107 protein-coding genes, 6 tRNA genes and 1 other RNA gene (1 of these 114 running past the window's edge) are annotated in these 115,343 nt (G+C 44.7%); 77 read left to right on the top strand and 37 right to left on the bottom strand.

The window, feature by feature from the left end; all coding sequences use genetic code 11:
* The 6 genes from dsrK to Q0230_RS05130 form a co-directional block, all read left to right on the top strand.
* A protein-coding gene (gene dsrK, locus Q0230_RS05155; protein WP_298608748.1) for a sulfate reduction electron transfer complex DsrMKJOP subunit DsrK crosses the window boundary here: on the top strand, nucleotides 1–490 show its 3' end. 1,097 nt of this gene lie to the left of the window's left edge; 490 of the gene's 1,587 nt are visible here — the last part of the coding sequence; its start codon lies beyond the left edge, outside the window; its stop codon occupies nucleotides 488–490.
* Nucleotides 491–562: 72 nt separating this feature from the next.
* Nucleotides 563–2,518 (top strand): NAD(P)-binding protein, encoded by a 1,956-nt coding sequence (locus Q0230_RS05150; protein ID WP_298608747.1) that lies wholly within the window; start codon nucleotides 563–565, stop codon nucleotides 2,516–2,518.
* A 3-nt stretch (nucleotides 2,519–2,521) separates the two neighbouring features.
* On the top strand, nucleotides 2,522–3,034 hold the full coding sequence (locus Q0230_RS05145) for a hypothetical protein (protein WP_298608746.1): 513 nt from the start codon (nucleotides 2,522–2,524) through the stop codon (nucleotides 3,032–3,034).
* Complete coding sequence (gene dsrO, locus Q0230_RS05140) at nucleotides 3,031–3,771, top strand: sulfate reduction electron transfer complex DsrMKJOP subunit DsrO (RefSeq protein ID WP_298608745.1); 741 nt, start codon at nucleotides 3,031–3,033, stop codon at nucleotides 3,769–3,771. Before Q0230_RS05145 ends, dsrO begins: the two co-directional genes overlap by 4 nt.
* A gap of 10 nt (nucleotides 3,772–3,781) precedes the next feature.
* Nucleotides 3,782–4,984 (top strand): NrfD/PsrC family molybdoenzyme membrane anchor subunit, encoded by a 1,203-nt coding sequence (gene nrfD, locus Q0230_RS05135; RefSeq protein WP_298608744.1) that lies wholly within the window; start codon nucleotides 3,782–3,784, stop codon nucleotides 4,982–4,984.
* A 108-nt stretch (nucleotides 4,985–5,092) separates the two neighbouring features.
* Nucleotides 5,093–5,668, top strand: a complete 576-nt coding sequence (locus tag Q0230_RS05130) for a Uma2 family endonuclease (protein ID WP_298608743.1) — start codon at nucleotides 5,093–5,095, stop codon at nucleotides 5,666–5,668.
* A 109-nt stretch (nucleotides 5,669–5,777) separates the two neighbouring features.
* Here the strand turns inward: Q0230_RS05130 and Q0230_RS05125 are convergent, their stop codons facing one another.
* The 3 genes from Q0230_RS05125 to Q0230_RS05115 form a co-directional block, all read right to left on the bottom strand.
* Nucleotides 5,778–6,506 (bottom strand): hypothetical protein, encoded by a 729-nt coding sequence (locus Q0230_RS05125; protein ID WP_298608742.1) that lies wholly within the window; start codon nucleotides 6,504–6,506, stop codon nucleotides 5,778–5,780.
* A gap of 11 nt (nucleotides 6,507–6,517) precedes the next feature.
* Complete coding sequence (locus Q0230_RS05120) at nucleotides 6,518–7,006, bottom strand: NUDIX hydrolase (RefSeq protein WP_298608741.1); 489 nt, start codon at nucleotides 7,004–7,006, stop codon at nucleotides 6,518–6,520.
* A 77-nt stretch (nucleotides 7,007–7,083) separates the two neighbouring features.
* Nucleotides 7,084–7,875, bottom strand: a complete 792-nt coding sequence (locus Q0230_RS05115) for an enoyl-ACP reductase (RefSeq protein WP_298608740.1) — start codon at nucleotides 7,873–7,875, stop codon at nucleotides 7,084–7,086.
* 117 nt (nucleotides 7,876–7,992) lie between these two features.
* Between Q0230_RS05115 and Q0230_RS05110 the strand changes: the two genes are divergently transcribed.
* Genes Q0230_RS05110 through Q0230_RS05090 form a run of 5 tightly spaced genes read left to right on the top strand, consistent with a single transcriptional unit; the run spans nucleotide 7,993 to nucleotide 14,885 of the window.
* On the top strand, nucleotides 7,993–9,864 hold the full coding sequence (locus tag Q0230_RS05110) for a peptide-binding protein (protein ID WP_298608739.1): 1,872 nt from the start codon (nucleotides 7,993–7,995) through the stop codon (nucleotides 9,862–9,864).
* A gap of 13 nt (nucleotides 9,865–9,877) precedes the next feature.
* Nucleotides 9,878–11,254: an ABC transporter permease gene (locus tag Q0230_RS05105; RefSeq protein ID WP_298608738.1), complete on the top strand. Its 1,377-nt coding sequence runs from the start codon at nucleotides 9,878–9,880 to the stop codon at nucleotides 11,252–11,254.
* Nucleotides 11,247–12,443, top strand: coding sequence for an ABC transporter permease (locus tag Q0230_RS05100; protein ID WP_298608737.1), 1,197 nt, complete (start codon nucleotides 11,247–11,249; stop codon nucleotides 12,441–12,443). Before Q0230_RS05105 ends, Q0230_RS05100 begins: the two co-directional genes overlap by 8 nt.
* Nucleotides 12,443–14,092, top strand: a complete 1,650-nt coding sequence (locus tag Q0230_RS05095) for an ABC transporter ATP-binding protein (RefSeq protein WP_298608736.1) — start codon at nucleotides 12,443–12,445, stop codon at nucleotides 14,090–14,092. Before Q0230_RS05100 ends, Q0230_RS05095 begins: the two co-directional genes overlap by 1 nt.
* 19 nt (nucleotides 14,093–14,111) lie before the next feature.
* The gene (locus tag Q0230_RS05090; protein ID WP_298608735.1) at nucleotides 14,112–14,885 is read left to right on the top strand and encodes a hypothetical protein; all 774 of its coding nucleotides are present in this window, start codon (nucleotides 14,112–14,114) and stop codon (nucleotides 14,883–14,885) included.
* Here the strand turns inward: Q0230_RS05090 and ftsX are convergent.
* From ftsX to ftsY, 3 genes are read right to left on the bottom strand one after another with little or no spacing between them, the layout of a single operon-like run.
* Nucleotides 14,882–15,871, bottom strand: a complete 990-nt coding sequence (ftsX, locus tag Q0230_RS05085) for a permease-like cell division protein FtsX (RefSeq protein ID WP_298608734.1) — start codon at nucleotides 15,869–15,871, stop codon at nucleotides 14,882–14,884. The two genes, Q0230_RS05090 and ftsX, sit on opposite strands and share 4 nt — an antisense overlap.
* Nucleotides 15,872–16,519: a cell division ATP-binding protein FtsE gene (gene ftsE, locus Q0230_RS05080; protein ID WP_298608838.1), complete on the bottom strand. Its 648-nt coding sequence runs from the start codon at nucleotides 16,517–16,519 to the stop codon at nucleotides 15,872–15,874.
* Nucleotides 16,512–17,531 carry a signal recognition particle-docking protein FtsY gene (gene ftsY / locus Q0230_RS05075; protein WP_298608733.1) on the bottom strand — a complete coding sequence of 340 codons (1,020 nt, stop codon included), beginning with the start codon at nucleotides 17,529–17,531 and terminating at the stop codon, nucleotides 16,512–16,514. Before ftsY ends, ftsE begins: the two co-directional genes overlap by 8 nt.
* A 47-nt stretch (nucleotides 17,532–17,578) precedes the next feature.
* Between ftsY and rsmD the strand changes: the two genes are divergently transcribed.
* Nucleotides 17,579–18,190: a 16S rRNA (guanine(966)-N(2))-methyltransferase RsmD gene (gene rsmD, locus Q0230_RS05070; RefSeq protein ID WP_298608732.1), complete on the top strand. Its 612-nt coding sequence runs from the start codon at nucleotides 17,579–17,581 to the stop codon at nucleotides 18,188–18,190.
* 64 nt (nucleotides 18,191–18,254) lie between these two features.
* Nucleotides 18,255–19,421, top strand: a complete 1,167-nt coding sequence (locus Q0230_RS05065) for a fatty acid desaturase (protein ID WP_298608731.1) — start codon at nucleotides 18,255–18,257, stop codon at nucleotides 19,419–19,421.
* 97 nt (nucleotides 19,422–19,518) lie between these two features.
* On the opposite strand, the gene Q0230_RS05060 is transcribed toward Q0230_RS05065, so the two are convergent.
* The 9 genes from Q0230_RS05060 to rpsF form a co-directional block, all read right to left on the bottom strand.
* Nucleotides 19,519–20,010, bottom strand: a complete 492-nt coding sequence (locus Q0230_RS05060; RefSeq protein ID WP_298608730.1) for a hypothetical protein — start codon at nucleotides 20,008–20,010, stop codon at nucleotides 19,519–19,521.
* A gap of 181 nt (nucleotides 20,011–20,191) precedes the next feature.
* On the bottom strand, nucleotides 20,192–20,881 hold the full coding sequence (locus Q0230_RS05055; protein WP_298608729.1) for a response regulator: 690 nt from the start codon (nucleotides 20,879–20,881) through the stop codon (nucleotides 20,192–20,194).
* A 4-nt stretch (nucleotides 20,882–20,885) separates the two neighbouring features.
* Nucleotides 20,886–22,316, bottom strand: a complete 1,431-nt coding sequence (locus Q0230_RS05050) for an ATP-binding protein (RefSeq protein ID WP_298608728.1) — start codon at nucleotides 22,314–22,316, stop codon at nucleotides 20,886–20,888.
* A gap of 35 nt (nucleotides 22,317–22,351) precedes the next feature.
* On the bottom strand, nucleotides 22,352–23,131 hold the full coding sequence (locus tag Q0230_RS05045) for a hypothetical protein (RefSeq protein WP_298608727.1): 780 nt from the start codon (nucleotides 23,129–23,131) through the stop codon (nucleotides 22,352–22,354).
* 131 nt (nucleotides 23,132–23,262) lie between these two features.
* Nucleotides 23,263–24,630 (bottom strand): replicative DNA helicase, encoded by a 1,368-nt coding sequence (gene dnaB, locus Q0230_RS05040; protein ID WP_298608726.1) that lies wholly within the window; start codon nucleotides 24,628–24,630, stop codon nucleotides 23,263–23,265.
* 101 nt (nucleotides 24,631–24,731) lie between these two features.
* On the bottom strand, nucleotides 24,732–25,187 hold the full coding sequence (gene rplI / locus Q0230_RS05035; RefSeq protein ID WP_298608725.1) for a 50S ribosomal protein L9: 456 nt from the start codon (nucleotides 25,185–25,187) through the stop codon (nucleotides 24,732–24,734).
* A 58-nt stretch (nucleotides 25,188–25,245) separates the two neighbouring features.
* Nucleotides 25,246–26,139 (bottom strand): hypothetical protein, encoded by an 894-nt coding sequence (locus Q0230_RS05030; RefSeq protein WP_298608724.1) that lies wholly within the window; start codon nucleotides 26,137–26,139, stop codon nucleotides 25,246–25,248.
* A 54-nt stretch (nucleotides 26,140–26,193) separates the two neighbouring features.
* A complete protein-coding gene (gene rpsR, locus Q0230_RS05025; RefSeq protein WP_078924317.1) occupies nucleotides 26,194–26,421 on the bottom strand; it encodes a 30S ribosomal protein S18 in 228 nt (75 codons plus the stop codon).
* A 17-nt stretch (nucleotides 26,422–26,438) separates the two neighbouring features.
* Entirely contained in the window at nucleotides 26,439–26,837 is a 399-nt protein-coding gene (gene rpsF, locus Q0230_RS05020) for a 30S ribosomal protein S6 (RefSeq protein WP_298608723.1), read from the bottom strand.
* Between the two features lie 259 nt (nucleotides 26,838–27,096).
* Here rpsF and Q0230_RS05015 point away from each other — a divergent pair, with 259 nt between their 5' ends.
* The 3 genes from Q0230_RS05015 (at nucleotide 27,097) to Q0230_RS05005 (ending at nucleotide 29,573) form a co-directional block, all read left to right on the top strand.
* The gene (locus Q0230_RS05015; protein ID WP_298608722.1) at nucleotides 27,097–28,326 is read left to right on the top strand and encodes a serine/threonine-protein kinase; all 1,230 of its coding nucleotides are present in this window, start codon (nucleotides 27,097–27,099) and stop codon (nucleotides 28,324–28,326) included.
* A 129-nt stretch (nucleotides 28,327–28,455) separates the two neighbouring features.
* A complete protein-coding gene (gene xrtH, locus Q0230_RS05010) occupies nucleotides 28,456–28,965 on the top strand; it encodes an exosortase H (RefSeq protein ID WP_298608721.1) in 510 nt (169 codons plus the stop codon).
* On the top strand, nucleotides 28,962–29,573 hold the full coding sequence (locus Q0230_RS05005; protein WP_298608719.1) for an exosortase H-associated membrane protein: 612 nt from the start codon (nucleotides 28,962–28,964) through the stop codon (nucleotides 29,571–29,573). The genes xrtH and Q0230_RS05005 overlap by 4 nt, the downstream gene beginning before the upstream one ends.
* Before the next feature lie 11 nt (nucleotides 29,574–29,584).
* Here Q0230_RS05005 and Q0230_RS05000 read toward each other — a convergent pair whose 3' ends face one another.
* Entirely contained in the window at nucleotides 29,585–30,565 is a 981-nt protein-coding gene (locus Q0230_RS05000) for a hypothetical protein (RefSeq protein WP_298608718.1), read from the bottom strand.
* Between the two features lie 181 nt (nucleotides 30,566–30,746).
* Between Q0230_RS05000 and Q0230_RS04995 the strand changes: the two genes are divergently transcribed.
* The 18 genes from Q0230_RS04995 to lpxC all read left to right on the top strand — a co-directional run bounded on the left by Q0230_RS04995 (nucleotide 30,747) and on the right by lpxC (nucleotide 50,200).
* Entirely contained in the window at nucleotides 30,747–31,679 is a 933-nt protein-coding gene (locus Q0230_RS04995) for a hypothetical protein (protein WP_298608717.1), read from the top strand.
* A 48-nt stretch (nucleotides 31,680–31,727) separates the two neighbouring features.
* Nucleotides 31,728–32,092: RNase P RNA component class A (gene rnpB / locus Q0230_RS04990), an RNA gene on the top strand.
* 263 nt (nucleotides 32,093–32,355) lie between these two features.
* The gene (gene mraZ / locus Q0230_RS04985) at nucleotides 32,356–32,811 is read left to right on the top strand and encodes a division/cell wall cluster transcriptional repressor MraZ (RefSeq protein ID WP_298608716.1); all 456 of its coding nucleotides are present in this window, start codon (nucleotides 32,356–32,358) and stop codon (nucleotides 32,809–32,811) included.
* Nucleotides 32,811–33,743, top strand: a complete 933-nt coding sequence (gene rsmH / locus Q0230_RS04980; RefSeq protein WP_298608715.1) for a 16S rRNA (cytosine(1402)-N(4))-methyltransferase RsmH — start codon at nucleotides 32,811–32,813, stop codon at nucleotides 33,741–33,743. Before mraZ ends, rsmH begins: the two co-directional genes overlap by 1 nt.
* A gap of 6 nt (nucleotides 33,744–33,749) precedes the next feature.
* A complete protein-coding gene (gene ftsL, locus Q0230_RS04975; protein WP_298608714.1) occupies nucleotides 33,750–34,028 on the top strand; it encodes a cell division protein FtsL in 279 nt (92 codons plus the stop codon).
* The gene (locus Q0230_RS04970) at nucleotides 34,025–35,860 is read left to right on the top strand and encodes a penicillin-binding protein 2 (RefSeq protein ID WP_298608713.1); all 1,836 of its coding nucleotides are present in this window, start codon (nucleotides 34,025–34,027) and stop codon (nucleotides 35,858–35,860) included. Before ftsL ends, Q0230_RS04970 begins: the two co-directional genes overlap by 4 nt.
* The gene (locus Q0230_RS04965; protein WP_298608712.1) at nucleotides 35,857–37,344 is read left to right on the top strand and encodes a UDP-N-acetylmuramoyl-L-alanyl-D-glutamate--2,6-diaminopimelate ligase; all 1,488 of its coding nucleotides are present in this window, start codon (nucleotides 35,857–35,859) and stop codon (nucleotides 37,342–37,344) included. Before Q0230_RS04970 ends, Q0230_RS04965 begins: the two co-directional genes overlap by 4 nt.
* Nucleotides 37,341–38,702, top strand: coding sequence for a UDP-N-acetylmuramoyl-tripeptide--D-alanyl-D-alanine ligase (murF, locus tag Q0230_RS04960; RefSeq protein WP_298608711.1), 1,362 nt, complete (start codon nucleotides 37,341–37,343; stop codon nucleotides 38,700–38,702). The genes Q0230_RS04965 and murF overlap by 4 nt, the downstream gene beginning before the upstream one ends.
* Nucleotides 38,696–39,778: a phospho-N-acetylmuramoyl-pentapeptide-transferase gene (mraY, locus tag Q0230_RS04955; RefSeq protein WP_298608710.1), complete on the top strand. Its 1,083-nt coding sequence runs from the start codon at nucleotides 38,696–38,698 to the stop codon at nucleotides 39,776–39,778. The genes murF and mraY overlap by 7 nt, the downstream gene beginning before the upstream one ends.
* On the top strand, nucleotides 39,778–41,127 hold the full coding sequence (gene murD / locus Q0230_RS04950) for a UDP-N-acetylmuramoyl-L-alanine--D-glutamate ligase (RefSeq protein ID WP_298608709.1): 1,350 nt from the start codon (nucleotides 39,778–39,780) through the stop codon (nucleotides 41,125–41,127). The genes mraY and murD overlap by 1 nt, the downstream gene beginning before the upstream one ends.
* On the top strand, nucleotides 41,124–42,359 hold the full coding sequence (gene ftsW, locus Q0230_RS04945) for a putative lipid II flippase FtsW (RefSeq protein WP_298608708.1): 1,236 nt from the start codon (nucleotides 41,124–41,126) through the stop codon (nucleotides 42,357–42,359). Before murD ends, ftsW begins: the two co-directional genes overlap by 4 nt.
* The gene (murG, locus tag Q0230_RS04940; RefSeq protein ID WP_298608707.1) at nucleotides 42,352–43,467 is read left to right on the top strand and encodes an undecaprenyldiphospho-muramoylpentapeptide beta-N-acetylglucosaminyltransferase; all 1,116 of its coding nucleotides are present in this window, start codon (nucleotides 42,352–42,354) and stop codon (nucleotides 43,465–43,467) included. The genes ftsW and murG overlap by 8 nt, the downstream gene beginning before the upstream one ends.
* Nucleotides 43,464–44,897 carry a UDP-N-acetylmuramate--L-alanine ligase gene (murC, locus tag Q0230_RS04935; RefSeq protein ID WP_298608706.1) on the top strand — a complete coding sequence of 478 codons (1,434 nt, stop codon included), beginning with the start codon at nucleotides 43,464–43,466 and terminating at the stop codon, nucleotides 44,895–44,897. The genes murG and murC overlap by 4 nt, the downstream gene beginning before the upstream one ends.
* Nucleotides 44,897–45,814 carry a D-alanine--D-alanine ligase gene (locus tag Q0230_RS04930; RefSeq protein ID WP_298608705.1) on the top strand — a complete coding sequence of 306 codons (918 nt, stop codon included), beginning with the start codon at nucleotides 44,897–44,899 and terminating at the stop codon, nucleotides 45,812–45,814. The genes murC and Q0230_RS04930 overlap by 1 nt, the downstream gene beginning before the upstream one ends.
* Entirely contained in the window at nucleotides 45,814–46,656 is an 843-nt protein-coding gene (locus tag Q0230_RS04925; RefSeq protein ID WP_298608704.1) for a cell division protein FtsQ/DivIB, read from the top strand. Before Q0230_RS04930 ends, Q0230_RS04925 begins: the two co-directional genes overlap by 1 nt.
* A 2-nt stretch (nucleotides 46,657–46,658) precedes the next feature.
* The gene (gene ftsA, locus Q0230_RS04920; RefSeq protein WP_298608703.1) at nucleotides 46,659–47,906 is read left to right on the top strand and encodes a cell division protein FtsA; all 1,248 of its coding nucleotides are present in this window, start codon (nucleotides 46,659–46,661) and stop codon (nucleotides 47,904–47,906) included.
* Nucleotides 47,907–47,922: 16 nt separating this feature from the next.
* On the top strand, nucleotides 47,923–49,092 hold the full coding sequence (gene ftsZ / locus Q0230_RS04915; RefSeq protein ID WP_298608702.1) for a cell division protein FtsZ: 1,170 nt from the start codon (nucleotides 47,923–47,925) through the stop codon (nucleotides 49,090–49,092).
* Nucleotides 49,093–49,285: 193 nt separating this feature from the next.
* Nucleotides 49,286–50,200, top strand: coding sequence for a UDP-3-O-acyl-N-acetylglucosamine deacetylase (gene lpxC / locus Q0230_RS04910; RefSeq protein WP_298608701.1), 915 nt, complete (start codon nucleotides 49,286–49,288; stop codon nucleotides 50,198–50,200).
* Here lpxC and Q0230_RS04905 read toward each other — a convergent pair.
* Nucleotides 50,182–50,631 (bottom strand): hypothetical protein, encoded by a 450-nt coding sequence (locus Q0230_RS04905; RefSeq protein ID WP_298608700.1) that lies wholly within the window; start codon nucleotides 50,629–50,631, stop codon nucleotides 50,182–50,184. The two genes, lpxC and Q0230_RS04905, sit on opposite strands and share 19 nt — an antisense overlap.
* A 91-nt stretch (nucleotides 50,632–50,722) precedes the next feature.
* Here Q0230_RS04905 and Q0230_RS04900 point away from each other — a divergent pair, with 91 nt between their 5' ends.
* From Q0230_RS04900 to mutT, 4 genes are all read left to right on the top strand, one after another.
* Entirely contained in the window at nucleotides 50,723–51,682 is a 960-nt protein-coding gene (locus Q0230_RS04900; protein ID WP_298608699.1) for a M23 family metallopeptidase, read from the top strand.
* A gap of 240 nt (nucleotides 51,683–51,922) precedes the next feature.
* Complete coding sequence (gene secA / locus Q0230_RS04895) at nucleotides 51,923–54,622, top strand: preprotein translocase subunit SecA (protein WP_298608698.1); 2,700 nt, start codon at nucleotides 51,923–51,925, stop codon at nucleotides 54,620–54,622.
* A complete protein-coding gene (gene argJ, locus Q0230_RS04890; RefSeq protein ID WP_298608697.1) occupies nucleotides 54,622–55,830 on the top strand; it encodes a bifunctional glutamate N-acetyltransferase/amino-acid acetyltransferase ArgJ in 1,209 nt (402 codons plus the stop codon). Before secA ends, argJ begins: the two co-directional genes overlap by 1 nt.
* Nucleotides 55,830–56,246 (top strand): 8-oxo-dGTP diphosphatase MutT, encoded by a 417-nt coding sequence (gene mutT / locus Q0230_RS04885; RefSeq protein WP_298608696.1) that lies wholly within the window; start codon nucleotides 55,830–55,832, stop codon nucleotides 56,244–56,246. Before argJ ends, mutT begins: the two co-directional genes overlap by 1 nt.
* A 7-nt stretch (nucleotides 56,247–56,253) precedes the next feature.
* Here the strand turns inward: mutT and Q0230_RS04880 are convergent, their stop codons facing one another.
* The 5 genes from Q0230_RS04880 to Q0230_RS04860 all read right to left on the bottom strand — a co-directional run bounded on the left by Q0230_RS04880 (nucleotide 56,254) and on the right by Q0230_RS04860 (nucleotide 61,583).
* Nucleotides 56,254–56,463, bottom strand: coding sequence for a DUF465 domain-containing protein (locus Q0230_RS04880; RefSeq protein WP_298608695.1), 210 nt, complete (start codon nucleotides 56,461–56,463; stop codon nucleotides 56,254–56,256).
* A gap of 13 nt (nucleotides 56,464–56,476) precedes the next feature.
* A complete protein-coding gene (locus tag Q0230_RS04875; RefSeq protein ID WP_298608694.1) occupies nucleotides 56,477–57,958 on the bottom strand; it encodes a DEAD/DEAH box helicase in 1,482 nt (493 codons plus the stop codon).
* A 202-nt stretch (nucleotides 57,959–58,160) separates the two neighbouring features.
* Nucleotides 58,161–59,525 (bottom strand): DNA repair protein RadA, encoded by a 1,365-nt coding sequence (gene radA / locus Q0230_RS04870; protein WP_298608693.1) that lies wholly within the window; start codon nucleotides 59,523–59,525, stop codon nucleotides 58,161–58,163.
* The gene (locus Q0230_RS04865; RefSeq protein WP_298608837.1) at nucleotides 59,512–60,768 is read right to left on the bottom strand and encodes a CNNM domain-containing protein; all 1,257 of its coding nucleotides are present in this window, start codon (nucleotides 60,766–60,768) and stop codon (nucleotides 59,512–59,514) included. The genes radA and Q0230_RS04865 overlap by 14 nt, the downstream gene beginning before the upstream one ends.
* 26 nt (nucleotides 60,769–60,794) lie before the next feature.
* Nucleotides 60,795–61,583: an inner membrane protein YpjD gene (locus Q0230_RS04860; protein WP_298608692.1), complete on the bottom strand. Its 789-nt coding sequence runs from the start codon at nucleotides 61,581–61,583 to the stop codon at nucleotides 60,795–60,797.
* 107 nt (nucleotides 61,584–61,690) lie between these two features.
* Between Q0230_RS04860 and ffh the strand changes: the two genes are divergently transcribed.
* The 15 genes from ffh to trxA all read left to right on the top strand — a co-directional run bounded on the left by ffh (nucleotide 61,691) and on the right by trxA (nucleotide 74,909).
* Nucleotides 61,691–63,079 carry a signal recognition particle protein gene (ffh, locus tag Q0230_RS04855; RefSeq protein WP_298608691.1) on the top strand — a complete coding sequence of 463 codons (1,389 nt, stop codon included), beginning with the start codon at nucleotides 61,691–61,693 and terminating at the stop codon, nucleotides 63,077–63,079.
* A 250-nt stretch (nucleotides 63,080–63,329) separates the two neighbouring features.
* Nucleotides 63,330–63,881 (top strand): hypothetical protein, encoded by a 552-nt coding sequence (locus tag Q0230_RS04850; RefSeq protein WP_298608690.1) that lies wholly within the window; start codon nucleotides 63,330–63,332, stop codon nucleotides 63,879–63,881.
* Between the two features lie 204 nt (nucleotides 63,882–64,085).
* Complete coding sequence (locus Q0230_RS04845; RefSeq protein WP_298608689.1) at nucleotides 64,086–65,324, top strand: hypothetical protein; 1,239 nt, start codon at nucleotides 64,086–64,088, stop codon at nucleotides 65,322–65,324.
* Nucleotides 65,325–65,445: 121 nt separating this feature from the next.
* The gene (locus Q0230_RS04840; protein ID WP_298608688.1) at nucleotides 65,446–65,814 is read left to right on the top strand and encodes a hypothetical protein; all 369 of its coding nucleotides are present in this window, start codon (nucleotides 65,446–65,448) and stop codon (nucleotides 65,812–65,814) included.
* A gap of 290 nt (nucleotides 65,815–66,104) precedes the next feature.
* A complete protein-coding gene (locus Q0230_RS04835; protein WP_298608687.1) occupies nucleotides 66,105–66,722 on the top strand; it encodes a hypothetical protein in 618 nt (205 codons plus the stop codon).
* A gap of 222 nt (nucleotides 66,723–66,944) precedes the next feature.
* Entirely contained in the window at nucleotides 66,945–67,250 is a 306-nt protein-coding gene (locus Q0230_RS04830) for a hypothetical protein (RefSeq protein WP_298608686.1), read from the top strand.
* A 223-nt stretch (nucleotides 67,251–67,473) separates the two neighbouring features.
* On the top strand, nucleotides 67,474–68,394 hold the full coding sequence (locus tag Q0230_RS04825) for a DUF1287 domain-containing protein (RefSeq protein ID WP_298608685.1): 921 nt from the start codon (nucleotides 67,474–67,476) through the stop codon (nucleotides 68,392–68,394).
* 154 nt (nucleotides 68,395–68,548) lie between these two features.
* A complete protein-coding gene (gene rpsP, locus Q0230_RS04820; RefSeq protein ID WP_298608684.1) occupies nucleotides 68,549–68,800 on the top strand; it encodes a 30S ribosomal protein S16 in 252 nt (83 codons plus the stop codon).
* Nucleotides 68,801–68,816: 16 nt separating this feature from the next.
* Complete coding sequence (gene rimM / locus Q0230_RS04815) at nucleotides 68,817–69,332, top strand: ribosome maturation factor RimM (RefSeq protein ID WP_298608682.1); 516 nt, start codon at nucleotides 68,817–68,819, stop codon at nucleotides 69,330–69,332.
* Nucleotides 69,333–69,339: 7 nt separating this feature from the next.
* Complete coding sequence (gene trmD, locus Q0230_RS04810) at nucleotides 69,340–70,092, top strand: tRNA (guanosine(37)-N1)-methyltransferase TrmD (RefSeq protein WP_298608681.1); 753 nt, start codon at nucleotides 69,340–69,342, stop codon at nucleotides 70,090–70,092.
* Nucleotides 70,089–70,433: a 50S ribosomal protein L19 gene (gene rplS / locus Q0230_RS04805; protein ID WP_298608680.1), complete on the top strand. Its 345-nt coding sequence runs from the start codon at nucleotides 70,089–70,091 to the stop codon at nucleotides 70,431–70,433. Before trmD ends, rplS begins: the two co-directional genes overlap by 4 nt.
* Nucleotides 70,434–70,656: 223 nt before the next feature.
* Nucleotides 70,657–72,492 carry an EAL domain-containing protein gene (locus Q0230_RS04800; protein WP_298608679.1) on the top strand — a complete coding sequence of 612 codons (1,836 nt, stop codon included), beginning with the start codon at nucleotides 70,657–70,659 and terminating at the stop codon, nucleotides 72,490–72,492.
* A 7-nt stretch (nucleotides 72,493–72,499) separates the two neighbouring features.
* Nucleotides 72,500–73,858 carry a UDP-N-acetylmuramate:L-alanyl-gamma-D-glutamyl-meso-diaminopimelate ligase gene (mpl, locus tag Q0230_RS04795; RefSeq protein WP_298608678.1) on the top strand — a complete coding sequence of 453 codons (1,359 nt, stop codon included), beginning with the start codon at nucleotides 72,500–72,502 and terminating at the stop codon, nucleotides 73,856–73,858.
* Nucleotides 73,851–74,507 (top strand): flavin prenyltransferase UbiX, encoded by a 657-nt coding sequence (locus Q0230_RS04790; RefSeq protein ID WP_298608676.1) that lies wholly within the window; start codon nucleotides 73,851–73,853, stop codon nucleotides 74,505–74,507. The genes mpl and Q0230_RS04790 overlap by 8 nt, the downstream gene beginning before the upstream one ends.
* A gap of 33 nt (nucleotides 74,508–74,540) precedes the next feature.
* Nucleotides 74,541–74,909, top strand: a complete 369-nt coding sequence (gene trxA, locus Q0230_RS04785) for a thioredoxin (RefSeq protein ID WP_298608675.1) — start codon at nucleotides 74,541–74,543, stop codon at nucleotides 74,907–74,909.
* 55 nt (nucleotides 74,910–74,964) lie between these two features.
* Here the strand turns inward: trxA and Q0230_RS04780 are convergent, their stop codons facing one another.
* From Q0230_RS04780 to Q0230_RS04765, 4 genes are all read right to left on the bottom strand, one after another.
* Nucleotides 74,965–75,477 carry a hypothetical protein gene (locus tag Q0230_RS04780; RefSeq protein WP_298608674.1) on the bottom strand — a complete coding sequence of 171 codons (513 nt, stop codon included), beginning with the start codon at nucleotides 75,475–75,477 and terminating at the stop codon, nucleotides 74,965–74,967.
* Between the two features lie 221 nt (nucleotides 75,478–75,698).
* The gene (locus tag Q0230_RS04775; protein WP_298608673.1) at nucleotides 75,699–76,031 is read right to left on the bottom strand and encodes a hypothetical protein; all 333 of its coding nucleotides are present in this window, start codon (nucleotides 76,029–76,031) and stop codon (nucleotides 75,699–75,701) included.
* 327 nt (nucleotides 76,032–76,358) lie between these two features.
* Entirely contained in the window at nucleotides 76,359–78,029 is a 1,671-nt protein-coding gene (gene recN, locus Q0230_RS04770; RefSeq protein WP_298608672.1) for a DNA repair protein RecN, read from the bottom strand.
* Nucleotides 78,029–78,895 carry an NAD(+) kinase gene (locus tag Q0230_RS04765; protein WP_298608671.1) on the bottom strand — a complete coding sequence of 289 codons (867 nt, stop codon included), beginning with the start codon at nucleotides 78,893–78,895 and terminating at the stop codon, nucleotides 78,029–78,031. The genes recN and Q0230_RS04765 overlap by 1 nt, the downstream gene beginning before the upstream one ends.
* A 195-nt stretch (nucleotides 78,896–79,090) precedes the next feature.
* Here Q0230_RS04765 and hrcA point away from each other — a divergent pair, with 195 nt between their 5' ends.
* Entirely contained in the window at nucleotides 79,091–80,155 is a 1,065-nt protein-coding gene (gene hrcA / locus Q0230_RS04760; protein WP_298608670.1) for a heat-inducible transcriptional repressor HrcA, read from the top strand.
* 3 nt (nucleotides 80,156–80,158) lie between these two features.
* Here the strand turns inward: hrcA and Q0230_RS04755 are convergent, their stop codons facing one another.
* A complete protein-coding gene (locus Q0230_RS04755) occupies nucleotides 80,159–82,471 on the bottom strand; it encodes a hypothetical protein (protein WP_298608669.1) in 2,313 nt (770 codons plus the stop codon).
* Between the two features lie 185 nt (nucleotides 82,472–82,656).
* Between Q0230_RS04755 and rpoH the strand changes: the two genes are divergently transcribed.
* Entirely contained in the window at nucleotides 82,657–83,520 is an 864-nt protein-coding gene (rpoH, locus tag Q0230_RS04750) for an RNA polymerase sigma factor RpoH (protein WP_298608668.1), read from the top strand.
* 651 nt (nucleotides 83,521–84,171) lie between these two features.
* Nucleotides 84,172–84,762 carry an HNH endonuclease gene (locus Q0230_RS04745; RefSeq protein WP_298608667.1) on the top strand — a complete coding sequence of 197 codons (591 nt, stop codon included), beginning with the start codon at nucleotides 84,172–84,174 and terminating at the stop codon, nucleotides 84,760–84,762.
* 59 nt (nucleotides 84,763–84,821) lie between these two features.
* Here Q0230_RS04745 and Q0230_RS04740 read toward each other — a convergent pair whose 3' ends face one another.
* On the bottom strand, nucleotides 84,822–89,831 hold the full coding sequence (locus Q0230_RS04740; protein ID WP_298608666.1) for an SdrD B-like domain-containing protein: 5,010 nt from the start codon (nucleotides 89,829–89,831) through the stop codon (nucleotides 84,822–84,824).
* 299 nt (nucleotides 89,832–90,130) lie between these two features.
* Here Q0230_RS04740 and Q0230_RS04735 point away from each other — a divergent pair, with 299 nt between their 5' ends.
* Nucleotides 90,131–90,652 carry a hypothetical protein gene (locus Q0230_RS04735; protein ID WP_298608665.1) on the top strand — a complete coding sequence of 174 codons (522 nt, stop codon included), beginning with the start codon at nucleotides 90,131–90,133 and terminating at the stop codon, nucleotides 90,650–90,652.
* On the opposite strand, the gene Q0230_RS04730 is transcribed toward Q0230_RS04735, so the two are convergent.
* Entirely contained in the window at nucleotides 90,649–91,320 is a 672-nt protein-coding gene (locus Q0230_RS04730; RefSeq protein WP_298608664.1) for an SPOR domain-containing protein, read from the bottom strand. The two genes, Q0230_RS04735 and Q0230_RS04730, sit on opposite strands and share 4 nt — an antisense overlap.
* 180 nt (nucleotides 91,321–91,500) lie before the next feature.
* On the opposite strand from Q0230_RS04730, the gene clpB reads away from it, so the two are divergent.
* Complete coding sequence (gene clpB / locus Q0230_RS04725; protein WP_298608663.1) at nucleotides 91,501–94,101, top strand: ATP-dependent chaperone ClpB; 2,601 nt, start codon at nucleotides 91,501–91,503, stop codon at nucleotides 94,099–94,101.
* Nucleotides 94,102–94,182: 81 nt separating this feature from the next.
* Here clpB and Q0230_RS04720 read toward each other — a convergent pair whose 3' ends face one another.
* On the bottom strand, nucleotides 94,183–94,512 hold the full coding sequence (locus Q0230_RS04720; RefSeq protein WP_298608662.1) for a hypothetical protein: 330 nt from the start codon (nucleotides 94,510–94,512) through the stop codon (nucleotides 94,183–94,185).
* 230 nt (nucleotides 94,513–94,742) lie between these two features.
* On the opposite strand from Q0230_RS04720, the gene Q0230_RS04715 reads away from it, so the two are divergent.
* Nucleotides 94,743–95,042 (top strand): hypothetical protein, encoded by a 300-nt coding sequence (locus Q0230_RS04715; protein ID WP_298608661.1) that lies wholly within the window; start codon nucleotides 94,743–94,745, stop codon nucleotides 95,040–95,042.
* Between the two features lie 122 nt (nucleotides 95,043–95,164).
* Here Q0230_RS04715 and Q0230_RS04710 read toward each other — a convergent pair whose 3' ends face one another.
* The 4 genes from Q0230_RS04710 to Q0230_RS04695 form a co-directional block, all read right to left on the bottom strand.
* On the bottom strand, nucleotides 95,165–96,064 hold the full coding sequence (locus Q0230_RS04710) for a DMT family transporter (protein WP_298608659.1): 900 nt from the start codon (nucleotides 96,062–96,064) through the stop codon (nucleotides 95,165–95,167).
* 155 nt (nucleotides 96,065–96,219) lie between these two features.
* Nucleotides 96,220–96,603, bottom strand: coding sequence for a hypothetical protein (locus tag Q0230_RS04705; RefSeq protein ID WP_298608658.1), 384 nt, complete (start codon nucleotides 96,601–96,603; stop codon nucleotides 96,220–96,222).
* A gap of 51 nt (nucleotides 96,604–96,654) precedes the next feature.
* Entirely contained in the window at nucleotides 96,655–97,077 is a 423-nt protein-coding gene (gene hemJ / locus Q0230_RS04700) for a protoporphyrinogen oxidase HemJ (RefSeq protein WP_298608657.1), read from the bottom strand.
* A gap of 15 nt (nucleotides 97,078–97,092) precedes the next feature.
* The gene (locus tag Q0230_RS04695) at nucleotides 97,093–97,590 is read right to left on the bottom strand and encodes a peroxiredoxin (protein ID WP_298608656.1); all 498 of its coding nucleotides are present in this window, start codon (nucleotides 97,588–97,590) and stop codon (nucleotides 97,093–97,095) included.
* A gap of 73 nt (nucleotides 97,591–97,663) precedes the next feature.
* Here Q0230_RS04695 and argC point away from each other — a divergent pair, with 73 nt between their 5' ends.
* The 4 genes from argC (at nucleotide 97,664) to erpA (ending at nucleotide 100,481) form a co-directional block, all read left to right on the top strand.
* Complete coding sequence (gene argC / locus Q0230_RS04690) at nucleotides 97,664–98,701, top strand: N-acetyl-gamma-glutamyl-phosphate reductase (RefSeq protein WP_298608655.1); 1,038 nt, start codon at nucleotides 97,664–97,666, stop codon at nucleotides 98,699–98,701.
* Nucleotides 98,702–98,720: 19 nt separating this feature from the next.
* Entirely contained in the window at nucleotides 98,721–99,542 is an 822-nt protein-coding gene (locus tag Q0230_RS04685; protein WP_298608654.1) for a DUF6776 family protein, read from the top strand.
* A gap of 6 nt (nucleotides 99,543–99,548) precedes the next feature.
* On the top strand, nucleotides 99,549–100,040 hold the full coding sequence (locus Q0230_RS04680) for a polymer-forming cytoskeletal protein (RefSeq protein ID WP_298608653.1): 492 nt from the start codon (nucleotides 99,549–99,551) through the stop codon (nucleotides 100,038–100,040).
* 96 nt (nucleotides 100,041–100,136) lie between these two features.
* On the top strand, nucleotides 100,137–100,481 hold the full coding sequence (gene erpA / locus Q0230_RS04675; protein ID WP_298608652.1) for an iron-sulfur cluster insertion protein ErpA: 345 nt from the start codon (nucleotides 100,137–100,139) through the stop codon (nucleotides 100,479–100,481).
* Between the two features lie 68 nt (nucleotides 100,482–100,549).
* On the opposite strand, the gene ppc is transcribed toward erpA, so the two are convergent.
* Nucleotides 100,550–103,384, bottom strand: coding sequence for a phosphoenolpyruvate carboxylase (gene ppc, locus Q0230_RS04670; RefSeq protein WP_298608651.1), 2,835 nt, complete (start codon nucleotides 103,382–103,384; stop codon nucleotides 100,550–100,552).
* Between the two features lie 260 nt (nucleotides 103,385–103,644).
* Here ppc and phaP point away from each other — a divergent pair, with 260 nt between their 5' ends.
* A complete protein-coding gene (phaP, locus tag Q0230_RS04665) occupies nucleotides 103,645–104,235 on the top strand; it encodes a TIGR01841 family phasin (RefSeq protein ID WP_367274125.1) in 591 nt (196 codons plus the stop codon).
* A 162-nt stretch (nucleotides 104,236–104,397) separates the two neighbouring features.
* On the opposite strand, the gene phaR is transcribed toward phaP, so the two are convergent.
* Nucleotides 104,398–104,859: a polyhydroxyalkanoate synthesis repressor PhaR gene (gene phaR / locus Q0230_RS04660; protein WP_298608650.1), complete on the bottom strand. Its 462-nt coding sequence runs from the start codon at nucleotides 104,857–104,859 to the stop codon at nucleotides 104,398–104,400.
* A gap of 190 nt (nucleotides 104,860–105,049) precedes the next feature.
* On the bottom strand, nucleotides 105,050–105,778 hold the full coding sequence (gene phbB / locus Q0230_RS04655) for an acetoacetyl-CoA reductase (RefSeq protein WP_298608649.1): 729 nt from the start codon (nucleotides 105,776–105,778) through the stop codon (nucleotides 105,050–105,052).
* A 190-nt stretch (nucleotides 105,779–105,968) separates the two neighbouring features.
* On the opposite strand from phbB, the gene phaE reads away from it, so the two are divergent.
* The 13 genes from phaE to Q0230_RS04590 all read left to right on the top strand — a co-directional run bounded on the left by phaE (nucleotide 105,969) and on the right by Q0230_RS04590 (nucleotide 115,341).
* The gene (phaE, locus tag Q0230_RS04650) at nucleotides 105,969–106,994 is read left to right on the top strand and encodes a class III poly(R)-hydroxyalkanoic acid synthase subunit PhaE (RefSeq protein WP_298608648.1); all 1,026 of its coding nucleotides are present in this window, start codon (nucleotides 105,969–105,971) and stop codon (nucleotides 106,992–106,994) included.
* Nucleotides 106,991–108,058 carry a class III poly(R)-hydroxyalkanoic acid synthase subunit PhaC gene (locus Q0230_RS04645; RefSeq protein WP_298608647.1) on the top strand — a complete coding sequence of 356 codons (1,068 nt, stop codon included), beginning with the start codon at nucleotides 106,991–106,993 and terminating at the stop codon, nucleotides 108,056–108,058. The genes phaE and Q0230_RS04645 overlap by 4 nt, the downstream gene beginning before the upstream one ends.
* A gap of 87 nt (nucleotides 108,059–108,145) precedes the next feature.
* Nucleotides 108,146–108,222, top strand: a tRNA-Pro gene (locus tag Q0230_RS04640).
* A gap of 47 nt (nucleotides 108,223–108,269) precedes the next feature.
* A tRNA-Arg gene (locus tag Q0230_RS04635) sits at nucleotides 108,270–108,346 on the top strand.
* Nucleotides 108,347–108,387: 41 nt separating this feature from the next.
* Nucleotides 108,388–108,463, top strand: a tRNA-His gene (locus Q0230_RS04630).
* A gap of 101 nt (nucleotides 108,464–108,564) precedes the next feature.
* A tRNA-Leu gene (locus Q0230_RS04625) sits at nucleotides 108,565–108,649 on the top strand.
* A 74-nt stretch (nucleotides 108,650–108,723) separates the two neighbouring features.
* Complete coding sequence (gene tig / locus Q0230_RS04620) at nucleotides 108,724–110,028, top strand: trigger factor (RefSeq protein WP_298608646.1); 1,305 nt, start codon at nucleotides 108,724–108,726, stop codon at nucleotides 110,026–110,028.
* Nucleotides 110,029–110,053: 25 nt separating this feature from the next.
* Nucleotides 110,054–110,674, top strand: a complete 621-nt coding sequence (clpP, locus tag Q0230_RS04615; protein ID WP_298608645.1) for an ATP-dependent Clp endopeptidase proteolytic subunit ClpP — start codon at nucleotides 110,054–110,056, stop codon at nucleotides 110,672–110,674.
* A gap of 208 nt (nucleotides 110,675–110,882) precedes the next feature.
* Nucleotides 110,883–112,166 carry an ATP-dependent Clp protease ATP-binding subunit ClpX gene (gene clpX / locus Q0230_RS04610; RefSeq protein ID WP_298608644.1) on the top strand — a complete coding sequence of 428 codons (1,284 nt, stop codon included), beginning with the start codon at nucleotides 110,883–110,885 and terminating at the stop codon, nucleotides 112,164–112,166.
* A 115-nt stretch (nucleotides 112,167–112,281) separates the two neighbouring features.
* On the top strand, nucleotides 112,282–114,714 hold the full coding sequence (gene lon, locus Q0230_RS04605) for an endopeptidase La (RefSeq protein WP_298608643.1): 2,433 nt from the start codon (nucleotides 112,282–112,284) through the stop codon (nucleotides 114,712–114,714).
* Nucleotides 114,715–114,879: 165 nt separating this feature from the next.
* The gene (locus Q0230_RS04600; RefSeq protein ID WP_298608642.1) at nucleotides 114,880–115,152 is read left to right on the top strand and encodes an HU family DNA-binding protein; all 273 of its coding nucleotides are present in this window, start codon (nucleotides 114,880–114,882) and stop codon (nucleotides 115,150–115,152) included.
* 16 nt (nucleotides 115,153–115,168) lie between these two features.
* Nucleotides 115,169–115,244: transfer RNA gene (locus tag Q0230_RS04595), tRNA-Val, on the top strand.
* Between the two features lie 23 nt (nucleotides 115,245–115,267).
* Nucleotides 115,268–115,341, top strand: a tRNA-Asp gene (locus Q0230_RS04590).
* Nucleotides 115,342–115,343 lie beyond the last annotated feature (2 nt).

Genomic DNA, 115,343 nt, shown 5'->3' with positions numbered 1-115,343 from the left:
GATTGATAAGACCCAGAATGACGACAAGGTGCTGACCTTCCACGATTCCTGCAATGTGGCTCGTGGCTCACGGATGGGTGATAAGCCGGGCGGGCAGTTTGAATATCCGCGTAATGTCATCAAAGCGGTCTGTAATCACTTTGTGGATATGCCAGCCGATACCATTCACGACGCTACTTATTGCTGTGGCGGTGGTGGCGGTTTGCTCACTGACGATTTAATGGAATTACGCATTAAGGGTGCACAACCGCGTATGGAGGCGCTCAAGTATGTGACTGAGCAGCAGGGGGTGACGCATATGGCGGCGATTTGCGCGATTTGTAAGTCGCAGTTCACCAAAGTGATTCCGTATTACGGCTTTAAGATGGATCAGATCGTTAGCGTGCACCAATTGGTGAGCAAGGCGCTGGTCTTGCAGCGTCAAGTTTCGGTGCAAGCGCGTCCTGATGAAGATGACGACGATGATGAAGATGATAACGACGACGCCTAAGCCGCTTCCTAAACCAGATTTATACCGATTTGATCCTGATTGGTGTGCCAAGCTTTCTGAGAGGAGAATGATATGTCAACAGCAGCGCATGACCCAAAATTACAAGGGCATACTTTCCGGCGTTTTAAGGACGGCGAGCACGAATGGGATAGTATGCACGACCAGATTTTCGTGGCGGATACTTCGCACAAATGCCCGACTTATGTGCATAAAACCCCGCCCTGCCAAGGCTCTTGCCCTTCCGGTGAAGATATTCGCGGCTGGTTACAAATCGTGCGTGGTATTGAAAAACCACCGGTTGGCATGAGTATGCAAGAATATGCCTTCCGTCGTGCTACCGCAGCCAATCCTTTCCCTGCCATGATGGGACGGGTTTGTCCTGCACCTTGCCAAACGGGTTGCAATCGTAATGATGTGGATGATTTCGTGGGGATTAATGCGGTTGAGCAGTACATTGGTGACACTGCCATTGAGCAGGGTTTCAAATTTGATGTAGCCCCTGCGCTGTCAGGTAAAAAAGTTGCAATCATTGGTGGTGGCCCAGCCGGTTTATCCGCTGCTTATCAATTGCGCCGTTTAGGTCATGCTTCCACGATTTTCGAAAGCTTGCCCGAGTTGGGAGGCATGTTCCGCTACGGTATTCCGGGTTATCGTGTGCCACGCGACAAGCTGGGTGCGGAGATTCAGCGTATTTTGGATTTGGGCGCTATTGACGTGCGCTGCAATACCACCGTCGGCAAGGATGTAGCGGTTGAGCAATTAGAACAAGATTATGATGCTGTGTTATGGGCGATGGGTTGTTGGACAGGGCGCGATTTATTCGTGGAGAAATTTGCCGAAACGCCCAACTGTGTCACCGCTGTTGATTTTCTGCAAGTCTTCAACTTAGGTACGATGAAATATACTGCACCACGTATTGTTTGCGTTGGTGGCGGTGATACCTCTATTGACGTGGTGTCGGTGTCGCGCCGCATTGGTACTTTAGCCAACTACACTGAAAAACCGGAAGAGGCCGCCACTGGCAAATTAGTGCATGGCGAAGTGGGTGAGAAAGTGCCCGCGACGGTGACTTTGACCACTTTGTTTGCACTGGATCAGATGACGGCTGCCAAGCACGAAGTTCAAGACGCGCTGAAAGAAGGTGTGACTATCCTCACCCAAGTCATGCCGAAAGAAATCGTGTTTGGCGCAGACGGTCGGGCAATTGGCTTAAAAGTGGTTGAGTGCGTGATGAAAGGTAACTTTCCACAAGCGAAAGAGGGCGGCAAAGAAACCATTATTGAAGCGGATTTAATTGTTTCTGCTATCGGCCAGTATGGTCGTTTTGACGGCTTAGAAACGTGGAATAATGGCAAAAACTTGATAAATCATAATGCGCTCTATCAAGTCCCGAACAAAGCAGGGCATTTTGCGGCAGGTGATATTGTGCGTCCGCATTTATTGACCACGGCGATTGGTCAAGCTGCGATTGCGGCTCAAACCATTGACCAATATTTGAATGCCCAAGAAATTCAAAAGCGTCCAAAAGTGGATAAGCATCACTTTGATTTAATGCGCAAATTGCAAGAGGCGGGTTTAGAGCCGAGTAGCTTTGAAGCGACTAAAGCAGAAGATTTGCGCGGTACTTCGGATCTGAAGTATGCAGTGCACAATTATGAAGATCGTTCCAAGAGCACGATTGTGCAATCCAAAGAATTGTTCTTAGGGCATTTTAAAGAAGAAGCGCGTCACACCCGCACGGAAGATGTACCCACTTCAGAAGAGGTCTTGGGGCATTTTACCGAGCGCATGAATGCTTTAACCGAAGCCGAAGTCATTGCTGAAGCTAAGCGTTGCATGAGTTGTGGCATGTGCTTCGAGTGCGATAACTGCGTGATTTTCTGCCCACAAGATGCGGTATATCGCGTGCCGAAAAAGCAAGCGACCTTAGGGCGTTATGTGGCAACTGATTATGCGCGTTGCATTGGCTGCCATATTTGCGCGGACGTGTGCCCAACCGGCTATATTGAAATGGGTATGGGTGAATAAAACATGCCCCTGCTCAGCCATAGGAAATCACTGCTCGTGCTGGCGCTATTTGCTATAGCACTAGTAGGCTGCGATGCGGGTGTGCCAAAATCAAATCTTGCCCCCGCAAAAGCGAAGGCGGCGCAATGTGTCGAGCCGACCGCAGAGATGCGCAAAAATCATATGCAGTATTTGCTGGTCCATCGCGATAAAACCGTGATTGAAGGGATTCGTACCACCAAGCACAGTTTGAATGAATGTATTAACTGCCATATTGCGCCCACGCGGGAAGATGGTTCGGCCGTGCATTATGCGGATGAAAAGAAAGATCATTTTTGTGCGAGCTGCCACACTTATGTGGGGGTGAAATTGGACTGTTTTCAATGCCATGCGGATCGTCCGCAAGTGGCTGGAACGATTAATTATCAGCACAAGCTCAGCTCAAATACCTATCATCTTTCTGCTAAGGGCACGCAGCCCAATGCGAGCGATTTATTATGGCTGGGCAATAGCCAAAACCAAGGAGTTACGCAATGAGTCAGATCAATGCGTATCGACGCAAATTTATGGCTGCGCTGAGTGGTATAGCAGCCGGTGGTTTAGCGTCTGGTGTGATTTTGCGCAGTGTCCAAGCTAATGATGTCCCTGCTAAGCCGGTGGATCAGCCCGTTTCCAACAAGGTACGCTGGGGCATGTTAATCGACATTAATCGCTTAACCGATGGCGGTGCGTCGATGGTGGAAGCCTGCAAACGCGAACACGGTTGGGGTAATGATCCGAAAGCTCGCCCTGAGCAACAAGCGCAATGGATGCGTACTGTTAAGGTTACCGACAAGCTCACTAAACACAGTTTCACCTTACCGGTCATGTGCCAGCATTGCGCCGAGCCGCCCTGTGTAGATGTTTGTCCAACGGGTGCGTCAATGAAGCGTGCGGATGGCATTGTGCAAGTGAATAAGCATATTTGTATTGGCTGCCGCTATTGCATGATGGCTTGCCCGTATAAAGCGCGCAGTTTCGTGCATGAAAATCTTACCGATCAACAGCCTCATTCACCGCGTGGTATAGGGACGGTGGAGTCTTGCAATCTATGTGTGCATCGCATCGATAAAGGGCAATTACCAGCCTGTGTCGAGGCTGCACCCAATGCAGTGATTTTTGGTGATTTGAATGATCCCAATAGCCGGATTAGTCAGGCTATGAAAGCTTTGGGTGGCTCACAAATTCGCGCTGATTTAGGTCTCAATACTGGCGTGCGCTACTTAGGTCTGTGAGGAGTTAGTCATGAGCAGCAAAACCATCGTTTATAGCGAACTCCGCGCCAGCAAAGCCTACTATATCCTTCTCAGTATCTGCTTCGCCATTGCAGGCTTGGGGGCAATTAGCTTCTTCCATTTGGAACACGAAGGCCACTACGTCACGGGAATGAATAATCAAATTGTCTGGGGCTTGCCGCATGTGTTTGCGATTTTCCTGATTGTGGCAGCGTCGGGCGCTTTGAATATTGCCTCCATTGGCACTGTATTCAGCAAAACGATTTACCAACCTTTGGGGCGCTTATCCGCCTTATTAGCGATTTCTTTATTAATTGGTGGTTTAGCGATTCTTGTTTTAGATTTAGGTCATGCAGATCGCTTAATCATTGCAATGACTTATTACAATTTTAAGTCGATTTTTGCGTGGAATATTATTCTGTATAATGGCTTTTTAGCTTTATGTATTTTGTATATTTGGACGATGCAGGATCGAAAACTGAAAGCCTTTTATCCTTATGCAGGCTTTTTTGCGTTTAGCTGGCGCTTGATTCTTACTTTAGGTACTGGCTCGATCTTTGGCTTTTTAGTTTCCCGTGCTTATTATAATAGCGCGGTACTGGCACCCCTATTTATTGCCTTGTCTTTTGCCTTGGGCTTAGCCGTATTTATTATCTTATTATTTTTCACTTATCGTTTAGATAAGCGTGAATTAGGGGATGTAGTACTGAATCGTTTGCGTTATCTACTCGCTATCTTTGTGGCTGCTGCGATGTTTTTAGAATTAGCTCGGCATTTAACTGCGCTTTATATAGCTCAGCGGCAGGGAGTAGAGCAGTTTATTCTGTTAGATGGTGGCATTTACACTCTGCTATTTTGGGTCGGGCAGGTACTAGTCGGTGGTTTAATTCCTCTGTCCCTAATCTTCTGTCGTGCGCTAAAAAATAACCATTGGTCACTACTATTAGCTTCAATCTTGGTGATTATTGGCGGTTTTGTGCAGTTGTATGTGCTGATTGTGGGTGGGCAAGTTTATCCGCTGGAGTTATTCCCGAATGCTGAAGTGCAAAGCAGTTTCTTTGATGGTGAAATCCATGCTTATGCACCCAGTATTTGGGAATGGATGTTAGGCTTAGGGGGAGTGGGTTTAGCCTTGGCTTTATTCCTGTGTGGGATGGTAGCGCTCCGCTTTTTACCGAAATCTTTAGCTGATTCAGAGCTAGTAGCCCATTAAAATTCACTGCACCTATTTGAAGAAACCAGCTTCGGCTGGTTTTTTTATTTCTGTCTAAGCTAGATGTTGTAAGCTTATGGGGAGCTACACAGTCACGGAGTACCGGCTATGTCCTTAGCCCAACAAGTCAGTTTTGTTTCTGTTGCAGATTATCTACACAAGGAATCAGCTCAGAACCTTCGCCATGAGTACGTCGACGGACAAGTTTACGCTATGGCTGGGGCGAGTATGAATCACAATCGAATCACCAGTAATCTAGTACGCTTGTTCGGCAATCATTTGCTTGGAAGACCCTGTGATGTTTTTAGCAGCGATATGTTGTTACAGACGAGTTTAACCCGTTATCGTTATCCTGATGTGATGGTGAGTTGCCAAACTCAAACAGAAAACGAGTTATTAGTTGCTAATCCGATGCTCTTAGTCGAGGTTATGTCACATAGCACTCGCAAAGCTGATAAAGAAATTAAACGCTTAGAATATTTGCAACTGCCAAGCCTCATGGAGTATGTCTTAATTGAGCAGGACTTTGTTGAGATCGAAGTATTGCGCCGTAGTCAAAACTGGCAACCTTCTTATTATTATCTAGGTGATGAAGTTGTGTTTGAGTCGATTGGGCTGAGTTTACCAGTCTTGGAGATTTACCAGCGAGTTGTGAATCGGGATTTGGAAAACTCCAAGTCGTAGGTTTTTAAAAGTTAGCTTTAAGGGGTGGGCTTTTTGGTTAAAGAACATAGTGTTTTATTTGTAGTTGCTGAAGAGTTGAGAGGTGCACATTAGTGAAGTTAAATCATGACTACTTCTTATGCCAAGTTCCCAACAAATCATTCAACTGCTCTAGCAGATAATTCTTCCGCCATTTATCGTCTTTAACTGCTTTCAGCAGTTGATCTTGCTGATGCAGGCAAGCTTTTTGCCATTCGCGGTTAGATTTAGCCAAGTCTTTCAACAGCGCAAGCATAAAACTGTCTAAATCTAAGTCGAGATAAATAGGGTTAGCGTATTCACTTAATAGACGATTGAATACGACGGCTTGATTTTCAGGCGGTAGCACACTAAAGCATTCCCACAACACCACACAAGTAATGCGCATCAGTCGATAAATATGCCCTTCGGAATCATCCATGTGATCACCTAAAGTTGGCATGATGCTAATCATCGCCATACACAGATCAATCGTTTTGCTGGGGGGTGTGGTGGCTTGACGCGCAGATTCCAGTAGCGACTCTAGCATGTCCGAAAGTTTTTGGGCGCTTTCCAGATTGATGAATCCCGTTTGATTTTGGTGGCGGGTAATCATGCGCTGTAGGGTTTCGCGATATTTAGCTTCTTCAGGATCGCTAGTATTCAGGTATTCGCCGAAATGAATCAGCAAAGTTTCGCGCAGCTCAATATCGCGGAGTGCGGTTTCTAACAGGAAATGCTCCAGATGTTCACGCGAAAGGCGCGGCAGAATCTGTTCGAGCTGGTGGCGACGACTGTATTTAGGCGTAGTTTTATTATCGTTATTAGTTTCAATAGTCATGAATAAGTCGTTTATAAATGTTTAGAAAAGAGCGCTTCTACCACTAAAGGCCCAAGCCGCAAGTTACCAAAATCGAAGGCTTTTAATTCTTCAGCGCTAAGTTCAACTGCTTCTAACAGTTCTTGTTTATTCAGGTTTAGCTCGCCAGTGGCTTCTACTAAATAAGCCATAATGATTTGGTTGCGCTGTGGGAAGGTATAATGCCCAATAAAGGTTGCACTCTGTCCCGTTAAGCCCAACTCTTCTTGCGTTTCGCGCAAAATAGCCGGTTCAGGGGATTCAAAGGCTTCTAAAAAGCCTGCGATTAAAGAGAAAGTACCTTCAGGCCATTTGTAATTGCGCGCTAAGATAAACTTGCCATTACAATGCACTAAAGCGGCTACCACCGGAACCGGATTATCCCAATGCACATAGCCGCAAGCTCGCTTACAGGCCAGTCGCTCAAGTTCATCAATTTGTTTTTTGCGTAAGGCTGAGCCACATTGTGGACAGAACTTCATGCTTCACCTGTGATTGGGCATTGAACATATTCGCCGATTATACCGTGAATATGTTCATATCAGATGAATGCTGACACTTATTCGGTCGGCATTCCCGACATACCCAAGATATTCCAACCACCATCCACATAAGTGATTTCGCCGGTGATCCCTGAAGCTAAATCAGAACAGAGGAAAGCAGCCGCATTGCCAACTTCTTCGATGGTAACATTACGGCGCAGTGGCGCATGTTGCTCAAAATGATCGAGCATTTTGCGGAAGCCGGTAATCCCAGAAGCCGCTAAAGTACGAATCGGGCCTGCAGAAATCGCATTCACGCGAATTCCAGAAGGGCCAAGATCAGCCGCCATAAAGCGCACGCCTGCTTCTAAGCTCGCTTTTGCCATCCCCATCACGTTGTAGTTCGGGATTGCAGCAATCGCACCCAAATAACTTAAAGTCAGCATGGAACTATTCCGACCTGTCATCAGGGGGCGGGCATATTTAGCCATGGCTAAAAAGCTATAGGCGCTAATGTCATGGGCGATTTGTGAGCCTTCGCGGGTGGTGTTATCAACAATGCTGCCTTCGAGTTGTTCTTTCGGTGCGAAAGCAATGGCGTGGACTAGAATATCGAAGCCATCCCAATGTTCGGCTAATTGTTTGAACGTGTTCTCAATCTCGCTGTCAGAACCTACGTCACAAGGGAGCACGATGGAGGAGCCAAACTCTTCCGCGAATTTCTCAACCCGAGGTTTTAGTTTATCGTTTTGATAAGTTAATGCTAACTCAGCACCTTCACGATGCATGGCCTGAGCAATCCCATAGGCAATAGAACGATTGCTTGCGATGCCAGTGATAAGGGCGCGTTTGCCGGCGAGAAAACCCATAGTGACTCCTTAAAAACTCGAACACACTTTTAATCCAAGAATCAGTTGCATAGATGCAAGCTAGCTTGGGTTGGTGTTATGCTTGATTGAATTAATCGCGCAAGTATACAGAAGAACATGCAAAAAAGATTCATCACCCGCGACTGGCTTCTCTATTCTATCTTGATCCTTCTGATCGCCTTACTTCTATTAGTCATGTACCAAGTGGATCGTCAATGGACGAAATTGGCACAAATGGAATCGGCTCTCACACAGCAAGCGCAGGATATGCGCAGCTTGCGAACGGCGGTTGGTTCGGGGCAAGTGAATCTTTCTGCTGTAGCGAACCCAGCTACTCCAGCCGCTCAGACTGCCACAGCAGGCGTAGGAGCGGCTTTTCAGCGTGCTTATGCTGCGACTCAAAAGCCTGATTATGCACAAGGCGATTGGGGAGTTAGTGCCCTAGAAACAAGTCTCAAAACTCTAACGCCCTTAGTTTCAACGGATGCTTACGCCTCGCAAGTCCAATATTATGTGCAAGAAAGCTTGGTGAATCGCAATCCCGACACGATGGAGTGGGAGGGCTTAATTGCTAAGTCTTGGCAAATTAGCCCTGATGGGTTAACCATTACTTTCCAAATGCGCGATGATGTGACCTTTTCTGATGGCGTGCCGCTAACGGCTAAGGATGTCGTCTTCACCTACAACTTCATTATGAATGAAGCCATTGCAGCGCCCGCAGAGCGCTCGGTCTATGGGCAAATTACTTCCGTGGAGGCCAAGGGCGACTACGAAGTTGTCTTCAAATTCAAAGAGCCTTATTTCCAATCGTTTGGTTTAGCCGGTGGTCTAGCCATCATGCCCGCGCATTTTTATGAGCCGTATATGAAAAAACCACAAGAGTTTAATCAATCCAAAGGCTTATTACTCGGCAGTGGCCCTTATCGTTTAGCGGATGCAAAAACTTGGACACCCGATCAAGGCAGTGTGGAGTTGGTGCGGAATGAACGCTATTGGGGTGATGTCCAGCCTCCATTTAATCGCATGCTCTGGAAGGTGATTCAGAACGAAAGTGCACGCTTGACCACTTATCGTAATGGCGAAATTGATAGTTATGAGGCCGCGCCATCTGAATATGCCAAGCTGAAAGTTGATCAGCAACTCATTGGTAAAAGCCAAAGTTTTGAGTATATGCCACCAGTCGTACCGTATGGCTATATTGCTTGGAATCAGGAGAAGGATGGGAAGCCAACCCGTTTTGCAGATAAGCGTGTACGCCAAGCAATGAGTTATCTAACTGATATGCAGCGGATTGTAAAAGATATTTATTTGGATCATGCCGAACAGGCGATTAGTCCTTTCAATCCGCGCTCTAAGCAGCATGATCCTAGTCTAAAACCTTGGGTATTTAATCTCGAAAAGGCGCAAGCACTACTGAAGGAAGCAGGTTTTGCGGATAAAAATGGCGATGGTATTTTAGAGGATAAAGATGGTAAGCCGTTTGAATTCAAAATGATTTATTTTCAGGGAAATAAAGGCCGCGAGCGCACGGTGCTCTTCCTGAAGGACATTTATGCACGTGCGGGAATTAAATTAGAGCCTTCGCCCCAAGAGTTTCCGGTGATGCAGGAAGCTTTAAAGAAGCGGGATTTTGATTCCATTACGATGGGTTGGTCGAGCGGCATTGAGACTGATATTTATCAAATGTTCCACAGCTCACAAATCAAAGACGAGGGGAGCAATTTCATTTCTTATATTAATCCTGAGCTGGATAAATTAATTGATGAAGCACGCCACACTGTGGATGAAGCAAAGCGTATGGCTTTATGGCAGCAAGCCGAAAGAATTATGTATGAGGATCAACCTTATACCTTCTTGATCCGTGAGCAATCTTTATTGTTTGTGGATAAGCGTATTCAAAATTTACAAATGTCCAAATTAGGCTTGAATTACGGTTCATTGCCTATGGAAAACTATGTACCAGCCCCTCTGCAAAAATATCAAAAATAACCGGAGCTGCTAAATGCTGACGTATTTGCTGCGCCGTTTACTCTTGATGATTCCAACCTTGTTAGGGATTACGCTTGTAGTGTTTTCGGTGATGGCGCTGTCTCCGGGTGGGGTTGGGGCGCAGAATATGACCGATAGCAATATGAAGCCGGAAGAGCGCAAAGCGCTAATGGATTATTACAATAAGCGCTATGGGCTTGATCAACCTGCACCGATGCAGTATTTGCGCTGGCTGAATAATGTTTCCCCGATTGGTTTTGAGCAGGATGAGGGCGGCAAATACACTGGTTTTTCTTTTACTAAGGGCATGGATTTAGGGGAAAGCTTTTATTTTGGTCGCCCCGTGAGTGAGATTCTGGGCGAGCGTATCCCGATTACTTTGCTGCTGAACATTATCACTATTCCGCTTATTTATATCGTTGCAATTGCAATAGGGGTGCGTTCGGCAACTCAGCGGGGGAGCGGTTTTGATGTAAGCTCTAGCATGGTTATGCTAGCTTTGTGGTCGATTCCTACCATGCTATTAGGAGTTTTGCTGCTTGGATTTTTTGCCAGTGTACAGCATTGGCAATGGTTTCCAACCGCAGGAATTGGCAGTCGGGCTGCGCACGATATGCCCTTTATGCCGCATTGGGGTTCGCTCTGGGATGTCGGGAAAGTATTTCTAGGGATGCTAATGGGCACTTCACTACTGGTTTGGCTGAGCCGTTGGCAAGAGCGCAAATTACGCGCCTTTTTAGCAGGTGTGTTTGGCCTAGTGGTTGGTGTGTGGATGGCACAAGCGCATGCGGACTTTTCGCTATTTGCCTGGGTGGTGCTGCCGGTTTTAGGGGCTGCCATGTTAGCCGGTCTTGGCTGGATGGACTACACGCCTTTTCGTGTCATCGGCTTAGGTTTCTTTGGTGCCACCCTCGGAATTTTATTTGCTTTGCAGTTCACCGCTGATGGCTTTGTGCGCGGCTTTTTATTTGATCGTATCTGGCATTTAGTCCTGCCGGTTTTATGCTTATCACTCGGTTCTTCAGCCGCTTTAGCGAAAATTATTCGTGCTTCCTTGTTAGAAAATCTGAGTGCTGATTATGCACGAACTGCACGTGCCAAAGGTTTGGACGAGCAAACCGTACTGTGGAAGCATGTTTTCCGCAATAGTTTACTCCCACTGATTACTATTATTGCTGGTTTATTACCGAGTTTATTAGCAGGTTCTTTAATCGTCGAAAATATCTTTAGCATTAATGGCATGGGGCAGTTAGCGATTGAGGCAGTAAAAAGCCGCGATCGTGAATTGGTACTATCCATTACTTGGATTAGTGGGTTTCTAACCTTAATCGGTTATTTAATTGCTGATTTTCTTTATACTTTAGTTGATCCGCGTGTGACTTATGACTAAGCAGCTTATTAGCCAAGAAACCCTGTCACGTCGCTTATTGCGTAAAACCTTGGCTGGCCCAGGTGTAAAATTTGCTCTATTCTGGATAGGTACTTTAGTATTTTGTGCAGTCTTTGCCCCCTTCTTAGCAAATAGCATGCCCTTAATCATGAGTAAAAATGGGCAAATTTTTTTTCCTGTTTTAACTTATTTGAGTATTGAAGACTTAGTCGTATTAGCCGCTTTTTTCACGATTTTAGTTTTATGGGTTTTGCCGCTGAAATTAAAGTTTAGAGTGAATTTAGCACTGCTTGCTGCAGTGATTGCCGCAGTCAGCGTATTAGCAAATATATATTTAAAGCCCCCTCAGCTAGTCATTTACGACGATTTCCGCACCTCTACTTATATCGAAACGGATTGGCGAGTCATGCCTCCGATTCCTTATGCACCCCAAGATTATTTGCGGGATTATGGTGATACAGGGTTAGAACCACCTTTAGCTAGCAAAGCGACTGATCATAAACGCTTACACTTGATGGGCACCGAAGAAAATGGTGCCGATGTGTTAAGCCGGATGATTCATGCCTCCCGTATTGCTTTAAGTATTGGGATAGTGGCAACCAGTATTTCCATGATTCTTGGGATTATTATTGGTGGCTTCATGGGTTATTTCTCCGGTGTAGTCGATATGATTGGCATGCGCCTAGTAGAGATTTTTGAAGCGATTCCGACCTTATTTCTCCTACTCACCTTTGTCGCTTTCTTTGGGCGTAGCCTGTATATGATGATGATCATTATTGGAGTCACCAGTTGGTCGGGTTATGCGCGTTATATTCGTGCAGAATTTCTGAAATTACGTCGCCAAGATTATGTACAAGCGGCGGTGGCGGCCGGCTTACCTTTACACTCGATTTTATTTCGGCATATGTTGCCGAATGGGGTCGCACCACTCTTAGTCGCTGCAAGTTTTGGGGTGGCTTCAGCGATTTTGGCCGAAGCTACTTTAAGTTTCTTAGGTTTAGGTTTAGTCGAAGAGCCTTCTTGGGGGCAAATGCTGGATCAATCCGTGACTTCTGCCAGCTTCAATTGGTGGATGGCCGTGTTTCCGGGTGGTGCAATTTTCTTAACAGTTTTTGCCTATACCCTGATTGGGGAGGCTTTCCGCGATGCGATTGATCCAAACCTCTCGCGTGAAGCTGGGGTGCAATAATGCCAGCACCCTTGTTAGTAGTTAGTAATCTGTGTACTTACCTGCAAAATGGCATTGAAACCGTTAAAGCAGTGGATGGGGTGAGTTTCACCATCAATAAAGGTGAGACTTTCTGTTTAGTGGGTGAGTCGGGCAGTGGTAAATCCATAACGGCTTTATCGGTGATTCGCTTATTACCTTATGGGATTGCGTCGCATCCGAATGGGCAGATTCTGTTTAATAATCAAGATTTGTTGCAGGTGGATGAAGCTGAATTGCGGACTATTCGTGGCTCACAGATTGCCATGATTTTCCAAGAGCCAATGACTTCGCTTAATCCGGTGTTTACGGTTGGTGATCAGATTATGGAGGCTTTGCAGCTACATAATCCGGATATGACCGCAGAAGAGGCTCAAGAGCGCGCTATTCAGGCTTTAGAGCAAGTACAAATTCCCAATAGCCGCGAACGCATGAATACTTTTCCGCATCAACTTTCAGGTGGGCAGCGGCAGCGTGTGATGATTGCGATGGCTTTGGCTTGTGAGCCTGAGCTACTGATTGCGGATGAGCCAACGACAGCTTTAGATGTCACTGTGCAGGCTGAAATTTTACGCCTGATGCGTCACCTGCAAGACACGACTGGCATGAGTATCTTGTTCATCACCCATGATTTTGGGGTGGTCGCGCAAATGGCGCATCAAGTCGGTGTCATGCAACACGGCAAACTGGTAGAGGTCGGTTTAGTCGAGCAAGTGCTGAATCGCCCGCGGCATGTGTATACTCATCAGTTACTCGAAGCAGTTCCTGAAAATTTGGCACGCCACAAAAACCCAGCCTTAACTAAATCACTCTCTGAAGCGCATTTAATCGCTGAGCCTTTACTCCAGTTGCGGCATGTTAATGTCTGGTTTCCGATTAAAAAAGGCGTGTTTAGGCAAGTGGTTGATCACAATAAAGCAGTTGATGATGTCAGCCTCGATATTGCCAAAGGCCAGATTGTGGCTTTAGTCGGGGAGTCGGGTTGTGGGAAAACGACCTTGGGGCGCGCCGTCTTGCAATTGGAGAAACCCAGCTCGGGCAGTATCAAAATGCAAGGCTCCGAACTAGTTGGCTTATCCGCTAGCGAAATGCGACCTTGGCGCTCGAAAATGCAGATGGTTTTTCAAGATCCGCAATCCTCATTAAATCCACGGCTCTTGATTGAAACCACGCTGACCGAACCGATGGCTGTACATGGGATAGGTGCAAATCAAGAAGAGCGCTTGGAGCTAGCGGCTAAAACTTTAGAACGTATGCAGTTAAAGCGTGAGCATTTGTGGCGTTATCCACATGAATTTTCGGGTGGGCAGCGCCAACGTATTGGTTTAGCGCGGGCTTTGGTGTTGAATCCAACGTTTATTGTTTGCGATGAAATCACCAGCGCTTTAGATGTATCTGTGCAAGCAGAAATCTTAAAGCTGTTATTAGAGTTACGTGCGGAGCGGGATTTAACTCTCTTATTCATCACCCATAATATTGGCGTGGTTGAATATCTCAGTGATCAAACGGTGGTGATGTACAAAGGACGGATTGTTGAGTTGGGGCCAACTGCCGCGGTTTGTGGTTCGCCCCAACAGGATTATACTAAAAAACTATTGGCCGCTGTGCCGCGCCTGACCCTCAATGCTTAATCTTTTCTGGATTCATTTGATGAAAAACTCTCAAATTCTTTTATCAACTAGCAGTTTTGCTTGGCTGATAGCGATTGCTTCGCCTAGTTCAGCAGCAACTTGGAGTAATAATCCAGCAGGATTTGCGGGTAACCCTTGGTTTTCTGGTTTCTCACCCTGGAGTATGGGCGCAAATCCTTGGTCGACGGGTTTCTCACCTTGGAGTATGGGTACTAATCCGTGGTCTTCAGGCTTTTCGCCTTGGGCGATGGGGAGTAATCCTTGGTCAACTGGCTTTGCGCCTTGGGGCGGAAATAGCTGGAATTCTGCGTTTATGCCTTGGAGTTCTGGCAATAGTTGGGGGAGTTCATGGGGAAATAATGCGTGGATGCCGTGGTCGAGTGGTTCTAATTTCTTTGGGCGGCGCAATAATAATGACTGGGTGGCCAGTATGTTTTTAATGAACTCACTCAATAGCCAACAGCCTTGGAGTACAGGGATACCCAACTATAACTATCAAGCACCTAATTGGCAGCAAGCACCTATGCAAGCTGCGCCTAATGCTTTTTACCCACAACAACCCGCGATGCTGCCGAATAATGCTGTAATAACCCCCACCACAGATCAAGCAGTGCAGCCTACTGAGTCAACCAAGTTTCCAGCTGGCAACTCGAGTTTTAGTCCCTTCTTAGAGGCTAAGCCATCCACCATTAATCCAGCACCGATCACTCATCCTACACAACCACAACCGAACGTGCCTAAATCTGACCCTACTGGCAAAACCTTGGTCTTTCCAGATGGTAGTCGCTTTTAGTCGTTAATGACTTCGCTTTCCCAGAGATAGCGATTCACGGCTAACCAGGCACCAACTAAGCCTAAACCAGCGCTGACGGTTAACACTTCTAAAGTAGTGGTGAGGTCAATGCCGCCTAAATTGAAATCACTCCCATAAAGCATGGAAAGTTTATTGACGGGGTCGACCAAAAACAGTAAGGCGATATTCACGACTAATAGACTAAGGAAGCCGCCAAATAAGCCTAGCCATAAACCGCCATATAAAAAAGGGCGACGAATATAACGGTTCGTTGCGCCAATTAAGCGCGTGACGCGGATTTCATCTTTGCGATTTTCAATATCAAGACGGATTGTATTACCAACCACTAACAGTACTGTAGTGGCTAATAGCGCTGCCACGACGGCCACTATGCGTTCTGCGATTTGCAGAATGGCACGTAGGCGTTGAATCCATTCAATATCGATTTGTACATCTTCAACTTCTTTATAGGTCTTTAAGCGTTTACTGAAGTCTTCCAAATCAGCATCGGTGACCCCTAAATCATTCATTTTAGGGGTAATCACGACAATATTGGGTAGGGGGTTTTCGCCCAAGGTTTTTAATGTGTCGGCAAGACCTGAAATTTTATTAAAATCTTGTAGTGCTTGATCGCGGGTGACCACTGTAGTGCTTAACACTTCAGGCTGACTTTTGACCAGCTCCGCCAAGTCATTCGCTTGTTGCTCAGTCACTTTGGGCTTTAGAAATAGAGAGATAGTTGGCACAGACTGGTTGTTATGCGTCAGACTTTGCAGATTTTTAACCAAAACATGCATGCTTGTTGGCAAGGACAACGCCAAAGCAATCGCAATTAAAGTGATCCAAGCAGAAATTGGATTAAACCATAAGCGTTTCAGGCTGAAGTCAATCGCTTGTTTTTGCTGATTGAGCCAGACTCTGGATTTGCGCCCAAAATTATTTGAAGTAGCAGGGCGTGGCTTTGCAAGTGGTCTTTTTTCAGTCATTTAAAGCTCCACTCGCTGTAAGACAAGAATGCGTTTCTTCATGCGCTCGACTAGACCATGATCGTGGCTAGCAATTAAGACGGTGACACCAATGTCATTAAATTGCGCAAAGGTATGCATAATGTCTTGCGCTAATTCGGGGTCTAAATTCCCAGTTGGCTCATCTGCTAAGATCATGGTGGGGCGATTGACTACTGCACGGGCAATCCCCACGCGCTGGCGCTCACCAGCTGACAGCATGAGCGGGTAACTTTTGGTTTTTTTCCCTAAACCAACTTTATCTAAAGCGGCATTAACGCGGCGCGTAATATCCGTAGCAGGCATGCCGGAAATTAATAAGGGCATAGCGACATTATCAAACACATTTCGGTCATAGAGTAGATGTGGATCTTGGAAGATAAAACCAATGCGTCGCCGATAATTAGGAATTTGCCGAGCTTGCAAATGCGATAAAGGTGTACCATCGATCAGTACATCGCCTTTGCTTGGATTTTCCAGCAAAGCGATTAATTTAAGAAGCGTACTTTTGCCAGCACCTGAATTGCCAGTGATGAAAATCATCTCTCCGGCATGAATTGTCAAATTGACATTGTAGAGTGCAAGCTGACCCGTCGGGTAGCGCTTATGTACCTGCCGGAATTCAATGATCGTTTTGGTTGTCATCGCCGCCCGCTAGTAATGCGCTAGTAAATTCGTAAGCATCAAACTCTTGTAAATCGTCAATCGTTTCGCCAACCCCAATGAAGCGTACTGGAATTTTCAGTTGCTCAGCAATCGCAAATAAAATCCCGCCTTTAGCCGTACCATCCAGCTTAGTGACCGTAATCCCAGTGACACCTAAGGCCTCATTAAATTGACGGGCTTGAATTAACGCATTTTGCCCAATACTTGCATCAACAATCAGCATAATTTCATGCGGTGCGGATTCATCCAGCTTTTGCATCACCCGCTTTACTTTTTTCAGCTCTTCCATCAAATTAGTTTGCGTGTGTAAGCGTCCAGCCGTATCGGCCAGTAGGACATCAATACCGCGTGCTTTAGCCGATTGCATCGCATCATAGATGACGGAAGCTGAATCTGAGCCACTGCCTTGAGCAATCACTGGAATACCATTGCGTTCGCCCCAAATAGTGAGTTGCTCAACAGCGGCAGCACGGAAAGTATCGCCTGCTGCCAGCATGACGGACTTACCTTGTTGCTGGAATTTTTTGGCAAGTTTACCAATCGTAGTGGTTTTGCCAGCGCCATTAATTCCGACCATCAATAGCACAAAGGGTTTATGGCTGCTGTCAATGGTTAAAGGCTGGGCTGCAGGGCGAAGAATACGATGCATTTTGTTATACAAAGCCTGCATCAAGGCATCCATATCGTCTAATTCTTGGCGACTTACCCGTTGATTTAAGTCACTCATAATTTCCTGAGTAGCTTCCATCCCGACATCGGCCATTAAGAGGCGAGTTTCTAGTTCTTCAAGAACTTCATCGTCGACTTTTTTCTTACCCTTGACGATGACATCCATGCCAGCGGTAATGGTATTGCCGGTTTTGAATAAGCCTTGGCGTAGGCGTTCAAATAAGCCGAGCTTCTTGGGTTGAGCGAGTACGGCATCAGGGGAGATGTCTTCTGCTTCCTGCTTTTTTTTCTTTCCAAATCCAAACATCGTACAATCACCTACACCAAAATTTTTATCTATGAGCACTCTGCTAAATGCCCCGCATACTATCATCAGCTAGCCCAAATCGTAATAGTTCTCAGGCAAACAGAGTCAAAGCCAATCAATTACGTATTATAGGCGGACAATGGCGTAGTCGTCGCCTTCCTATAGCCGATGTAGCTGGTCTAAGACCAACCCCCGATCGGGTGCGCGAAACTTTATTTAATTGGTTGACATCAGTAATAGGGGGCGCGCGCTGCTTAGATTTATTTGCAGGTAGCGGTGCTTTGGGGTTTGAGGCTTTATCGCGTGAAGCCGCTAAAGTGGTCTTTGTTGAGCAAGATACGCGTGCGTTCAAACAATTACAGGCCAATGTGGATACCTTGGGGGCAAGCCACGCACAATTAATTCATGCTGATGCTTTCAGTTATTTAGCGCGTGAAACAGTAAGTTTCGACGTGATTTTTCTGGATCCGCCTTTTCGTTTAGCCTTACCTGAAAAGTCTTTAGCTCAGCTGTTAGAGCGGCAACTCATCAGTAGTGAAACCTTGATTTACTTGGAGCATGAAGCTGAGTACCAGCTTGATTTTGCACGTTGGGGCTTAGCGATTCATCGGCAAACTAAAGCAGGTCAGGTGATGAGTTTTTTGTTGAAAAAAGTATAATTAAGTAGCTAATTAAATTAGTTAATCTTTTAGGCTTAAGTGTTGTAGGTAGAGGAGAGATTTCATGGGCTTATGGTCTGAGTTAGCCGTTTGGCAATTAGTAGCGATTGCCTTGGGGCTAACGCATATCACTATTATTGCGGTGACCGTTTTTTTGCACCGTTCACAAACGCATCGTGCCGTCGATTTAGGTGTTGTGCCCTTCCACTTTTTCCGTTTCTGGCTATGGCTCACCACAGGAATGATCACTCGCGAGTGGGTCGCGATTCATCGTAAGCATCATGCGAAATGCGAAACTGAAGATGATCCACACAGCCCGCAACATAAAGGTTTGCAGACCGTGTTGTGGCTAGGTGCTTTTTTGTATCGCCGCGAATCCTTAAATCAAGACACTTTGAATCTGTATGGACGTGGTACTCCTGATGATTGGTTAGAGCGCAAGGTGTATACGCCGTTGCCTTGGCTAGGAGTGCTCTGCATGTTGCTGATTGATTTAGCGCTATTTGGTTTTGCAGGCTTAGCCATTTGGCTGGTACAAATGTTATGGATTCCGTTTTGGGCGGCTGGAGTAATTAATGGTCTGGCACATTTTTGGGGTTATCGTAATTGGCAGACCGACGATGCTTCTACCAATATTTCACCCTTAGGCATCATTATTGGTGGCGAAGAGTTACATAATAATCACCATGCTTTTGCAGCTTCGGCGCGCTTATCGAGTAAATGGTATGAATTCGACATTGGCTGGATGTACATCCGCTTACTAGAAATCGCTGGTATGGCCAAAGTACGCAATGTAGCACCGCGCTTAACCGTGAATCTGACCAAGCAAGTCGTCGATTTGGATACTGTATCAGCTGTGTTGGGGAATCGGGTGCAAGTCTTATCGAATTTTGCACGCCAAGTGACTAAGCCTGTGGTCAATGCTGAGTTATGCCAAGATAAACCAGCCTGCCGTCAACAAAAGCGCCTGATGCAACGCTTGCTGAGTCAATCTAAACCTTTAGATCAAATGGCTAAAGCAGATTTACAGCAGTTAGTAGCAGGTAACCAATCTTTAGAAACGGTATATCAATTCCAACAGCGCTTATTGCAATTATGGGAACGTACTGCCCAGTCTCAAGAAGCTCGCTTGGAAGCGGTGCAAGAGTGGATCACACATGCAGAAAAAACAGGGGTAGTCGCTTTAGCACAGTTTGCCCAACGGTTACGTGGTTATTCGATAACAGCTTAAGTGCTTGAAAGCAGTGTGAGTAAAAAAAACCGGATCCTAGGATCCGGCTGATAAGAGGTCAATGCAATGTAGAGTTATTATATAAGATTAAATAGATTTATTCAGCTGGTTTATTACCCCAATCACCATGATCGCCGCCATGCCCACCGCGATGATGACCACCATGACGACCTTTGCCTTCCGGACCACCTTCCATACCAAAACCTCTGCGATCATCACGGAAAGATTTCAGTTTAGTGGCTTGCTCTGGAGTCAAGACGCCAGTAATCCGTGTTTCAGTTTCAGTGCGTAAAGCTTCACGTTTAGCCTGTTGCTCAGTCAATATCGTTTTTAACTGGGTTGCTTGATCATCGGTTAGATTTAAGCTTTCTTTCATGCGGCTGACACGCTTATCAATATGCTCGGCCATTTTGGCATCACGTTGTGCTTGAGTATCAGCAGCATTAGCTTGTGCAGGTGCAGCAGTCGTTGCTGGAGTAGTAGTGGTTGCAGCAACAGGGGCAGGCACTGGATCTTCAGCAAATACGCTACTAACCGCGCCTAAACCTAAAGCACTAACTAAAGCTAAGGTTAAAATTGACTTTTTCATTCTAAATATCTCCAAAAATTATTTATAAGTTCCTGTGTGTTTTAACTGACTTAAGCGGTCTTCCCTAACCTAAGTTTGTTCTGGTGTGGAAGTTGTCTCGCTTCCATGTGAGGCAGAATACTCAGGAATTACGGACTAAGTTTGAGCTAATCATGGAGAGATCTAGGAGAATGAACTGCTTTTAAGGCTCGAATTTATAACCTACTGAATACACAGAATGGATCAATTCGCGCTCTGAGTTCAGCTCATTAATCTTTTTGCGCAGCTTTTTAATATGACTATCGATAGTGCGATCACTGACAATTCGATTATCCGGATAAACCCGCTCCATTAGCTGCTGGCGACTAAAAATTCGCCCTGGATAGGATTGTAAAGTTTCTAATAATTCGAATTCGACTAAGGTCAAAATGACTTGTTGGTCACCGAATTGTACGCATAGACGTTCACGATCCAGTTGAATGCTGGTGTGGCCAAGAACTGCGCCATTTTGCTGATTATTAGTAGGTAGTGTTGTGCGGCGCAAAACGGCTTTAACACGAGCAAGCACTTCACGTGGACTAAAAGGTTTGCAGATATAATCATCAGCACCCAACTCTAAGCCTAGTAAGCGATCAATTTCCTCAGCGCGGGCAGTGAGCATAATAATGGGAGGTTGGGGAGCGCGTTGGCGCAGTTCCTTGCAAATATCCAAGCCATCTTTGCCAGGCAACATTAAATCTAATAGTACTAGCTCGACTTGATTATGTTGTAACCAAGTGCTTGCTGCATTGCCGTCGGCGATCCAATGAGTTTTATAGCCAGAGTTTTCCAGATATTTTTTTAAAAGTTCGGCAATTTTAGGTTCATCTTCTACGATTAACACCGGAAACATGGCTTTAGCCTCGATTAGCTTTTTTCGTTAAGGTCTTCAGCGGTAGTTGGATAGTGATTTGCAAGCCACCCAAGGGCGAATGATCGGCTTGCATACTACCACTATGTGCTTCCACAATATTATGGCAGATGCTCAAGCCAATACCTGCTCCCCCAGTTAAGCGATTGCGCGAATTTTCTACACGAAATAATCGCTCGAATAGGTGAGGCAGGGCTTCATTAGGGACACTGGGGGCAGTATCGCAAAAGCTTATTTCTGCTACTTGCCCCTGTGTTTTGAGTTCAACCTGCAATTGGCCAGGTGAGTCGGTATAGCGTAGAGTGTTTTTGAGTAGATTATGAAAGAGTTGTTGTAAGCGTTGTTCATCTGCTTGTATCAAGGCTTGCTGATCGGTCGGCAGTTGCTGTGCTAGTCTTAAGCCAGCTTCTTGGAAACTGTGCTCAAATTGACTCAGGCTATCCTTCAGCACTTTGATCAAATCAACTTCAGTTTTGTGATAACTCAAAGCGCCGCTATCCGACATCGATAGGGTATATAAGTCCTCCACTAAACGCTGTAAATGGAGAGCCTCTTGGTGTAAAGAGTGGATAGTCGGCTCATCAGCTGGATTAATCCCATCTTGGATCGCTTCAATTTCACCACGCAAAATCGATAAAGGGGTACGTAACTCGTGGGCAATATCCTGAATCCATTGTCGCCGTGCTTGTTCATTTTGCTGTAAACGCTGTGCGAGCTGATTAAAGTCTGAGCTAAGCTGGCCTAATTCATCACCACCGACTTCTGCAATTCGTGTTGTATAGTTTCCATCCGCTAATTCGCTAGTACTATGGCGTAAGCGTTGAATGGGGCGAACTAATTGACGGGCTAATAAGAAGGCCACCAACATACTGCCCAATAAAGTCATGAGCGCTATAATGAACAAAGTCTTGTTTTGTTTTTCTAAGAATTTGGCATCTTCGCTACTTTCGTTAAAGCCAGTGCGTTGATACAAACCTAAATAGCCAACTACTTGTTGATTCCACTCCAGTTTATATTCTAAATCTGGTGGATCTTTTAGTTGAATACCTTGTACTAATTGATGTGCTGCATCTAATAAGACCGTACGGCGGCGGACATCGAATTGAGTGAGACGATTAATGGAGGGAGCAGGGGGGAGATCATTGGTTTCAAGCTCAGTTTGCTCGCGCAGTGAGCGTTGTAATAAAAACCATTGGCGTCGATCTTTTTTGAGTTTGTCCCAAGTACCCTGTTTTGCATAATAAGTAATTAGAGTGGTTTTTAGCTGTTGTAAATGCTCGGTTTCTTGCTGGCGAACAAACTCCAAATAGGTATATCTAAATTGGAAATGAACAAAACTTAAAGCAGCGGTGACTGCTATTGAACAGGCTAGGAGGATCGCAATAAAAAGTTTAGTTCGAATACTGAAGCTAGGCATGTCTTCAAAGTACTCACTGTGTCTAGCTGAGTCAATTACTCCCCATAAGCAATTTCAAGCCAAATATGCCCATTCTTGCCAGATTGCTTTACATTCAAGACTTGAATGCTCGAACCTTCAGCTAAGTAGCCGATACTCTCTGCTAAATTAGCGCTAGCAGTGCTCATGCGTTGACTAGGTGGCGCAGAGCGTACTTTAGCACCCCAGGTTAGTTTATAGCTGTGATTAGGTTCGGGTAAGGTCGTGGAGTCTATATCTAATCCCAGCAAACTCCATTTTCCATTTTGAAACTGGCCAGCATAGAGCCACGCAGATTTATATTTTAGGGGCTGTTGTGCTGGATTAGTGCTTGTTAATAAACCTTGGACAGTGAGAGCAGCAGGCGCAGTCGTTTTAGGTAAAGTATTGGGTTGGTTGGCTACTAAACTAGCCAAAGGTAAAAGAGCTTGTGGCGTAATAGCAGCCTGCTCTAAATATTCTTGGCTATCTGCTAAGATAGCTGGCAAACGTAAGTGAGTCGTTGCAATTGTTTGGTTTGGCTTGACGGGCTTTTCAGTATTTGTATTCGGCATCTCTAAAGCAATAATTTGCCGCTCAGTCTTAATTGATGGAATTTGAATAGCTTTTACTGGATTAGAGTTAGTAGCGGAAGTTGCGGCTAAGTCTTGTCCAGCTAATTGTGCTGTAGTTAATAAACTTGGATTTGCAAATACTGAGGAACGAGTTAATAACCAACCGAGAATTAAACTACTGAGTAATAAGGTAAATAAAAGTGTCGCTAGCAACCAGTTAGCATACTTTGAGGGTTCATACATCGCGTCCAAGCCATCCTTGCTGCAATTTGATTGAAAATTAATCAGATTAAAAATAGCACATCTTTCCTTGACGTGCGTACAAATTAATCTAGCTTAAGATGGAGAAGATAGTGAGAAATAATAGGAGATTTTTACTCAAAGCCTTGGGTATACACTTCAGGTGTATAATTTTCAAAGCGCGTGTATTTGCCTAAGAAAGTCAGGCGGCAAGTACCGATAGGGCCATTCCGTTGTTTAGCAATGATAATTTCAGCAGAACCTTTTTCTGCAGAATCAGGATGATAAACTTCATCCCGATACACAAACATAATCACATCGGCGTCTTGCTCAATTGCCCCTGATTCACGCAAGTCTGACATGACCGGGCGTTTATTCGGACGTTGTTCCAAACTACGGTTAAGCTGGGAAAGGACAACAATGGGCGTACTTAATTCTTTTGCTAACGCTTTAAGGGAACGTGAAATTTCCGAAACTTCATTGGTACGGTTTTCACTTTTGCCATTGCCTTGCATCAATTGCAGATAGTCGAGGACAATCAGTCCTAATTGACCATGTTCGCGTACTAAACGACGGGAGCGGGCGCGTACTTCATTTGGAGAAAGTGCGGGGCTATCATCAATGAACATCGGTACATCTGCGAAAATCTTCACCGCAGTTGCAATGCGTGGCCAATCTTCATCCATCAGTTGACCAGTACGTAAGCGATGTTGGTCCACTCGCCCCATTGAGGATAAGAGACGTAAGGTCAATTGCTCGGCAGGCATCTCCATACTAAATACCGCAACGGGTAACTTTTTGTGCGCAGCTGCATATTCAGCAATATTCATGGAGAAGGTAGTTTTGCCCATTGAAGGACGACCCGCAACAATGACTAAATCGCCTTTTTGTAGACCAGAGGTCATTTCATCTAAATCGGTATAACCGGTCGAGACCCCTGTAATAGTCGAATTTAGTTTACTCAGTACTTCAATGTTTTCTAGAGTGGCTTTCATTAAAGACTTGAGATCACGGAAGGATTTAGTATTGCGAGCCCCTTGTTCAGCAATTTCAAAGACTTTACGTTCTGCTTGATCAAGCAATTCGCGGCTATCACGGCCTTCAGTGTTATAGCCTGAATCCGCGATTTCAGTGCCCACACTAATCAATTGGCGCAGAATTGATTTCTCGCGCACGATGTCAGCATAAGCATTGATATTAGCAGCACTCGGCGTGTCTTTAGCCATGGTAGCTAAATACGCCAAGCCACCCGCATCTTCTAATGAACGATTTTCCTTAAGCCATTCACTTAAAGTAATTACATCCAGCGGCTTTTGTTGGCTAGCTAAATAAGCAATCGCACGGAAGATCAAGCGGTGATCCTGCCGGTAGAAATCAGTCTCAGATAGTTTGTCGCCAATAACCATCCAAGCTTCATTATCCAGCATTAAACCGCCCAACACGGACTGCTCTGCTTCAATTGAATGCGGAGGAATTTTAAGTGATTCGTATGTGTCTGCCATAACTAGCAGTTTACAGGAAGTAGGGGAAAAAGAGCGGAGGCTCGCCTAGAAAATTCATCAGGTAGCTATAAAACCACCTGATGATGAAACTAAGTTGCTGATTAATTAGCAGCTTCGTCTTCGATAATGACTTTTACGGTTGCATCAACATCCGTATATAAATGCAGGCCGACTTCGTATTCACCCAATAAGCGCAAGGGGCCTGCTGGCATACGAATTTCGCGACGTTCAACAGGAACACCTGCTGCATTGATTGCTTCAGCGATTTCAATGCTAGACACTGAGCCGAATAATTTGCCTTCGCCACCCGTCTTAGCTTTGATGGTTAAAACTAAGTCTTGTAATTGATCACGACGTGCTTCAGCAGCAGCATGTGCATCTTGTGCCGCTTTTTCTAATTCAGCACGACGCTGTTCGAATTCAGCGATATTGGCTTTAGTAGCCATTTTGGCGCGGCCGGTCGGAATCAGATAATTACGGCCATAGCCTGGACGTACATTAACCACGGTTCCGAGTGCACCGAGATTTTCAACTTTCTTTAGAAGTATGACTTCCATTGTTCTCACCTTAAAATGTAACTCAGGCTGAGCCTGAATAATCCATAAATACTTAAGTTTACTGTTTAGTTCTACGGGCTAAGTAGCCACGAAAATCTGCAAATGTATCGACCATTCCGAACACTGCTACTAAAAGCCCTGTTTGCACAGGTAATAGAGCTAAGGGAATATAAAGCGCTAATAGCCAAGTACGATGAGCCTTTAATTGTGCGCGTACACTGTGGATCAACGCGATGCCTTGGAATAAAAATAATCCAAGTCCCACAAAAATTAAGTCGATTAATAAGGCTGAACGGCTAACGAGGGCAAGCATAATAATCGCACTGAGGGCGAGGGCTACGAACTTATTCAGTCGTAAACCATACATTTCTTCCTTGAAACCACCCGGATTATACAAACTCGCTTGCCAATGGCGTGCTAGCATGAGCGATAGGGTAAAAGCTAAACTCATCGAGGCTGCAAACAGCCCAGTCATATGCTTAGCGATTTGGTTGAGTAAATCGTCCAATTTAATATCAACCAAGCGGGCTTGCAGTTGCTCAAAATCGACCAAAGCTTGTAGAGCATTTTTCCAGAAGCTGACTGGGTCAGCCACACTTAAATGAAAAAGCACTACTAGACCCGCTGCTAAACCAAAAATAATCTGCAGCAGTTTTGGCCAAGAGGCAGTTCGGGCTAAATAAATTGCCAAGGCTACAACCAATAGTGATTGCAGCAAACTTGAGAATAGGCTACCGAAGATATTGCCTTGTAATAAGAGCGCTACTAGCCCTAAACCCACACTGACCGCTAACGCAATCATTGCGCCCCGTTGCCAGCCCATGCGTAAGGTGACTAAACCTATGGCCGCATTACTCAGTAAACCTAAAAATGGCAGAAACATTGCGAGTAAAGCAACCACTAAGGCAAAACCAATCGCTTGAAGTGGCCCTGACATAATGAATGCAGCCATGCATGTCTCCTGCTCTTAACGAGTGACCGTGACGAGCACGGTCAAACACTAAAATTACTTGTGCTGATCGGTGTAAGGCATCAGCGCGAGGAAACGGGCGCGTTTAATCGCGGTAGCTAATTGGCGCTGATAAGGCGCTTTAGTCCCGGTAATACGGCTAGGTACAATTTTGCCTGTTTCAGTAATGAAGCCTTTTAAGGTATCAAGGTCTTTGTAATCGACTTCAGCAATGCCTTCGGCAGTGAAACGGCAGTATTTCTTACGGCGGAAAAAACGTGACATATTAATGATCCCTACAATTATTCGTCGTCAGCTTCATCAAGATCAGCATCATCCAATTCCACTTCTTCACGACGTGGTGGACGCTTGGTCTTACCTTCATTTTCTTTGCTTAAAGGTGAGGCTTCAGTGATAGGACCATCACGACGGATGGTGAGTGTACGCAGGATGGCATCATTGAAACGGAAAATACTTTCCAATTCATCTAAAGTTTTGCCATCACATTCAACATTCATCATCACATAATGTGCTTTGTGAATTTTATTGATTGGATAAGCCAATTGACGGCGACCCCAATCTTCTAAACGATGAATAGTACCTTGGTTTTCATTGATCAGCGTACGATAACGCTCGATCATCGCTGGAACTTGCTCGCTCTGATCCGGATGGACGAGGAAGACAATTTCATAATGACGCATGAAATCTCCTTTTGGATTAAACAGCCTCCTGCGAACAATTTAATGTGCAGTGAAGCAAGGATGCAGAATCAATACCCTATCCTGCTAGGGTTTCATAAAGGCGCGGAATTATGCGGTAAAGCGCAGTTGCTGTCAATTCAGTAGCCACCTTAAGCTTTCTCCTTTTGTAGGATTTATTGTGAAAAATCAATTTTCTTGACCTAAACTCACATAAAACCAAAAGTTCGAAATGCCAATTAACTATTGCGTGGAGTTTTAAGTGGATTATCAACTTTCCGCTGAAGCGGAACGAGTTGTCAGCAAGCCTTCCTTAACGTTTTTACTGGTTGAGAGTCAGTCACCCATACGCTTAGATCTTGAGCTCATGCTGCGCAAGCGTTTCCCTACAGCTTTCCTAGAGCGCTTATTTCCCGAAGCGGATGTCAATGCGCTCAAATGCTTAGTCTGGGAGGCTTACGATTTAGTCATTATTGCGACAGAAAAAATGACGTCTGAACTAAGTTGGTTACATGGTATTCAACGCACACGTGCTGGTTTGCCGATTGTGATTGTACTGACTGATGATCAAAATCGTGGGCGTGAGGCAGTTTGGGCGGGGGCAGATTTAAGTTTACCTTTGCAGGCTTCACCCAGTCAGTTGGCGACTCAGTTAGATAATTTGCTTGAAGTAGGACGAGCCTTACAACGTTACCCGATTAATTTACCGCAATGGCATTTTCAGGAACTCATTCATAACAGTGAAAACTCTGTTATTTTCTTAGCGGAAAATCGCCATCATCGCCAAGCGGTGATTAAGCGCTTTAAGTTTGATGTCAGTGGTGTGGAGAATCATGCGTTTGGTAGTTTTTTGCAGGATGCTAAATTACTGACTGCCTTGCAATATCCGGGGCTTGTACATCTTTTGGATGTGGGGGTGTCCTGCAATGCAGTGGTGATTATTATGGAGTATGTGCAAGGGCAAACCTTGCGAGCACTCCTGACTCAACATGCCCATCTACTTCTGACTGATTTAATTAGTTGGTTTAAGCAAATTACTGAGTCTCTTGGGGTGATTCATTCTTTGGGGATGCTGCATCGTGACCTAAAAGCCTCCAATATTGTTATGAATGATGACAGTACTCCAGTGCTGTTAGATTATGGAATCGAAAGTAGTGTGATGTTAAGCAGTGGTTTTTTGCAAGAAGACCAAATTTACTGCACGCCTTTCTATGTGAGTCCTGAACGGGTAGCGGGCGATCCAGCCAGCATTCAATCTGATTTATATGCCTTGGGTATTTTGCTCTATGAAATGTTAGTAGGTGAAAAACCTTATACTGGCTCAGATCTCGGGGAGGTCTTACAGAAGCAGCTGTTTGATCCTTTGCCACAGTTGCCTAAAAATTTAATAGCTTATCAGCCGCTTTTAAATCGTTTACTTGCTAAGTTACCGGAGCAGCGTCCAGCATCAGCAGAGGTCGTTTTGACTTGGTTTAGTGAGCAAGGGTTTTAGTTTGGAGCTAGAGCAATAAACTTAATCAATTAGCATTAAATCTTTATTTTATCGTTGCAGTGTTTTTGTTATAGTGTGCCTTAAAGTCTTTTAGTATTGCTGTTAGCTAATTTATAACAAAAAATCAATATGATACGCTTCCTTATGCTTTTTCTCATGGCTCAGGCTGTTTTATTCGGTTTGGAAATGCTTCAACCCGTGCAACAGCAAGTCATTCTTCCTTGGACCGCTTTAATCGCCGACATTAGTGGCTGGTTTATGTCCTTTTTCGATACCAATGTCATTGCTTCTGGCAAAGTCATCAGCCATAGCTTGAATGGATTTGCAGTTTCAATTGAGCCTGGCTGTAATGGTGTTGAAGCGATGATTGTGTTGCTGGCTGCGATTGCTGCATTCCCTGCGCCTTGGTTATATAAGTTAAAAGGTTTGGCTTGGGGCTTTGTGGCGATTCAAGGCATGAATCTATTACGTATTATTAGCCTATTTTACCTAGGACAATGGAGTCGTGAGCTGTTTGACTGGGCGCATTTATATATTTGGCAAGCTTTAATTATGTTAGACGCGCTCGTTGTTTTCCTTATTTGGATTCGTTATTTGCCTTTAGAAGATCAACAACTGATAGAGCAGCAACCAGTATGAAACAACGCCCCATCCAAAGTTTTATGCTCGGCGTACTTGTATTGCTACCTATGACTTTTGTGATTTGGTATTGGACAGCTGTCGTGCATTTAGCGCCTTTAACTTGGTTAACCGAGCAACTATTACAACTCACTTTTCCCCACTCAGTACTATGGTTGAAATTGGATGGTAGTACTTTGGTGTTGGCTTCAAACTTTGGAATGGATGCGAGTGGGACGATTGTTTCCCCTCCAGTTTCAGATGATTTAATGGGTTTTCATTTGAATCCACTCATTTATACCTTTAGCTTGCCTTTATTGTTTGCTTTGATTCTGGCCACACCTGCTAGCCATAAATGGCAGCAATTGTTATGGGCAAGTTTCATTTGGCTACCTATGGCTGTTTTCAGCATGTTTTTTAGTGTTTTGAAGGTGTTGTGTTTTGATGTAGGAGCCGCCTTTCAACAGCAGCAAGCTTTGAGTGCTTGGAGTTTGGATGTGATTGCCTTGGCTTATCAAACGGGCACTTTAATCTTGCCAATGATTGCGCCCTTAGTTATTTGGATGGCTTTGAATCGAGGTTTTTTACTGAGTTTAGCGCCACAATTACAACGAATCTTGGCGCATTAACGGCTGAAACCTTATTCAGGTGTGCGCTTACGTTTCCAGTTCTGTAAATCAACTACTTTACCGCTATCAGCAAGGTCTTTTCCGTCACCTGCTGGCGCTCTATGACCGCTGCCCAATAGCACTGAAGGGTTGCCTTCTAAAAATTCACGCATTAGGCGGAGTTTTAGGCTATTTGGAAAGCGGCTGGCGGTTTCATGGTTTTCTAAAGCTTCCGATTCTTCTTCCGTGAGAGAATTTACTAGTACTTTCCAACGTTGATCGAGTAATTCTTTTAGTGGCTGGCTGTCGCCCTCTAGTTGTGTTTGGACTTCCTCGGGTAAAGACTCAAGATAAGCATCTAGATTTTCAAATGCTTCTTCATGCTGGGCTTCGTCTAAAGTATCGAGTAAATCCTGCAACCATTGTTTTTCTGTTTCCAACGCAAAAGCATCATGTTGATGCGTGGGGCGGCCATTTTTAATCATCTCATTGGTCTGGCCGTATTTTTGCCAGAGCATATTTAAGCGGGGGGCATAACTTGCCAATTCGAGTAGAGGGTTTTTAGGCTCGTCTTTAGGGCTAGAGTCAGGTAAAGAGAAAATAGTGGGTGCTAAGTCTTGGCCCAGTTGACTCGCTTGATAGAGTGCGCTGACATATTGGAAGGCATCGAAAGAGAAAGTAATGATATTCTCTTCATATTCTTCTGGATCTTCTTCTAACTCAATATTTAGAAAAGGCTCGTAATGTTCATAAACCACATCCCAGAGAATTTTGCCGTCACGATGTTTAACAAATACCGCTGATTCAATTTGAAAACGTGGATTATCGGGTGAAGCAGTCACCATCCAGTAATCGCCAGTCGTTTGGGCGCTAGCGATCAAGAGACCGATGTCAATAAAATCCATCGGTACTATGAAAATTTGTGCTGGGCTACTGTAGTTATCTTGAACACTGAGGTAAGCGTTTGGTAAGCCACCTTCCAGCACTAAAGTTATCGAAAGGCTTTGATCCATCGGCTAAGTATACCAGATTTACTGTAGCTGCTAGCTGGATTTTATAAAAGGTAGCTGTGGAACTAAGCTAGTTCTGTTTCTTTCATAGCGGCTAACTGAGAAAATAGTCTATGCTTGGCACGGTGCGAGGCTAATTCTTACCCTAGGCGTTGGCTCTATAGTTAATCAATAAGGATTTTTGATGGTTAAGTGGATAATCAGTCGTGTCACTGATCTCTTAATTGCTTTAATACTCATGACTTTGATTCTGGCTGGGTTATTGACTCAACCACTCTTTCTTTGGTCAAAGCCTACTGCTTCCCAGTTAGGGATTGAGCGTAGTGCATTAGAGCAGGATTTACGCGCCCTATTAGCAATTCCCGCTAGCTATGATGCGCAAAATCGATTTGAGGGCACAGCACAAGAGCTGATTAAGCGTCTCTCTGAAGTGGGTTCGGTTGAGCAAAATGATCGGACTGATGGGCAAAAGGTTTTGCGGCTACGTGTCGGTAATCCGGATGCGCAAAAACTTTATGTAGTTCTGCATTATGTAGTCACAGAAAAACCAATTTTAGAAATCGCTGAAACCACCTTAAGCTTAATTGAGTTGGCTAAAGCGGTTAGCAAAGATGAAGATACCACGGCCTTACAGCTGAACTTAACGATCTTTTTGCATCGCCCTGAGCAATTAGAGAAAAGCCTATACCAAGTCAGTTTGTCGCATGCGGATCAGTTAGTTCAAGGCAAAGCATCCACTGATGCACCGATTTTTATCTTTATGCCAGGTTTACGTTTACCTGAAGCGGCTTATTTTTCTGAGCAATGGCGTTATTTTAGTTTGCTGATGCCCGGTGGGGAAAATGATTTAGCCCTGTATGGGCGCTTAAATGATGTGTTCTTATTGCGTAAACTCAAGGCTGATCTATATCAAGCAGGCTTAAGTGATTTAGCTTCAATGAGTATTCCAGTCAACTTTCCAAATACGCGGCCAGCGCCGTTAAAAGCTTATTGGGACAATCGGTTAGCGGCTATGTTAGTGCGACCTAATATCTTATTACATGACAAAAATTATGCAGGGCATGTGCGCTTTATTTCAGCTTTACATACCCTAGTAAAAAAGGGTTATGAAAGATAAAAGGCTTAGTTTAAAGACAAAGCTTTGGTTTTTTGCTATAAACGCTGACTAGCCGATTGGACAATCGCTGCTGAACTCGATGTAAATCTAGTTTGGGGGAGGAAAGTCCGGGCTCCATAGGGCAAGATGCCAGGTAACGCCTGGGCGGCGCAAGTCGACGGAAAGTGCCACAGAAAATATACCGCCTAAGCTATTTAACTAGATTAGGTAAGGGTGAAATGGTGCGGTAAGAGCGCACCGCGTCATTGGTAACAGTGTACGGCAGGGCAAACCCCATCTGGAGCAAGACCAAATAGGAATGCATTGGCGCGGCCCGCGTTGCATTCGGGTAGGTTGCTTGAGATCTATGGTGACGTAGATCCTAGATGAATGATTGTCCACGACAGAACCCGGCTTATAGATCGGCTATTTTCTTTATAAGTCTATCAACTTTATTTTGTTGATTTTATTGCTAGGTATTTTCTTTAAATCCTCTTAAGCCTCCTTAATATCTCCAAAACTTCTGTAAATATTCTGCAAACTGTTTGCTTTTTAAGCTTCTGTACAGCCCGTTGATTGACAGTATGGAACATACTTCCTATCATTTGAGCAGTGGTGGAAAAAAGTGGAATAAAGTGGGATAAACTTTATTCTACAAAATAAGCTATCAAATATACCTAAAGCCCTGAGTGACAGCATGTTTCGTGGCATCTCAAACATTTTAATAGATACCAAGGGACGGCTGTCGATGCCTTCGAAATACCGTGACGCTATCTTAGCAAGTGCAGCAGGTCAGATTGTCATCACAGTGGATCATGCTGATAAGTGCTTATTGATTTACCCGATGGATCAATGGCTTAAGGTAGAACAAGCCTTAATGGGGCTGCCCAATGTGAATCGTCGGGTGCGTAATATGCAACGCTTAATTTTGGGACACGCCGCTGAGTTAGAATTAGATGTACAAGGTCGAGTCTTATTACCAGCACCTTTACGTGAATATGCTGGCCTAGACAAGCGAGTAGTGCTTGTTGGGCAAGTAAATAAATTTGAATTGTGGGATGCAGATCAATGGCAACAAGCTCGTGACGCTTGGTTGCAAGAAGCGCGTGAAGACGATGACTCGGATGATTTATTAAGTCAGGTTTTTATGTGATGTCCACGAATTTTGCTCATACCACCGTGCTCCTAACGGAAGCTGTTGCTGCTTTAGCGATTAAACCTAACGGTTTATATATCGATGGCACCTATGGGCGGGGTGGGCATTCTGCAAAAATCTTGGAGCAATTAGGTTCTGAAGGCCGTTTACTAGCGATTGATAAAGATCCTGCCGCTATACAACATGCGTGTGAAGTTCATCAAGCGGATACTCGCTTTAAAATTTGGCAAGGCTCATTTCGGGATTTTCCCCAAGCTTTAGCTGAATTAGAGCTTGAGACTAAAATGGATGGTCTGTTGTTAGATTTAGGGGTGTCGTCCCCACAATTAGATGAAGCTGAGCGCGGTTTTAGTTTTATGCGCGATGGTGCTTTAGATATGCGTATGAATCCTGAAGTGGGCTTAAGTGCACAACAATGGTTGTTGCAGGCGGATGAAAGAGAAATTGCACAGGTGTTGTGGCTGTATGGCGAAGAGCGTTTTTCACGGCAAATCGCACGTGCCATTGTGAAAGTTCGGGACACTCAGGTTTTAGATAGCACTTTGAAATTAGCGGATTTAATAGCCAAAGCGATTCCTAAGCGTGAGTTGGGTAAGCATCCAGCCACCCGTAGCTTTCAGGCGATTCGTATTAAAGTAAATCAAGAGTTAGACGATTTAGAGGCTGGGTTAGCTGCTAGTCTTAAGCATTTAAAACCGGATGGGCGTTTAGCAGTGATTAGCTTCCACTCTTTGGAAGATCGCATGGTCAAGCATTTCATGCGTGAGCACTCAAGCCCCCCCCGATTGCCTAAAGGTTTGCCGATTCAAGCGATTGAATTAACTGCGCCACTGCGGTTAGTAGGTAAGGGTTTGCGGCCAAGTGAGGCTGAAGTTGAAACGAATGTGCGCGCACGAAGCGCGACTTTAAGGGTTGCTGAGAAGGTCTAAGGAAACATGAACCTACACCGCTGGCAAAGCTTAGCGACAGTGATGTTCTATTTATTGGTAGTCGTTTTGGCACTGATGGTCGTGGCTAATCGTCATCATGCGCGTCAATTGTTTGTTGAACTACAGCAGTTGCAAAAGGATCGTGACCAATTAAGTGCGACTTGGAGTCGTTTGGTCTTAGAGCAAAGTACGCAATTAAACCAAGTGTATGTAGAAAAACATGCACGCGAAGTGTTAGGGATGAAAAAGCCAACCCCAGAAACTACCCAGGTGCTGCACGAATGAGTAAGCGCAAAGCTGTCGCTTCCCCCGTGTTTGAAGGTCGCAGGCGTTTCCTGATGTTAGCCCTGCTAAGCGTGATTGGGGTGTTAATGTTGCGTGCGGTTTGGCTGGAAGTCTTTGACCAGTCTATGTTACAAGAGCGGGCTGAACAACGCCAAACCAAAGTCGTTACTGTGCCTGCTTATCGTGGCATGATCTTAGATCGCAATGGCGATCCGATGGCGGTGAGTACGCCGGTCGAAACTCTTAGTTGTAATCCGAAGATCCTCTTAGATACACGCACGGTATGGCGTGATGAGTACAATGCCGCTTTGCGTACTGCCGAAAAAACTCAAGGTGACGAGGCTCGCTTGGCGGCAGAGCGTACCTTGGCAGCCATGCCGTTTGTAAAGCTCGAAGATGCTTTGCGTAAAGTCGAAGAGGTTCTTGAATATCCACCAGGGCAGTTACTGCAAAATCTTGAAGAAGCACGCGACAAAAACTTCTATTACTTAGGTCGACAACTGCCTCCAGAGTTAGCCCAAGAAATTCTCGCCCTCAATATTAAAAAAGTGGAAAGCACTAGTGGCTATCGACGTTTTTATCCCTTAGCAGAAACTAGCGGGCATGTTATAGGCATGACGGATAGTGATGGCAAAGGCATTGAAGGTATTGAGAAAGTTTCCGATGGGATTTTAGCTGGCCAAGACGGGCGTATGCGCGTCGTTAAAGATGGCAAAAATCGCATTATTGAAGGCATTGAAAGTCTGAAAGATATGGTGCCAGGCCAGGCGGTTAAATTAAGTATTGATCGGCGTATTCAGTACATTGCTTATAAGCAGCTAAAAGAACAAGTTGTCCGCTTGGAAGCAAAAGCAGGTTCTATTTTGGTCATGGATACGCAAACTGGCGAAATTCTCGCAATGGCGAATCTGCCTTCCTTTAATCCAAATAATCGCAAACAGTTGGATGCACAAAATTATCGGAATCGTGCCGTCACTGACAAGTCAGAGCCAGGTTCGACTCTGAAGCCTTTAACCGTAGCAGCCGCTTTAGAGTCACGGGTTATTTCGCCGGATGTTGAAATTGATACTTCGCCAGGGCATATCAATTTCGGCAAATATACAGTACGTGATCCGAGCAATTATGGCTCAATTTCTTTAGCAACTTTATTAGCTAAATCCAGCAACGTGGGTGCAAGTCGTGTTGCACTGTTAATGAACCCACGGGATCATTGGATGTTTTTAAGTCGTGTGGGCTTAGGGCGTGTACCTGCTGCCGGTTTTCCAAGTGAAAGTGCTGGGCAGCTTTCAAGTTATACCGAATGGGGCAAAGTCGATCATGCCTCTCATGGCTATGGTTATGGATTGGCAACTAGCTTATTGCAGCTAACGCATGCTTATACTGCCTTAGCCAATAATGGGCAGTTGATGCCAGCTACTATTTATAAAGTCGACAAATTGCCACTGGCACAAACCGTGATGTCACCTACCACTGCTCAATCCGTTATTCGCATGATGGAAGCAGTGGTACAAGCCGATGGTACGGGTAAGCGTGCCATGATTGATGGCTATCGTGTTTCAGGGAAAACCGGAACTGCCTACAAGTTCATCAATAATGCCTACAGCAATACTCGCTATATGACGAGCTTTATTGGTATTGCCCCTGCTACTCGTCCACGCCTAGTAGTCGCGGTGCAGATTGATGAGCCGAAAAAAGATGATAGTGGTGGTCGGGCAGCAGCACCGGTCTTTTCAAAGGTCATGTCTGAAGCTTTGCGCTTATTAGATATTCCACCCGATGACCTGCCGGCTTTAAAGCAAGCTGATACAACAAAAAAAGAGGGCAATACATGAAGCAGCTGGCTACTTTACTAGAGGGCTTTTGTGCCGCAATTCCTGAGCTCAGCATTACTGGCTTGGCCTTGGATAATCGGCAGCTTCAAATGGGGATGGCCTTTGTTGCTTTACAAGGTACACGCCAACATGGTTTAGCTTATGCTCAAGCAGCGGTGGAAGCAGGGGCAGTGGTTATTCTATACGAGCCTGTGTCTAATCTCGTTGCGCCAATTTTACCAGTGCCAGTAGTAGCAGTACCCCAATTACCGAAAGTGTTGGGTTTGATCGCCCAACGCTTCTATCAAGTCACTGCGGATGATTTATATGTGATTGGCATCACTGGTACTGATGGCAAAACATCTACCACGCATTTCATTGCAGAGGCTTTAGCTTATCTAAATGAGCAAGCGGCTGTGTTAGGGACTTTAGGCGTAGGTAAACCGGGTGCTTTAGAAAAAGGTACGCATACCACTCCAGATGCGATTCAAGTTCAGAAGCAATTTAATGATTTAAAGCAGCAAGGCTTTAAAACCGTAGCGATGGAAGTGTCTTCACATGCCTTGGATCAAGGGCGCGTGCATGGTGTGCAGTTTGATGTGGCAGTGCTAACCAATCTGACTCGTGATCATTTAGATTATCACGGCACTGTTGAGGCTTATGCTGAAGCTAAGCGTAAACTCTTTTATTGGCCGGCTTTGCAACATGCTGTGCTGAATTTAGATGATACCTTCGGCCAGCGTTTAGCCGCAGAGTTAGCGGATACTGCTGTGCAAGTTTGGGGCTATGGCGTAGGTGATGTGGCTGATTATCCGCAGCAAGCTGTGATTGCAACTAGTGCAAAATTTGATGCTCAAGGTATCCAAGCAACAGTGTCTACACCTTTAGGTGTCGGTGAATTAAAAGCGCCCGTTTTAGGCCGCTTTAATTTACATAACTTGCTGGCTGCTTTGAGCACTTTATTAGCTAAAGGTATATCTTTAGCCTCTGCCTTAACTGCTTTACAGCAGGTCGAAACTGTACCCGGGCGTATGCAGCGGGTGCAGGTTCAAGGCAAAGCCGAAGGCATACTGGTTGTGGTGGATTTTGCACATACACCGACTGCTTTGCAGCAAGCTTTACGAGCAGCAAAAGCTCATACATCTGGGCGCTTAATCTGTGTATTTGGTTGCGGGGGTGATCGTGATGCAGGAAAGCGTCCTGTCATGGCACAAATCGCTGAGCAAGAAGCTGACCTCGTGATTGTCACTGACGATAATCCACGCACTGAAAATCCCGAAACTATCTTTGCAAATATTCGTGCTGGCTTTGCTCAGCCAGTAGCTGTGCATTTTGAGCATCAGCGGGCGACTGCGATTCGTTTAGCCATTCAGCAGGCTCAATCGGGTGATACGGTGGTGATTGCAGGCAAAGGCCATGAAACAGTGCAACTTTTGGCGGATCGTTCCATTCCTTTTGATGATCGCATTCAAGCAAGTTTAGCTTTGCAGGAGTGCGAGGCATGACTTGGTTAACACTAGCGCAAATTGCTGAATGGCTCCAAGCCGATTTACAAGCAGTGAGCCTTGAAACTGCACAACAACTACCGATAGAGCGAGTTGAGCGGGATTCACGAGCTGTTCAAACAGGTGATTTGTTTTTAGCGCTCAAGGGTGAACGTTTCGATGCGCATGAGTTTGTTCTACAAGTGGCGGGCAAGGCGAGTGCTGCTTTAGTAGCCCATCCTATTGATGCAGCTATTCCGCAAGTGCTGGTACCTGATGTGCGTTTGGCTTTAGGACAATTAGCTAAAGCCTGGCGTGAAAAATTTAATAACCCCGTGATTGGCTTAACCGGCAGTAATGGCAAAACTACTTTAAAAGAAATGCTTACGGCTATTCTCAGCCAGCACGGCCAGACTTTGGCGACTATTGGCAATCTCAATAATGATATTGGTGTTCCTTTAACCTTGTTACGTCTGCGTGCTACGGATCAGTTTGCAGTGATTGAAATGGGGGCTAACCATTTTGGGGAAATTGACTATCTCACTCATTTAGTTCTGCCGAATGTGGCTATTTTGAATAATGCAGGGGCTGCACATTTAGAAGGCTTTGGAGATATTGCGGGTGTTGCACGGGCAAAAGGTGAAATCTTTGCGGGTTTAGCAGCCGATGGTATTGCAGTTATTAATGCAGATGATACTTATGCGAGTTACTGGCGAGAGTTAAATCAAGCACGGCCGTTATTAAGCTTTGGTTTTAGTCAAAGCGCTGATCTACGTGGTGAGTTAAGCACGGATAATCAATTAATCATTCATAGGGGTGCTGACTCGGTTGCAGTGCGGTTAAAGTTGTTAGGGAAGCATAATCAACTGAATGCTTTAGCAGCGGCGGCAGGGGCAACAGCCTTAGGGCTGCCATTAGCCGCTATTAAGCAAGGATTAGAGTCTTTACAAGCTGTGAAAGGTCGCTTAAATCCGAAACAAGGGCGGCATGGCGGGTTAGTAATTGATGATACGTATAATGCTAATCCAAGCTCGACAGCGGCGGCGATTGCCGTGCTTGCTGAACAACAGGGAAAAAGAATTTTAGTATTAGGGGATATGGCTGAATTGGGCGATACAGATGAACAGCTACATTTTGAGTTGGGACAACTTGCAAAATCAGTAGGCATTGATGAACTTTATAGTTTAGGACGTTTAAGCGCTGCAGCTAGCCAAGCTTTTGGTAAGGGTGCACAGGCTTTTCAGGATTTAACAGCATTATTGATGGCTTTAACCTCCCATTTAACACCTAATACTCAAGTCTTAGTAAAGGGTTCGCGTTCAGCACGTATGGAGCGGGTTGTTGATGCTTTAGTCGAGCAAGGAGCCACTACATGTTAGTTTGGCTCTTTGAACAGCTCAGCCATTTTTATAGTGGCTTCAATGTTTTCCAATATTTGACTTTTCGTGCCATTTTGGGGGTTTTGACTGCTCTAGTAATTGGGCTATGGTCGGGGCCTGCGATGATTCGCGCACTGACCCGTCTAAAGATTGGCCAATATATCCGTGAAGATGGCCCACAACATCAAATGAAAGCGGGTACACCCACAATGGGTGGAGTGATGATTATCCTTGCGATTAGTGTTTCGACCTTATTGTGGGCGGATTTAAGCAATCGTTTTACTTGGGTAGCCCTTGCGGTCACTTTAGGCTTTGGTTTAATCGGTGGCTTAGACGATTATATTAAGCTTAAAAAGCGTCGTAATTTAGGTTTAACCGCTCGGCAAAAAACCGTGGGTTTAACTTTAGTGGGATTCGCTGCTGCGTTCTTTTTATTCTTTACTGCACAACATCCAACCGACACGACTCTCTACATTCCCATCTTAAAAGGCGTACATTGGGAAATGGGTTGGCTATTTATCCCTTGGGTCTATTTAGTCCTGATTGGTACAAGTAATGCGGTCAATCTTACCGATGGTTTAGATGGATTAGCCATTATGCCTACGATTTTAGTAGCTGGTGGTTTAGGTATCTTTGCTTATGCAAGTGGCCACGCGGCGATTTCTAGTTATTTAGGCGTACCGAAAGTGCCAGGCGCAGGTGAAATGCTCGTATTTTGCTGTGCGATCGTGGGGGCTGGTTTGGGGTTCCTCTGGTTTAATTCTTATCCTGCTCAGGTATTTATGGGCGATGTCGGCGCTTTAGCTTTAGGCGCTGCTTTAGCTATTGTGGCGATTATTGTGCGTCAAGAAATCGTATTAGCCATTATGGGCGGTGTTTTTGTGCTTGAGACTTTATCGGTCATTCTGCAAGTAGGTTATTTCAAAGCCACTGGTGGTAAGCGTATTTTCCGGATGGCACCACTGCATCATCACTATGAAAAGAAAGGTTGGCCTGAGCCTAAAGTGATTGTGCGTTTCTGGATTATTACCGTGGTGCTAGTCATGATTGGCTTAGCAACTTTAAAGGTGCGCTAATGAAGACAGCAACACACTCCGCTTGGAAAACTTTAGTGGTGGGGCTTGGGATCACAGGGCTTTCGGTAGCGCGCTATTTAACAGCTCAAGGCATTCCTTTTGCAGTCATTGATAGTCGGGAAGATCCTCCGGGTAAAGAGGATTTAGTAAAAAATTTTCCAGAGGTAGCTTACTGGTTTGGTGAGTTTGCCCAAGCCACTGCTTGGTTCGAACAAGCTCAAACTCTAGTCGTAAGCCCAGGAATTGCGATTGCAACGCCCGAAATTCATTCGGCACAGCAACGTGGGGCGGAAATTATTGGTGATATCGAGTTATTCGTGCGCGCTGCCCAAGCGCCTATTGTAGCTATTACTGGCTCTAATGGAAAAAGTAGTGTTACCACCCTCGTCGATTTAATGGCGAAGCAGGCAGGTATGCAGTCCTTAGCCGGTGGCAACCTAGGCTATGCTGCTTTAGATTTGCTCGATTTGCCTGTGCCTGATGTCTATGTGATGGAGTTATCTAGCTTCCAACTTGAAACCACTCATTCCCTCAAAGCAGCTTCGGCAGTGGTGTTGAATGTTAGCGAAGACCATATGGATCGTTATGCAAGCTATGCAGATTATGCGGCTGCTAAACAGGTGATCTATCAAAACTGTAATTGGGCAGTGTTGAATCGTGATGATGCTTTAGTCATGCAAATGGCACCGTCTTCAGGTTCACAAGTAAGTTTTGGCTTAGATGCACCGGCTGCAGGTCAATATGGGATTCGTGAGCATGAAGGTAAAACTTGGTTAGCTAAAGGTGATGCCTTATTGCTAGCTACCGCTGAGATGAAATTACCGGGTAGTCATAATCATGCGAATGCTTTAGCTGCTCTTGCGTTAGGCGAAGCAGTTGGTATTCCTTTACACGGTATGCTGGCGGCTTTGCGTGAATTCGGTGGCTTGCCACATCGTACACAGTGGGTGCGTGAGCGTCGCGGTGTCTGTTGGTATGACGATTCGAAAGGGACAAATGTTGGTGCGACCTTAGCAGCTTTACAAGGTTTGCCTGGGAAAACAGTGCTGATTGCGGGTGGCATTGGTAAGGATGCTGATTTCCAACCTTTAAGTTCTGCAATTCAAATGAAAGCTCGAGCAGTCGTACTTATCGGGCGGGATGCGCCACTTATTGCCCAAGTGATTGATACAAGTGTGCCGGTACATTATGCCGACAGTATGGAAGAGGCTGTGCAGTTGGCCGCTGATGCTGCGCAATCGGGGGATAATGTCCTGTTGTCTCCAGCCTGTGCGAGTTTTGATATGTTCAAAAACTATGGGCATCGTGGTGACGTATTCAGTGCTGCTGTTCGAGGTTTACCCGCATGAAACCTAGCCTACCCAATAAGCTGCTAGAGCGGATTGAAGCCATTGATTGGTCCGCTTATATCGACCGTGATTTAGCGCTGGCAATCGCCGCATTATTGGCGATTGGGGTTGTGATGCTGGGTTCAGCTTCTTTTTGGGTAGCCGAAAAAACTTATGGTGATATGTATTATCTCCTTAACCGCCAGTTGCTATTTCTTGGCCTCGCTGTAGTGCTGGCTTTAGCTTTATACCAAGTACGGATCGGCTTTTGGGAAGGCTTGGGTGTCAAGCTGTTGCCTATTGCCGTTTTCTTACTCGTTTTAGTCCTTATTCCGGGGATTGGTGTCTCTGTTAAAGGGAGTCGGCGGTGGTTAGCGCTAGGACCGGTGTCTTTGCAAGTTTCTGAACTCGTAAAAGTTATTATGATTATGTACTTGTCGAGCTACATGGTTCGGCATGGTCAAAAACTCTCCACTTCAAGCTCCTATCAGCCGTTAGTGCTGCCTTTGATTGTCTTAGCGGTGATTGGTGCTTTGCTGTTACTGGAGCCTGATTTTGGTTCAACAGTGATCATTATGATGGTAGGGCTGGCCCTGTTATTCCTAGGCGGAGTGCCCTTAAAGCGCTTAGGTATGTTTTTAGGTGGTGCGATTGTTTTGATGCTGCCCATAGTGGCTTTAGAGGGGTATCGGCTTAGACGTATTGAAGCTTTCTTAAATCCTTGGGCGGATGTAAAGGACACTGGTTATCAAATTATTAACTCACTGATTGCGATTGGTGATGGCGGTTGGTTTGGAAATGGTTTAGGAGCTGGTGTACAAAAGCTTTATTACTTACCCGAAGCGCATAATGACTTTATCTTTGCTGTATGGGCAGAGGAGTTTGGTTTTGTCGGGATGGTACTGCTGTTAGCTTTATTCGGCTGGTTGGTGTATCGCGCTTTTGTGATTGGCTTTAATGCAGATAAGCAAGGCTTACAGTTTGGCGCTTATGTGGCTTATGGGATTGGGTTTTGGATGGGCTTCCAAGTCATTCTGCATATAGGGGTGAATTTAGCCGTATTGCCCCCCAAAGGTTTGACTCTGCCATTCCTCAGTTATGGTGGTAGTAGCTTATTAATTACGCTCTTAGCTATGTCGCTACTGATGCGGATTCATCGGGATACACGGCTTAGCGCTTTAGGTTTGCCTGTGAAAGCTACGGTGCGCAAACCACCAGTGCGTCGTGCTGTAGGAGGTAGTCCGCGTGCTTAAGCCAAGACCTATTTTAATTACTGCAGGTGGAACGGGTGGGCACGTTTATCCCGGTTTAGCAGTAGCGCGTGAATTACAAGCGCATGGGATTCCTATTATTTGGATGGGAACCAAGGCAGGCTTAGAGGCGAAAATTATTCCAGCCGCAGGGATCGAGGTTGCGTGGCTAGAGGTTTCTGGTTTACGGGGTAAAGGGTGGCAAGCTTTAGCTTTAGCGCCTTTTCGCTTAGTGAAGGCTTTATGGCAATCAGTTGGCATTATGCGCACTCACAAACCTGCAGCCGTGCTGGGCATGGGAGGCTTTGTAGCAGGCCCAGGCGGTTTAGTGGCAGCCCTCATGGGTAAGCCTGTGGTGATTCATGAGCAGAATGCGGTGGCGGGTTTAACCAATAAACTCCTGTCTAAAGTCAGTAAGCGGGTTTTGGAAGGTTTTCCTGGTACTTTCCCCAAAAGTGAAAAAGTCCAAGCGACAGGCAATCCAGTGCGTGCTGATATTGCCGGCTTGCCACAGCCCTTAGAGCGCTTAGCAGATCGTGAGGATCAACCCGTCCATTTATTAGTGGTCGGAGGGAGTTTAGGGGCGGCTGCCCTAAATCAAACGGTGCCACAGGCTCTAGCTTTATTAGCGCCAAACTTACGCCCTGAAGTACGGCATCAAGCGGGGGCTAAGAACTTAGAGGCGGCTCAACAGGCGTATCAAGCTGCCGGTGTACAAGCCACGGTGACGCCTTTTATTGAAGATATGGCGGAAGCTTACGCGTGGGCGGATTTGATTATTTGCCGGGCGGGTGCTTTGACGGTAGCTGAAGTATCAGCAGCAGGTTTAGCCGCTTTATTTATTCCCTATCCCTATGCAGTGGACGATCATCAAACCGCGAATGCTCGCTATTTAGTGGATCAAGACGCAGCTCTATTAATTCAGCAAGCTGAGTTGAATCCAGAGCGTTTAGCGAGCTTACTCACTGAGTTATGTTCGGATCGGGCACGTTTAGTAAAAATGGGTATAGCAGCCCGGCAATTGGCGATGCCGCAGGCTACGGCACAAGTAGCAGCCATCTGTGCAGCCTTTGCAGGCTATGATTTTCAAGAGATTAGGAAGCAAGCATGAAAACAGGGAATGACAACCTCGCACGCAAACGTATTAATCGCCTGCACTTCATCGGGATCGGTGGCGCAGGAATGGGCGGTATTGCGGAGGTGGTTGCAACATTGGGCTATACGGTGAGCGGTTCGGATTTGGCTGAAAGTGCGATGACACGGCGGCTGCAATCGATGGGGATTACCGTCTTCAAAGGCCATGCTGCCGAAAATATTGAAGGTGCCGATGTTATTGTGGTCTCAACTGCTATTGACGCGCAAAACCCTGAAATCATTGCTGCTCGTGAAAAACGTATTCCAATTGTACGCCGTGCCGAAATGTTGGCTGAACTCATGCGCTTTCGCCAAGGTATTGCAGTAGCAGGTACGCATGGTAAGACGACTACAACCAGTTTAACGACCAGCTTATTAGTAGAAGGTGGTTTAGATCCTACTTATGTGATTGGTGGCAAGCTGAATAGCTCAGCAAGTAACTCTAAGCTCGGTACTGGTGAGTATTTGGTCGCTGAAGCGGATGAAAGTGATGCTTCTTTCTTGCACTTACAGCCAATGATCGCAGTGGTGACTAATATCGATGAAGATCATATGTCCACTTACGGCGGTGATTTTTCTAAGCTAAAGCAGACATTTATCGAGTTTCTGCATCATTTGCCCTTCTATGGCTTAGCCGTGTTATGTGTCGATGATGAGCATGTGCGCGCTATTCTGCCGGAAGTAAACCGTACAGTAATTACCTATGGCATTGAGCAAGATGCTGATGTACGTGCATCTAATGTGCATTTTGAAGGCACCCAAAGCTTCTTCACGGTGCTATGCAAGCGCAGCAATCGTAGCTTAGATGTCACCCTGAATCTGCCCGGTCAGCATAATGTCCTGAATGCTTTAGCGTCGATTGCGATTGCTATGGAGTTGGATGTGTCTGATGAAGCTATTCTGAATGGTTTACGTAAATTCAGTGGGGTTGGGCGGCGCTTCCAAATGTATGGCGATATTAATTTTGGCAAAGGCATCGCTACCTTAGTAGATGATTATGGGCATCATCCACGTGAAATGCTCGCTACTTTGAAAGCTTTACGCGGTGTGTGGCCAAGCCGGCGTTTAGTCTTAGTCTTTCAACCGCATCGCTATACACGCACGCGAGATTTATTTGAAGATTTTACCCAAGTACTTTCTGAAACCGATGTGTTGGTGTTAATGGATGTGTATGCCGCTAGCGAGCAACCTATTCCAGGCGCGGACGGAAGAGCTTTAGCACGAGCGATTCGGATTCGTGGCAAAGTAGATCCGATTTTTGTCACTGATGTCGAGGATGTGCCTGGGGTACTCAAGCATATTTTGCAAGATGGCGATGTTATTTTGACCCAAGGTGCTGGTAGCGTAGGTGGCTTAGCAGCAAGCTTGCCAGAAAAACTCAATATTTATCAAAAAGGGCAAGAATAATGCGTAAAGAATCCACACGCTTTGGCAAAGTCGCGGTATTGTATGGAGGCTGGGCGGCTGAACGCCCCGTTTCCTTAAAAAGTGGAGCTGCAGTCTTAGCTGCTTTGCAGGAAAGTGGTGTTGATGCGCATGGCATTGATGTTGACCAGAATATACTGAGTGTCCTGCAAGCAGGGAATTATGACCGTGTCTTTAATATTTTACATGGGCGCGGCGGTGAAGATGGTGTCATTCAAGGTGCTTTAGAGCTATTGGGCTTGCCTTATACTGGCTGCGGTGTCAAAGCGTCTGCTATTAGCATGGATAAACTGATGACCAAGCGCTTATGGCTGGGTGCTGGTTTACCCACCCCAAATTATCGCGTGCTAACAGCGGAAACTGATTTTGCTGCAGTGGTTGCAGAACTAGGTTTACCTCTGATTGTGAAGCCAGCGAGTGAGGGGTCTAGTATTGGGATTAGTAAAGTCACTGAAGCAGCTGCTTTGAAACCTGCTTATGAAGCCGCAGTGCAAAGTGATCCTGTTGTAATTGTGGAGCAATGGATTACAGGCTCTGAATACACGGCGGGTATTTTAGCCGGTGAGCCTCTGCCACTGATTCGGGTAGAAGTGCCGGGGGTGTTTTATGACTATGACGCGAAATACATTTCCAACGACACTCGCTATTTTTGTCCTTGCGGTTTAAGTGAGGCGGAGGAACACAAGGTACGCCAACTAGCCTTGCAAGCATTTGCAGCCGTAGGTGGACGCGGGTGGGGGCGAGTGGATCTGATGCGTGACCAGCAGGGCAATACTTGGCTGATTGAGGTTAATACTAATCCAGGCATGACCAATCATAGCCTAGTACCGATGGCGGCGCGTGCTGTGGGTCTGGATTTTAAAGCTTTAGTTTTGCGGATTTTGGAGACGACGCTCTAATGGCCAAGCAGCCTAGCTCTCAACCCCAACAACGTGCGCGACCACGTCCGGCAAAAAATGTAGCCTTGGCAACTGAGTTGTCGCCAAATATGGCACGTTGGTTGAGTATGGTTGCTTTGCTGATGGTGGTAGGTGGGGCGATCTTATGGCTGCGGGCTTGGATTAGTGACCCAGCGCATCTAACCATTCAAAAACTGGAGTGGCAAGGTGATTTCCAATATCTCAAACAAACTGAATTGGAGGCACTTGCACAGCCTTTTGTTAATACGAATTTATACTTGTTGGATACGGATGGTTTAGAGAAGGCTTTAGAGCAAAATCCGTGGGTAAGAGGCGCTAGTTTGCGTAAGGTTTGGCCAAATCAGTTGGTTGTTGATGTAGAAACACAATTTCCGGTTGCTTTTTGGGGTGATGATAAGTTATTGAATCAGTTCGGCGAGATTTTCGCTGGAACATTGCCAGAAAAGCAGGGTGTTTTCCCCATTATTTTCAGTCCTCAGAGTAATAGTGGGCGAGTCATGGGTGAGCGTTATGTAAAGCTTACCAAAATGCTGGCTGGCTTAAATTTAGAAATTATCGAGCTGTCAGAAGATGAGCGTGGTTCATGGCGGATGAAGGTACGTCATGGACCCGAAATCATTATCGGCCGTAAAGAGCAGGAAAAACGAGTGCAACGTTTTAGAGTGGGCTATTTGCAAGGCTTGAAGGATCGTCTCGGTGAGATTGATCAGATTGACCTACGCTATACCAATGGATTTGCTGTGGAATGGAAACCTGGTGTTGGTAATGGCGCGGCTGTGAGTTCCTTAGATGGATACACACAACAGAGTCTAGGGAGCTAAAGATGTCAAAAAAATCAGAGCGGAACACTATCGTCGCCTTAGATATTGGTACCTCAAAGGTAGTCGCGATGGTGGGCGAGGTGAACGAAAACGGACGCCTCGAGGTGGTTGGTATTGGTACTTCCCCCTCCCGTGGTATGCGTCGTGGCGTGGTTGTCAATATCGAATCGACCATTCAGTCGATCCAAAAAGCCGTTGAAGAAGCTGAACTGATGTCTGGCGTCAGAATTAGTTCAGTCTATGTAGGTATTGCTGGAAGTCATGTGCGTAGTCTTAACTCACATGGGATTGTCGCGATCAGAGAGAAAGAGGTAACAGCCCAAGATCTTGAGCGCGTGATGGATGCAGCACGTGCCGTTGCGATTCCTGCTGACCAACGCATTTTGCATGTGCTGCCACAGGAATATGTGATTGATTCACAAGAGGGTATCCGTGAGCCGATTGGTATGTCGGGGGTACGCCTAGAGGCTCGCGTGCATTTAGTGACAGCAGCTCATGGCGCTGCACAAAATATTATTAAATGCGTTGAACGTTGTGGGCTAAGCGTAGAAGATATTATCCTTGAGCAAGTTGCATCGAGTTATGCAGTGCTTGAGGAAGATGAAAAAGAGTTGGGTGTCTGTTTAGTCGATATCGGTGGGGGTACCAGCGATATTGCTGTGTTCCTCAATGGAGCAATTCATCATACAGCAGTGATCCCAATTGCTGGTGACCAAGTGACTAATGATATTGCGCTTGGCGTGCGCACCCCTACACGTCATGCAGAAGATATCAAAATTAGGCACGGTGTCGCCTTACAAAAATTAATTGAGCAGGAAGAGACAATTGATGTCCCCGCAGTAGGTGAGCGGGAAGCCTTGAGCTTATCCACTTTTGTCTTATCGTCGATTATTGAGCCGCGTTATGCAGAACTGTTTGCCTTAGTGCTAGATGAATTGCAACGTAGTGGCTACGAAGAGCGGATTGGAGCAGGTATTGTCTTAACCGGTGGTACCTCAAAAATGCAAGGTGCTATTGAGCTGGCAGAGGAAATTTTTCATATGCCGGTTCGCTTAGGAATGCCGCGTGATATTGGTGGCTTGCGCGGCGAAGTTGAAAACCCTATCCACTCCACTGGGGTAGGACTCCTGTTGTACGGCATCGCACAGCAGGCTTATGGAGAGCGAAGGGGTGTACACCACCCCGCGCCAGTAAGTTCGCCCGAGAGCTTATGGGAGCGCATTAAAGGTTGGTTTAACGGAAACTTGTAACAGTTGGAGAATGGGCATGTTTGAAATTATGGATAATCAAAAAGCCGGTGCCGTTATTAAGGTGATTGGTGTCGGTGGCGGCGGTGGCAATGCAGTCATCAATATGCTGAATTCAGGTATTGAAGGTGTAGAATACATCTGTGCAAATACCGATGCGCAAGCTTTAAAAGGCTGCACCGTCAGTACCGTTTTACAGTTAGGCACAAGCTTAACTAAAGGTTTAGGCGCAGGTGCTAATCCTGATGTGGGTCGTGAAGCGGCGATGGAAGATCGTGAGCGGATTAAAGAGTTAATTCGTGGCACTGACATGCTGTTTATTACTGCAGGTATGGGCGGTGGTACGGGTACAGGAGCTGCTCCAGTCGTTGCAGAAATTGCCCGCGATTTAGGTATTCTGACTGTCGCAGTCGTGACCCGTCCTTTCCATTTGGAAGGTACGAAGCGTATGAAGTTGGCAGATGCTGGTATCGCTGAGTTAGCGCGTCATGTAGATTCTTTAATTACTATTCCTAACCAAAAGTTATTAACCGCTTTAGGGAAGAATGCGACTTTATTAGATGCTTTCAAATCAGCCAATAATGTGCTGTTGAATGCGGTGCAAGGCATTGCTGAGCTTATTACCCGCCCTGGTTTGATTAACGTTGACTTTGCTGACGTGCGTACGGTTATGTCTGGAATGGGTATGGCCGTTATGGGGATGGGTAAAGCACAAGGTGATAGTCGTGCTGAGAAAGCTGCGCAAGCTGCTGTATCTAATCCTTTATTGGAAGACATCTGCTTAGATGGCGCGCGTGGAATTCTAGTTAATATCACCGCTGGCTTAGATATGGGTATCCATGAGTTTGAAGAAGTGGGCGAAGTGATTCGTCAATTTGCGTCAGACGAAGCCACAGTAGTGGTTGGTACGGTTATCGATCCTGATATGCGTGATGAGATTCGTGTGACGCTGGTTGCGACTGGTTTAGAAGATGCAGCTGTTCATAGTGTCAGCAAACCAGCTACTGCTGCACACACAGCGAAGCGTGAGCGCCCTGCTGCAATACCTGTGCAACCAGAAAGACCACGGGTGGTGGTAAATATTGATAACGCCCGCCAAAATGCCCAAAATCCAGCCGCTGGCAATGGATTTAACCGTGGTAATAGTACTTTAGATATTCCTGCGTTTTTGCGAACCCAAGCTGATTAAACGCAGTTAGTTAGTGATCAAGCATGCCCTAGCAACCAACTTGCCAAGGTTGGTTGCTTTTTAAAAAAGTTTGAGTGTTTTATTCAGCGTGAGCTTGGCAAAATCTATTTAAAGTTACTGTGGTTAACTGTGATATGATTTGCGCCGTTTATTAAGCGGTACAAATAGTTATGGAAAAAATAGGGGCTGACAAGTGCTGAAACAAAGAACTCTAAGAACGGCAGTGTCTTCAACAGGTATTGGCCTACACTCTGGAAAGAAGGTAGCCATGAGTTTACGACCTGCTCCTGTGAATACGGGTATCGTTTTCTATCGAACGGATCTTCCTAATAAGCCAGAGCTACGCCTACATCCTGAACGGGTGGGTGAAACGATGCTCTGTACCGCTTTATTGGATGGAAGCGTTAAAGTTGCGACCGTTGAACATTTATTATCGGCCTTGGCAGGCTTAGGGATTGATAATCTCTATGTTGATATTGATGCGCCTGAAATTCCAATTATGGATGGCAGTGCAGCACCCTTTTTATATTTAATTCTTTCAGCTGGCATTGCTGAGCAAAATGCGAGTAAGCGCTTTATTCGTATCAAAAAGTCAGTTGAGTTGCGTAAAGGTGATGCGTGGGCACGTTTAAGTCCATATGAAGGATTTAAAGCTTCTTTTGATATCCAATTTAATCATCCTGCTGTTAGTGCCACTCGTCAAAGTATAGAACTCGATTTTTCCAAGCAGGCGTATGCAAGTGAAATTGCGCGCGCCCGTACTTTCGGCTTTATGCGTGATATTGAGCTTTTACGCTCTAAAAACTTAGGTCTAGGCGGTAGTTTAGAGAATGCCATCGTGCTAGATGAGTTCCGCGTCTTGAATCCGGATGGCTTACGTTATCGTGATGAGTTTATTCGGCATAAAATTCTGGATGCAATTGGCGACTTATACACTTTAGGGCATGGGATTATTGGTGCTTTCCACGGTCATAAAGCGGGGCATGCGATCAATAATCTGTTGGTGCGTGAGCTTTTAGTGCAAAAAGATGCTTGGGAAATGGTGTCGCTTGAGGAAAAACAACGGGAGCGAGCTATCTTTTCTGATGGTTATGCGCTAGCAGTTTGAAGATGGTTAGCGTTGTAAGTGTTGGTACGATGCGCTAAAGCCAGTTGTACCAAAGCTTGGCGTAAGCCTTCATCTTGAATTTGTTGAGCAATACTTGCAAGGGTTTCAATGGTTTGCTCACTCATTGGTGTTCTGCCTGATTTCCGTCCAAAGCTTGCCAGCGGTATAGCAATCAATTTAATATCCACGCCGTTAAGTTTTAGGCTCAATTCTTTGTTGAGATAATGACAGAGTGTCTTCTGTGTAAACCGTGCCTGAGTGGCGAAATGTGGGTCATCCGTCAGCACTAATAAGCGTCGATTGCGAATTATCGGCCAGATGCGGTTTTCGAGGCGCATTTGGGCATGTTGACTAATCAAATAGCTCAGTTTATCTAGCTGATCCAGCCTTTCAGACAGGACATTATTAATAAAGTAGTTGATTTTTCTCATAATATCTTTTTACATCAACCTGCACTACATCCAACTATTATAAATAGAGTGCCTAGTTTGCCTGTGGAGGGCATTAGCGGATGTTTGTCGCATGAAAGTTATTTGTATTAGTCGTGACGGTGCACGACGCGCTTCGTTTAGTCTCAACCCAATCACCCATCTTGTGCTCCCAGCCAGTTTAGTGGCCTTACTGATTATTGGTTTGTCAGTGAATCAGATGTTAGGTCTTTATCGTTTGGATCATACACCTCAACAGAATTCTCTAACAGCGGATGAGGCGGAGAAAATTCTCTCAACCCTTGGCGAGCAGATGAAGACTGTCAATGAAATTAAGAAGACTTATTCAACTTATACCGTTGATGTTGATACACTTTCTGTACGGTTAGGTGCTTTGGAAGCGGAGATTGTCCGGCTCAATGCGCTAGCAAAACGGGTGGTCAATCGTGCAAAATTAGATCCAAGTGAGTTTTCTTTAGATCAAGCTCCACCGCGGGGCGGTTTAGAGGAAGACTATATTCCAGCTGCTACACCTAAGGTAACGACTAAAGAATTATTAGGCTCTTTTGAAAGTATGGAGTCTAAGATGGAACAACAACGTGCCATGCTCGAAAGTCTCTATCAAGTGCTTGAAGGCAAAGTTTTAGCTGAAGTGGTTTTGCCTTCCTCACGCCCTGTAAAATTGGGGTATATCTCTTCGCAGTTTGGTGTCCGACGTGATCCTTTTAATGGTGGAACACGTATGCATAAGGGTATGGATTATGCGGGGCCACGTGGTACCGACGTACATGCAGTAGCTGGCGGTGTAGTATCCTTTGTAGGTACGAAAGGAGGCTACGGCACTATCGTTGAAATAGATCACGGTAATGGCTTAGTTAGCCGCTATGCACACTTAGATCAAGCCTTAGTCGAACAGGGTAAAGTGATTCAAAAAGCGGATACTGTGGCACTACTAGGTAATACAGGACGATCCACTGGACCCCACTTACATTTAGAAATCCTACGTAACGGTGAAGCTATTGACCCACAGACTTATTTAGGCTTAGCAGAGTAGTAATAATTCACCGTATAGCCAGTTATTCAAGCTATACTATGAGTCCGGCGCAATTCCTCTCCTTAGGATTGCGCCGGATTTTTTTGTCAATTGAGCTTGTTTTGTTTGGGCTAGACCCCATATTGGGGTGACAACTATGGCTGCGTCATCACAAGGGAGTGTAGTCTCTACCTTGTCGTTTGGCTCAGGGAATTGCCGGTAGAGCCACTGGCAGGATGAGTTAGGAGAAAATAAGAGATTATGCTGGGTTCTGTTGCGAAAAAGATTTTTGGTAGCCGCAATGATCGTCTGGTCAAAAGCTATGCAAAGATCGTCAAGAATATTAATGCATTAGAAGCTGATTACTCCAAGTTGTCAGATGCCGATTTGCAACATCGCACGGTTAAATTCCGCGAGCGGCTTGCAGCGGGGGCAACACTTGATGACCTCTTACCTGATGCCTTTGCGACCGTGCGTGAAGCGAGCAAACGTATTCTCGGCATGCGCCATTATGATGTGCAAATGATCGGCGGTATGGTACTGCATCACGGCAAAATTGCTGAGATGCGCACGGGCGAAGGTAAGACTTTAGTGGCTACTTTAGCCGCCTACCTGAATGCTTTACCAGGTAATGGCGTGCATGTGATTACTGTCAATGATTATCTAGCACAACGTGACGCGACTTCCTTATCTAGACTTTATGGCTTCTTAGGCCTAAGTACTGGCGTTATTATTAATGGCTTAACCCAAGACCAACGCCGCGAGGCTTATGCAGCTGATATTACCTATGGCACCAATAATGAATTTGGCTTTGATTATCTGCGCGATAATATGGCCTTCTCAATGGGGGAACGTGTACAACGTAAACTCTCTTATGCAGTAGTTGACGAAGTTGACTCAATTCTGATCGACGAAGCGCGTACCCCCTTAATTATCTCTGGTCCAAGCCAAGATGCTTCCGATTTGTATCGCGCGGTCAACTCCATTGTGCCTGAATTGTCTCGCCAAGAAACAGAAGATAGTGAAGGTGATTACTGGGTAGATGAAAAAGCGAAGCAAGTTTTCCTTTCGGAAAATGGTCAAGAGCGCGTTGAGCAAATTCTCATCGAGCGCGGTGTACTGCCTGACGGGCAGGGTTTATATGATTCGGCTAGTATTGCGATTCTGCACCATCTAAACGCAGGTTTACGTGCCCATACGCTGTTCCAAAGAAATGTCGACTATATCGTGCGTGATGACAAAATTATCATCGTTGACGAGTTCACCGGGCGCACGATGCCGGGGCGGCGTTGGTCAGAAGGTTTGCATCAAGCGATTGAAGCTAAAGAAAACGTTGAAATCCAAGCAGAAAATCAAACCTTAGCTTCGATTACCTTCCAAAATTATTTCCGTTTGTATAAAAAGCTTTCAGGTATGACAGGTACTGCCGATACAGAAGCTTTTGAGTTGCAACAAATTTACGGCTTAGAAGTTGTCGTTATTCCAACCCATCGTCCGATGATTCGGAAAGATGCGAATGACTTGATTTATCTAACCGCTGAAGAAAAATATGATGCGATTATTGAAGATATTAAGGCCTGTGTTGAGAAAGGCCAGCCGGCGCTAGTTGGTACTGCTTCGATTGAGTCTTCAGAGTTGGTCTCGAATAAGCTAAAAGCCTTGCGTATTCCGCACGAAGTTTTGAATGCTAAACAGCATGAGCGTGAAGCTCACATTATTGCCAATGCAGGCCGCCCGGGTGCTGTGACCATTGCAACCAATATGGCAGGCCGTGGTACTGACATTGTACTCGGTGGTAGTTACGAAGAAGAAATTGCTCAATTACCACCTGCGAATGCGGATGAAGCAGCTAAGCAAAAAATTAAAGCCATGTGGCAAAAGCGCCATGACACCGTATTAGCTGCAGGTGGCTTGCATATCATAGGCACGGAACGCCATGAGTCCCGGCGGATTGATAATCAGCTACGTGGTCGTTCTGGTCGTCAAGGTGACCCTGGTTCGTCACGTTTCTATTTATCCTTAGAAGATAATCTTATGCGGATTTTTGCGTCTGATCGTGTTAAAGGCATGATGCAAAAATTAGGTATGGAAAAAGGCCAAGCCATTGAAGCGGGCTTAGTATCAAAATCGATTGAGAATGCGCAGCGTAAAGTTGAAGCGCATAACTATGATATTCGTAAGCATTTGCTTGAATACGATGACGTAGCGAATGATCAACGTAAGGTCATTTATGAGCAACGTACAGAGTTATTGCTAGCAGATAATATCCAAGACATGATCGCGTCGATTCGTCACGATGTAGTTGAGGATTTGGTCAGCCGCTTTATTCCGCCGGGTAGTGTCGATGAGCAATGGGATATTCCCGGCTTGGAAAAGCAATTACAAGCTGATTTAAACTTAGCTGTGCCAGTTCAACAATGGTTAGATGAAGATAAGAAGCTTTATGAAGAGCAAATTCGCGAGCGTATTCAAGAGCTAGTCAAGAATGAACTAACCGAAAAAGAATCGTTGATTGGTGCGGAGAATATGCGGCGCTTAGAGCGTGAGGCTATGTTGCATATTTTGGATTCGCATTGGAAAGAGCATCTAGCGGCTATGGACTATCTGCGCCAAGGTATTGGTTTGCGTGGCTATGCCCAAAAGAATCCTAAACAGGAATACAAGCGTGAAGCCTTTGAGATGTTTGAGGAGCTACTCACACGTCTCAAACACGATGTAATTACTTTCTTAGTGCGGATTCAAATTGGTGAGCCACCACCTGCGCATGAATCAGTCCAGCAGGATGTGCAGTATACCCATGCTGACCCAACTGCTTTCGCGGATGATGATGAGGTTGTGGATGCTTTTACTCCGTCACAAGAAAATATACCAACTAATTCTGAGCCAAAAGTTGGGCGGAATGATCCTTGCCCCTGTGGTTCAGGCAAAAAATATAAGCAATGTCACGGGAAATTAAGCTAATGGCTGTCAATTTAACCTTTAATGAAAATTTGCTGCCGATTGCGGGCGTGCGTTTAGCGACTTTAAATGCAGGTATTCGCTATAAAGGGCGCGATGACTTGTTAGTGATTGAACTAGCGGAAGGTAGTTCTTGTGCTGCGGTCTTCACGCGTAATGCCTTTTGCGCTGCGCCAGTGACGGTTTCTCGTGCACACTTAGCAAGTGCTCATCCACGCTATTTATTGGTCAATGCAGGCAATGCTAATGCAGGTACTGGTGAGTTAGGTCTAACAGCAGCCAAAGCTTGCTGTGCTGCTCTAGCAGAAGTAAGTGCTTGCAAGCCTGAGCAAATTTTGCCATTTTCTACAGGTGTGATAGGTCAACAGTTGCCTGTAGAAAAAGTGGTAGCAGCTTTACCTACTGCGCTTGCTAGTTTGAAAGAGGATAATTGGCTTGCCGCAGCTAAAGCGATTATGACTACTGATACCATCGGTAAAGCGATGAGCAAGCAAATCGAGATCGGTGGTAAGCAAGTGACCATTACTGGCATCGCCAAAGGTGCGGGGATGATTCATCCGAACATGGCGACTATGCTGTCTTATGTAGCAACCGATGCCCAAGTCGATTCGAGTTTATTACAAACCATTTTAAGTGAAGTAGTTGAGGAAACTTATAACTGCATTACGATTGATGGCGATACCTCTACCAATGATTCTCTAGTATTAGCCGCGACCTGCAAATCTGGTGCTTTAGTTGATGCAAGTAATCGCGCTAGCTTCCAACAAGCAGTTCAGGAGGTTTGCATGTATCTTGCCCAAGCAATCGTGCGCGATGGTGAGGGTGCTACCAAATTCATCAGTGTGATGGTTGAAGGTGCTAAAGATCGAGCAGAAGCACGTGTGATTGGCAATACTGTGGGTTTATCACCTTTAGTTAAAACAGCGATGTTTGCCAGTGACCCTAACTGGGGGCGGATTTTAGCAGCGGTTGGGCGTAGTCCAATCGATAACTTGGATGTGAATGCAGTCACTATTTGGTTGGGTGATACTTTACTGATTGAAAAAGGCCAACCTGCGCCTTCTTATCGCGAGGAGTTAGGCCAAGTCGAAATGAAGCGTGATGAAATAAACGTACGGATTCATATGGGACGTGGTTCAGCGAGTGCTACAACGTGGACCTGCGATTTCTCTTATGATTACGTTAAAATCAATGCTGAATATCGTAGCTGATGTCTGAGTTTTTACCTGATTGGATTCATGTCGTTGCGGCTGTTATCTATGACAGCCGCCAGCGAATTCTGTTAGCGCAACGTCCTTTGCATAAACACCAAGGTGGTAAATGGGAGTTCCCGGGTGGCAAAGTAGAGCCTAATGAATCTGCTACTGCTGCCTTAAAGCGCGAACTATTTGAAGAGTTAGGCATAGAAGCTGATATATCCACTATGCAGTCTTTACTTGAAATTAAGCATACTTATCCAGATAAAAATATCTGGTTGGATGTATGGACTGTCTATCAATTTCAATATGAGCCTGTAGGCAGGGAAGGGCAAGCTATTGCTTGGTTCGAGCTGGCAGAGCTTATAAACCTAGATTTTCCTGCTGCTAACAAACCTATTATTCAAAAATTACTCACACACATGTCTTAAATTCAGTTTATGCATTCATATCTGGAATCAGTTGGCTACTGAGTTTTTGAATCATATCTTTTAAGAGTAATTTGCGCTTTTTCATGCGTGACAGCATAAATTGATCACAGTTAGAGTTAGCCCGCAGTGCCTCAATCGCGGTATCAAGATCGCGATGTTCTTGGCGTAAGTCAAATAGCTTTTGACGGAGTAAATGCTCTTCTTCTAGGCTTAGCATAAGAATGAATACACTACTTGACTAAATTCCGGCGTTTTTCTTTATAACGAATCACGACTTTTTTATCAGCGGTGGTAGCTTGTTTGGGAACATAGTCTTGTTTTTCCCAGCTACCGATTTCATAACCAGTGTCAGACCCTTGTTGGCCTGCACCTTGCTTACGCTGTGCGCCCCCATTTAACCGTCCATAAGGGCCTTTGCGTCCACGCTGTTTATCATCAGTGCTGCTTGTACGTGGAGCAGTTGTTCCATTATTTGGATTAGCTGGTTTGCCTCCACGGCCATTTTGTGGACGGCTCGGTTTTTCACCATTTGCAGCACGGGGATTAGTGCCTGGTTTGCGGGCTGGACGTGTATTTGGTTTCGCACCACCACGATTGGTTTGTTTCGGTTCTAAGCCAGGAATAGTCCGTTGGTTAATGGCCTCACCTTGGAATTCTTCAATCTTCTTCAGGCAATCACGATCACTTGGTCCTGCTAACAGAATCACAGGCTCTTGACGTTCAGTACCCAGTACACTTTGTAAACGGTTTAAATAGGTATCGGTTTTTTCTGGAAGCTCGAAATGGATGACTGGCTCATGCCCACTTAATTCCGGGATAAAATCTTCTTGATCAGGCACAATTAAAATCGGACAAGCTTCTAAATTACGTTCTTCATCCGGTAGTAAATGAGTTGAATCAGCGGTATGCCCATGATTCGCCAGATTATCCGCTAAAGTTTTCGCCGTCTTACTAGTGACTGTGAAAATAACCGTAGGTTTACCTTTGAGTCCATCAAGAATGTAATCAATCAACGCTAATTTATGGGTGTAATCGTCTGCTTGATGTACCAATTGTGGTAAGCGTAACAGCTGGCTTTTCTCGTCCTCAATAGTGATTTCTTCGCAGTTTGGAATAATACCGCGTGCATAAGGAGTGACTTCATCATCATGGCGCACGAAAGCAATCACGGGCGCATTCGCTGGTTTTTGCTCGATAATCCGATCCACTAAACTATGCAAGCCTTTCTTATGAATTGCCGTGAGATCATCAATAATCAGTAGCTCAATATTCGAGAAATCTGCTTTATTGTTGTCAACTAAATCATTCAAGCGGCCAGGTGTAGCAATCATTAAATCTAAGGGGCGACGGAGTAGGCGCATTTGTGGTTGATAAGGGCGACCACTGACAATAAACCCGGTACGGATTTGCTGACCTTCACCCAGTAAACGTTTGATTGTGTAAGTAATTTGATTTACACGATCCCGACGCGAAGTTAATACTAAAATCCGCGCACCTTGATGTTCAGGCAGAGGATTATTAAAAATATAGTTAATCGCAGGAATTAAAAAAGCACCCGTTTTGCCTGCTGCGGATTGCGTCCAAACAATAGCACTTTTACGCTGTGCCATTAAAGGAATAAGCTGTTGTTGTAGTTCTGTCGGGGTCTCATAGCCTGCTGCGTCGATATTATCGGCGAAAGCACCCTGTAGACCTAAATCAATAAATGACAAGATAAAACTCCCTGGCTGAACAAGCAGGCAAGTGATCCATAACTTACTTCTTCATGAACATGTGAATAAGGCGATTGTGGCAAGGAAACCTGTTAGGGCGGACCAAACCGAATTTGTGAATAAAATTACGCCCCAGAATGTTCATAAAGCTATTATATATGTGGTTTTGAGTCAACAATTATGCGATTGGCGTGTTGTATTTTTACATCAATGCCGCAATCGCTTCTTCTAAACGAGCCACTGCTGTGACTCGCATGCCTTGAATTGCATGGTGTGGTTTATTCGCTTTTGGCACAATCGCCTGCTTAAAACCATGTTTGGCAGCCTCCCTCAGCCGCTCTTCGCCATTTGGTATGGGGCGAATTTCTCCAGCTAAACCGACCTCACCAAAGATGACAACATCTGCTGGGAGTGGTCGGCTACGAAAACTCGATAAGGCAGCTAAGAGTAAGGGTAAATCAGCTGCAGTTTCTGAAATCTTAACGCCGCCAACAATATTAATAAAAACATCTTGATCATACATGGAAATACCACCATGTCGATGCAAGACTGCTAAGAGCATTGCCAAACGGTTTTGCTCCATCCCCAAAGTCACACGGCGTGCATGTCCCGCATGACTAGTATCAACTAAGGCCTGAACCTCGACCAACAAAGGCCTTGTTCCCTCACGTGTTACCATGATAGCACTACCGGAAACAGGTTCTTCATGCCGAGAGAGGAAAATAGCCGACGGATTGCTAACTCCCTTTAAACCTTGCTCGGTCATGGCAAACACACCCAGTTCATTCACAGCGCCAAAACGATTTTTGACAGCACGTAAAATCCGATAACGTCCGCCAGGATCACCTTCGAAATAGAGTACCGTATCTACCATATGCTCAAGGACACGGGGGCCAGCTAGAGTACCTTCCTTGGTCACATGGCCTACAATAAAGAGTGTAGTTTGGGTTTGTTTAGCAAAGCGCACTAATTGGGCAGCAGACTCACGAATTTGACTAACTGAGCCGGGTGCGGATTGTAATTGCTCGGTGTAAAGCGTTTGAATCGAGTCAATGACCATGATTTGGGGCTTTTCGATTTGAGCCAATGTGATGACTGTCTCCACGCCTGTTTCGGTAAGTAGGCGCAAATGATCAGCATTTAAACCTAAGCGTCTTGCTCGTAAACTTACCTGTTGGAGAGATTCTTCACCGGTAACATACAAGCTATTAATCTGTGGCAGATCACATAAAGTCTGTAACAGAATAGTCGATTTCCCGATTCCTGGATCGCCACCAATTAATACGACTGAGCCTGCAACTAACCCCCCTCCAAGTACCCGATCCAGTTCTTGAACGCCGGTAGGCGTGCGCGGGTCTTCTTGGATATGGATTTCCTTGATGCTGCGAATACTCGCAGGTTCGCCTGCATAGCCCGTAAAGCGCGGATTCTTAGGTGCGTTGTTGGTAGGTGCTGCAATACTTTCTTCTAAAGTATTCCAGGCTCCACAATCAGAGCACTGCCCATTCCATTTGCTGTGCACACTGCCGCAAGCAGTGCAATAATATTGCAGTTTAGCTTTTGCCATGCTCGAATTCCTTCTGACTGGGGGCTGGCAGTGCAGGATAAATAATTAAAGTTTTGATCGCATTCTTGCGAGTTTTACGGATTTCCATGGGATGTTGGGCGATCAACACTGTCATGCCTGGCACTGGCAACAACTCCAAGTGCTCCATAATTAAGCCATTAATCGTTTTGGGTCCATCGATGGGTAACTTAAGATTTAAAGACTGATTAAGATCACGTATAGAACTAGCACCATCCACCCAAGCACTGCCATCAGGCATCCTTTGAATATTATGTTCATGCCGGATCGGGACGGTGGAAAACTCACCTACTATTTCCTCTAGTATATCTTCTAAAGCTAGCATTCCCAAAATATCCCCATATTCATCGACAACAATGGCAGAACGCCTTGCTTGTTCGCGAAAGTTAAGCAGTTGTTGTAATAGGGAAGTACCTTTAGGAATAAAGTAAGCGGGTTTGATAGCCGCTTTTAAGTGTTCACGATCTAATTTATCTTCGGCTAATAAAGGCAGTAAGCGGCGTAAATGTACAAAGCCGAGAATGTTATCCACAGAGCTTTCATAAATCAGTATGCGTGTGAATAAGCTGTGGATAAGTTGTTGCTCAAGTTCTGCCCAATCTTTAGCCAAATCAATGCCTATTAGCTGATGACGTGGGATCATAATGTCTTCTACATAAATGGATTCCAAATCAACGATACTAGTGAGCATCTCTAAATGCTCAGGGGGAATGTTAGCCCCTTCAACTTCGACTAGTTGTTTAAGCTCAGCACCACTAAACTTTACTAGTTTATGTGGGGTAGTTGGTTGCTTACAGAGTCTTAAAATAAGAGTAGCGAAAGCATTTATGCTCAGAACTAACGGCCTAACAAGCTTAAGTGTCGCGGCATAAAAGTTAGCGAAGGCATAAGCAAAAGTTTCCGGATAAAGCCGAGCCAGCTTGCGTGGTAATAGCTCAGCAAAGACTAATAACACTAGGGTAAATACCAGTAAAGCTAATAGCCACTGCCAAACTAGCAGCGTATTAAGCAACTGTGGGCTGATTAGCAAACTCAACACGGTTGCTAAAATTATCAATAAGTATTTAAAAAGCTGAAAAAGGGTAAGTGTTTGGTCAATATGTGCTAGCAGTTGATTTAGAGCTGTTTTACGACTAGCAGCGTGCAAGCGTTTGTAAGTAAGTAATGCTGTTTCTGAAGCAGTGAGTATGGAAATGCACAGAATCAAAATCACAAGAAGAGTCATTTGCAAGCTAAAGGGTAGCTGCAAGTTCATGGTTGTTTTAAATACTCCAAAACAAACTTACTGCCAAAAAAAGCCAGCATCAAAATAAAGAAACCTGCTAGGGTCCAACGAATCGCCTTTTTCCCCCGCCAGCCATATTGCCAATGTCCATACAGCAGCACTGCAAATACTAACCACGCCACAAGCGAGAGAATAGTTTTATGCGCGACATGTTGAGCAAATAGATCCTCTAGATAGACAAAACCACTGATTAAACTTAAGCTCAAGAGTGCCCAACCTAAAGCAATCACTTTGAACAGCAGCGATTCCATATCCTGTAACGGAGGCAGGGTTCTAACTAAAATATTCGGTTTATGATCATGCAGTTGACGAATTTGCAAGCCTAACAATAAAGCATGTAAAGCTGCCAAGGTGAGCATGCTATACGCGAGTAAGGAAGTGAATATATGAATGCCTAAGCCATTATCTAAGTTTAAAGTAGCGCTATTAGTACTTAAAAAATAACTGCCTAATAAAGTGGGCGGAATAAACGGAATAATCAATAGCCCTAAATTTTCTAAGGGGCGACTCAGCTGAGTAAGGAAGAGTAAAAAGCAGGTAAGCCATAAAACCACTGACAAAGCAGCAAAGAAATCAATAAAACCATTTTGCTGGTTAGCCCAAGTCAGGATTAAGCTTGCACCCTGTACAATTAAAGCCAACAGCCAAAGACTGTTGAGTAGCCAAGTGGGTGGCCTCGTTGCAGGAGGCTTACGTAAGCGTAAAGCAATTACGAGCCAGGTCGACATCCAAGCCGCCATGACTATCAAGGTCATCGTTATTGTCATTCTAGATACAGATTAGCTTCTCATCGGTGTGACGATACAGTTTAATGCTATGATAGCAATTTGTTCTCGATTGGGACTAGCAGAAGACCATAATCATGTTTGAAAATTTAAGTGATCGTCTTTCGAAAACGGTAAAAAAATTACGTGGGCAAGCGCGTTTAACCGATGAAAATATAAAAGATGCTTTGCGCGACGTTCGCATGGCTTTACTAGAAGCGGATGTGGCGCTGCCAGTGGTGCGTGATTTTATCAATCGTATCCGTGAGCGTGCAGTTGGGCAAGAGGTACTAGAAAGCCTTACTCCTGGCCAAGCCTTGATTAAGGTCGTTCACGAAGAATTGATTGATATCATGGGGCAGGCAAATGAAACCCTTAATTTAAATGCGCAACCGCCTGCCGTGATATTGATGGCTGGCTTACAAGGTGCGGGTAAAACAACTACAGTCGGTAAGCTAACTCGTTTCTTAAAAGAAAAAAATAAAAAATCGGTTATGGTGGCTAGTTGCGACGTGTATCGCCCAGCTGCGATTAAGCAGTTAGAAACCATTGCGAATCAAACCGAAGCAATTTTCTTCCCAAGTGAACCGAATCAAAAACCTGCGGATATTGCTTTAGCAGCACTGGCTCAAGCCAAACGTCAGTATATGGATGTTCTGATCATTGATACGGCAGGTCGCTTGCATATTGATGCGGACATGATGGAGGAGATCAGCCAACTTAATACCCTCCTGAAGCCAGTTGAGACGCTGTTTGTTGTGGATAGTATGACAGGGCAAGATGCTGCTAATACAGCTAAAGCCTTTGGTGATGCTTTACCATTAACTGGTGTAGTCCTAACTAAAACCGATGGTGATGCACGTGGTGGTGCTGCGTTATCGGTACGGCATATCACAGGCAAACCGATCAAGTTTATGGGAGTAGGTGAAAAGCTGGATGCTTTAGAGCCTTTCCACCCAGATCGGATGGCTTCACGCATTTTGGGGATGGGTGATGTGCTCAGTTTAATTGAGCAAGCCCAGCATAAGGTTGATCATGAAAAAGCTCAGAAATTAGCGCGTAAGCTCAATAAAGGTAAAGGCTTTGATTTTGAAGACCTGCGTGATCAGATGAATCAAATGCTGAAAATGGGTGGTATGAGTAGCTTGTTGGATAAGTTGCCTGGGATGGGGGCAATGCCTGCGCATGTGAAAGAGCAAGCAAATGACAAAGAAATCCGTCGGATGATTGCGATTATTAATTCCATGACCTTGGAGGAACGCCGTAATCCTGAACTCATCAAAGCGTCGCGTAAGCGTCGGATTGCAACAGGCTGTGGTCTGCAAGTGCAAGATGTAAATCGTTTACTCAAACAGCAGCAGCAAATGAGTAAAGTCATGAAGCAGTTCTCAAAGGGGGGGGGGATGCGTAGACTAATGCAGAACATGAAGGGTAAATTGCCGACTGGTGGTGGATTCCCCCCGATGGGTGGTGGTTTTCCTAGCTAAAAACTTGCTATTTCCTTATAAAATCATGGTTTCAAGTGTTTACCTAGTGGACACTGCGCGGTATGATTTGGTTGTGCGAAAGTTACAACTAAATTCTTTGGTTTGTTGGCTTTTAGCAACATTTAGAGCTGAATGTTGGGCATCTTCATACATGCATTCCGCTTAGTCACTACGTCGATCAATGGTTAGAGGGTGGGTTCCCGTCTACTCATTGTTGCTTCATACTTAACAACGAAAGAGATTAAAAGCCATGAAAATCAAGACTCCGTATACTTTAGCGGCAATCTTTGCAGTAAGTTTATTGGCCTCAGGTTGTAGCCAAATGGCAGCACAACCAGCCGAACCTGCAGCAAAGCCAACTGAGTCACAAACAGTGGTTGATTGCAGTAAATGCAAAAAAGCTCCAGCTCCAGTAGCAGGTGGTGCACATACTCATCCAGCAATTCCTGGTTGCACTGACTCTACAACCCATACTCATCCATTTACCAATGCAAACCACAAGCATGCTTACAGCTGTAAGGGTGGTATCAAAAAGGTAAAGCCACCGAAGGGTAATACCCCTAAACAGCCAACAGCACCTACTGGTAAATGGAACCATACTCACCCCGCAATTCCAGGCTGTACTGATTCCATTACTCATAGCCACCCATACACCAATGCTAATCATAATCACCACTACAGCTGTAAAGGTGGGAATAAACCAGAGAAGCAAATTGACGTACCTCAAGTAAAAGCAAAAGGTAACTACAAGGGTCCAGTTCAAATTGACACTAGTGTCATGAAAACTTACAAAAAGCAATAAAAAGTGATTTTTGAGTTGCGGAAAGCCTCCGTGATTCAATAAAATCTATTCATACCAGCCCGATGTCGGAAGATATCGGGCGTTTTTATTAGTAATTTCTTATTTTTATAAAACGGTTAAATTTGGTATTGTTGTAAATAATCAGTTACTGTTGCATTCTTGCCTCACAACCGTATTTGTTCTTGTCGTATAAACATAGAAGTCATGGATAAATTTAAAGCGTTATTACTACTAATGGTGTGGATTTGCTTAGCACCTTTTAGCTCAGCCTTTGCAGCTGTTTGGAGCTCAGATTCACAATGGGATGAGTCTTGGGAGAATCGTTATCGCCAATGGGTAGTACAAAACTGGAAAGATGATATCTTCATGAATCCAGCCAAACCCATCTACTACAAATTCGAAAACGACTGTGCTGATGCGACTTACATGATGCGGCTCATTTTCTCATTTGAGAATAGATTGCCCTTTGCCGTTAATAATCAGCAAACACCTGGTCAGATTATTAGTAATAATATGGGTACTTGGGATAATTTGCCTGAACCCCAGCGTGTGCGCCGTTTTATGGATTATGTAGCAGATATGACTAGCACTAAGTCCTTAAGGCAAGATACTTATCCCGTTGCACTAGATGATATTAAAGCAGGGGATGTGTATGTAGCACCTGGTGTTCACTCCTATCAGATTGTAGAAGTGACTGAAACAGGTATTGCTGAGGTTATGGCCTCTACTACACCAAAAACCTCACGTTTCTTACTGCGTACACCGTCTTTCCCTTTCTATGTGCCAGAAGATAAAACCTTTGCTGATGGGTATCGTCGTTTTAAAGAACCGCAAAATATTCGTCAGCCCGCCAGTGCCCAACCAGGCTATAGTGAAGAACAATTCCAATTAGCCTCTGATTTAAAATACGACTATGTTGCCTTCACTGACATTATTTCTAAAAAACTAGGCAAACGTCCAGAGCGCCCTGATGAAAAAACTACTCGCTTATTATTAGCTCTATGTATGTATGCCAATGATCGCAGTGTTTATGTGTATGATGCACTTTGGCATCTACAAGAAATTCGCAAAGGCGGTCGTCAATGTATGAGTGCTAAAGAATTCGACGACTTTTCAACACCAGGTCGCGATAAGCGCTTGGGTATGTTCTTTAGTTCTATTCGCCATCACTTAGATCGTATTGGTCGTTTTGACCCACAATCACAACCTGCGCGTTGGGCGAAAGCGGTGTTTTCGATTGATGAACCACCAGCGGGTGAAATGAAATATTTAAATGATTTCTGCATGGTACAAATGACCTTGGGCGAAGAGTTATATATGAGTTTGCGCGAGTTACGCAAAAACCTAGAAGGTGGTTATTTAGTATCCGACCCTCATGCACCACTACAGTATCGTTGGGGTATAGTTAAAACGCCTTATGAGCCCACTTGCCCAGTTTATTAAATAGTTAAGCTGGGTGTTGTAAAAAAGTCAGGGGAATTGTTTTATCTTACCAACAATTTTGAATATACTTGTAGAACCTTGTTCCCTAATTAACGTTATATAGAGACCGAAGACTATGAAGATGAAAGCTCAACTCTCTCTCGCAGCAGTCATTATGACTGGTTTGTTAGCATCTGGCTGTAGCCAAATGAGTGCTCAACAAGTAGTAGAGCCACCACCAGCACCAACTCCAGATAAAGTTGTGTTAGATTGCAGCAAATGTGCTCCAGCTCCAGTGGTGACACCACGTCCAGTTGTAAAACCACGTCCAATCGTGCGCCCACGCCCACAACCACGTCCTCCAGTTGTGGTTCACCCACGTCCACAACCACAACCACGTCCTCCAGTCGTTGTAGTACCACCAGTGAAAGTGCCTCCAGTTAAGGCAAAAGGTAACTATCGTGGTAAGATCCAAATCGACCAAGGCGTGATGAAGCAATACCAACAGTAATTCTTGCTGTGATGAGGCGACTGTAGCTAAATCACAACAAAACTGTTTAAGCCCTTTACTTTGCAAAAAGTAAAGGGCTTTTTGTTTGTACTGTATGTAAACCTAAAACCAAGCTGTTATAAGGATTTGCAGAGTCTTTGCTGGTAATTTAAACGGTTAAGGTAGTTGGGATGAAAAATATAAAAAATGTCGCAAAAAAAACTCAAAACTAAGTCCTGCATCTCTCAATTTCAAAAAGTTTGACTATACTCGAAAGTGCGTTCCCTTAAACAACGAAAGAGACCACTATTATGAAGATGAAAACCCAATTTTCTCTAGCTGCCATTTTCTTGGCAGGTTTGATAACTTCCGGTTGTAGTCAAATGAGTGCACAACAAGTTGCTCAAGCTGCTCCCGCCGCTACACCTGCTCCTGGTAAAGTGATTACCATTACTGATTGCAGTAAATGTCCACCACGGCCAAGAGTGGGTGGGGGTAAAATACGTAAAGGTGGTGGTGTGCGTAGAGGAGGTGGGCGTAGTGGTTTAGGTGGTCGCCATTCACATCCAGCCATTCCAGGTTGCACTAATTCTATTACTCACAGCCATCCTTATACTAATCCACGTCATACCCATAAATACAGTTGTAAAGGTGGCAAACCTAATAGAGGGGGCAAAGGTTTTGGCAAACCACGTCCATCAACAGGTGGCAAGTGGGGACATACTCATCCAGCCATTCCAGGTTGCACTAACTCTATAACGCATACTCATCCATACACTAATCCTAACCACTCACATCATTACAGTTGCAAAGGTGGTATGCGTCCACAACCACAACAGCAAATTATGGTTCCACCTGTCAAGGCGAAAGGTAACTTCAAAGGTCCTATTCAAATTGACCAAGGGACTATGAAGCAATATCGTCAATAATCGGCTGTGAGTAAACCTTAGGAAATAACAATCCAAGATACCCATTTTAAGAAAATGGGTATCCTTGCCGTTTATCTAGTAGTCATTTAACAATTGCCTATAAAATTTATTGGTTAAGCTGTCATTAGGGCAGGTCTGAGCATAGTAAGGCTGTCTGCAATGGGCTTGAAGATACCGAGTGTATTTTTAATAACAATAAATTTTAAATAGAGGCAAATAATAATGAAAATTAAGAATCGGCATGTAGCTATGGCTATTTTAATTGCAGGTTTGGCTGCAACAGGGTGTAGCCAACAACAAGCCGCTCCACCAGTTGAAACAGTTCCAGAGCCAGTTATCGAGGCTCCGCAACCAGAGCCAGTACCTGTTATTGAAGAACCAGCTCCGATTGTACAACCAGCGCCACCTGTGCAGCGCCCACGTCCAGTCCACCGTCCACCTGTAAAAGTACCACCTGTAAAAGCGAAAGGTAATTACCGTGGTGCGGTGCCGATTGACCGTCGTGCTATGCAGCAATATCAGTATTAAGCTGTTGCCGTTATGGTTGGGTTTTATGCTCAACCATAACTACTGCAACTGAAACACCCTGGTAAAGGTTTGAATTGTTGAGCTTTTGTTTTGTTTAGCCCCAAACATTAAAAAGTTAATGTGCCTGAAGCTAGTATTTCCTAGACATTTATTATAAAACTTACGTGCGCACGGGCTGGGGAAGTGCGTTCCTTCTAGATTATTTATTCCTTTGGGTGGAGTTATGGCGAACTCTTTTGTTGAGAAAGATTTAAAAAGAAAGATGAGTTTTTTGGCTTATGGCAGTGCCGTCTTAGCCTTAACTAATTTAACAGGTTGTTCTACCAACACGGTAGAAACTGAAACTGAAGCTTCAGCACCACAAAAGATAGCTATCGCTGATCCACAACCCTCAATCAGAATTATTCAAAAGAATAATGCAGCCCCAGCACGGCGTGGCAAAGATCAACACCAATTAGAGTTTGAACAAAAGCAACGTTGGTATCATCAACAATGGGAAGTTGCCCAACGTGCTAACGAAACTAGGCAACGTGCACAAGTCGCCTGGCAGGCGCAACGTTCTCAACGTGTTGTTAATGCTGATTATTCGGAGCGTTTAGCTCAAGCAGCAGTGGATCGTTTACGTTATCGTGTAAACTACAATGGGGCTTATATTCCTATTGGCTACCCTAATGGCGATGTACCGCAAAATATTGGTGTGTGTACTGACACGGTGATTCGCTCTTATCGACGGTTGGGGGTCGATTTACAACGTTTAGTTCATGAAGATATTTCAAACGCTTTTTATTCCTATCCGAATCTAGCTAAGTGGGGTTTACAAGGCCCAGATGCTAATATTGATCATCGGCGTGTACCTAACTTAAAAGTATTCTTTACTCGTCATGGTCAACGCCTCGCGGTCACAGGTAATCCTAATGATTATCGCCCAGGTGATCTAGTCACTTGGAATCTAGGTGGTGATCAAGAGCATATTGGGATTGTAGTCGATCAACGCTCGCCGGCAGATCCTCGCCGTTTTATGATTGTGCATAACATCGGTGAAGGGGAAAAAATGGAAGATGTCCTGTTCAAAATGCCAATTAGTGGTCATTATCGCTACTTCCCAGGTGTACGTCAGCCACAGCTTGCTTCGGTTCAGTATTAAGACTCATTCTACTAAGCTCCACTAGTTGGGGCTTAGTGCACGGTTTATTTGTCAATACCCTCTTCACATTTCTTAAAAAAACCGTACAATTGCGCGTTTACTTTTGGCAGAGCTTTGCCAATCGTTATTTGAATTTAACTAAGGTTCTTGATTTATGGTCAATATTCGTCTGGCTCGTGGTGGTTCTAAAAAGAATCCATTCTATAGCATCGTGGTAACTGATAAACGTAAGCCTCGTGACAGCGGCTATATTGAGCGTGTAGGTTTCTTTAACCCAGTGGCTCGTGGTCAGGAAATCCGTTTACATGTTGAACAAGAGCGTGTGCAGTACTGGATTTCTAAAGGTGCACAACCTAGCGATCGCGTTGCGAAGTTATTGAGCGAATCAGCAAAAGCAGCTGCTTAATAAATAGGTTTTCTAGATGTCAGTTCAACCTGAAGCGATGGTCGTACTTGGGAAGGTTTCCGGTGCGTTTGGAGTGAAGGGTTGGGTAAAAATCCATTCTTATACTGAAAATATGGCCGATATTTTTACTTATCAGCCTCTCTATTTCAAAATCAGTCAAGAATGGCAAATCGTCAAGCTAGTTGACTATCAACAGCAAGCTAAAGGCTTAGTGGCTAAGTTTGAGCATGTTTTAGACCGTGATATAGCGATTAAGCTGACAGGAACTGAGATTGCAGTCTTGCGTAGCCAATTGCCCAGTTTAGAAGATGACGAGTATTACTGGTCCGATTTAGAGGGTTTAACAGTTAGAACTATCACTGGCACTGTTTTAGGTAAAGTAGATCATTTATTTGAAACGGGTGCGAATGATGTTTTGGTTGTTAAGCATGCCACAGGTGAGCATTGGTTGCCTTGGGTGATGGGGGCAGTGATTAAGCATGTTGATTTGGCAGCTAGTTTAATTGAAGTCGACTGGAACCCAGACTTTTGAGCTTCAAATGCAGTTTGTAGTATTAACTCTGTTTCCAGAGTTAGTGCAAGCAGTAACTCAACATGGCATTGTGCGACGAGCTATTGAGCAGCAAGCTGTTAAAGTGAGTTGTTATAATCCGCGAGATTATACATTGGATGTACATCGTACTGTGGATGATCGTCCCTATGGCGGTGGTCCAGGTATGGTGATGAAATCTGACTGTTTATTACGTGCCATTCGCGATGTACGGCAGCAATATCAAGGTCGATTAGTTTATTTAAGTCCACAAGGTGAACCCTTAACACAGGCAAAAGTGCAGAGTTTTGCGCAAGAGCCCCGTTTGATTCTACTGTGTGGACGTTATGAAGGTATTGATGAACGCATTCTTCAGTTAGAAGTAGATGAAGAATGTTCCATCGGTGACTATGTACTTAGTGGTGGTGAGCTAGGGGCTATGGTACTAATTGATAGTATCACCCGTTTACTACCCGGAGTATTGGGGCATGAAGACTCTGCTGAGCAAGATTCATTCGCAGAAGGCTTGTTAGATTGTCCACATTATACACGCCCTGAGCTAGTTGAAGGTTTAGAGGTTCCCGCTGTCCTTAAAAGCGGTAATCACGCCGCTATTGCTCGTTGGCGTAAAAAGCAGATGCTAGGGGCTACTTGGTTAAAGCGTCCCGATTTGCTAGCAAAGAAAGATTTAAGTGCAGCAGAACAAGCACTGCTGAATGAATTTAGACAGGAATACAAGGTTTCTTCAGAGGTTATCTCATGAATACGATTATTCGTCAGTTAGAACAAGAGCAAATGAATAAGGAAATCCCTAATTTTGCTCCCGGTGATACAGTAGTAGTACAAGTCCGTGTAAAAGAAGGTGATAAAGAGCGTTTACAAGCCTATGAAGGGGTAGTAATTGCTAAACGTAACCGTGGCTTACACTCCGCATTCACTGTACGCAAAATGTCTTATGGCGAAGGCGTTGAACGTGTATTCCAAACTTATAGCAATAGCATTGCTAGTATTGAACTGAAACGCCGTGGCGATGTACGTCGTGCCAAACTGTACTACTTACGTGGTTTGACTGGTAAAGCGGCTCGGATTAAAGAAAAAGTTTAAGCTGATAAAGCTAGCTTAACACTGCTAAAGGCACTATCAACTCTCTAGTGATAGTGCTTTTTTTATGGGTAGCTTTTAGAGATTTCGCGCTGACCCCCAAAGATTAACACGCCTATCCGGTTAGCCTATACAGCTTCTAGACAGCTCTTTATGATAGCTCCATCAAAAAAATAATTTATATCAAATGGGGTATGATTAAGTGATTGAAACTGGGGTTCCATCCATGTGGACTCAGTCTCTTTGGTATCTAGCAATCGCTGTCTCGCTGCTAGGCTCTATTGGTGCAGGAATTGTGTTTTTTCTGCGTCGGCGTGGAGGCCCGCGGCGAGTCCATGTGGATCAAGAAAATATCTTGATTGCAGCCTTGATGGATGTAGAAGAAGCTGCTGTGCTTGCAAATAAGCACGGTTTCATCATTTTAATTAATCCTGCAGCTGAAAAACTCTTACGCCAGCGCGCTCGTAGCACACGCGGTAAGTATCACACTGAAGTTTTTCATTTACTTGATCCCGTCAAACATTCGCCCATCCCGTGGATGGAGCGTAATCATATGATTCGACAACAGATCTTCCGAGATTGCTTATTCAATTGTCGTGGCTTACAAGATGTGGAAATTACTTATTTGGTCAAACCGTTTTCTTTAACCGGAGAAGATGACGATCATATTCTACTACTTCTTAAAGATCAGTCAGAGCTGAAGGCTTTACAGGCTCATCTGAATTATGTACAGATGAATGATCCACAGACTAAGTTGCTGAATCGCAAGAGCTTTGAAATTAAATTAAAAGTGGCCTTAGATGAGGCGCGCCAGCAAGGGGTTAAACATTCATTTTGCCATGTAGCGTTGGATCAATTTAAGTTAGTGAATGATACTCTAGGGCATAGTGCAGGTGATGCGTTCATTGAGCGTATCTCTGACCTGCTGAAGAACTCCATTGATAAACGCCGCGATGTCTTAGCACGCATTGGTGGTGATGAATTCGGCATTATTTTCCGTGAAGCTGAACCTGTCGAAGCGCTACGTAAAGCTGAGGGTATTCGTAATACCGTTATGCGTTATAACTTCGTATGGGATGGACAGCCGCATAAAATTACAGCAAGTGTCGGTTTTATGCCGATCCACAAGCAATCTGGTACGCCCAATCGGGTTTTTTCTTTAGCAGATGCTGCCTGTCGGGTAGCAAAAGCGAAGGGAGGTAATCGCCTCCACCTTTATCGGCCTGATGATGTAGAGATCAATAAGCACCGAGGCCAGTTAGTTTGGATTGGGCGCTTACGTAAAGCTTTCGAAAGTGGCGAGTTTCGTTTATACGCACAGCCGATTCAACCACTAGAGCCAAGGGCTTTTCTAAAGCCTTTTCATCATTATGAGATTTTACTAAGGTTGTTTGATGCAGAGGGAAAAGCTATCTCGCCGGATGAGTTTATTCCGGTGGCCGAATACTACTCGATGATGCCAAAGCTGGATCGATGGGTATTTAAGGAACTGCTCACCCATATCAGACGGGTCGCTAAATGCGATCCTTTGCCCATTTTTGCGATTAATTTATCAGGGCAGAGTTTAGATGATCCTAGTTTCCTCAAATATGTGTTAGATATGATTAAGTGGGCAGCAGTACCACCTCATATGTTATGTTTTGAGATCACTGAACGGGTAGCAATCAGTAATCTAGCTTTGGCACATAAATTCATCGATACGCTTAAATTATTAGGTTGTAGCTTCTCCTTGGATGACTTTGGTACCGGAGTTAGCTCCTTCGCTTATCTTAAGCAGCTACCTGTGAATTACTTAAAAATTGATGGTAGCTTTGTAAAAGATATTGCGACCGATGATGTAGGGCGTGCTATGGTGCAGTCTGTGCATCAAGTTGGACAACTTATGGCGGTTAAAACAATCGCTGAATATGTTGAGAATGAGCAAATTATCCGTATCCTACGCGATATTGGGATTGAGTTTGGTCAAGGCTATGGGATTTCGCGCCCGATTCCTTTACCTGATGTAATTGCAACTCACCTACAACCGACTGTACCCGCAGCAACTGATAAGACTCAAGGATAAGGGCTAAATGAAAATTCATATTTTAGGTATCTGCGGTACCTTTATGGGCGGTATTGCTTTATTAGCACGCGCGCAAGGGATTGAAGTCACCGGTTCTGATGCGAATGTCTATCCGCCAATGAGCACAATGCTGGAGGCAGAAGGGATTAATCTCAGTGAGGGTTATAATCCTGCCCACTTACCGACTGATGCTGATGCCATTGTAGTAGGCAATTTCATGCGCCGTGGTATGCCCATTATTGAACGAGTTTTGGATCAGAATCTGCCTTATATTTCTGGTCCACAATGGCTGTATGAAAATATCTTACGCGACTGCTGGGTATTAGCCGTTGCTGGTACTCATGGCAAGACTACCACTGCTAGTATGTTAGCGTGGATTTTAGAGTATGCAGGTTTGAAGCCCGGCTTCTTAATTGGTGGCGTGCCAGAAAATTTTGGTATTTCAGCACGTTTAGGGGATTCGCCGTTCTTTGTGGTAGAGGCGGATGAATACGATACAGCCTTCTTCGATAAGCGTTCTAAGTTTGTGCACTATCACCCACGCACTGCGATTCTTAATAATCTTGAATACGATCACGCAGATATTTTCCCTGATGTGCAAGCGATTAAAACGCAATTTCATCATCTGCTACGCATGGTTCCTAGTCATGGTTTAGTGATTAGTAATGGCACTGATGCCAATCTTACTGCGACCTTAGCCATGGGCTGCTGGACACCGACTGAAACATTTATTGAAGGCGATTGGCAGGCTGAGTTAATTAAGGCGGATGGTAGTGAGTTCCATGTATTACACCAAGGCCAACGAGTTGGGCAAGTGAGTTGGGATTTAGTAGGTACGCATAATGTCAATAATGCTTTAGCGGCTTTGGCAGCGGCGCGGCATGTAGGTGTGCCGATTGAGCACGGTGTGGCGGCTTTACCGAGTTTCAAAGGTGTGAAGCGGCGTATGCAATTGCGTGGGCAAGTGCAAGGTATTTCGGTTTATGATGATTTCGCGCATCATCCAACGGCAATTACTACTACTCTGGCTGGTTTAAGGGCGAAAGTCGGTAACAGTCGAATTATTGCTTTATTAGAACCACGCTCTAATACTATGCGCTTAGGTACTCATAAAGAGCAAATCGCGCATTCATTAGCTGCAGCTGATCAAGTCTGGTTGTATCAGCCCGCAGGATTAAACTGGGACTTAGGCTCGGTTCTAGATCAGCTTGGCGTTAAAGCTCAATTAGAACAAGATATTCAGCAGCTAGCTGCCAAGGTAGCTCAGGCTGCACAAGCAGGAGACCATATACTGATTATGACTAATGGAGGCTTTGGTGGGATTCACGATAAAATTTTAGCTGAGCTAGCTAAACGCTATGCCTAAAACCATTACTTTAATCATGACCGGTGCTTCAGGGGCACAATATGGTTTGCGCTTATTGGAACAATTGCTGGTCTTGCAATGTAAGGTTTACTTATTGCTCTCACGCCCAGCACTGCTAGTGATTAATACTGAAACTGAATTTAAAGTCCCCGCACGTGCTAGTGAAGCTGAAGAGTATTTTTCGACTTTGTTTGCTGCCAAAGCTGGTCAACTCAGAGTGTTTGAGCGTGAGCAATGGATGGCGCCGATTGCAAGCGGTAGTGCAGTAGCAGACGCTACTGTCGTTTGTCCTTGCACCACGGGTACTTTGTCCGCCATCGCTTGTGGTAGTAGTCGAAATTTAATTGAACGTGCAGCGGATGTTGCGCTCAAAGAGCGGAAGAAGTTGATTCTAGTGGTGAGAGAAACGCCATTTTCCGAAATCCACTTAGAAAATATGCTAAAACTTACTCGGATGGGAGCGGTGATCATGCCGGCCAACCCCGGGTTCTATTTTCGTCCTCAGTCTATTAATGATTTGGTGGATTTCATGGTTGCACGGGTTTTGGATCATTTGGATTTAGAACATCAAGTGCAACCACGTTGGGGCGAAACGAAGCAGGAGCTTGCTGATACTTTTCCGGCAAATCACTTGTCAGGCAACGATTAGCATTGATAGTTATTAAGAAATAAGGAGCTTGCTATGGCAACTGAAAATGTAACCGCCGCTGAGTTTAATGATCTAATCAGTAATAATGAAATCGTGATTATTGATTTTTGGGCACCTTGGTGTGGACCTTGTCGCTCGTTTGCACCCACTTATGAAAAAGTCTCAGACAAGCATACCGATATTGTCTTCGCTAAAGTGAATACGGAGGAGGAGGAGGAACTTTCTAGTCATTTCCAAATTCGTTCGATTCCTACTTTAATGATTTTCCGTGAGCAAGTGGTATTGTTTGCTCAACCCGGGATGTTATCTGAAGGTCAATTGGAAGAAGTAATTGGTAAGGTGCGTGAAGTCGATATGGCTAAAGTACATGCGGACATCGCTAACCAAGAGCATTCTGCATAAACAGTCAAAGTAGATTAGGGGAGAGTTACTCCCCCTAACACTACGCATGGCATGATTACTTAGATAAGAAACCTGTCGTTTCCAACCCCACTTTCTGCCGTTGTTCAGTCAAGAGTTGTACTACATAACCAGTACTGCTGGCCAGAAACACTGGTAATACTGCAATTAAGTCTAAACTAATATAAGCAGCCAGTGTAATAAAGGCTGGCAAGCCAATAATAGCGCTTAAACTGTGGGTGTAGTCACGATATAAAGAAATTCGATCAACAATCCACCAAGCTCCTTGGAATAATAAATAGGTGGCCAGCCAAGCAATTAGCAAATCACTCGGTCGGTAAGCATAAATAATTAAAGGAATACAAAGTGCGGCAATAATACTGACTAAGCGTACCATCCAATACGAGGAAGAAGATGGCTGTTGAATATTAGGCAAGTGCACACCCACAAAACCACTTAAACCAATAAAAGCAAGCTCTATCCAATCCAACTCAGGCACAAGATAATAGCTGATTAAAGTAGCGCCGATGCCAATGCCGACAGCAAGAGTATGCTGACTCTTTAAGCCCATTTTATTATTCCCCTGTTTTCTATCATTATTCTTAAACTCAACTCATTAGCCCTGAGTTGTATCAACTACTAATTATTTATTACTAGTTATTATGACATAAAGACCATAGAAAAAAGTGATAGTTCAAGAGAAATTTAGAGAAAAATTACAGTCTAGAACAAACTCTAACTCACCCGAAGGTGAGCCAGAGTTTAGATGGAGGAGAGCATCCACAGAAAAGATTAATCGACAGGGATATTGATTTTATTAGTAGTATCCGCCATGACATAAAAGTCGCGTTTCCGTTCAGTTTGACCATTACGCTTGGCGATAGCTGTATAACGACCGGGTGTTAAAGAGTCTATAGTAAAGGCATGACGATCAGATTGATAAGTCTCACCTTTCCCATCTACTCGGAAAACTTTCCAAGTAATCGGTTGGAAGGCAGGGCCATTATTAATCGTGGCTACTAAACGTACCTCAGCTGAGCTGCTATCTGCCCAAGCTGCATTACAAACGCCAGTAGTGCCTAACAATAAACTAGCTATTGTTAAAATATGGAAGGTTTTTTTCACAGAAATCCTCCTTGATAAGTATCAAGTACGCGGCAATTAAAAATAATTTATCGCCGAGGTTAGCGTTATTTTTTCCATAAAATTAACGCTTCTTAATTAGTCTCTCTTTTTTGCGGAGAGTTCTATTTGGAAACTATATTAAGTTTCTATCAAGGTTGATCTTGGTTTATGAGTAGTGTCATCTACTTAGTTGAGGCGTCAATGCCAAGCTAACCTTACCTTACAGTATAGTAGGTAAGCTGAGGCAATAGAGGACTGGTCTTGTAAAACCCTAAAGGTCTCTGATAAGCGGTAGGATATGAAGTTTGTAATGCGCTATTTAGGCAGTTAACTAACACGCTCTAGCATTTCGGAGGCTAGCGCACGGGTTGCTGTAGTGATTTCAGTACCACCAATCATTCGAGCGATTTCCTCAACTCGTTCAGTAGCTTGCAGATAAATAATGCCGGTGCTGGTGCTATCTGCCGTTTTAACTTTAGTGACTTGATAATGCTGATGGGCTTGTGAAGCAACTTGAGGTAAATGGGTGACACACAAAACTTGACGATTCGTACCCAAGCTACGTAACTGCGTACCGACTACTTCAGCAATGCCTCCACCAATCCCGGTATCGACTTCATCAAAAATCAAAGCAGGCAGGGTCATTTTCTGTGCAGCAATCATCTGAATCGCTAAGCTAATCCGTGATAACTCTCCCCCCGAAGCTACTTTAGTTAAAGGTTTAAGAGGCTGACCGGGGTTAGCACTCACTAAAAATTCAATTTGATCCATCCCATACGCATGCGGTAAATCATCTTCGTTGGGGCTAACTTGAATCTGAAATTGCCCACCTTGCATGCCTAAAGTCTGCATGGCAGTACTCACACCGCTCGACAATTGATCAGCTGCTTGTGTGCGTGCTTTACTTAAGGTTTTTGCAGCCACTTGATAATCTTGCTCAGCAGCCTCTAATTTGGCCTTTAACGTATCTAAATCGTAATCATCACTCACTAAGCTGGCTAACTCAGTTTGTAAACGTGTTAGGTGCTCTGGAAGTAGCTCGGCCTCTAAACGATATTTGCGTGCCATATTGCGAATCTCAGCAATCCGTGCTTCTACCGTGCTTAAACGCGAGGGATCTAAATCGACATTTTGTGCATAGTCACGCAGAATCCAAGCGGCTTCTTGAATTTGGATTTGTGCACTACTGACTAATTCTAGAGGAGCGGTTAAAGCCTCATCAACGCGTGCTTGGCGACTTAATTCTTGGCTTAGCTGACTAAGTGATGAGTATAAGGAGCGTTCATTTTCATAAAGTTGTTGGTAGCCTTGTTCTGCAGTAGCTTGTAATTGTTCAGCATGCCCTAAACGATTCAATTCTTCATCTAGTTGAGTAATTTCACCTTGTTCTAAAGCAAGTTCAGTGAGTTCTTGCACTTGAAAGCTCAGTAAATCTAAACGTTCTTGGATTTGAGCACTTTGGGTAGTGAGTTGCAGATAACGTTCATTTAAGTTTTTCCACTGCTTATAGGCATCTTGTGTTTGTTTGAGCAGGGCTTCATTCGCCGCATAAGCATCGACCATTCCACGTTGCATATCACGTTTCATTAGCGATTGATGTTCATGCTGACCGTGAATATCCACCAATTGTTCACCTAATTCACGTAACGCAGTCAGTGTAGTACTAGAGCCATTAATCCAAGCACGGGATTTACCTGTATTAGTGACCACTCGTCTTAAAATACAAGTATCTTCATCAGTTAATAAATCGTGTTCAGCCAGCCACTCTTTAGCGTGTGGTGTTGTGCTTATATCAACACTTAAAGTAATGTCCGCTTTTTCAGCCCCATATCGCACGCTACCCGTATCAGCTTTATCCCCAAGGACTAAACCAATTGCGTCTAATAAAATTGATTTACCCGCTCCGGTTTCACCTGTTAAAGCCGTCATGCCTGCATGCAATTCTAGCTCTAAATCAGTAATAATGGCGAAATCACGAATGTGGATATAAGTCAGCATTATAGTTGCGTACCCCAGTGCAATTTTGAGCGCAGTATATGATAGTAGTCGTAATGACGGGGATGAAGTAGGCGCATTTTTTTCGGGGAGGCGTTAATTTTAATCCGATCACCCGAAACCAAAGGAATATCGTGATGCCCATCAAAAGATAATAAAGCCTCCACTGGACGATCACTGCCCATTTCAATTTCAATCGAACTTTGATTAGGAATAACAATTGGGCGACTGGTTAAAGTATGCGGACTGATTGGCACTAAAATACTGGCATCCAACGAGGTATGTAAAATGGGTCCTCCACTAGACAGCGCATAAGCGGTTGAGCCTGTGGGGGTAGAAATCACCAAACCATCTGCCCGTTGGGTATTTACAAAAAAACCATCGATATAAGTAGTGAATTCAATCATACGTACTTCATTGCGTGCATGCAGTACCACATCATTCAAAGCAATATTTTGCCCTAGTTTTTCTTCACCCCGCCAAGCACAAGCTTTTAATAAGCAACGCTCATCTTCCAAATAATCGCCCTGTAAAATGGCAGTGAGTTGTTCCTGCATCTGGGCAGGTAACACATCGACTAGGAAGCCTACACGGCCTAAATTAATGCCCACAATTGGCACTTGAAAATCAGCAAGCAGTCGCCCTGCAGTTAATAAAGTTCCATCGCCTCCAACCACAATCGCCAAATCGATATGCTGAGCCAATAACTCATCAGATAGAGCTGTGCCTTTTAGCAAATCAGCCGCTTGGGTGTTAAGTAGAATTTTTAAACCTTGCGCACTTAAAAATTCATAAAGCTTATGTAAAGTAGCAGCAACGGCTTCGCCATCCTGCTTAGAAAATATGCCAGCGGTAGTGAATAAAGTCATAATTGTATTGCACCTGTTTAAAAATAATTAAGATGCGGCGCTAAGGGCGCGTTATTGTAGCGAGCTGCTGAATAAAAGGCTAAAGTGACCGTGGCGCTGTTCAGGCAAAAACTCTGGATTGTTTGTAAGCAAAGCCTTGAATTTCCAGTCTAAGCATCTATTGTGACACTATGTAGTGGGGATAATACAGGTCAAATGACAGTAAACCGTCAAACTAGTGATTTAAGTGAACGTGCTCAACATTTATTAAAGGTGTTGGTGGAGGCTTATATCGCCGATGGCCAACCAGTGGGATCACGTACTTTGGCTAAGCGTAGTGGCCTTGATTTAAGTGCCGCCACGATCCGTAATGTCATGGCAGATCTGGAGGAGCTAGGTTATATCCGTTCACCGCATACCTCGGCGGGGCGGGTGCCGACTTCTCAAGGTTATCGTTTATTTGTAGATGCTTTATTACAAGTACAACCTTTAGAAAGCCAAGCCATTGATATTTTGCAAGGGCGCTTAAGTGCGGGCTTAGATTCCCAAGTGCTCATCCATTCGGCCTCCAGTTTATTGTCGGGGATTACTTCGCTCACAGGCGTGGTGACCGTTCCGAAACGCAATCCTTCTTCCTTGAAGCAAATCGAGTTTTTACGTTTATCCAGTCATCAAGTGTTAGCCATTTTGGTCTTTACCCGTAATGAGGTGCAAAACCGCATCATTCAACTTGAGCGCGAAATGAGCTTATCCGAATTGCAGCAAGCGGCTAATTTCTTGAATGAGTGTTTAGTGGGGAAGAATATTCATAGTGCTCGCCAAGCACTGTTGGATGAAATGCGTCAGCATAGTGAAGACATGAATCGCTTAATGCTCTCCGCCATTGAGTTGGGTGAATTGGCGTTTGCAGGTTTGCGCACTCAGCAAGAAGAAGATTGCGTGATTGCTGGTGAAACCAATCTGATGGGTTATGATGATTTGTCGGATATTAGCAAGCTGCGCGATTTGTTTGGTGCGTTCAATCGCAAGCGCGATATTCTGAGCTTGCTCGATAAAACCATTCAGGCTGATGGCGTGCAAATCTTTATTGGGCGCGAAGCAGGCTACTCCGTGTTTGAAGACTGTAGCCTTGTGACAGCACCGTATTCCTTAGGCGATGAGCATGTAGGTGTTTTAGGCGTAATCGGCCCGAAACGCATGCCCTATGAGCGGGTGATTCCAGTCGTGGATTTGACTGCACGTCTGCTCAGTGTAGCTTTGCAATCCCAATACTCTCACTAAGTCTTAAAACGCGCCCGGTTGGATGCCTTTTATTTGTTGGCTAAGTTTGAAGATTAGCTCTTCCTTAACTAATAGGTTTTTATCTTTCACCGTCAGCTGCTGATTGAGTTGCTGAATCATTTGTTCTTTCAGTTGAATTACTTTTTCGCGTTGCTCAACGAGTTGTTGATAGTGCTTGCTGTCATCAGGACTATTGGTACCAATAATTTGTTGAGTTTGCAGTTGCTCAGAAATATGCTTCAAATCCACTAATACGCGTTTTTTCCAAGCTTCTTGATCGACAGGACGACTAGCAACTAGCTGGCGCGCAAGATCACGCAAGTATTGCACTAGTTCGGTGTGTCGTTGCTGTTGCAATTCATTCGTGCTTTGACCAAGCTGTTCGTTTAGATCTTGGAGTTGATCAAGCAGGATGGCGAGTTTATCTTGACCGCCCTCAATATTGGTTTGTTTTAATAGCTCAATATGCTGCTCAATCTGTCCCATCATCTGCTGTTGCTGAGCTTGGGTTTGCTGCCGTTGTTGCACATCTTGGTGGTAAAGTTCAGTTAAAGCCGCCAGCTTTTCTTGGTAATTGGCATATTGCTGTTGCATCAAGGCTTCAATCATTTTAGCAATCAGTTTTAATTGCTTTTGTTGATCACCAATCAGTTGCTGTGCTTCGGTACGAACCTGTTCAAACGTTTGATTAATATAGTGCTCAGAACGCTCCACTAAATCTTGACGATGCGTTTGTTCTTGGCTTACTAAGGCCTGGAAAGAAACCAATTGCTCATTGAGTTGCGCGACTAATTGATTACGTTGCTGCTCTAAATATTGCAAGTGCACATCACGCTCTTCCAGTTGAGTTTCACGGGTTTGCTGTTGGGTCGCTTGCTTTTGTAATTGTGCCTCTTCTTCCATTAATTGTGCGGCTAAGCTATTTAACTGCTGTTCTTTTTGCTGCAATTGCTCGGCTTTTTGCTGCACGTCTTGGCTGCGTTGTTGTAGCTTTGCATCGTATTCAACCAACTGCTTTTTACGTTGATCAAGCAATTCATTTAACTGCTGAATCGTTGCATCTCGTTGGCTAAGTAGTGCATCTTTAGTCTGTACGGTTTGTTGGATTTGGCTAAATTGCTCATGTTGCTGCTGCAAATAAGCTTGTAATTGATCCACCTGTTGCTGATGTGCTGTCATTTGCTGTTGCTGCGTATGAGCGCGCTGATTGATCCCTTCTAATTGGCGAACGAGTTCAGCAATTTGGGTGTCTCTTTTGCCTAGCTCCCGATCACGTTCTTGCAATTGCATAAATTGAGCACTGATTTGTGCATCACGCTGTGTGAGTTGCTGGCTATGCTGAGCAATGGCTTGTTCGAGTGCAATCAGCTGTTGGTCTTTCTCAATCAGTAGTTTTTCACGTTGCTCAAGCATTTGGTGATATTGGACTGCATTTTGTTCTTTCTCATGCAGGATGCGCGTTTGGGCAAAGAGCTGCTCATTGCGAATACTAATTTGCTCGATTTTTTGCTTGATGAGTTGATCGCGCTCTTTAAGCTGTTCATCGCGCTCATGGAGGGATTCATCGCGTTGCTGAAGCTGTTTGTGTGCTTCTTGTAAGTATTGATCTAATTCTAATAATTGCTGCTGAGTTTCCTGGAGAAGGGAGTCGCGTAGACCGACTTGTTCATCGCGAGCCGCGATAATCTTTTTCTGCTCATGCTGTTCTTGCTGATAAGACAAGACCCATTGATTGACTTCCTTTAATTGACGTTCATATTCATTTAAAGAGCTATCGCGGCGTGTAATCTGTTTATCCCGATTTTCTAATTCACGGTCACGCTTTTCTAAATGTCGCTCTTTTTCTTCTAATAAGCGGTCACGCTGCTTTATCTGCTCTTCGCGTTCACGCAGGGTTTTTTCACTTTGGAAAGTATTCTTTTCAACTTCGTGTAAGCGTTTTTCTAACTCACGAATCAGTTGCTCACGTGAACGAATTGCTTCATCGCGTTCTTTAATAATGCGCTCACGTTCCAATAAGCGTTGTTCATATTGTTCTGCTTTACCTTGATAGGCCTGATCAGCGGTCTGATTTTTTTGCAGAATTTGCTCTTTACTGTGAATCTGTTGTTCACGCAAAGCCAAGGCACGCTCCAAATCTTCAATGACTGCATCACGATTGTGTAAGCGGGTGCTCAGTTGCTTGGCTTGGTCACGTAAGGTTTGAGTTTCGTCTTGATAGTTGGTGAGAAGAATTAGCAGATTTTGCCGGTCTTCATTAGTCAAGAAACGATTACCACTGATTTTTTCTAGCAGGGCGGTATGGTCTATGCTCATGGGCTTATTGTTATTGTGGTCTTGAGTGCAGATTCTAGCAGGTTTAGGTAAATATAAAATTAAACAGAATCAAGCGGTTTGTTTTGTAGGATTAAGCGGCTGTGCAGTGAACTATTGCAAGTATTAGCACTCTAAATAGAAGAGTGCTAACATACAATTTAATGATTACTAGGAGAGCAAATTATATGACACAAGCCCTAACGCTACGTGGACAAACCCTGCCTTCCCCCGTCGGAAGTTTAGAGAGTTATATCCATGCCATTCATGCTATTCCAGTATTGGAGGCTGAAGAGGAGCGTGAGTTGGCGACAAGTCTGCGTCAGGACAATAATCTTGAAGCAGCACGGCAGTTAATTCTGCACAATTTACGCTTCGTGGTGAAAGTTGCGCGTGGTTACAATGGCTATGGTTTACCGTTAAGTGATTTAGTCCAAGAAGGTAATGTTGGCCTGATGAAAGCGGTAAAACGCTTCGACCCTGAAATGAATGTACGCCTGATTTCCTTTGCGGTGCATTGGATTCGTGCGGAAATTCATGAGTTTATTTTGCGTAACTGGAAGATTGTTAAAGTCGCAACCACTAAAGCACAGCGTAAACTGTTCTTTAATTTGCGGAGTAGCAAAGCACGTTTAGGCTGGTTGTCGAATGACCAAGCTCAAGAAGTTGCCAATGATTTAGGGGTGACTAAAGCAGATGTTCTGGAAATGGAGCAGCGCTTAGGTTCCCAAGATGTGTCCTTTGATTTATCTAATGATCAGGATGATGATGAGCGTTCTTATTCACCCAGTCAGTATTTGGCCGCTGAGTCCGCTGATCCTGCTGAGACTTTAGAGGCAGAAGAATGGGAAACCTATACACACGGTCGTTTTGAAGAGGCTTTAGCCGATTTGGACGCACGTAGTAAAGATATCTTGGTTAGTCGCTGGTTAGCGGAAGAAAAGGCCACGTTACAAGATTTAGCGGATAAGTATGGCGTGTCGGCTGAACGGATTCGTCAGCTTGAAAATGTAGCAGTGAAAAAATTACGAGCTGCAGTAGGCGAGTTTTGAACGATGACTTGCTAGAAATTTAAAAGGCCGCATCAAGCGGCCTTTTTTATATCCTGTCGCACTGAAGGCTTAGCCAAAGAAAGCGACTGATAAAAAGCTAAACCATGCCCAGCCAATCAACAACCAAACCAGCAGCATGGGAATGCCAAATTCCAAATCAAGTTTCATAATTCCGTGTTCCTGTCATCATCGTTATCAGCTACAGATGATAAACAAAGCAGCTCGCTAGAACAAGCGCAAACAGAAAAGCCCCACTAAGCAAGCTTAGTAGGGTAAGTGGAACTCTCTAGGTTTGGACGAAAACCCTAAGAGAAAAACACCACGGAGAAGAAGCTAAACCATGCCCATGCAATTAAAGCCACGATGAGCGCCATCGGCAAACCATAATCAAAACTTAGCATTATGCAGTCCTGTCTAAATAATGAAGTAATGGCTAAGAGTTTGTATGATTTGCTGGCAGGGGTTTTTGATATGCATCAAAACTCTCCGGTTATCAGCTTTAAACTAGCTAAAACTTATAGGCTATTTGATTTATATCAGAAATCGGACACTATCTACGTGCAGTATGCAAACTAATAATCAGGCGCTTATCACAAACGAGTCATTTAAGCGTGTTATTGTGGTATCGCCAGCCAATAAGGAGTTAAGTTCATGACGAACTTGCAGCAATTAATTTTGCGAACGGATATTAGCGGAATGCCTTTGGAATGGATTCATTTCCAAACCGCAGTCAAACTTTATTACGCTAAACAAGTGGCTTATACCTGTGGCAGTTCACTGTTGGAGGTACATGGTGGGATTAATGCGCGTACAGGTTTACGCAGCGAGTTAGTGCTCAATTCGATTATTGCCACTTATGGGAGTAAACAAGGCTTATTTGGTGAGTCTTATGTGCCACCTTTAAATAACCCAACTTTATTTCGCCGCGATAACCATCTTTGTTTATATTGCGGTGGGCATTTTAGTGCGCATGATTTGTCCCGTGATCACGTCATCCCGATTGTTAAAGGGGGACGAGATAATTGGACGAATGTAGTCACTGCCTGTAAGCAATGCAATAGTAATAAGGGGGGGCGTACGCCTGAGCAAGCGAATATGCCTTTATTAGCAGTGCCGTTTCAACCTACTTATGTTGAGTATGTGTTTTTGCAAGGCAGGAGTATTTTGGCGGATCAAATGGAGTTTTTAAGTGCGCATTTTCCGCGCAGTAGCAGTTTACGTCAGCGCTGTTTGCAATCCTAAAAAAGATAAAGGCTTAAAGCCTTTATCTTCTAGTAGTTCAGTTAGGCTTGCGCTCCTAGCTAATCCACAGTCACCGTAATGACTAATTTAACAGTCTGTCCGGTGCTTAAATTACCCACATCCCAAATGCCCGTCACTGGATCATAACTCCCTTGTTGTGCTAATGGGGCAACCCCTGCTTTTACACGCACACCACTAGGTAATTGATCGGTGATTTTTATCTGTGTGGCGGTGCTTGGTCCTTGGTTAGTGGCACTTAATTCATAAGTCAAAGTCTCACCCCGTTTAGCAGTGCTCGCACTTAAAGTTTTAGTGAGTTGTACATCGACTAATTTAGGTAAGGTACATTGTTCATCTGGGAAAACATAATTGCTTGGGACAATTAAGTCTTGGCGCGTGGTATCGGTCTGATTCTGTAGCCAATAAACTTCGGTGATTGAATATTGAGTTTGCCCATTGCTACCTTGGGTTTTCTCTAGAATTAACTGACCTAAAGCTTTCATCGCGGCTTTTTGGCTAGTTGTCCAAGCGGTGTCGTCAATAGCGGTTTCATACTTAGTAAAGTCTTCATTCCAGTTGGTGTAATACCAGACTAGATTTTGTAAGACTGTATCGATGCTTTGCGTGGCCGCGCCAAATTCTGCTTGAATACTCGCCAAAACTTCAGGATCACCCAGAGCACTAAACAAGCGTTTTAAATAGTCAATCCGAGTAGCGCTTAAGCTTTGACGATCGGAAGCATTCACCTTAAACAAGTCATCTACCGCAGGATCTTCGTCCTGCTTCTCTAAGCAGAAGCCCGCTAAATTGAGATCACCGACCTCTACATTGTGGGCACTAGGGTGATGCCAAGGACTGCTGCCATAAGCGGGCATTACCGCTTGACTACCAATAGGGACTATAGGCGCAGTACATTGAGTATGGAATAAGCCTACATCATAACTATGGTCGGTAGCATTTAGATTGATGTCTGTAATCACAAACTGATTCACAGTTCCAGTGACTACTGCATCTGAATCTAGCGTATCACTAGTTTTATCGGCAGGGCTTAAAGTCCAATTATTAGGTGTTGTGAATTTTAAACAATAACTGGCATTGGCTAAATTATTAAACTCATACCAGCCGGTTTGTGTGGTAGTAGTACTCGCAATCTCTGCACCTGTACAAGTGGCATTGTCATACAATGCAACACCAACTTGGCCGATACCTGCTTCATTCGCATCTTGTACACCATCCATGTCTTGGTCATACCAGACATAGTTACCAAGGCTCAGGCTAGGCTTAAAGCCAAAGTCAAAACCTTGGTTGTCTTTACCAGTGCTATCTGCTGTAAAGGTAATGCTGGCAAGGCCACTAGTAAGGCTGGCATCGTTGTCTTTGAGATCAGTAAGACGGTCATTACTTGAATCACCACCGGCATTAGTACTAGTCAGTAGTTGATTCAACAGAGCGCTTTGATTAGGGTCAATACTCAGTGTACAACTAGCACTGGGTACTAGCACACTGGCTGCATTTCCTCCCGCTAAACCACTAAATTGATACAAGCCTGCCTCATTTTCTGGTGTGGAAGCTAGATCCGCCAAAGTAGTGGTGGTCACTGAGTTGCTACCACATTGCAGTTTAACTTGTACTCCAGCAATACCAGTTTCAGTAGCGTCTTGCAAACCATTACCGTTGCTATCTAACCAAACCCTGTCACCAATAGTACTAGGAGCAATAGTCACGCTCACATCATTTGCGATGACTTGTAAGGATAACTCAGGAACCCGTCCACCAAAGTTATTAGTATAGATATCACCTGTTGAAGCGGCAGTAACTTTACCATTCACATCAAGATCAGGTGTGCCGCCGATATTGCCTGTTGGACTTAGTTGTACTAATACTGATTTTCCGCCACTAGCACCGGTTAAGGCTGGTGTGGTGAAGCGTAAACCAGTAATTGATTCAGGGGGTAAAGCGCCACAGCTAAGTGGTGATTGGCTAGTACAAGCAGTCCAGGTGGTCGTCCCTGTACCAGTAGCACTACCACCTGCATATTTATTACCGTTATTCACATACATTAGATAACACAAGTCACCTGCTGCGGGTACTTTACCGACCGCTTGATTGCTCTCATGGCAAGGATCTTGTTGGATCGTATTAGACGCAGCATTAGTCGCATAGAACACTTCGCTATGGCTAGCCGTGATTTTGCTTACCGCATAAATACCATTGAATTTGCTGCTTGGGTAGCGAGTGCTGGCTAAGCCACTGGAGTTTTGGCCATTACCATCATTGTTATAAGGCAGAATATCAATGAAGTCACCGCTGCTATAATCCTCACCCCCTAAATTGGTATACACCAATTCAAACTCAAAGGGTTCGTTTCTGCCATGTATAGGGTGGTCGACAGCTTTGAAGACATCTAAGCCTAAATTCGCCAAGATATTCAGTTGGTAGCTCGCCGCTACAGGGTCGCTAGCAGTATCTGCATCTGCACCATCTGGGTTAATATCAGAATAGAGAGTAGCATTATTAATAAAGGTACCTGTGGTTAGCTTGGGGTTAACATCAACGCTATAACGAATTAAAGGCAACTGATCACCCGTATTCAAATCAGCAAAATTCCATTGGATAGAGCGGGGATTGGTATTTTCTGCCGAACTTAAACTAACATTGGGGGTAGAAGCTAAATAGTCAGCATGAGTTAGCCATGTCGTTCCACCATCGACGGAAAAACGCTCAGAGCCAAGCACATAATCAGTACCTACTGGCAAACTATCTGTAAGCGAGGCTGTCGTAATACTGGGATTCCAACTCCCAAAGACTTCCGGTTTGAGAGTAAATTGGACTCGATCACCACCTCGTACTACTTTGAGGCCACGTGGCTCGGTGTATTTCTCCAAAGCAATGGAAGACGGGGCAAGTACAACCCGATCTGCATCGTAGCCTGCATAAGAGAAACCTACATTATCAGGGTCAATCGAAATATAACTCATGTCCTTCCAAGAGCCCCAAGTACCCATAGAGCCATCATTGCGGATAGCCATATAATTGGGTAAATAAGTAACTCCTGTGGTCGAGTTGGTATAGCCTTTTGCAGATGGCTTAATCTTTAAAAGATGATTGGTGATAAAAGCCATTCGGGTAGTTGTAGGGTCAAGGCTAAGCAAAAAGTTCTTATTTAAAACAGTTTGCATGCGTAATTTACTGACCTTAGCTACTCCCCCTATTAAGGCTGGATCAGTGACCCAATCATTGGGGGCATCTGGTAAGTGACTAGTCTGATTCACACCATCTAGGACAAATTTTCCGTCACTGTTAACATCATCTTCACAGGTTTCATCACGCTGTGCGAGCAAGCCTGAATGGGGATCATCTGAGTATAAGTAGGTTATTAAGCCTAATTTATCTGCACTATACGTATTTACTTCTGGTCCCCAACTAACAATGTTAGGGTTATATTCAGTGTGATTCCAAGCGTACCCTAAATCCATACGATTGGGTTCAGCGAGACCGACGTATTCGAATTGGTCAGTATCAAGTTTTTCGCACAATTGTGACCTAGCACCATCAATAAAGCGATAATCCCAAATATTTAGTAGGATTGGAATAATCGCACCTGGTGCATATTTCTTTTCTCCGGTTTTGCTGGGAGGCCAAGGGCCGTCAAAACCTTTCGCGGCAGTCCAACCGCCTGGTGTGATATAGATTAGTGGATAAGTAACATAATCAGGGAAGGGTTCACCCTGACCATTATAATTCAGTAGATTATTATGACTGGCATCTTCGGTGGAAACAGGATTAAAACCTAATACAGTCGGACTACTACCCGCTCCAGCTGTTGCGTCATACACACCGACTGAGTTCACAGTCTGTACAGTACAAGGACCAGGTGAGCAGTTTTGATGATTAGCAATATCTTCAGGATTGCTATACCAAATATTGATACGTAATTCGATTAAGTTGGAGTCATTATTTGGGTCGCGAACATCAATATTTTTCAGGTCAATCGCAATATTTGGATCGTTTATTCCATCTGGTGTCAGGTTTGGCCCTAATTGGTCGAGAATATGATTCACTTGGGTGCAGGTGACGCTAGCATTAGGCCCATGATCACCAACTAGTTCGCAAGCTGGTTTTTTAGGATCCCATGTGTATAGTACCGCGCCCGTGGACACACTGATGGGTACACCTGAACTAGCAGTGACGGTTTTGCTATTATTGTTATTGTCATCGGTATAATGATCGAGCAGTGAGTAATCCTGTTCAAAATCACCCCCTGCTTCATTCGGTGCATCGGCTAACATTGAGCCTTTCTGATATTTTACTTTAATCACATATTCAACCACTGAACCATCGGTAGTGCCATCTGCGCCCTTGGCTGCAGGTGCAATGTAGAGCGGTTTTCCAGTTGTTGGATCAAGTGCGGTCACTTGTAATTCTTTCGTAGTATCAACTCGGAAATTAGCAGTAACGGTTACATCGGTGGGGCCAGCAGTCGCAACATTTGAGCCTTGTGCTTGAGAGGAAACAGTTGCACTCACATGTTGATCATTCAGGGTAATTTGACTGCCATCATAAGAGGCAGCAAGCGCACGAGCTACAGGATAAATAGCCCGCGTAGTGCCTTCTACCGCAGGGCCAAGATTGCAGAAGAGGGTGCGTTTATCCGTTGAAATACTAGAAACGGGATTCACTTCTTTGGGGTCGGTTTTACAACCTGTGGGAATCTCAATCCACGCTTGACGTTTGTCGAGTTGTACCGTACTGGTTAGGCTTGGAACATCCTTATCATTTACTGAGACCTCAACTAAATAAGTAATTGAATCTTGTAAACGAGTAACAGAGTTATCTTCGTTGGCATCTAGACCAGCAGTGGCTAAACTGCCATCCCACGTAGTGCTATCAAAGGGTTCTGAACCCGTTTTAGCCACTGAAATCGTTGTATTTACCACAGGAACAGCTGTATTGCCTGCTGCGTAGACTTCAGGGCTGAACCCTAGAATGAGGAGAATATTCAGAAAGAGGGGAGCTAAAACTAAAAAGCGCGCCCCATAGATAGCGCGTACAGCAAGTTTTCGTTTCATTATTATTGCCTAGCCCGTTTTTATTATAAATTCAACAGTAGCATGTAAAAGGAGCAAACTAGACAGATATTGCCGACCACTGGCTGATGCGTACCTGAATAAATCGATTTTACTTTTCAAAGAAGACCAAGCTTAATGATCTTCTTCAGAAGTATTTTCATGAAACTCATTGATTTTTTCATAAGCTCAACCTAGAACTAAAGCATCAGCTCGTATTGAAATGAGTAAACTTCGGGTAAACAGCGCATGATAGCTAAATGGTTCAAACTTAAACGACTGCAAGGATGGAGTAGTTAAGAATGGCAAAGCAAGTGCCTTCCTTAATGCTATTAGGCTGGTTAGGGAGCGCTTTGCTATTAGCAGCCTGTGAAGATAAACAGGTTAAAGCGACGCAAGTTATCCAAGAGTTAAAAGTCCCAGAACGTGCTTCGTCTATCTATATCACCGATCAAGTGACTATCGCGGGGCAAGCCTTATCATTATGGTTTGATACAGAGCGTTGTCAGCTGCAAGCCAAGCATCCAAAGTTAAAAATCGAGCCGATTTGGTTAAAAGTCAAAGCCCCTTGTTATTTTATTAAATCTCCTGGAACCGATACGGTACAAGTGTATCAGCGAGATAAAATGAGCCGTGTCTTAGCGGTGGTGGGTACACCAACTCAAGAGGTAGTTGCTAGCAAGCGTTGTGGGACTGAAGTAGAAGGGGTAGTGATTGACGCTTCAGGCAAGATGCGCGCTTCGAATGTATTGCACCGTGGTGCTAGCCTTTGTGCGGATCAAGGCTTAGAAAATGCGCAATATGAAATTTTTGCTAGAGATTAGTGATACTCAGCCTCAATTAACATCACAAAACTATTCGGTAGGGTGTGCGGATAGCGACGGCGTAATTGGTCACGTACCGCAAAAGCTGTGTAGCGTTCTTTATAACGCCCAATTCGAACTTTAAATAATACCCCTTTACGGGTGCGTAATTCACGAATATGGGCAGCGGTATAACCATCCTTTTTTAAAGCAGCACGTAAATCATAGGCCTGTTTAGAGTTATAGCCCGTGAAGACTTGTACTGTGTAATAGCCACGACTTAAGCGTGGCGGGTATTGCTGATCATAGCTATAACTAGGCTTAGGCACACCCGTATCGTCGCTATATAGATTATCGTTGTATTCTTCTAGCACTTGGCCTTGAGTGTTTTGGCGTTGTTGTTGTTGAGGTGGATTGGGTTCGGTTACCCAAACATCAGCATCAGTATCTTCAGGTTCGCGGTAATAACTTGCATTGGATGCAACAGGCTCTGTGTAATCCGCTTGATAGTTGGTGTAATCCTGCCCCTTATTAAAATTAAAACTATTTGGGATCGTGCGGGTGAAAAAGCTAGCACCTTTAGCATTAATAAATAAGGCGAATCCTACCACCACCACTACAATGAGGAGGACATGCCAAAATTTAAACTCACCGCTTTGTTTGGACAGAAGGGGCAACAGTCGTTTCACTCAAATTCCTGTTTTGGCTGGGTCAGCTTAAAGGGGATTATGCCATAGATTAGTGCAAATACAGCGACCGCCGATAGGGGAATTCATCAGCGCTTACCTTGAATTTGCCGATTTTGTCCCCTATATGCATAGATAGTCAAAGTGTTAGCTTTTAAAAAAGTTTTATGAGGGATAATCCACATGAGAATGGATAAACTGACCAGCAAATTCCAACTTGCTCTACAAGACGCGCAGTCGCTTGCTTTAGGGCGTGATCAACAATTTATTGAACCGATTCATTTAATGGCGGCTTTACTGGATCAAGACGGGGGTTCAGTGCGTGGTTTATTGACCAAGGCCGATGTGAACGTTAACCAATTGCGGTCGCGCTTGAGTCAAGAAATTGAGCGTTTGCCCACCGTAACAGGCGGTGATGCCGGTTCGGTATCGGTATCGAATGACTTGGCGCGCCTGTTGAATGTGACTGACAAAATCGCTCAGCAACGTAAAGATCAATACATCACCTCTGAAGTATTTGTGTTAGCGGCCTTGGAAGACAAAAGCACGCTGGGCAATTTATTGCGTGAAACTGGTGCTACGAAAGGGGCAGTGGAGAAGGCGATTGAGACCATGCGTGGCGGACAAACCGTGAATGATCCGAATGCCGAAGATCAACGCCAAGCTTTGCAGAAATATACCATCGACATTACTGAGCGCGCTGAGCAAGGCAAGATTGACCCGATTATTGGGCGCGATGAAGAAATTCGCCGCATGGTGCAAATTCTGCAACGCCGTACAAAAAATAATCCGGTGGTCATTGGTGAGCCAGGGGTCGGTAAGACGGCCTTAGTGGAAGGTTTGGCGCAGCGTATCGTAAATGGTGAAGTACCCGAAGGCATTAAAGGCAAGCGCTTATTGTCCTTGGATTTGGGCGCTCTGTTGGCGGGCGCAAAATTCCGTGGCGATTTTGAAGAGCGTTTGAAAGCGGTGTTAAATGACATCGCCAAAACCGATGGTAATGTGATTTTGTTCATCGACGAGATTCACACTTTAGTGGGTGCAGGTAAAGCGGATGGTGCTTTGGATGCAGGCAATATGCTTAAACCGGCTTTGGCACGTGGCGAATTGCACTGTGTGGGCGCGACCACTTTAGATGAGTATCGCCAATACATTGAAAAGGATGCTGCTTTAGAGCGTCGCTTCCAGAAAGTTATGGTCGATGAGCCAAGCGTGGAAGATACGATTGCGATTTTGCGCGGCCTGCAGGAAAAGTATGAGGTGCATCATGGGGTGGAAATTACTGACCCCGCTTTGGTGGCAGCAGCTACTTTGTCACATCGTTATATTACCGACCGCAACTTGCCGGACAAGGCGATTGACCTGATTGATGAGGCTGCTTCACGCATCCGCATTGAAATTGATTCCAAACCAGAGGCATTGGATATTCTGGATCGGCGCTTGATTCAATTAAAAATTGAGCGGGAAGCGCTGAAAAAAGAGAAAGACGAAGCCTCGATTAAGCGCCTGAATAATTTGCAGGAAGAGATTACTCGCCTTGAAAAAGAGTCCTCCGATTTAGGTGAAGTGTGGAAAGCTGAAAAAGCGGCCATGCAAGGTACTACCCATATCAAAGAAGAGTTGGATCAAGCGCGGATTGAGTTTGATACTGCTAAACGTGCGGGCAATTTGCAGCGCATGGCCGAATTACAATATGGGCGAATTCCTGAGTTAGAAGCGCAATTAAAGCAAGCGGATACAGCGGCAGGCGCTACTAGCGAACAGCCAAAACTAGTGCGCAATCGCGTCACGGAAGATGAAATCGCAGAAATCGTAGCGCGTTGGACAGGGATTCCCGTTAGCAAAATGATGGAATCTGAACGCGATAAGTTATTACGCATGGAAGATGAATTACGCAAACGTGTCATCGGTCAGGAAGAGGCGGTAACCGCTGTTTCCAATGCGATTCGCCGTGCACGTGCCGGTTTGTCTGATCCGAAGCGCCCCAGTGGTTCATTCTTATTCTTAGGGCCAACGGGTGTGGGTAAGACGGAGTTGACTAAGGCTTTGGCGACTTTCTTATTCGATAGCGACGATTCTATGGTGCGGATTGATATGTCCGAGTTCATGGAAAAGCATTCCGTGGCTCGTTTAATTGGTGCTCCTCCAGGGTATGTCGGCTATGAAGAAGGTGGTTATTTAACCGAAGCGGTACGTCGCCGTCCTTACTCGGTGATCTTGATGGATGAGGTCGAAAAAGCACATCCCGATGTGTTTAATGTGTTGTTGCAAGTTCTCGATGATGGCCGCTTAACTGATGGGCAAGGCCGCACCGTTGACTTCCGCAATACCGTAATCGTGATGACTTCAAATCTAGGCTCAAATCTAATTCAAGACATGGCAGGCGAGAAAAACTATGACGCTATGAAATCTGCTGTCATGAATGAGGTCGGTAAACATTTCCGCCCCGAATTCATTAACCGGATTGACGAGGTGGTCGTTTTCCATCCATTAGATCAGGCCGAAATTCGCCAGATTGCGGATATTCAATTGAATAACTTGCGGAAACGTTTAGCTGCGCGCGAATTGAATATCGAATTTACCGATGCAGCGATGGATCATATTGCCTCAGCGGGTTTTGATCCTGTTTATGGTGCACGCCCCTTAAAACGTGCGATTCAACAGCAAGTGGAAAATCCATTAGCGCAAGAAATCTTGGCAGGGAAATTCTTGCCGGGTGAAACGATTAAAGTGGATGAAAAAGAGGGCTTGCTGGTGTTTGATGAGACGGTGAGTAAGTACTAGCCTATTAGGTTACTTCATTTGGAGCGCCGCTTTTTAGCGGCGTTTTGCTTTGTAGAGCTTCGTTTTCAGGGTGATTGATCATCACTGCAACACAGCTTCATTGACATCTTCCCCACCCGAAAGGGCGAGAATTCCTCCAGCGAGCCGCTCATGTCCGAGCGCGAGAATGTTCTGTGCTGCATTAATATCTCTATCATGCAGCGCCCCATACTCAGAGCATGACCATTCTATTATTCGCAAGCCTGCTCTACCTTTCGGGGTGTGGGGGGCTAAGGCAGCCGCAACACAAACAGGCTTGGGTGGTGTACTTTTCGTTACCTGATTCACCTCAAACGCCATTCGTTCAAGGAGAGGTTTGTGCTTATCCTTGATGCGAGCTTTTAAGGTTTTGAGGTGGGCTATTTCTGCCATGCTATTGATTATACTATAAATAGAAGCTCATCCAAAGATTCAGCGGCTTGCGCCGATAGCCTTAACCTCCACCTGAAGGATGGTGCTTTACAGGTTCTTAGGTAAGCTCGCTCATCACAAGCTTAAGCTGGTTAATTTTTTTTCAAAATGAGTTGTTTAATTTATAAACATTTTGCTATATTAAAAAAAATTAAAATTATTCTAACTTATTGAAAGTAGAGGGTACAGCTATGGATAAACCTATTGTTATTAGTGAGCAACTCCAAGCGCAGCTAGCACAGGCCACTGCACAAATAGAGGAGCTAAAGAAAAAAAATGAAAAAGAAAAAGTAGACATGGCCTCAAAAGCTATGGGGCTAAGTTTATCAGTATCGGACTTGCAAGCGCTTAAGGATAAAATTAAAGAGGCTGATGACGCGGCTGAAGCTGGGCAGTATTCAAAAGCACGTTTACAATTGAAGGCTGGCGTTTCTACCATAGCACAAGCCGATCAATATGCTTATGATCTTCTTGCCATTCTTCCAAAATAAGCTCGTGACCGCTTAATCATTCTCATAGCTACAGCTCCATGATTGCCTAAATTCAGGAGCTGTAGTGTATGCTATTTCAAATCGATCAATTAGCACTGAGCTACGCTAAGGGCTGTCAACCTTTAAAGCTTGTTGATAGGGTATTGATTCTTTTTCCAGTTTCTAAATATCCCATTTGCCAAAGCTGTACCTGCGAGAATTACCACACAACCCACAATCATGTCCCAAGTAATCGGCTCATGTAAAAGCAGAGTGCCCCAAATCATTGCAAATAAGGGAATCATATAAGTAACGGTGACAGCACGGGCTGCACCCAACATCCGAATCAAGCGGAAATACATTAAATAAGCTAAAGCAGTCGAGAAAACGGCTAAAGCCACTAGCGCTAAAATGGCTTTTAAAGAGGGTAAAGCGGCGGGCAGGCTAAAAGGCAATAAAGGAATAAACACTAAAGTCGCGGCTAATTGGCTACCCACAGCGATCACGACTGAGGAAACACCGACTAACCTACGTTTTATGTAATTAGCGGAGATCGCATACAGTAAGGCAGCTGTTAAGCTCGCTAGTACGGCTAACCAAAAGTGAGGGTTGGAAGTAGACGTATGCCAGCCTAAAAGGATGCCGACCCCCGTAAAGCCTAATAAAAAGCCGCCAATTTGTGCTGAAGATAGCTTTTCTTTATTGATACCTAGTAATACTAGTAACACCCCAAATAAAGGCACAGTTGCATTTAGAATTGAGGTGAAGCCGCCGGTTAAAATAGTTGTGGCATAGGCAAAGCCTAAAAAGGGTAGAGCAGAATTAAAAATACCAACTACCAATAAAGCCTTAGCATTTTTTTGCAAATCCGCTAGTAAGCCTTGATGGATTAAAACGGGTAATAGTACTAAACCAGCTAATAAAACGCGCCAAGCAATTAACCAAATGGGGCCAAATTCAGGCACAGCGACACGCATAAATAAAAAAGAAGCGCCCCAGAGCGCTGCTAAAACAATCAGCTCAAAAAAATAACGCAAATTCATGTGGTGCACACTTTTTATAAAAGGGTTATAAGACTTCGAAATTATAAAGTTTGAAGCTTTAAGGGAGTTGAGGCTTGCGGACTTCAAATTTAATAGGCTATGCCTCTAGCCTATTAGAAACATAGCATTAACTTATTTTAGCAGGATTAAACTACTTAACGGCAATCCAGAATGCGTGTATTCAATAAGAGCACGCCTGAGGCATAAGCTGGATGGCGTTCTTTAGCAACGAATTGGCAAGTTTGATATTGACCGGGTAAAGCTTGGTCAGGCAAGATTTCGACCGAGATGGTTTGTGCAGGCTCTATATAATCATTACCACGCGCCACATACTGCACCACTACACTCAGGCGATAGGTAAACATTCTACCCGTGGCCGCCCCTCGACCTATATCGACTCGGTTCGCGGCTTGAACAGTACCCGTGAATACATATTGTGGCTCGCCATCACTTGGAGATGAGTGCGTTTCTGGCATTGGCATACCAGCGCAAGCAGTCAAGCAAATAGCTAATGCGACTGAGCTGAGTAGTTGTTTCATGTGGTTAAGTCTCTGCAGTAATTTATTAATAAGCCCAAACTTAAGCTTTAATCAAAAGGGTTTTACCGCCGCAAAAATGACAATCAGGATCAGCAGTACGCCCGGAATTTCATTAAAATAACGATACCATTTATGGCTATGCTGGTTCTCGCCACTACGGAAATTTAGCATGATTTTCCAGCAGAAATAATGATAAGCGATGAGAAACAGGATTAGCAGTGCTTTGGCGTGAAACCAACCCATCTGTAAAATTACCCCCTCACTAAGGATAATCATCCAAATCCCAAATACAGCTGTAAGCACTGCCCCAATCGTCATAATGCCGAATAAGCGTCGTTCCATTACTTTGAAGAGTTCAAAGCTAGAGTGATTCTCTGGCATTGCGTGGTAAACATATAAACGTGGCAGGTAAAACAAACCCGCAAACCATGTCACCAAAAAGATGATATGGAAGGCTCTAATCCATTCGTACATAAATCTTCCTAAGTTTTAGAGCAAGGTTTTAATGCGTTCGCGCATATCGTCGACTTTAAAATCGCCTAATTGCTGGAGGACGATTTTGCCATCACCGGATACCAAAAAATTGGTCGGGGTTACGCGCACGCCACCGAAGGCTTTAGCCAGCACACCACCTTGATCCCAAGTGATGTCGTAGTTCATGCCTTTTTGCTCACGCATGGTTTTAATCAAAGGTAGTTCGTCGTATTCCATGGCAATAGCTAAAATCTTGAAGCCATCTTTGCCAAATTCATTTTGTAGCTCAACTAGCTGTGGGATTTCTTTCACACAGCCCGAACAACTAGTGGCCCAAAATACCGCTAAGTAGGGCTTACCTTTCAATTGCTCAGTGGCAATTTTAGTGCCGTCAATCGTGGTAAGTTCGGCATTGGGGGCTGCTTGTGTGCCCTTACTTGGCATCAACAAAAAGAACAAGCCAGCACCAACAATCACCGCCAAAATCAATAAAGCTTTAATATCGAGTTTCATAGTCAAAACTTGTGAATCAAAAAGGATGGGGTATTATACAAAAGATTCTAATGAATAGAGATAAAGGACTACTGTGAAAAAGGTTGCTGTTGTTGGGGCTACCGGTTACACCGGTGTCGAGCTATTACGCTTATTGGTCAATCACCCGCAAGTGCGTGTCAGCCAAGTGACTTCGCGTGAAAACGCAGGTACGCGAGTTGATGCGATGTTCCCCAATCTGCGCGGCTTTTTGGACTTAGATTTCACAGCGCCTGAAGTCGAGCAATTAGCAGATAATGATGTGGTATTCTTCGCCACCCCCAATGGGGTTGCAATGAAGAGTGCACCGGCTTTATTAGAAGCAGGCACTAAAGTCATTGATTTGGCGGCAGACTTTCGGATCAAGAATATTGATGTCTGGGAAAAATGGTATGAAATGAAACATGCCTGCCCAGAGCTGGTTGAAGAAGCAGTCTATGGCCTACCTGAATTGAATAGAGCTGAGATTGCTAAAGCGCGCTTGATTGCAAATCCGGGCTGCTATCCAACAGCCGTGACGCTTGGTTTAGTGCCACTGATTGAACAAGGCTTAGTTGATTTAGACATTATTGCCGATACTAAATCGGGTGCAAGTGGAGCAGGGCGTAAGGCTAGCGTAGCGCATTTGCTTTGTGAATCCGCCGATAGTTTCAAAGCCTATGGGGTTTCTGGGCATCGCCATCAACCTGAAATCGCGCAAACTTTAACTAAGCTTGCGGGTAAGCCAGTGGATTTAACCTTTGTACCCCATTTGCTGCCGATGATTCGCGGGATTCATGCGACTTTATATGCAGATTTGACCGCGAGTGGTCAAGATGCGACTTCCCTACAAGCACTTTATGAAGAGCGTTACCAAGGTGAAGCGTTTGTCGATGTCATGCCCTTTAAATCCCATCCAGAAACACGTTCAGTGCGTGGTGCGAACACTTGTCGGATTGCGTTACATCAACCTCAAGGTGGCAAGCGCTTGGTAGTACTTTCAGTAATAGACAATCTGGTTAAGGGTGCTGCGGGGCAGGCTGTGCAAAATATGAACTTAATGTTTGGTTATCCAGAAACCACTGGTTTGCTAAGTCCGGGCTTATTGCCTTGATAAACTACGTTAAACTTGTATGAGTCTTGAGTATCGAATCGATCACCGAGGCGTTGTGCAATTACAGGCAGCGCGCCAACGCAATCTCTGTTGGCCGTTGTTAGTGGTTTTATTATTACTGTTATTAGTGGTGACCGCGTGGCTATATGTCAGTGGGTATTTAACCCCTGTTGATTCCACAAGTGGCACACAAGCGCTTTCCCTGCGTGGCAAAATGAATGAGCAAGCGCGCTTATTGGAAGAGCAACAGCAACACATCATTAAACTCGAAAGCCAAGCCGCCTCTGCTACCCGTTCTGAACAAGTTCAAGCGACTGCCAATGTAGAGTTACAGCGAAAACTAGAGCTCGCTGAAACAGAGTTAGCGAATGCAAAAGACAATTTGCTGCTCTATGAAGAGATTCTTTCCCCGAAAGATGTTGAGGCTGGTTTATCTATTCGGCACTTTGGGTTAAAGCCGCGTCTGGTTGATCTAGAGGGCAATAAACTACCGCATGAACGTTTTTATCAGTATCAGTTAGTGCTGGCGAATGTGCGTGGCAATGAGGCTGGTGTGGCGGGTCGCTACAATCTAGAGATCAAAGGTTTAAAAGCGGGTGCGAAAGTAAATCTACAACTTGATAGCCTGCGCATGAAATCCACTGAGCAGAATCAAGATGTTAATCACTTTTCTTTGAAGTATTATCAGCGCTTCGAGGGGATTATTGAGTTACCGCCCGAGTTTACTCCAGAGCAAGTCATCGTGACTTTGCGGCCTGAGTCAGGTGCGAATTCAGTAACGAAGAGCTATGATTGGCAATCATTTAATTTATCTAAAAAATCTGCAGCAAGTAAGGAGTAAAAGTCAATGTTTGGTAAGAGTAATCCGAAGGCGAATCCACCAGCGACTACCAATAATGCAGTGGCACCCGCTGTTACCACCAACACCAACAATACTGAGCAAAAAGGTAACCGTAGTGCGCGGATTGATACTTTAATTGGTCGTGGTACTACCATCGATGGCGATTTGACCTTTTCAGGTAATCTGAATATTGAAGGTACAGTCAAAGGTAATCTGACAGCGGAAAACGATGATTCTACCTTGATTCTAAGTGAGCAAGGCCGTATTCAAGGTGAAGTTCGTGTTTCTAGCATGCTCTTGAATGGTTCGATTGATGGTGATGTGTTTGCCAATGGCAAAGTAGAGCTATTTGAGAAAGCGCGCATCTGTGGCGATGTGTATTACAACTTGCTCGAAATGGCAGTGGGTGCTGAAGTGAATGGCAAGTTAGTACGTCAAAAGCCGAATGATGCAAGTAAATTACCTCCACCGAAAGCACCAGAACCGCTCAATGGCTAACTAATCTTGCTAGAAAAGAGGCTTTATTGACCCTGCTTTCGGCAGGTGCTACCGTCGTCTTCATCTTGATTTAGAACAGTTTGCAGGAGTTTTTACATGAGCGTAGCAATGGCATCTCCGCTGGTTTTTACTAATGCTGCGGCAGCGAAAGTAAAACAGTTGATTGATGAAGAGAACAATCCAGCTTTAATGCTGCGGGTGTTTGTGACAGGCGGTGGTTGCTCTGGTTTCCAATATGGTTTTACCTTCGACGAAGCAGAAGGTGATGGCGACACTATGGTGGAAAATGGTGGTGTGAAGCTACTGATTGACCCCATGAGCTTCCAATATATGGTCGGTGCAGAAATCGACTATACCGAAGGTTTAGAAGGTGCGCAGTTTGTCATTCGCAATCCGAATGCAACCACAACTTGTGGCTGTGGCTCTTCTTTCAGTCCATAGTTTTAAGCGCGCTGAAGTTTCTTTTCCAACCCCTCCTCAAATAGGAGGGGTTTTGTTTTGTAAGCCGGCTAACCGGTATTTCTCAAGCCTGCTGCAATGGCATTAATCGTCCGCAACAAGGCTTCTAGCCAAGGTGAAGCTTCAGTGCTGTGGGTTAAATGCTCGCGATGCCGACGCAACAAAGTCACTTGAATATTATTCAAAGGGTCCAGATAAGGATTACGCCGCAACACAGAGTATTGCAATAAAGGCGTATCATCCATCAGGCGCGCTTGCTGAGTAATTAGCAAAATTTCACTCACGGTTAGTTCAAACTCAGCCCGAATCGTTGCATAGAGCTGCTTGGCTATTTCCTGATTTTCTACCAAAGAAGCATATTCACGCGCTATATCCATTTCGGCTTTGAATAAACCCATCTGTGTATTACCAAGCAATGACTTAAAGGCAGGCCAATTAGTATGCATGTCACGCAGACGCTCTAAGCCATCGGGGTATTTTTGGCGGAAACGGGTAAGAGCTGTGCCGATTCCATACCAGCCGGGCAAAGTATGTCGGGCTTGTGCCCAGCCAAACACCCAAGGAATCGCACGGATTGAGGATTTATCCCGCACAGTTTGTTTCCGATGTGAGGGACGTGAGCCTAAATTGAGTTGACCAATTTCTTGTACAGGGGTGGCTTCATAAAAGTAATCCATCAAGCCAGGAGTGCGATCAGTCAGTTCGCGATAGCTATATTCGCCTGTAGCTGCAATTTCATGCATGGCCGCATGATAGGATTCACTATAAGCAGCACGCGGTAGCACTAAACCTGCACTCGCTTTCAAGAGTCCGGTTGCACCTACGCCTAATTCATAGACAGCCGTTTCTAGATTACTGTATTTAGCGGCGAGAACTTCACCTTGTTCGGTGAATTTGATTTGCCCGCGCACTGTATTGGGCGGTTGAGCCACAATCGCTTCATGAGTGGGGCCACCGCCACGTCCTACCGTGCCGCCACGCCCGTGGAATAAGCGGCAAGTAATGCCATATTTATCCGTTAAACCTAAGACTTCTTTTTGTGCATTATACAAATTCCAGTTGGAGGCTAAGATGCCGCCATCTTTACAGGAATCGGAGTAGCCGAGCATGACTTCTTGTAAATTCCCCGAAGCTTTCAATAGGGCTTGATAGCTCGGATTCTCGAATAAGTTGGTGAGAACACTAGTAATATGTTTTAAGTCTTCGATAGTTTCAAAGAGTGGTGAAACCCGAATATTACAAAACAGCTGGCGTTCTGTTGTATAGCCAATTAAGCCCGCCATTTTTGCTAGCAACATCACCTCCATAATGTGACTAGCGTGATGCGTCATAGAGATGACATAAGTACCAAAGATTTCTGCTCCTGCTTCGGCACGCATTTCGGTCATCGTATCGAAGACTTCTAAAGCTTCAGCGGTACGGGCAGTGAGCTCAGGTCGATAAGGCATGGGCAGGCGGTTGCGTTGAATCAGCTCCGCGAGTAAGGCAATGCGCTCAGCTTCGGGTAGTTCTAAATAGTTACCACATAAACCTGCAAGATTCAGAATCTCTGCCACTGTCTCACTGTGGATAGTTGATTCTTGGCGAATATCCAATTGATACAGGCCAAAACCACAGGTTTCTACCAAACGAATTAAATCACGTAACTCTCGCCCAGCCAGTAAGCCATCATTATGACTACGCAGTGAATCATAAATGAGCTTAAGTTCGTGTAAGAACACATCGGCATTGTGGTAAGACTCTAAAGGCAAAACCGCCGATTTATTCGCAAGGCGGGCACGTACCACTTCTAAGGTATTTTTTAAGCGGTAGCGCATAATGGTGAGTAAGCGCCGATACGGTTCTTCAAGCAGTTGATCTGTCCGCTTGGCCAGGAGGCGATTGCCCATCTGCTCATTAATTTTGTCTAGATAAACCGAAAATTCAGCAGAAGGTGTAATAAATTCGGTGGAGTGGGACAGCGAATCACGCAGCACGTCCACACGCTCAATGTATGCATATAAAGCTTCACTCATCCCTAAGCGAATCGCATTGCGGGTCACTGCTGCCGTCACAAAAGGATTGCCATCACGATCCCCACCAATCCACGAACCAATGCGTAAAAAACTCGGCACAGTCACTTGCTGATTGCCGTAGGCATAACGCATGGCGCGCTCAAAGAAACGATAGAGTAGGGGAATCGCATCAAATAAGCTTTCACGAAAATAATACAAGCCGTAGTTCACTTCATCTTCGACAGTCGGCTTGCGTGTGCGAACTTCATTGGTGCGCCAGAGCATTTGAATCTGACCCTTAATTTGGCGTAAGAGTGCGGCTTTCTCTTCTTCGCCACCGTCCTCTAAGGACTCTAGCTGATTAATCATTAAGAAAATATGGCGCTGAATTCCCATTAAAGTCCGGCGACGTGCTTCGGTCGGGTGAGCAGTGAAGACAGGGATATAACGCAACTGATTCATCAAGTTTTGCATTTGTTCGGCGGTCACGCCCTCATCGCGTAACTCTACGACGGTACGCCGGGCTGAACCTTTCCATAGGAGAGGATCGTCGCCATGTGCGAATTTGCGGCGGCGTTCGCGCTCGCGGAAATCTTCTTCCACAATATTTGAAATCACGTAGAAGGTATTAAAGGCACGAATGATTTTCTCAATATCTTTTACGTCTAATTGCAGAATGAACTGCATGAGCTCTTCACGAAGAGCCGGATCGTCTTTTTGGCGTAATTGAATGTAGCCACGCCGTAGTTTCTCAACAGCTTCATACAGCGCTTGACCTTCTTGTTCACGGAGGATTTCACCAAGTAGCTCACCAAATTGGCGAACCCGGGCTTCTAATTCTTTGAGATTGGCTAGTTCATAGGGAGCGGCATAAGGGGCATTGATCTGCATAGTAGAGCCTTTTTTCTAGCGGGTTGGAGCTTTGATTATGCACCAGCTTTTATAAGGGAACTATGGAAATTCAATTGTCATAAATTTGGACTAAACTTAGTCTAAAGGCTTAAATTTAAAACTTTTGTTGCAATGCACAAAAATACATTGACAGCCTATTAGAACTTCGTTATTGTGCACTGCATCAAATGCTGGAAAGCACTAAAGATTCTGAGATTAAAATCAGCCACCTGTACTGACACACTAAGGGATATACGACCATGCAAAACGCTATGATGGATCTATTCAAACAATTAAATGACAACGCTATGAGCTCTGCAAAACGCGTTGGCGAATTAAACATGAAAACTTTCGAAACTTTAACTGCCAAGCAAACTGCTTTATTGAGCAGCTGTTTCGAAGCGGGCACTAAAAATGCTGATGCTTTAGCAAAAGCCAAAGACCCTAAAGAAGTTTTCACTCTGCAACAAGAAGTTCTGAAATCTTGTGGCGAAAAATGGTTAGCTAATGTACGTGAAGCGGCTGAGCTGTTAACCGCTACTCGTGATGAGTTAGTTGCTATTGCTGAAGAAGCTGCTAAATATGCTTCTCAAACGACTGAAAAAGCGACTGAATTAAGCAAGCAAGCTTTAACTGACAATATGGAAAAAGCTTCTGCAGCAGTTGAAAAAGCAATGGCTAAAGCAACTGCTTTAACTCAAGAAGCTGCTACTGCTGGTAAAGAAGCTGCTGACAAAGCTATTGCTGCTGGTAAAGATGCAACTGACAAAGCTGTTGCTGCTACTAAAGAAGCTGCTGACAAAACAGTTGCTGCTACTAAGAAAGCTGCTGAAGACGTTAAATCAGCTTAATACAAGTTTGAACCAGCGACTGAGCACACTCCTCTCCTCCTCCTCTTGTGCTCAGTTGCTGAAATTATTTAATTACCCGCTAATAGCGGGTAATTTTTTGCCTATTGAAAACTACTTTAAAAAAGCTAGTCAGTGATTGCAAGGCGCTTCTAAAGACAGTGCTTAATCGCGTTTTCCTAAAGGAGACATGGTTTTCAGAATGTCTTGCTGCATCTTATTCCAAGCTTGCAGGTTTTGTTCACTCAGTTTTAACCAGTTATCTAAAGGTGTACCGGCTAAAGCACGATGCATCTGTTCACTAATGGCTTGTTGCTGATTATTGAAGAGTTGCATGCTTTGCTCCATGAAAGAGCTAAAACCTTGTTGAGTGGTTACGCCGTAGTTGCGAATAAATTTAGAAAGCAGGTCGCTGCTAAATAACGGTTTGCCGCCAGATTCTTGTTCCATAATAATTTGCAGCAGAATACTGCGGGTGATGTCTTCGCTGGTTTGGCGATCGACGACTTGAAAAGGTATTTCATTCATCACTAATTCGCGCACATCAGCCAATGTGATATAGCAGCTTTGATGCGTATCATACAGGCGGCGATTAGGATATTTTTTAATAATTCGGGTGTCGGACATACTCGTTTTTTACCAAAATTCTGGTGTATTGATGTGGTGTGCACTAGGTCTGTGCATCTTCATTGTATAGGCTATTGTTTTGCTGTGCATACTCTTGATCAATGATTTAAGAGTAAATTTCTGAGGATCTGTTTATTTTCTATGCAGTAGCACAGCTTGGCTATGCTACTGAGAGGGTATTCTGCACCAATTAGTGCATGAATTGACCACCGTTAGCGCTGATGTTTGAGCCAGTGATAAAGGCTGCATCATCAGAAGCTAAGAAAGCGGCAACGGCTGCAATTTCTTCGGGCTTGCCTAAACGTTTCACTGGGATTTGTTCAACGATTGCATTGCGGATGTCTTCACGAATCGCCATCACCATTTCAGTACCGATATAGCCTGGAGAGATGGTGTTCACTGTTACGCCTTTACGTACTACTTCTTGCGCTAACGCCATAGTGAAACCGTGCACACCAGCTTTGGCTGCGCTGTAGTTGGTTTGGCCAGCTTGGCCTTTTTGACCATTCACAGAGGAGATATTGATGATACGGCCAAAACCACGCTCTGTCATACCCTCAACGAATTGATGGCAGACATTGAATAGGCTAGTTAAGTTAGTAGAAATAACCGCTTGCCATTGGTCTGGAGTCATACGAGTGAATTTTGAGTCACGCGTAATGCCTGCATTGTTGACAATCACATCAACTTGGCCATGATCTCTTAAAATCTGCTCTTTCAATTCCACACAAGAATTATAGTCGCTCACATTGCAAGGATAGAGGTCCACATCGTAATCTTGAGCTTCAGCCCAAGCTTTCGCCTTTTCTTCTGGCTCGAAGTAAGTTGTAATAATCTTGAAACCGTTAGCTGCTAAACGTTTACAGATAGCGGTGCCAATACCACCGGTGCCGCCAGTAACTAGTGCAACTTTACTCATAACCAAATCTCCGTTAGACGATGATGTGAAATCAACAGTGAGGCCATACATGATGGAATATTCACAAGGGGGCTCTAGAACGAGTAGACTGACAAAGTAACCCGCTAGAGTACTCTTGTTGCGCTGCACAAATTAGCATGATATGGTTGAATAGTACAGCCATTTTATCTTCAGGATGGAGGAGATCGGAATGAGTTCTAAGCAATGGTCAGAAGAAGCGATAAAAACCTGGCTGGAAGTACAACAACGCTATTGGTCTACTCTTTCTAATAGTTTTAATCCCAGCTCTACTCCCTCAACTGTCAACAATTCACAAGCTCCTACTTGGGCTAATGATCTGAATCAATGGTGGAGTACGGTCACACAGGATTCCCCCCCACAAATTCAAGATGTGCTTAATCGTGTGATGGACATGGGCAAAGTCTATTTAGGCTTAGCCGAGCAAGTTTATAGTAATTCCAAAACTGATCCTGATACCCCAAGCATTGAAAGCTGGATGCGTTCACTTGAGAGCGGGTTTAATCAATGGTTTCAGCAAGGTGGGCAGCCTGCTAGTAATTTAGGTTTAGGTCAATCCGTGTTGGATGGGTGGCAGCAGCTCGTAGGCAATATGCAGGGTATGAATTTGTTCCGTGAAGTAGGGACAGGTGGTCTGACTATGCCTAATGCGGGTTTATGGCAAGAACATCTACAAAAAGCTCTTGCCACGCCAAGTTTTGGCTTATCCCGTGAAGGTCAAGAGCGCTTAAAGAAATTGTCAGCACTAGCTTTACGTTATCAACAAGCGATGGATAAATACCGTGAAGCCTTTGCCACTCAAGGGCAGGAGTCAGTGCAAGCTTTGCGAATACGCATTCAGAAGTTAGCAGACCAGGGAAAAAATATTAGTTCCTTACGCGAGCTATATGATCTTTGGGTCGATGTCAGCGAGGAGACTTATGCCCAATTTGCAGCCAGTGAACAATATCAAACCCTTTATGGCGAGTTGGTGAATGCTTTCTTACTGCTCAAACAGGGTATGAATGAGCATTTAGATCATGAATTTAAAGCATTCGGGTTACCAGTCCGTGCTGATTATGAGGCAACTATTAAAAAGCAATATGAGCTAAAACGTGAGAATAATGCTTTACGTCAACACCTCCGTGAACTAGACCAACGCTTGAAACGCATTGAGCAAGCGATGCAGACCACTGCTACTCAGGAGGCAGCACAATGATTCCTTTTAATATGCGCCCCGAAGCACTTGCTGCTGAAGTTAAAGCCTTCAATGAAAAGCTCACTCAAGGCATGGGCAATCTACTTGCCATGCAAGAAAGTATGGGTGGAGTAACGCCGCATGAGGTGATCTATCAAGAAGATAAACTCAAATTGCTGCATTATGCTGGTGATCCGACTGTAGAGCGTAATCCCACTCCGCTGCTGATCGTCTATGCACTGGTTAATCGTCCTTATATGACCGATTTACAAGAAAATCGCTCAACGATTAAGGGTTTATTGGATGCTGCCCAAGATGTTTATCTGATCGATTGGGGTTATCCAGATGCTGCTGATCGTTACTTGACGATGGATGATTATCTGAATGGTTATTTAGATCGTTGTATTGATCAACTCTGTGAGCGCCATCAAGTCGAGCAAGTGAATCTCTTAGGGATTTGCCAAGGTGGTGCGTTTAGTTTGTGTTATAGCGCTTTGCACCCTGAGCGGGTGAAAAATTTAGTCACGATGGTGACACCAGTCGATTTCCAAACGCCTGACAATATGTTGAGTAGCTGGATTCAAAAAGTCGATGTGGACTTGATGGTAGATACGCTAGGGAATATTCCGGGCGAAATGCTCAACTGGACTTTCCTAAATCTAAAACCGTATCAACTGATGGGGCAGAAGTATCTAGGTTTGGTGGATATGATGGACGACAAAGATGTCCTGAAAAACTTCCTACGGATGGAAAAATGGATTTTTGATAGTCCAGATCAAGCAGGTGAGACTTTCCGCCAGTTCATGAAAGAGTTTTTTCAGCAGAATAAATTAATTAAGGGTGAAGTGGAGATTGCTGGGCATCAAGTTAATCTTGCTAATGTGAGGATGCCAGTTTTGAATATTTATGCGGATCAGGATCATCTAGTACCACCTGCTGCCTCTAAAGCCTTAGCTCAGTATGTAGGCTCTAAAGATTATGCAGAGCTGAGTTTCAATGGTGGACATATTGGAATTTATGTAAGTGGTAAAGCGCAAAAGACCATTCCACCAGCAATTGGCTATTGGCTAAATGAGCGTGCTTAAGTTTTATTTTTCTACTTGACGACTGCAATTTCGATCTGTATATTTCGCGGTCTTGAAACATCAAGCAACGAAAGTTGCAACTCAAGTCGGGGTATAGCGCAGCCTGGTAGCGCGTCTGTTTTGGGTACAGAATGTCGGGAGTTCGAATCTCTCTACCCCGACCACTTTTTCCAAAGTGGTCTATACCTCAAGTGCATTTAATCTGCAGTCTGCGCCCGTAGCTCAGCTGGATAGAGCAACGGCCTTCTAAGCCGTGGGTCGCAGGTTCGAGTCCTGCCGGGCGCGCCATCGATGTCCCGATCAGTCTCGTAAAATAAATTTTTTAGATGGTGGCTGTAGCTCAGTTGGTAGAGTCCAGGATTGTGATTCCTGTCGTCGTGGGTTCGAGTCCCATCAGCCACCCCAACGTTACTCTACATTTTGGTTATACATCTGGCAATTTGCTGTGTATAATCGCCTCCTTTCCGGATTTATGGGTAAGCTAACCTGTTTTTCCGACGAAATATGCGAAAGTGGCGGAATTGGTAGACGCACTGGATTTAGGTTCCAGCGCCGCAAGGCGTGAGAGTTCGAGTCTCTCCTTTCGCACCAATATCAAACAATCCAAATATTTTGATGATAACCCCTCCAGCCTTGGGTTTATGGATGGGGAGATGAGGTATGGCATGCAAGTTTCAGTAGAGTCAACAGGAAGTATCGGGCGTAAAATGACAGTAGAAGTGCCTGCCGAGCGTATTGAGCAGAGCGTTGAGTCACGTCTGAAGTCAATGGTCAAGCGTGTACGTCTTGATGGTTTCCGTCCCGGCAAAGTTCCTTTCAATGTTGTAAAGTCTCGCTACGGTGATTCTGTACGCCAAGAAGTGATCGGTGAAGTATTAGAACATACTTTCCGTGATGCCTCTGTCCAGCAAAATCTGCGGGTTGCTGGCCTGCCCCAAATCGAATTACAAGCTTTAGCTACTGGCCAACCTTTGGTTTATGTTGCGAACTTTGATGTATATCCAGAGTTTACAGTGGCTGATGTGACTGGTTTAGAAGTCAAGCGCCCTACTGCTGAAGTCCAAGATGCTGACATTGATAAGATGTTAGATACCATTCGTAAGCAACAGCGTGAATGGAAAGATACTGATCGGGCAGCACAAAGTGGCGATTTAGTAAAAATCGACTTTGAAGGCAGTTTAGATGGTGAGGCTTTTGCAGGTGGTACTGCGCAAGATTATCCGGTTGAGCTAGGCGCTGGCCGTATGTTACCTGATTTTGAAGCTGCTTTAATTGGCATGAAAGCTGGTGAAACTAAGACGGCTGATGTCGCTTTCCCAGAAGATTATCAAGCTGAAAATTTAAAAGGCAAAACAGCGCAATTCAAACTAACTGTGCATAAAGTTCAGGAAGAATCTTTGCCAGAAGTGAATGCAGATTTCATTAAACAATTCGGTGTGGAAGATGGCAGTATGGAATCTTTCCGCGAAGAAGTAAAAAAGAACATGACTCGCGAATTGGGCAATGCTTTAAAAGCGCAAGTCAAACAACAAGTTATGGAGGGCTTGTCTAGCCTACATGAAATCGACTTACCTAGTGCTTTAGTGAAAGACGAAATCCAACACGTTCGTGAGGAGTTTTCGCAAAGTACAGGTACTCCAGCTAATAATATCCCTGATGATTTATTCCAGCCGCAAGCAGCGCGTCGGGTGAAGTTAGGTTTGATCGTTGGCGAAATTATTCGTCAAAAAGGTCTGCAACGTGATCCTGCTCGTGTCGATGCTATGCTGGAGACTTTGGCTGCCTCTTATGAAGATCCAGCTGCTTTGGTCAATTACTACCGCACGAATCGTCAGGCCATGCAGACTGTGGAAGCAGCTGTTATGGAAGATATGATCGTGGAGTGGGTTTTAGATCAAGCGAAGGTGACTGACGAAGTGCGCGATTTTGAGTCAATTATGAATCGCAAGCAGGAACCGGTAGCCGCTTAATAAGCTAATGTACAGGTGAATAATAATGTCTAGGCTAAATGGCGCACTAGGAACTCAAGCTTTAGGTATCCCTTATGTAATCGAGAAGACTTCTCGTGGGGAGCAAGTTTATGATCTCTACTCTCGGCTACTGAAAGAGCGGATTATTTTCTGCGTCGGTGGCATTGAAGACTATATGGCGAACTCGATTGTGGGTCAGCTATTGTTTTTAGAGTCTGAGAATCCAGAAAAAGATATTCACCTGTACATCAATTCTCCAGGTGGTGTGGTAACAGCAGGGATGGCGATTTACGATACCATGCAGTTTATCCGTCCACAGGTCAGTACTTTGTGTATTGGGCAAGCTGCTAGTATGGGGGCGGTATTATTAGCTGCTGGTGCTCCAGGCAAGCGTGCTTGTTTACCGCATTCACGGGTGATGATTCATCAACCTTTAGGTGGTTTCCAAGGTCAGGCTTCTGATATTGAAATTCATGCCCGCGAAATTTTAAAAATTCGTGAAGAATTGAATTTAGTCTTATCCAAGCATACCGGCCAACCTTTAGATAAAATTAGTCAAGATACGGACCGGGATAATTTCATGACGGCCACTCAAGCGAAAGATTATGGCTTGATTGACTTGGTTTTGGATAAACGTAGTGCTTAAACACGAGTTTTTCTAAAAAACTACTTAAAAACAGCCTGTTTATCAGGCTGTTTTTGTTTTAATAGACATACAAAGCATAGGCTTCTTGTTATTCAAGCCCATACTCGTGGATAATAAGGCTTGAAGTTCTTGTTTTTGGCATTACATAGCAGTTTTAAGCTATTTAAGCACATTCGCCAGATAGTTCTGGTGCAGGTAGAGGTTCTGAATGAGTAAAGACAAAAAGGGTAACCAAGACACTGGAAAGTTACTGTATTGTTCATTTTGCGGAAAAAGCCAACACGAAGTTCGCAAATTGATTGCAGGGCCTTCTGTATTTATCTGTGATGAGTGTGTCGACCTGTGTAATGACATTATCCAAGAAGAAATGCACTCTACGCAGAGCGAAACGGACGATAAAAGCAATTTGCCGACGCCACGTGAGCTAAGCCAAAATCTCGATGAGTATGTCATCGGTCAAGAGTTAGCAAAGAAAGTTTTATCCGTTGCGGTTTATAACCATTATAAGCGTTTATTCAAAAAGACTGGCAAGGACGATGTCGAACTAGCGAAAAGTAATATTTTGCTGATTGGTCCTACTGGTAGCGGTAAAACTTTATTAGCTGAGACCTTAGCCCGTCTATTAAATGTGCCTTTCACGATTGCTGATGCAACCACTTTAACCGAAGCTGGTTATGTGGGTGAGGATGTGGAAAACATCATTCAAAAGCTTCTGCAGAAATGTGATTATGATGTTGAGAAAGCACAGACTGGCATCGTCTATATTGACGAAATTGACAAAATTTCCCGTAAATCTGATAACCCATCAATTACCCGCGATGTATCAGGTGAAGGTGTGCAGCAAGCTTTGCTGAAGTTGATTGAAGGTACGATTGCTTCAGTTCCGCCTCAAGGTGGGCGGAAACATCCTCAGCAAGAGTTCTTACAAGTTGACACCAAAAATATTCTCTTTATTTGTGGTGGTGCCTTTGCAGGCATGGATAAAGTTATTCGTGATCGCACCGAAAAGGGCAGTATTGGTTTCTCTGCAGCAGTGAAGACACCTGAAGCCAGCAAGTCATTTGGTGATGTCATTAAAGATATTGAGGCGGATGATTTAGTCCGCTATGGGTTAATTCCTGAGTTTGTGGGGCGTTTGCCAGTAGTTGCTACTTTAGAAGAACTGGACGAAACGGCGTTAGTACAAATCTTAACTGAGCCACGTAATGCTTTAACTAAGCAATACGGGCGCTTGTTCGAAATGGAAGGAACTGAGCTAATCTTTAGAGAAGAGGCCTTACATTTAATTGCACGTAAAGCGATGGAGCGTAAAACGGGTGCGCGTGGTTTAAGAACCATCCTTGAAAAAATTCTTTTAGACACTATGTACGAACTTCCGTCAGAGCAATCCGTCAGCAAAGTGATCGTGGATGAGGCTGTGGTGCGTGGTGAATCAGAGCCTTATCGTGTGTATGAAAATGCTGAGCCTAAAGTGGCCTCAGCAGGTGAATAATTAATTTTCTAACTAGGCTCTGCATGCAGAGCCTAAGTTCTTACCTTTGCTGATGGTTGTTCGGTCTGCATCATAAGACGCGCTTAGCGCCACATCAGGGCATATGAGGTTACCAATGTCTGATAAAAATACTGATACGGACAGATTAATTGTCCCTGTTTTACCGTTACGGGATGTGGTTGTTTACCCGTATATGGTGATTCCTCTGTTTGTTGGTCGGCAGCGCTCCATTCAAGCCTTAGATGCAGCGATGTCTACAGACAAACAAATTCTTCTGGTTGCACAAAAAAGTGCTGAAGTTGACGATCCCGAATTAACGGACGTACATACTTTAGGAACCTTGGCGACGATTCTGCAACTGCTCAAATTACCTGATGGCACTTTGAAAGTGTTGGTAGAGGGTTTAGAGCGTGCGGAAATGGTGGCGATTGATGATGAAAGCCCTTATTTCTCTGCAGAAATCGAAATGCGCCCTTCGGTGTTAGATACCGAAGAGCGCAAAGTTGAGGTTATGGGGCGTTCCCTGATAAATCTTTTTGAGCAGTATGTAAAACTCAATAAAAAAGTCCCACCAGAGATTCTGTCCTCACTTTCGAGTATTGAAGACCCAGTGCGTTTGGCTGATACCGTGGCTGCCCATTTGGGTTTGAAAATTGCCCAAAAGCAAACTCTACTTGAAACTTTGAATGTAGAGGAGCGGATTCAAAGTTTGGTCGAACTGATCGAAAATGAGCTAGATCTGCTCCAAGTTGAGAAAAAGATTCGGGGACGTGTCAAGCAGCAAATGGAGCGTAGCCAGCGCGAGTACTATTTGAATGAGCAGATTAAAGCTATCCAAAAAGAACTCGGTGATATGGATGAAAGCCCTAGCGAAGTAGAAGAGCTTTCTCGGCGCATTAATAAAGCAGGGATGACTAAAGAGGCACGTGAAAAAGCTACTGCTGAACTCAATAAGCTTAAAATGATGTCGCCTATGTCGGCTGAAGCGACAGTCGTACGTAATTACATTGATTGGATGGTCGGTTTGCCTTGGAAGAAAAAATCTAAGGTACTTTCCGATTTGGCCGTTGCAGAAAAAATTCTCAATGAAGATCACTATGGCTTAGATGAAGTCAAAGAGCGGATTTTAGAGTTTTTAGCGGTACAGCAGCGTGTTAAGAAAATTAAAGGGCCGATTCTGTGTTTGGTAGGGCCACCTGGGGTGGGTAAAACTTCTTTAGGGCAATCTATTGCCCGTGCCACAGGGCGTAAATTTACGCGCATGGCTTTAGGCGGGGTGCGCGATGAGGCAGAAATCCGTGGTCATCGGCGGACATATATTGGCTCATTGCCAGGGAAAATTATCCAAAATTTATCGCGTGTAGGTACTCGCAATCCGCTGTTTTTGTTAGATGAAATCGACAAAATGGCCACTGATTTCCGCGGAGATCCTGCTTCGGCTTTGTTAGAGGTGCTTGATCCAGAGCAAAATCATACGTTTGCCGATCATTATCTTGAAGTCGATTTTGATTTATCGGATGTCATGTTTGTAGCCACTTCAAACAGTATGCGCATTCCTGGACCTTTATTAGATCGGATGGAAGTTATTCGTATTCCAGGCTATACCGAGGACGAAAAGCTTAATATTGCCCGGAATTATCTGATTCCTAAGCAATTAAAAGCGAATGGCTTGAAAGAGGGTGAACTAGCGATTAGTGATGCGACCGTGCTGGATATTATTCGCCACTATACGCGTGAAGCTGGTGTGCGTAATTTAGATCGAGAGATTTCTAAATTATGTCGCAAAGCAGTTAAGCAGCATTTACTGACCAAAAAGACTAAGTCCACAGTGACACCCAAAAACCTTGAAAAGTATTTAGGTGTGCAGCAGTTCGATTATGGTCGTGGTGGTAAAGAAAACCAAATTGGTCAAGTTACAGGTTTGGCTTGGACTTCCGTGGGTGGGGATCTACTTACCATCGAAAGTGCGCTGCTCCCGGGTTCTGGGGCAATTAAAAGTACAGGTCGCTTAGGCGAGGTGATGAAAGAGTCGATTTATGCGGCTGAAACGGTAGTAAAAAGCCGAGCGCAAATGCTAGGGATTTCACGCAGTTTCTTGCGTAAGCATAATGTGCATATTCACGTGCCTGAAGGAGCTACACCGAAAGATGGTCCTAGCGCTGGGATTGGCATGGTCACAGCGATTGTTTCAGCGATGAGTGGGATTCCCGTGCGTGCTGATGTCGCGATGACGGGTGAAATCACCTTGCGTGGCGAAGTGTTGCCCATTGGTGGTTTGAAAGAAAAACTGCTTGCAGCGCATCGGGGTGGAATTCGTTTAGTGCTAATTCCTAAAGACAATGAGAAGGATTTAGCTGAAGTCCCTGAAACGGTAAAAAAGAGTTTAGAGATTCGTCCAGTAAAGTGGATTGATGAAGTTTTAACCTTAGCTTTGGAGCGAATGCCTGAACCTTTAGCAGATTCTGTCGATGAGGATGAAGGCGAAAATGCGACAACTCCGGTGACTTCAACCAATGAGGAAGAACTGGAAAATAGTCGAACCCATTAAGAAACCTAGGGAAAACGCCAGGTTACGCTGTCATTTAGTTGACACCTTTTCAAGGTCGCTGGTATAACAGTCAAACATATTCACACTAGTCGTTTTTTTGCTACAGGACGTTAGTGGAGGAGTGTTCCGGTTTCCCTGAAATAACGAATTCAAAGGACTCTTTTCATGAACAAAACAGAATTGATCGATGCAGTTTCTGCGAAGTCAGGCCTGACCAAAGCAGATACCGACCGTGCGTTCAAAGCTATGGTAGAGGCAGTCACGGAGGCTTTAGCTAAAGGTGATCAAGTTTCTTTAATCGGCTTTGGGACTTTCCTTGTTCGTGAGCGTCAGGCACGTTCTGGGCGCAATCCACGTACTGGAGATACAATTGAAATCGCTGCTGCAAAAATTCCTTCATTTAAAGCTGGTAAAGCTCTAAAGGATGCAGTACAATAGCGGCCTTCACAACAACGGGTGATTAGCTCAGTTGGTAGAGCGTCGCCCTTACAAGGCGAATGTCGGGGGTTCAAGTCCCTCATCACCCACCATCGTTGTTGTTAATAGTTTTCGCGGAGTGGTAGTTCAGTTGGTCAGAATACCGGCCTGTCACGCCGGGGGTCGCGGGTTCGAGCCCCGTCCACTCCGCC

It is taken from the genome of uncultured Thiothrix sp., assembly GCF_937876535.1.
Lineage (GTDB): Bacteria > Pseudomonadota > Gammaproteobacteria > Thiotrichales > Thiotrichaceae > Thiolinea.
Note: the sequence above shows the minus strand (reverse complement) of the source record. Positions and strands in the feature narration are given on the sequence as shown.

Coding starts and splice junctions, on each gene's coding strand:
- Q0230_RS05150 (WP_298608747.1), top strand. CDS start 563: ATGTCAACAGCAGCGCATGACCCAAAATTACAAGGGCATACTTTCCGG.
- Q0230_RS05145 (WP_298608746.1), top strand. CDS start 2,522: ATGCCCCTGCTCAGCCATAGGAAATCACTGCTCGTGCTGGCGCTATTT.
- dsrO (WP_298608745.1), top strand. CDS start 3,031: ATGAGTCAGATCAATGCGTATCGACGCAAATTTATGGCTGCGCTGAGT.
- nrfD (WP_298608744.1), top strand. CDS start 3,782: ATGAGCAGCAAAACCATCGTTTATAGCGAACTCCGCGCCAGCAAAGCC.
- Q0230_RS05130 (WP_298608743.1), top strand. CDS start 5,093: ATGTCCTTAGCCCAACAAGTCAGTTTTGTTTCTGTTGCAGATTATCTA.
- Q0230_RS05125 (WP_298608742.1), bottom strand. CDS start 6,506: ATGACTATTGAAACTAATAACGATAATAAAACTACGCCTAAATACAGT.
- Q0230_RS05120 (WP_298608741.1), bottom strand. CDS start 7,006: ATGAAGTTCTGTCCACAATGTGGCTCAGCCTTACGCAAAAAACAAATT.
- Q0230_RS05115 (WP_298608740.1), bottom strand. CDS start 7,875: ATGGGTTTTCTCGCCGGCAAACGCGCCCTTATCACTGGCATCGCAAGC.
- Q0230_RS05110 (WP_298608739.1), top strand. CDS start 7,993: ATGCAAAAAAGATTCATCACCCGCGACTGGCTTCTCTATTCTATCTTG.
- Q0230_RS05105 (WP_298608738.1), top strand. CDS start 9,878: ATGCTGACGTATTTGCTGCGCCGTTTACTCTTGATGATTCCAACCTTG.
- Q0230_RS05100 (WP_298608737.1), top strand. CDS start 11,247: ATGACTAAGCAGCTTATTAGCCAAGAAACCCTGTCACGTCGCTTATTG.
- Q0230_RS05095 (WP_298608736.1), top strand. CDS start 12,443: ATGCCAGCACCCTTGTTAGTAGTTAGTAATCTGTGTACTTACCTGCAA.
- Q0230_RS05090 (WP_298608735.1), top strand. CDS start 14,112: ATGAAAAACTCTCAAATTCTTTTATCAACTAGCAGTTTTGCTTGGCTG.
- ftsX (WP_298608734.1), bottom strand. CDS start 15,871: ATGACTGAAAAAAGACCACTTGCAAAGCCACGCCCTGCTACTTCAAAT.
- ftsY (WP_298608733.1), bottom strand. CDS start 17,531: ATGTTTGGATTTGGAAAGAAAAAAAAGCAGGAAGCAGAAGACATCTCC.
- rsmD (WP_298608732.1), top strand. CDS start 17,579: ATGCCCCGCATACTATCATCAGCTAGCCCAAATCGTAATAGTTCTCAG.
- Q0230_RS05065 (WP_298608731.1), top strand. CDS start 18,255: ATGGGCTTATGGTCTGAGTTAGCCGTTTGGCAATTAGTAGCGATTGCC.
- Q0230_RS05060 (WP_298608730.1), bottom strand. CDS start 20,010: ATGAAAAAGTCAATTTTAACCTTAGCTTTAGTTAGTGCTTTAGGTTTA.
- Q0230_RS05055 (WP_298608729.1), bottom strand. CDS start 20,881: ATGTTTCCGGTGTTAATCGTAGAAGATGAACCTAAAATTGCCGAACTT.
- Q0230_RS05050 (WP_298608728.1), bottom strand. CDS start 22,316: ATGCCTAGCTTCAGTATTCGAACTAAACTTTTTATTGCGATCCTCCTA.
- Q0230_RS05045 (WP_298608727.1), bottom strand. CDS start 23,131: ATGTATGAACCCTCAAAGTATGCTAACTGGTTGCTAGCGACACTTTTA.
- dnaB (WP_298608726.1), bottom strand. CDS start 24,630: ATGGCAGACACATACGAATCACTTAAAATTCCTCCGCATTCAATTGAA.
- rplI (WP_298608725.1), bottom strand. CDS start 25,187: ATGGAAGTCATACTTCTAAAGAAAGTTGAAAATCTCGGTGCACTCGGA.
- Q0230_RS05030 (WP_298608724.1), bottom strand. CDS start 26,139: ATGGCTGCATTCATTATGTCAGGGCCACTTCAAGCGATTGGTTTTGCC.
- rpsR (WP_078924317.1), bottom strand. CDS start 26,421: ATGTCACGTTTTTTCCGCCGTAAGAAATACTGCCGTTTCACTGCCGAA.
- rpsF (WP_298608723.1), bottom strand. CDS start 26,837: ATGCGTCATTATGAAATTGTCTTCCTCGTCCATCCGGATCAGAGCGAG.
- xrtH (WP_298608721.1), top strand. CDS start 28,456: ATGATACGCTTCCTTATGCTTTTTCTCATGGCTCAGGCTGTTTTATTC.
- Q0230_RS05005 (WP_298608719.1), top strand. CDS start 28,962: ATGAAACAACGCCCCATCCAAAGTTTTATGCTCGGCGTACTTGTATTG.
- Q0230_RS05000 (WP_298608718.1), bottom strand. CDS start 30,565: ATGGATCAAAGCCTTTCGATAACTTTAGTGCTGGAAGGTGGCTTACCA.
- Q0230_RS04995 (WP_298608717.1), top strand. CDS start 30,747: ATGGTTAAGTGGATAATCAGTCGTGTCACTGATCTCTTAATTGCTTTA.
- mraZ (WP_298608716.1), top strand. CDS start 32,356: ATGTTTCGTGGCATCTCAAACATTTTAATAGATACCAAGGGACGGCTG.
- rsmH (WP_298608715.1), top strand. CDS start 32,811: ATGTCCACGAATTTTGCTCATACCACCGTGCTCCTAACGGAAGCTGTT.
- ftsL (WP_298608714.1), top strand. CDS start 33,750: ATGAACCTACACCGCTGGCAAAGCTTAGCGACAGTGATGTTCTATTTA.
- Q0230_RS04970 (WP_298608713.1), top strand. CDS start 34,025: ATGAGTAAGCGCAAAGCTGTCGCTTCCCCCGTGTTTGAAGGTCGCAGG.
- Q0230_RS04965 (WP_298608712.1), top strand. CDS start 35,857: ATGAAGCAGCTGGCTACTTTACTAGAGGGCTTTTGTGCCGCAATTCCT.
- murF (WP_298608711.1), top strand. CDS start 37,341: ATGACTTGGTTAACACTAGCGCAAATTGCTGAATGGCTCCAAGCCGAT.
- mraY (WP_298608710.1), top strand. CDS start 38,696: ATGTTAGTTTGGCTCTTTGAACAGCTCAGCCATTTTTATAGTGGCTTC.
- murD (WP_298608709.1), top strand. CDS start 39,778: ATGAAGACAGCAACACACTCCGCTTGGAAAACTTTAGTGGTGGGGCTT.
- ftsW (WP_298608708.1), top strand. CDS start 41,124: ATGAAACCTAGCCTACCCAATAAGCTGCTAGAGCGGATTGAAGCCATT.
- murC (WP_298608706.1), top strand. CDS start 43,464: ATGAAAACAGGGAATGACAACCTCGCACGCAAACGTATTAATCGCCTG.
- Q0230_RS04930 (WP_298608705.1), top strand. CDS start 44,897: ATGCGTAAAGAATCCACACGCTTTGGCAAAGTCGCGGTATTGTATGGA.
- Q0230_RS04925 (WP_298608704.1), top strand. CDS start 45,814: ATGGCCAAGCAGCCTAGCTCTCAACCCCAACAACGTGCGCGACCACGT.
- ftsA (WP_298608703.1), top strand. CDS start 46,659: ATGTCAAAAAAATCAGAGCGGAACACTATCGTCGCCTTAGATATTGGT.
- ftsZ (WP_298608702.1), top strand. CDS start 47,923: ATGTTTGAAATTATGGATAATCAAAAAGCCGGTGCCGTTATTAAGGTG.
- Q0230_RS04905 (WP_298608700.1), bottom strand. CDS start 50,631: ATGAGAAAAATCAACTACTTTATTAATAATGTCCTGTCTGAAAGGCTG.
- Q0230_RS04900 (WP_298608699.1), top strand. CDS start 50,723: ATGAAAGTTATTTGTATTAGTCGTGACGGTGCACGACGCGCTTCGTTT.
- secA (WP_298608698.1), top strand. CDS start 51,923: ATGCTGGGTTCTGTTGCGAAAAAGATTTTTGGTAGCCGCAATGATCGT.
- argJ (WP_298608697.1), top strand. CDS start 54,622: ATGGCTGTCAATTTAACCTTTAATGAAAATTTGCTGCCGATTGCGGGC.
- mutT (WP_298608696.1), top strand. CDS start 55,830: ATGTCTGAGTTTTTACCTGATTGGATTCATGTCGTTGCGGCTGTTATC.
- Q0230_RS04880 (WP_298608695.1), bottom strand. CDS start 56,463: ATGCTAAGCCTAGAAGAAGAGCATTTACTCCGTCAAAAGCTATTTGAC.
- radA (WP_298608693.1), bottom strand. CDS start 59,525: ATGGCAAAAGCTAAACTGCAATATTATTGCACTGCTTGCGGCAGTGTG.
- Q0230_RS04865 (WP_298608837.1), bottom strand. CDS start 60,768: ATGACTCTTCTTGTGATTTTGATTCTGTGCATTTCCATACTCACTGCT.
- Q0230_RS04860 (WP_298608692.1), bottom strand. CDS start 61,583: ATGACCTTGATAGTCATGGCGGCTTGGATGTCGACCTGGCTCGTAATT.
- ffh (WP_298608691.1), top strand. CDS start 61,691: ATGTTTGAAAATTTAAGTGATCGTCTTTCGAAAACGGTAAAAAAATTA.
- Q0230_RS04850 (WP_298608690.1), top strand. CDS start 63,330: ATGAAAATCAAGACTCCGTATACTTTAGCGGCAATCTTTGCAGTAAGT.
- Q0230_RS04845 (WP_298608689.1), top strand. CDS start 64,086: ATGGATAAATTTAAAGCGTTATTACTACTAATGGTGTGGATTTGCTTA.
- Q0230_RS04840 (WP_298608688.1), top strand. CDS start 65,446: ATGAAAGCTCAACTCTCTCTCGCAGCAGTCATTATGACTGGTTTGTTA.
- Q0230_RS04835 (WP_298608687.1), top strand. CDS start 66,105: ATGAAGATGAAAACCCAATTTTCTCTAGCTGCCATTTTCTTGGCAGGT.
- Q0230_RS04830 (WP_298608686.1), top strand. CDS start 66,945: ATGAAAATTAAGAATCGGCATGTAGCTATGGCTATTTTAATTGCAGGT.
- Q0230_RS04825 (WP_298608685.1), top strand. CDS start 67,474: ATGGCGAACTCTTTTGTTGAGAAAGATTTAAAAAGAAAGATGAGTTTT.
- rpsP (WP_298608684.1), top strand. CDS start 68,549: ATGGTCAATATTCGTCTGGCTCGTGGTGGTTCTAAAAAGAATCCATTC.
- rimM (WP_298608682.1), top strand. CDS start 68,817: ATGTCAGTTCAACCTGAAGCGATGGTCGTACTTGGGAAGGTTTCCGGT.
- trmD (WP_298608681.1), top strand. CDS start 69,340: ATGCAGTTTGTAGTATTAACTCTGTTTCCAGAGTTAGTGCAAGCAGTA.
- rplS (WP_298608680.1), top strand. CDS start 70,089: ATGAATACGATTATTCGTCAGTTAGAACAAGAGCAAATGAATAAGGAA.
- Q0230_RS04800 (WP_298608679.1), top strand. CDS start 70,657: ATGTGGACTCAGTCTCTTTGGTATCTAGCAATCGCTGTCTCGCTGCTA.
- mpl (WP_298608678.1), top strand. CDS start 72,500: ATGAAAATTCATATTTTAGGTATCTGCGGTACCTTTATGGGCGGTATT.
- Q0230_RS04790 (WP_298608676.1), top strand. CDS start 73,851: ATGCCTAAAACCATTACTTTAATCATGACCGGTGCTTCAGGGGCACAA.
- trxA (WP_298608675.1), top strand. CDS start 74,541: ATGGCAACTGAAAATGTAACCGCCGCTGAGTTTAATGATCTAATCAGT.
- Q0230_RS04780 (WP_298608674.1), bottom strand. CDS start 75,477: ATGGGCTTAAAGAGTCAGCATACTCTTGCTGTCGGCATTGGCATCGGC.
- recN (WP_298608672.1), bottom strand. CDS start 78,029: ATGCTGACTTATATCCACATTCGTGATTTCGCCATTATTACTGATTTA.
- Q0230_RS04765 (WP_298608671.1), bottom strand. CDS start 78,895: ATGACTTTATTCACTACCGCTGGCATATTTTCTAAGCAGGATGGCGAA.
- hrcA (WP_298608670.1), top strand. CDS start 79,091: ATGACAGTAAACCGTCAAACTAGTGATTTAAGTGAACGTGCTCAACAT.
- Q0230_RS04755 (WP_298608669.1), bottom strand. CDS start 82,471: ATGAGCATAGACCATACCGCCCTGCTAGAAAAAATCAGTGGTAATCGT.
- rpoH (WP_298608668.1), top strand. CDS start 82,657: ATGACACAAGCCCTAACGCTACGTGGACAAACCCTGCCTTCCCCCGTC.
- Q0230_RS04745 (WP_298608667.1), top strand. CDS start 84,172: ATGACGAACTTGCAGCAATTAATTTTGCGAACGGATATTAGCGGAATG.
- Q0230_RS04740 (WP_298608666.1), bottom strand. CDS start 89,831: ATGAAACGAAAACTTGCTGTACGCGCTATCTATGGGGCGCGCTTTTTA.
- Q0230_RS04735 (WP_298608665.1), top strand. CDS start 90,131: ATGGCAAAGCAAGTGCCTTCCTTAATGCTATTAGGCTGGTTAGGGAGC.
- clpB (WP_298608663.1), top strand. CDS start 91,501: ATGAGAATGGATAAACTGACCAGCAAATTCCAACTTGCTCTACAAGAC.
- Q0230_RS04720 (WP_298608662.1), bottom strand. CDS start 94,512: ATGGCAGAAATAGCCCACCTCAAAACCTTAAAAGCTCGCATCAAGGAT.
- Q0230_RS04715 (WP_298608661.1), top strand. CDS start 94,743: ATGGATAAACCTATTGTTATTAGTGAGCAACTCCAAGCGCAGCTAGCA.
- Q0230_RS04710 (WP_298608659.1), bottom strand. CDS start 96,064: ATGAATTTGCGTTATTTTTTTGAGCTGATTGTTTTAGCAGCGCTCTGG.
- Q0230_RS04705 (WP_298608658.1), bottom strand. CDS start 96,603: ATGAAACAACTACTCAGCTCAGTCGCATTAGCTATTTGCTTGACTGCT.
- hemJ (WP_298608657.1), bottom strand. CDS start 97,077: ATGTACGAATGGATTAGAGCCTTCCATATCATCTTTTTGGTGACATGG.
- Q0230_RS04695 (WP_298608656.1), bottom strand. CDS start 97,590: ATGAAACTCGATATTAAAGCTTTATTGATTTTGGCGGTGATTGTTGGT.
- Q0230_RS04685 (WP_298608654.1), top strand. CDS start 98,721: ATGAGTCTTGAGTATCGAATCGATCACCGAGGCGTTGTGCAATTACAG.
- Q0230_RS04680 (WP_298608653.1), top strand. CDS start 99,549: ATGTTTGGTAAGAGTAATCCGAAGGCGAATCCACCAGCGACTACCAAT.
- erpA (WP_298608652.1), top strand. CDS start 100,137: ATGAGCGTAGCAATGGCATCTCCGCTGGTTTTTACTAATGCTGCGGCA.
- ppc (WP_298608651.1), bottom strand. CDS start 103,384: ATGCAGATCAATGCCCCTTATGCCGCTCCCTATGAACTAGCCAATCTC.
- phaP (WP_367274125.1), top strand. CDS start 103,645: ATGCAAAACGCTATGATGGATCTATTCAAACAATTAAATGACAACGCT.
- phaR (WP_298608650.1), bottom strand. CDS start 104,859: ATGTCCGACACCCGAATTATTAAAAAATATCCTAATCGCCGCCTGTAT.
- phbB (WP_298608649.1), bottom strand. CDS start 105,778: ATGAGTAAAGTTGCACTAGTTACTGGCGGCACCGGTGGTATTGGCACC.
- phaE (WP_298608648.1), top strand. CDS start 105,969: ATGAGTTCTAAGCAATGGTCAGAAGAAGCGATAAAAACCTGGCTGGAA.
- Q0230_RS04645 (WP_298608647.1), top strand. CDS start 106,991: ATGATTCCTTTTAATATGCGCCCCGAAGCACTTGCTGCTGAAGTTAAA.
- tig (WP_298608646.1), top strand. CDS start 108,724: ATGCAAGTTTCAGTAGAGTCAACAGGAAGTATCGGGCGTAAAATGACA.
- clpP (WP_298608645.1), top strand. CDS start 110,054: ATGTCTAGGCTAAATGGCGCACTAGGAACTCAAGCTTTAGGTATCCCT.
- clpX (WP_298608644.1), top strand. CDS start 110,883: ATGAGTAAAGACAAAAAGGGTAACCAAGACACTGGAAAGTTACTGTAT.
- lon (WP_298608643.1), top strand. CDS start 112,282: ATGTCTGATAAAAATACTGATACGGACAGATTAATTGTCCCTGTTTTA.
- Q0230_RS04600 (WP_298608642.1), top strand. CDS start 114,880: ATGAACAAAACAGAATTGATCGATGCAGTTTCTGCGAAGTCAGGCCTG.